The sequence below is a fragment of the Scytonema sp. PRP1 genome (assembly GCF_036697665.2).
GTDB lineage: Bacteria > Cyanobacteriota > Cyanobacteriia > Cyanobacteriales > Nostocaceae > Kalymmatonema > Kalymmatonema gypsitolerans.
This window is the reverse complement of record NZ_JBAHYJ020000084.1, coordinates 173,015-288,357: the sequence shown is the minus strand read 5'-3', so window position 1 is coordinate 288,357 and position 115,343 is coordinate 173,015. Positions and strand designations below refer to the sequence as shown.

The 115,343-nt window shown below is 43.1% G+C and carries 96 protein-coding genes and 7 pseudogenes; 52 read left to right on the top strand and 51 right to left on the bottom strand.

Features of this window, described 5'->3' with window-relative positions; all coding sequences use genetic code 11:
• The first annotated feature begins 432 nt into the window (after nucleotides 1-432).
• From V5G28_RS20600 to V5G28_RS20575, 6 genes are all read left to right on the top strand, one after another.
• Entirely contained in the window at nucleotides 433-1,455 is a 1,023-nt protein-coding gene (locus tag V5G28_RS20600) for a multicopper oxidase domain-containing protein (protein WP_332988025.1), read from the top strand.
• Nucleotides 1,456-1,964: 509 nt separating this feature from the next.
• Nucleotides 1,965-2,486, top strand: coding sequence for a transposase family protein (locus V5G28_RS20595; protein ID WP_332988024.1), 522 nt, complete (start codon nucleotides 1,965-1,967; stop codon nucleotides 2,484-2,486).
• A gap of 1,184 nt (nucleotides 2,487-3,670) precedes the next feature.
• Nucleotides 3,671-4,702, top strand: a complete 1,032-nt coding sequence (locus tag V5G28_RS20590) for a helix-hairpin-helix domain-containing protein (RefSeq protein ID WP_332988022.1) — start codon at nucleotides 3,671-3,673, stop codon at nucleotides 4,700-4,702.
• A gap of 217 nt (nucleotides 4,703-4,919) precedes the next feature.
• Complete coding sequence (locus V5G28_RS20585) at nucleotides 4,920-5,354, top strand: ferritin-like domain-containing protein (RefSeq protein WP_096571355.1); 435 nt, start codon at nucleotides 4,920-4,922, stop codon at nucleotides 5,352-5,354.
• A gap of 86 nt (nucleotides 5,355-5,440) precedes the next feature.
• The gene (locus tag V5G28_RS20580) at nucleotides 5,441-6,409 is read left to right on the top strand and encodes an FTR1 family iron permease (RefSeq protein ID WP_332988021.1); all 969 of its coding nucleotides are present in this window, start codon (nucleotides 5,441-5,443) and stop codon (nucleotides 6,407-6,409) included.
• Between the two features lie 73 nt (nucleotides 6,410-6,482).
• Nucleotides 6,483-7,310: an MOSC domain-containing protein gene (locus V5G28_RS20575; RefSeq protein ID WP_332988020.1), complete on the top strand. Its 828-nt coding sequence runs from the start codon at nucleotides 6,483-6,485 to the stop codon at nucleotides 7,308-7,310.
• A gap of 49 nt (nucleotides 7,311-7,359) precedes the next feature.
• On the opposite strand, the gene V5G28_RS20570 is transcribed toward V5G28_RS20575, so the two are convergent.
• Nucleotides 7,360-8,547 carry an RNA-guided endonuclease InsQ/TnpB family protein gene (locus V5G28_RS20570; protein WP_332988019.1) on the bottom strand — a complete coding sequence of 396 codons (1,188 nt, stop codon included), beginning with the start codon at nucleotides 8,545-8,547 and terminating at the stop codon, nucleotides 7,360-7,362.
• 24 nt (nucleotides 8,548-8,571) lie between these two features.
• Between V5G28_RS20570 and V5G28_RS20565 the strand changes: the two genes are divergently transcribed.
• The gene (locus V5G28_RS20565; RefSeq protein WP_332988018.1) at nucleotides 8,572-8,742 is read left to right on the top strand and encodes a hypothetical protein; all 171 of its coding nucleotides are present in this window, start codon (nucleotides 8,572-8,574) and stop codon (nucleotides 8,740-8,742) included.
• A 126-nt stretch (nucleotides 8,743-8,868) separates the two neighbouring features.
• Nucleotides 8,869-9,540, top strand: a complete 672-nt coding sequence (locus V5G28_RS20560) for a hypothetical protein (RefSeq protein ID WP_332988017.1) — start codon at nucleotides 8,869-8,871, stop codon at nucleotides 9,538-9,540.
• Between the two features lie 5 nt (nucleotides 9,541-9,545).
• Here V5G28_RS20560 and V5G28_RS20555 read toward each other — a convergent pair whose 3' ends face one another.
• The gene (locus V5G28_RS20555) at nucleotides 9,546-9,770 is read right to left on the bottom strand and encodes a hypothetical protein (protein ID WP_332988016.1); all 225 of its coding nucleotides are present in this window, start codon (nucleotides 9,768-9,770) and stop codon (nucleotides 9,546-9,548) included.
• A 193-nt stretch (nucleotides 9,771-9,963) separates the two neighbouring features.
• Nucleotides 9,964-10,356 (bottom strand): hypothetical protein, encoded by a 393-nt coding sequence (locus V5G28_RS20550; RefSeq protein WP_332988015.1) that lies wholly within the window; start codon nucleotides 10,354-10,356, stop codon nucleotides 9,964-9,966.
• A gap of 921 nt (nucleotides 10,357-11,277) precedes the next feature.
• On the opposite strand from V5G28_RS20550, the gene V5G28_RS20545 reads away from it, so the two are divergent.
• The 4 genes from V5G28_RS20545 to V5G28_RS20530 all read left to right on the top strand — a co-directional run bounded on the left by V5G28_RS20545 (nucleotide 11,278) and on the right by V5G28_RS20530 (nucleotide 16,628).
• On the top strand, nucleotides 11,278-11,481 hold the full coding sequence (locus V5G28_RS20545) for a hypothetical protein (RefSeq protein WP_336231273.1): 204 nt from the start codon (nucleotides 11,278-11,280) through the stop codon (nucleotides 11,479-11,481).
• A gap of 91 nt (nucleotides 11,482-11,572) precedes the next feature.
• Nucleotides 11,573-14,908 (top strand): NB-ARC domain-containing protein, encoded by a 3,336-nt coding sequence (locus tag V5G28_RS20540; RefSeq protein ID WP_336231272.1) that lies wholly within the window; start codon nucleotides 11,573-11,575, stop codon nucleotides 14,906-14,908.
• A gap of 42 nt (nucleotides 14,909-14,950) precedes the next feature.
• Nucleotides 14,951-15,844: an ion channel gene (locus V5G28_RS20535; protein WP_332988012.1), complete on the top strand. Its 894-nt coding sequence runs from the start codon at nucleotides 14,951-14,953 to the stop codon at nucleotides 15,842-15,844.
• 418 nt (nucleotides 15,845-16,262) lie between these two features.
• Entirely contained in the window at nucleotides 16,263-16,628 is a 366-nt protein-coding gene (locus V5G28_RS20530) for a BON domain-containing protein (RefSeq protein ID WP_096567358.1), read from the top strand.
• Nucleotides 16,629-16,723: 95 nt separating this feature from the next.
• Here V5G28_RS20530 and V5G28_RS20525 read toward each other — a convergent pair whose 3' ends face one another.
• Nucleotides 16,724-17,671, bottom strand: a complete 948-nt coding sequence (locus V5G28_RS20525; protein ID WP_332988011.1) for an alpha/beta fold hydrolase — start codon at nucleotides 17,669-17,671, stop codon at nucleotides 16,724-16,726.
• A gap of 546 nt (nucleotides 17,672-18,217) precedes the next feature.
• On the opposite strand from V5G28_RS20525, the pseudogene infC reads away from it, so the two are divergent.
• Nucleotides 18,218-18,750, top strand: a pseudogene (gene infC / locus V5G28_RS20520) (translation initiation factor IF-3).
• A gap of 293 nt (nucleotides 18,751-19,043) precedes the next feature.
• Here the strand turns inward: infC and V5G28_RS20515 are convergent.
• Entirely contained in the window at nucleotides 19,044-20,009 is a 966-nt protein-coding gene (locus tag V5G28_RS20515; protein ID WP_332988010.1) for a phosphate ABC transporter substrate-binding protein, read from the bottom strand.
• 359 nt (nucleotides 20,010-20,368) lie between these two features.
• Between V5G28_RS20515 and V5G28_RS20510 the strand changes: the two genes are divergently transcribed.
• The 3 genes from V5G28_RS20510 (at nucleotide 20,369) to V5G28_RS20500 (ending at nucleotide 23,134) form a co-directional block, all read left to right on the top strand.
• The gene (locus V5G28_RS20510; RefSeq protein WP_332988009.1) at nucleotides 20,369-20,623 is read left to right on the top strand and encodes a hypothetical protein; all 255 of its coding nucleotides are present in this window, start codon (nucleotides 20,369-20,371) and stop codon (nucleotides 20,621-20,623) included.
• A gap of 254 nt (nucleotides 20,624-20,877) precedes the next feature.
• On the top strand, nucleotides 20,878-22,482 hold the full coding sequence (locus V5G28_RS20505; protein WP_332988007.1) for a serine hydrolase domain-containing protein: 1,605 nt from the start codon (nucleotides 20,878-20,880) through the stop codon (nucleotides 22,480-22,482).
• Between the two features lie 406 nt (nucleotides 22,483-22,888).
• Nucleotides 22,889-23,134 carry a hypothetical protein gene (locus tag V5G28_RS20500; protein WP_332988006.1) on the top strand — a complete coding sequence of 82 codons (246 nt, stop codon included), beginning with the start codon at nucleotides 22,889-22,891 and terminating at the stop codon, nucleotides 23,132-23,134.
• A 144-nt stretch (nucleotides 23,135-23,278) separates the two neighbouring features.
• Here V5G28_RS20500 and V5G28_RS20495 read toward each other — a convergent pair whose 3' ends face one another.
• The 6 genes and pseudogenes from V5G28_RS20495 to fbp form a co-directional block, all read right to left on the bottom strand.
• Nucleotides 23,279-24,784, bottom strand: coding sequence for a cobyrinate a,c-diamide synthase (locus V5G28_RS20495; protein ID WP_332988005.1), 1,506 nt, complete (start codon nucleotides 24,782-24,784; stop codon nucleotides 23,279-23,281).
• Nucleotides 24,785-24,843: 59 nt separating this feature from the next.
• On the bottom strand, nucleotides 24,844-26,223 hold the full coding sequence (opcA, locus tag V5G28_RS20490) for a glucose-6-phosphate dehydrogenase assembly protein OpcA (RefSeq protein ID WP_332988004.1): 1,380 nt from the start codon (nucleotides 26,221-26,223) through the stop codon (nucleotides 24,844-24,846).
• Between the two features lie 110 nt (nucleotides 26,224-26,333).
• Nucleotides 26,334-27,860, bottom strand: a complete 1,527-nt coding sequence (gene zwf / locus V5G28_RS20485; protein ID WP_332988003.1) for a glucose-6-phosphate dehydrogenase — start codon at nucleotides 27,858-27,860, stop codon at nucleotides 26,334-26,336.
• Nucleotides 27,861-27,995: 135 nt separating this feature from the next.
• Nucleotides 27,996-29,138, bottom strand: a pseudogene (gene tal, locus V5G28_RS20480) (transaldolase).
• A 48-nt stretch (nucleotides 29,139-29,186) separates the two neighbouring features.
• Nucleotides 29,187-29,330, bottom strand: a complete 144-nt coding sequence (locus tag V5G28_RS20475; RefSeq protein ID WP_336231271.1) for a hypothetical protein — start codon at nucleotides 29,328-29,330, stop codon at nucleotides 29,187-29,189.
• Complete coding sequence (fbp, locus tag V5G28_RS20470; protein ID WP_332988000.1) at nucleotides 29,327-30,379, bottom strand: class 1 fructose-bisphosphatase; 1,053 nt, start codon at nucleotides 30,377-30,379, stop codon at nucleotides 29,327-29,329. The genes V5G28_RS20475 and fbp overlap by 4 nt, the downstream gene beginning before the upstream one ends.
• A gap of 355 nt (nucleotides 30,380-30,734) precedes the next feature.
• On the opposite strand from fbp, the gene V5G28_RS20465 reads away from it, so the two are divergent.
• The gene (locus V5G28_RS20465) at nucleotides 30,735-30,860 is read left to right on the top strand and encodes a hypothetical protein (protein ID WP_332987999.1); all 126 of its coding nucleotides are present in this window, start codon (nucleotides 30,735-30,737) and stop codon (nucleotides 30,858-30,860) included.
• 106 nt (nucleotides 30,861-30,966) lie between these two features.
• Here the strand turns inward: V5G28_RS20465 and V5G28_RS20460 are convergent, their stop codons facing one another.
• The 3 genes and pseudogenes from V5G28_RS20460 to nrdJ all read right to left on the bottom strand — a co-directional run.
• Nucleotides 30,967-31,242, bottom strand: coding sequence for an RNA recognition motif domain-containing protein (locus V5G28_RS20460; protein WP_041037900.1), 276 nt, complete (start codon nucleotides 31,240-31,242; stop codon nucleotides 30,967-30,969).
• A 761-nt stretch (nucleotides 31,243-32,003) separates the two neighbouring features.
• Nucleotides 32,004-32,231: a hypothetical protein gene (locus V5G28_RS20455; protein WP_096567342.1), complete on the bottom strand. Its 228-nt coding sequence runs from the start codon at nucleotides 32,229-32,231 to the stop codon at nucleotides 32,004-32,006.
• A 213-nt stretch (nucleotides 32,232-32,444) separates the two neighbouring features.
• A pseudogene (gene nrdJ, locus V5G28_RS36795) lies at nucleotides 32,445-35,052 on the bottom strand (ribonucleoside-triphosphate reductase, adenosylcobalamin-dependent); the annotation flags it as partial.
• Between the two features lie 223 nt (nucleotides 35,053-35,275).
• Between nrdJ and V5G28_RS20440 the strand changes: the two are divergent.
• Nucleotides 35,276-35,875 (top strand): Npun_F5749 family FMN-dependent PPOX-type flavoprotein, encoded by a 600-nt coding sequence (locus V5G28_RS20440; RefSeq protein WP_332987998.1) that lies wholly within the window; start codon nucleotides 35,276-35,278, stop codon nucleotides 35,873-35,875.
• Here V5G28_RS20440 and V5G28_RS20435 read toward each other — a convergent pair.
• Nucleotides 35,801-36,049, bottom strand: a complete 249-nt coding sequence (locus V5G28_RS20435; RefSeq protein ID WP_332987997.1) for an RRXRR domain-containing protein — start codon at nucleotides 36,047-36,049, stop codon at nucleotides 35,801-35,803. The two genes, V5G28_RS20440 and V5G28_RS20435, sit on opposite strands and share 75 nt — an antisense overlap.
• Before the next feature lie 251 nt (nucleotides 36,050-36,300).
• Complete coding sequence (locus tag V5G28_RS20430; protein WP_332987995.1) at nucleotides 36,301-38,349, bottom strand: elongation factor G; 2,049 nt, start codon at nucleotides 38,347-38,349, stop codon at nucleotides 36,301-36,303.
• Nucleotides 38,350-38,621: 272 nt separating this feature from the next.
• On the opposite strand from V5G28_RS20430, the gene V5G28_RS20425 reads away from it, so the two are divergent.
• From V5G28_RS20425 to V5G28_RS20410, 4 genes are all read left to right on the top strand, one after another.
• Nucleotides 38,622-39,554, top strand: coding sequence for a tetratricopeptide repeat protein (locus V5G28_RS20425; RefSeq protein WP_332987994.1), 933 nt, complete (start codon nucleotides 38,622-38,624; stop codon nucleotides 39,552-39,554).
• Nucleotides 39,555-39,660: 106 nt separating this feature from the next.
• Nucleotides 39,661-40,200, top strand: coding sequence for a phosphate-starvation-inducible PsiE family protein (locus V5G28_RS20420; protein ID WP_332987993.1), 540 nt, complete (start codon nucleotides 39,661-39,663; stop codon nucleotides 40,198-40,200).
• Nucleotides 40,201-40,374: 174 nt separating this feature from the next.
• Nucleotides 40,375-40,620 (top strand): hypothetical protein, encoded by a 246-nt coding sequence (locus V5G28_RS20415; protein ID WP_096567247.1) that lies wholly within the window; start codon nucleotides 40,375-40,377, stop codon nucleotides 40,618-40,620.
• A gap of 671 nt (nucleotides 40,621-41,291) precedes the next feature.
• A complete protein-coding gene (locus V5G28_RS20410; RefSeq protein WP_332987992.1) occupies nucleotides 41,292-42,698 on the top strand; it encodes a hybrid sensor histidine kinase/response regulator in 1,407 nt (468 codons plus the stop codon).
• A 531-nt stretch (nucleotides 42,699-43,229) separates the two neighbouring features.
• Here V5G28_RS20410 and V5G28_RS20405 read toward each other — a convergent pair.
• The 3 genes and pseudogenes from V5G28_RS20405 to ndhC form a co-directional block, all read right to left on the bottom strand.
• Nucleotides 43,230-43,766 carry an NAD(P)H-quinone oxidoreductase subunit J gene (locus V5G28_RS20405; RefSeq protein WP_332987991.1) on the bottom strand — a complete coding sequence of 179 codons (537 nt, stop codon included), beginning with the start codon at nucleotides 43,764-43,766 and terminating at the stop codon, nucleotides 43,230-43,232.
• Nucleotides 43,759-44,497: pseudogene (locus V5G28_RS20400) on the bottom strand (NADH dehydrogenase subunit K). Before V5G28_RS20400 ends, V5G28_RS20405 begins: the two are co-directional and overlap by 8 nt.
• The gene (gene ndhC / locus V5G28_RS20395; protein WP_073636470.1) at nucleotides 44,488-44,850 is read right to left on the bottom strand and encodes a photosynthetic/respiratory NAD(P)H-quinone oxidoreductase subunit C; all 363 of its coding nucleotides are present in this window, start codon (nucleotides 44,848-44,850) and stop codon (nucleotides 44,488-44,490) included. Before ndhC ends, V5G28_RS20400 begins: the two are co-directional and overlap by 10 nt.
• Nucleotides 44,851-45,045: 195 nt before the next feature.
• Between ndhC and V5G28_RS20390 the strand changes: the two genes are divergently transcribed.
• From V5G28_RS20390 to V5G28_RS20365, 6 genes are all read left to right on the top strand, one after another.
• Nucleotides 45,046-45,381, top strand: a complete 336-nt coding sequence (locus V5G28_RS20390; RefSeq protein WP_073636471.1) for a rubredoxin — start codon at nucleotides 45,046-45,048, stop codon at nucleotides 45,379-45,381.
• A gap of 89 nt (nucleotides 45,382-45,470) precedes the next feature.
• Nucleotides 45,471-46,493 (top strand): photosynthesis system II assembly factor Ycf48, encoded by a 1,023-nt coding sequence (locus tag V5G28_RS20385; RefSeq protein ID WP_332987990.1) that lies wholly within the window; start codon nucleotides 45,471-45,473, stop codon nucleotides 46,491-46,493.
• 103 nt (nucleotides 46,494-46,596) lie between these two features.
• Nucleotides 46,597-46,848 carry a cytochrome b559 subunit alpha gene (gene psbE / locus V5G28_RS20380; RefSeq protein ID WP_041036305.1) on the top strand — a complete coding sequence of 84 codons (252 nt, stop codon included), beginning with the start codon at nucleotides 46,597-46,599 and terminating at the stop codon, nucleotides 46,846-46,848.
• Nucleotides 46,849-46,857: 9 nt separating this feature from the next.
• On the top strand, nucleotides 46,858-46,995 hold the full coding sequence (psbF, locus tag V5G28_RS20375) for a cytochrome b559 subunit beta (RefSeq protein WP_096567259.1): 138 nt from the start codon (nucleotides 46,858-46,860) through the stop codon (nucleotides 46,993-46,995).
• A gap of 9 nt (nucleotides 46,996-47,004) precedes the next feature.
• Nucleotides 47,005-47,124 carry a photosystem II reaction center protein L gene (locus tag V5G28_RS20370; protein ID WP_332987989.1) on the top strand — a complete coding sequence of 40 codons (120 nt, stop codon included), beginning with the start codon at nucleotides 47,005-47,007 and terminating at the stop codon, nucleotides 47,122-47,124.
• A 74-nt stretch (nucleotides 47,125-47,198) separates the two neighbouring features.
• Nucleotides 47,199-47,318 carry a photosystem II reaction center protein J gene (locus tag V5G28_RS20365; protein ID WP_069350721.1) on the top strand — a complete coding sequence of 40 codons (120 nt, stop codon included), beginning with the start codon at nucleotides 47,199-47,201 and terminating at the stop codon, nucleotides 47,316-47,318.
• Between the two features lie 818 nt (nucleotides 47,319-48,136).
• Here the strand turns inward: V5G28_RS20365 and psaI are convergent.
• The 10 genes from psaI to V5G28_RS20315 all read right to left on the bottom strand — a co-directional run bounded on the left by psaI (nucleotide 48,137) and on the right by V5G28_RS20315 (nucleotide 62,178).
• Nucleotides 48,137-48,250, bottom strand: a complete 114-nt coding sequence (gene psaI, locus V5G28_RS20360) for a photosystem I reaction center subunit VIII (RefSeq protein WP_073636475.1) — start codon at nucleotides 48,248-48,250, stop codon at nucleotides 48,137-48,139.
• Between the two features lie 213 nt (nucleotides 48,251-48,463).
• Nucleotides 48,464-50,866, bottom strand: coding sequence for a hypothetical protein (locus V5G28_RS20355; RefSeq protein WP_332987986.1), 2,403 nt, complete (start codon nucleotides 50,864-50,866; stop codon nucleotides 48,464-48,466).
• 182 nt (nucleotides 50,867-51,048) lie between these two features.
• Nucleotides 51,049-51,708 carry a flagellar motor protein gene (locus V5G28_RS20350; protein ID WP_332987985.1) on the bottom strand — a complete coding sequence of 220 codons (660 nt, stop codon included), beginning with the start codon at nucleotides 51,706-51,708 and terminating at the stop codon, nucleotides 51,049-51,051.
• 66 nt (nucleotides 51,709-51,774) lie between these two features.
• Nucleotides 51,775-53,409, bottom strand: coding sequence for a hypothetical protein (locus V5G28_RS20345; RefSeq protein ID WP_332987984.1), 1,635 nt, complete (start codon nucleotides 53,407-53,409; stop codon nucleotides 51,775-51,777).
• A gap of 214 nt (nucleotides 53,410-53,623) precedes the next feature.
• Entirely contained in the window at nucleotides 53,624-56,881 is a 3,258-nt protein-coding gene (locus V5G28_RS20340; protein WP_332987983.1) for a tubulin-like doman-containing protein, read from the bottom strand.
• Nucleotides 56,882-56,899: 18 nt separating this feature from the next.
• Nucleotides 56,900-58,048 (bottom strand): VWA domain-containing protein, encoded by a 1,149-nt coding sequence (locus V5G28_RS20335; protein ID WP_332987982.1) that lies wholly within the window; start codon nucleotides 58,046-58,048, stop codon nucleotides 56,900-56,902.
• A 275-nt stretch (nucleotides 58,049-58,323) separates the two neighbouring features.
• Entirely contained in the window at nucleotides 58,324-58,569 is a 246-nt protein-coding gene (locus V5G28_RS20330; protein ID WP_096567273.1) for a hypothetical protein, read from the bottom strand.
• Between the two features lie 41 nt (nucleotides 58,570-58,610).
• Nucleotides 58,611-59,573, bottom strand: coding sequence for a hypothetical protein (locus tag V5G28_RS20325; RefSeq protein WP_336231270.1), 963 nt, complete (start codon nucleotides 59,571-59,573; stop codon nucleotides 58,611-58,613).
• A gap of 208 nt (nucleotides 59,574-59,781) precedes the next feature.
• The gene (locus V5G28_RS20320; RefSeq protein WP_332987980.1) at nucleotides 59,782-60,558 is read right to left on the bottom strand and encodes an RNA polymerase sigma factor SigF; all 777 of its coding nucleotides are present in this window, start codon (nucleotides 60,556-60,558) and stop codon (nucleotides 59,782-59,784) included.
• A 786-nt stretch (nucleotides 60,559-61,344) separates the two neighbouring features.
• The gene (locus V5G28_RS20315) at nucleotides 61,345-62,178 is read right to left on the bottom strand and encodes a photosystem II manganese-stabilizing polypeptide (protein WP_332987979.1); all 834 of its coding nucleotides are present in this window, start codon (nucleotides 62,176-62,178) and stop codon (nucleotides 61,345-61,347) included.
• Between the two features lie 1,002 nt (nucleotides 62,179-63,180).
• Here V5G28_RS20315 and V5G28_RS20310 point away from each other — a divergent pair.
• The 4 genes from V5G28_RS20310 (at nucleotide 63,181) to ftsZ (ending at nucleotide 68,710) form a co-directional block, all read left to right on the top strand.
• Entirely contained in the window at nucleotides 63,181-63,531 is a 351-nt protein-coding gene (locus V5G28_RS20310; RefSeq protein ID WP_332987978.1) for a hypothetical protein, read from the top strand.
• A 1,643-nt stretch (nucleotides 63,532-65,174) separates the two neighbouring features.
• Nucleotides 65,175-66,053: a cell division protein FtsQ/DivIB gene (locus tag V5G28_RS20305; RefSeq protein WP_332987977.1), complete on the top strand. Its 879-nt coding sequence runs from the start codon at nucleotides 65,175-65,177 to the stop codon at nucleotides 66,051-66,053.
• A gap of 201 nt (nucleotides 66,054-66,254) precedes the next feature.
• Nucleotides 66,255-66,509, top strand: coding sequence for a hypothetical protein (locus V5G28_RS20300; RefSeq protein WP_332987976.1), 255 nt, complete (start codon nucleotides 66,255-66,257; stop codon nucleotides 66,507-66,509).
• Nucleotides 66,510-67,420: 911 nt separating this feature from the next.
• On the top strand, nucleotides 67,421-68,710 hold the full coding sequence (gene ftsZ, locus V5G28_RS20295; RefSeq protein ID WP_096571344.1) for a cell division protein FtsZ: 1,290 nt from the start codon (nucleotides 67,421-67,423) through the stop codon (nucleotides 68,708-68,710).
• Between the two features lie 232 nt (nucleotides 68,711-68,942).
• Here ftsZ and V5G28_RS20290 read toward each other — a convergent pair whose 3' ends face one another.
• The 4 genes from V5G28_RS20290 to hflX form a co-directional block, all read right to left on the bottom strand.
• A complete protein-coding gene (locus V5G28_RS20290; RefSeq protein ID WP_332987975.1) occupies nucleotides 68,943-69,149 on the bottom strand; it encodes a hypothetical protein in 207 nt (68 codons plus the stop codon).
• Entirely contained in the window at nucleotides 69,146-70,114 is a 969-nt protein-coding gene (gene gshB / locus V5G28_RS20285) for a glutathione synthase (protein WP_332987974.1), read from the bottom strand. Before gshB ends, V5G28_RS20290 begins: the two co-directional genes overlap by 4 nt.
• A gap of 290 nt (nucleotides 70,115-70,404) precedes the next feature.
• Nucleotides 70,405-70,677 carry a glutaredoxin 3 gene (gene grxC, locus V5G28_RS20280; RefSeq protein WP_073634249.1) on the bottom strand — a complete coding sequence of 91 codons (273 nt, stop codon included), beginning with the start codon at nucleotides 70,675-70,677 and terminating at the stop codon, nucleotides 70,405-70,407.
• A 531-nt stretch (nucleotides 70,678-71,208) separates the two neighbouring features.
• Nucleotides 71,209-73,002: a GTPase HflX gene (hflX, locus tag V5G28_RS20275; protein ID WP_332988141.1), complete on the bottom strand. Its 1,794-nt coding sequence runs from the start codon at nucleotides 73,000-73,002 to the stop codon at nucleotides 71,209-71,211.
• A gap of 167 nt (nucleotides 73,003-73,169) precedes the next feature.
• Here hflX and V5G28_RS20270 point away from each other — a divergent pair, with 167 nt between their 5' ends.
• A complete protein-coding gene (locus tag V5G28_RS20270; protein ID WP_332987973.1) occupies nucleotides 73,170-73,799 on the top strand; it encodes a Uma2 family endonuclease in 630 nt (209 codons plus the stop codon).
• Here V5G28_RS20270 and V5G28_RS20265 read toward each other — a convergent pair.
• Together V5G28_RS20265 and V5G28_RS20260 are read right to left on the bottom strand one after the other, a co-directional pair.
• Entirely contained in the window at nucleotides 73,796-74,125 is a 330-nt protein-coding gene (locus tag V5G28_RS20265) for a type II toxin-antitoxin system PemK/MazF family toxin (protein ID WP_332987971.1), read from the bottom strand. The genes V5G28_RS20270 and V5G28_RS20265 overlap by 4 nt on opposite strands.
• Nucleotides 74,103-74,324, bottom strand: a complete 222-nt coding sequence (locus tag V5G28_RS20260) for a hypothetical protein (protein WP_332987970.1) — start codon at nucleotides 74,322-74,324, stop codon at nucleotides 74,103-74,105. The genes V5G28_RS20265 and V5G28_RS20260 overlap by 23 nt, the downstream gene beginning before the upstream one ends.
• Nucleotides 74,325-74,620: 296 nt before the next feature.
• On the opposite strand from V5G28_RS20260, the gene V5G28_RS20255 reads away from it, so the two are divergent.
• Together V5G28_RS20255 and V5G28_RS20250 are read left to right on the top strand one after the other, a co-directional pair.
• Nucleotides 74,621-74,839, top strand: a complete 219-nt coding sequence (locus tag V5G28_RS20255) for a type II toxin-antitoxin system HicB family antitoxin (protein ID WP_332987968.1) — start codon at nucleotides 74,621-74,623, stop codon at nucleotides 74,837-74,839.
• Nucleotides 74,836-75,069 carry a type II toxin-antitoxin system HicA family toxin gene (locus V5G28_RS20250; protein WP_332987967.1) on the top strand — a complete coding sequence of 78 codons (234 nt, stop codon included), beginning with the start codon at nucleotides 74,836-74,838 and terminating at the stop codon, nucleotides 75,067-75,069. The genes V5G28_RS20255 and V5G28_RS20250 overlap by 4 nt, the downstream gene beginning before the upstream one ends.
• Before the next feature lie 62 nt (nucleotides 75,070-75,131).
• On the opposite strand, the gene V5G28_RS20245 is transcribed toward V5G28_RS20250, so the two are convergent.
• From V5G28_RS20245 to V5G28_RS20230, 4 genes are all read right to left on the bottom strand, one after another.
• Entirely contained in the window at nucleotides 75,132-77,354 is a 2,223-nt protein-coding gene (locus tag V5G28_RS20245; protein WP_332987966.1) for a Z1 domain-containing protein, read from the bottom strand.
• Nucleotides 77,347-77,826 carry a hypothetical protein gene (locus tag V5G28_RS20240; RefSeq protein WP_332987965.1) on the bottom strand — a complete coding sequence of 160 codons (480 nt, stop codon included), beginning with the start codon at nucleotides 77,824-77,826 and terminating at the stop codon, nucleotides 77,347-77,349. The genes V5G28_RS20245 and V5G28_RS20240 overlap by 8 nt, the downstream gene beginning before the upstream one ends.
• A gap of 737 nt (nucleotides 77,827-78,563) precedes the next feature.
• On the bottom strand, nucleotides 78,564-79,610 hold the full coding sequence (gene cofG, locus V5G28_RS20235; protein ID WP_332987964.1) for a 7,8-didemethyl-8-hydroxy-5-deazariboflavin synthase subunit CofG: 1,047 nt from the start codon (nucleotides 79,608-79,610) through the stop codon (nucleotides 78,564-78,566).
• Nucleotides 79,611-79,688: 78 nt separating this feature from the next.
• Entirely contained in the window at nucleotides 79,689-80,315 is a 627-nt protein-coding gene (locus tag V5G28_RS20230) for a helix-turn-helix transcriptional regulator (RefSeq protein ID WP_332987963.1), read from the bottom strand.
• Nucleotides 80,316-80,687: 372 nt separating this feature from the next.
• Here V5G28_RS20230 and V5G28_RS20225 point away from each other — a divergent pair, with 372 nt between their 5' ends.
• The 11 genes and pseudogenes from V5G28_RS20225 to V5G28_RS20175 all read left to right on the top strand — a co-directional run bounded on the left by V5G28_RS20225 (nucleotide 80,688) and on the right by V5G28_RS20175 (nucleotide 91,256).
• Nucleotides 80,688-81,722, top strand: a complete 1,035-nt coding sequence (locus V5G28_RS20225) for a hypothetical protein (protein WP_332987962.1) — start codon at nucleotides 80,688-80,690, stop codon at nucleotides 81,720-81,722.
• A 214-nt stretch (nucleotides 81,723-81,936) separates the two neighbouring features.
• A complete protein-coding gene (gene psbA / locus V5G28_RS20220) occupies nucleotides 81,937-83,019 on the top strand; it encodes a photosystem II q(b) protein (protein WP_336231269.1) in 1,083 nt (360 codons plus the stop codon).
• 553 nt (nucleotides 83,020-83,572) lie between these two features.
• Nucleotides 83,573-84,661 (top strand): chorismate synthase, encoded by a 1,089-nt coding sequence (aroC, locus tag V5G28_RS20215; protein ID WP_332987960.1) that lies wholly within the window; start codon nucleotides 83,573-83,575, stop codon nucleotides 84,659-84,661.
• A 510-nt stretch (nucleotides 84,662-85,171) separates the two neighbouring features.
• Entirely contained in the window at nucleotides 85,172-85,591 is a 420-nt protein-coding gene (locus V5G28_RS20210; protein ID WP_332987959.1) for a (2Fe-2S) ferredoxin domain-containing protein, read from the top strand.
• Between the two features lie 56 nt (nucleotides 85,592-85,647).
• Nucleotides 85,648-86,472 (top strand): DUF4037 domain-containing protein, encoded by an 825-nt coding sequence (locus tag V5G28_RS20205; protein ID WP_332987958.1) that lies wholly within the window; start codon nucleotides 85,648-85,650, stop codon nucleotides 86,470-86,472.
• Nucleotides 86,473-86,507: 35 nt separating this feature from the next.
• Nucleotides 86,508-86,762: a SemiSWEET transporter gene (locus tag V5G28_RS20200; RefSeq protein ID WP_332987957.1), complete on the top strand. Its 255-nt coding sequence runs from the start codon at nucleotides 86,508-86,510 to the stop codon at nucleotides 86,760-86,762.
• A 21-nt stretch (nucleotides 86,763-86,783) separates the two neighbouring features.
• Nucleotides 86,784-88,430, top strand: a complete 1,647-nt coding sequence (locus V5G28_RS20195; RefSeq protein ID WP_332987956.1) for a B12-binding domain-containing radical SAM protein — start codon at nucleotides 86,784-86,786, stop codon at nucleotides 88,428-88,430.
• Nucleotides 88,431-88,669: 239 nt separating this feature from the next.
• Nucleotides 88,670-88,858, top strand: coding sequence for a CPXCG motif-containing cysteine-rich protein (locus V5G28_RS20190; RefSeq protein WP_096567315.1), 189 nt, complete (start codon nucleotides 88,670-88,672; stop codon nucleotides 88,856-88,858).
• A 157-nt stretch (nucleotides 88,859-89,015) separates the two neighbouring features.
• On the top strand, nucleotides 89,016-89,465 hold the full coding sequence (locus tag V5G28_RS20185; RefSeq protein ID WP_096567317.1) for an SRPBCC family protein: 450 nt from the start codon (nucleotides 89,016-89,018) through the stop codon (nucleotides 89,463-89,465).
• A 45-nt stretch (nucleotides 89,466-89,510) separates the two neighbouring features.
• Nucleotides 89,511-89,859: pseudogene (locus tag V5G28_RS20180) on the top strand (RNA-guided endonuclease TnpB family protein); the annotation flags it as partial.
• A 301-nt stretch (nucleotides 89,860-90,160) separates the two neighbouring features.
• Nucleotides 90,161-91,256: pseudogene (locus tag V5G28_RS20175) on the top strand (ISKra4 family transposase).
• A gap of 186 nt (nucleotides 91,257-91,442) precedes the next feature.
• Here V5G28_RS20175 and V5G28_RS20170 read toward each other — a convergent pair.
• Nucleotides 91,443-92,117, bottom strand: coding sequence for a MotA/TolQ/ExbB proton channel family protein (locus V5G28_RS20170; protein WP_332987955.1), 675 nt, complete (start codon nucleotides 92,115-92,117; stop codon nucleotides 91,443-91,445).
• Nucleotides 92,118-92,340: 223 nt separating this feature from the next.
• On the opposite strand from V5G28_RS20170, the gene V5G28_RS20165 reads away from it, so the two are divergent.
• The gene (locus tag V5G28_RS20165) at nucleotides 92,341-93,849 is read left to right on the top strand and encodes a UbiD family decarboxylase (RefSeq protein WP_332987954.1); all 1,509 of its coding nucleotides are present in this window, start codon (nucleotides 92,341-92,343) and stop codon (nucleotides 93,847-93,849) included.
• Between the two features lie 336 nt (nucleotides 93,850-94,185).
• Here V5G28_RS20165 and V5G28_RS20160 read toward each other — a convergent pair whose 3' ends face one another.
• Complete coding sequence (locus V5G28_RS20160) at nucleotides 94,186-94,503, bottom strand: endonuclease domain-containing protein (RefSeq protein WP_332988140.1); 318 nt, start codon at nucleotides 94,501-94,503, stop codon at nucleotides 94,186-94,188.
• Between the two features lie 101 nt (nucleotides 94,504-94,604).
• Between V5G28_RS20160 and V5G28_RS20155 the strand changes: the two genes are divergently transcribed.
• Together V5G28_RS20155 and V5G28_RS20150 are read left to right on the top strand one after the other, a co-directional pair.
• Nucleotides 94,605-94,838: a hypothetical protein gene (locus V5G28_RS20155; RefSeq protein ID WP_332987953.1), complete on the top strand. Its 234-nt coding sequence runs from the start codon at nucleotides 94,605-94,607 to the stop codon at nucleotides 94,836-94,838.
• 86 nt (nucleotides 94,839-94,924) lie between these two features.
• The gene (locus V5G28_RS20150; RefSeq protein WP_332987952.1) at nucleotides 94,925-96,607 is read left to right on the top strand and encodes a tetratricopeptide repeat protein; all 1,683 of its coding nucleotides are present in this window, start codon (nucleotides 94,925-94,927) and stop codon (nucleotides 96,605-96,607) included.
• A gap of 158 nt (nucleotides 96,608-96,765) precedes the next feature.
• On the opposite strand, the gene V5G28_RS20145 is transcribed toward V5G28_RS20150, so the two are convergent.
• Both V5G28_RS20145 and V5G28_RS20140 read right to left on the bottom strand, forming a co-directional pair.
• A complete protein-coding gene (locus tag V5G28_RS20145; RefSeq protein WP_332987951.1) occupies nucleotides 96,766-97,821 on the bottom strand; it encodes a WD40 repeat domain-containing protein in 1,056 nt (351 codons plus the stop codon).
• A 235-nt stretch (nucleotides 97,822-98,056) separates the two neighbouring features.
• Nucleotides 98,057-99,040, bottom strand: coding sequence for a CobW family GTP-binding protein (locus V5G28_RS20140; RefSeq protein ID WP_332987949.1), 984 nt, complete (start codon nucleotides 99,038-99,040; stop codon nucleotides 98,057-98,059).
• 257 nt (nucleotides 99,041-99,297) lie between these two features.
• Between V5G28_RS20140 and V5G28_RS20135 the strand changes: the two genes are divergently transcribed.
• Nucleotides 99,298-100,368 (top strand): HlyD family secretion protein, encoded by a 1,071-nt coding sequence (locus tag V5G28_RS20135; RefSeq protein WP_332987948.1) that lies wholly within the window; start codon nucleotides 99,298-99,300, stop codon nucleotides 100,366-100,368.
• 390 nt (nucleotides 100,369-100,758) lie between these two features.
• Here V5G28_RS20135 and V5G28_RS20130 read toward each other — a convergent pair whose 3' ends face one another.
• The 7 genes and pseudogenes from V5G28_RS20130 to V5G28_RS20100 form a co-directional block, all read right to left on the bottom strand.
• Nucleotides 100,759-103,425: a phospholipid carrier-dependent glycosyltransferase gene (locus tag V5G28_RS20130; protein WP_332987947.1), complete on the bottom strand. Its 2,667-nt coding sequence runs from the start codon at nucleotides 103,423-103,425 to the stop codon at nucleotides 100,759-100,761.
• Between the two features lie 203 nt (nucleotides 103,426-103,628).
• Complete coding sequence (locus tag V5G28_RS20125) at nucleotides 103,629-104,063, bottom strand: GNAT family N-acetyltransferase (protein ID WP_332987946.1); 435 nt, start codon at nucleotides 104,061-104,063, stop codon at nucleotides 103,629-103,631.
• 317 nt (nucleotides 104,064-104,380) lie between these two features.
• Nucleotides 104,381-107,352, bottom strand: a pseudogene (pruA, locus tag V5G28_RS20120) (L-glutamate gamma-semialdehyde dehydrogenase).
• A gap of 539 nt (nucleotides 107,353-107,891) precedes the next feature.
• The gene (locus tag V5G28_RS20115; RefSeq protein ID WP_332987944.1) at nucleotides 107,892-109,010 is read right to left on the bottom strand and encodes a pentapeptide repeat-containing protein; all 1,119 of its coding nucleotides are present in this window, start codon (nucleotides 109,008-109,010) and stop codon (nucleotides 107,892-107,894) included.
• 521 nt (nucleotides 109,011-109,531) lie between these two features.
• Entirely contained in the window at nucleotides 109,532-110,719 is a 1,188-nt protein-coding gene (locus V5G28_RS20110) for a glycosyltransferase (protein ID WP_332987943.1), read from the bottom strand.
• Nucleotides 110,720-110,774: 55 nt separating this feature from the next.
• On the bottom strand, nucleotides 110,775-111,890 hold the full coding sequence (locus V5G28_RS20105) for a glycosyltransferase family 4 protein (protein WP_332987942.1): 1,116 nt from the start codon (nucleotides 111,888-111,890) through the stop codon (nucleotides 110,775-110,777).
• A gap of 24 nt (nucleotides 111,891-111,914) precedes the next feature.
• Nucleotides 111,915-112,103 (bottom strand): hypothetical protein, encoded by a 189-nt coding sequence (locus V5G28_RS20100; RefSeq protein WP_332988149.1) that lies wholly within the window; start codon nucleotides 112,101-112,103, stop codon nucleotides 111,915-111,917.
• A 453-nt stretch (nucleotides 112,104-112,556) separates the two neighbouring features.
• On the opposite strand from V5G28_RS20100, the gene V5G28_RS20095 reads away from it, so the two are divergent.
• Complete coding sequence (locus V5G28_RS20095) at nucleotides 112,557-113,255, top strand: response regulator transcription factor (RefSeq protein ID WP_332987941.1); 699 nt, start codon at nucleotides 112,557-112,559, stop codon at nucleotides 113,253-113,255.
• A 94-nt stretch (nucleotides 113,256-113,349) separates the two neighbouring features.
• Complete coding sequence (locus V5G28_RS20090; protein ID WP_332988139.1) at nucleotides 113,350-114,390, top strand: sensor histidine kinase; 1,041 nt, start codon at nucleotides 113,350-113,352, stop codon at nucleotides 114,388-114,390.
• Between the two features lie 8 nt (nucleotides 114,391-114,398).
• Here the strand turns inward: V5G28_RS20090 and V5G28_RS20085 are convergent, their stop codons facing one another.
• On the bottom strand, nucleotides 114,399-115,037 hold the full coding sequence (locus V5G28_RS20085) for a restriction endonuclease subunit R (RefSeq protein WP_332987940.1): 639 nt from the start codon (nucleotides 115,035-115,037) through the stop codon (nucleotides 114,399-114,401).
• Nucleotides 115,038-115,343: the final 306 nt, after the last annotated feature.

Below are 115,343 nucleotides of genomic sequence, written 5' to 3'. Positions count from 1 at the left end.
GTTTTGACTCAAGAATAATCTTTACTAGCAAAGGTTCCTGCTTATTTAGTCAAGTATGCAGGGGCATTTGGTGCAAGATATGAGCCTCTGACTACCTTGTCCACTATCTCGCCTTTAGAAATATGCATCATACACCTTTTGACATTTTGTTGTTTCAAAAATAATTAAATCTATGTAACTATCGCAAGCAATAAAGAAAAATTAAAATTTTTCACGAGACTTTTTAGTGTTGTACTAGCGATGCAATGTTAAGACAAGAAACCGAGAGAAATCAAGATAATGATAAATATAATCATTATTATATAATTTTTAAAGCTTGAGAAATATTGACAATAATTATTAATGACTTTAGTATTTCAAAAGAAATTAATTGAAAAAAATTAGCAATTTTATTTTGCTATCCAGTATCAATAAAGTATCAGTAATAACACCATGCTTAATATATTTGCTTTAGAAAAAGAAAAAGTAATAAGCCGTCGTAATCTGTTGAAGCTGGGTTTAGTAGGCGCTGGTGTGAGTGGTGCGGCGTTATGGCAAATACTTAATGCCCAAAATAAGTCAATCGTGAGAGTGCCAACTCTAGAGATGGAGCCAACTTCCGGGGTTGCTAACCCAGCCAAGATGCTACGGGATTTTGAATATGGCACAGTAAAACAAGAAAACGGACGTACCATCCGAGAATTTCGGTTGACTGCGGGTACTTCCACGATTCAACTTAACAATGCTGTCTCTTACAATATCTGGGATTTAAATGGTCGCATACCAGGACCAACACTCAGGGCAAAACAAGGCGATCGCGTGCGGGTACTGTTCTTCAACCAGGCGGGACATTCCCACTCTTTACATTTTCACGGCGTCCACCCCTCAGAAATGGATGGTATTCGCCCAGTTCGCCACGGTACAGCAACTATTTATGAATTTGATGCTGATCCTTATGGCGTTCATCTGTACCACTGCCATATTGAGCCGGTAACTCGTCATGTTGCCAAAGGGCTATATGGAATGTTTATCATCGATCCACCCACTCCACGTCCTCGAGCTGATGAGATCGCATTAGTGATGGCTGGGTATGACGTGAATGACGATAGCCGTAACGAATATTATGCCTTCAACGGGCTGCCTGACTACTACAAGGATAATCCTATCCCCATTTACCAAAATCAGTTGATTAGGCTGTATCTTCTCAACATCATTGAATACGATCCAGCAGTGACGTTTCACCTCCACGCCAACTTTTTTGACGTCTATCCCACGGGAATGACTACCAAACCCACTACTAAAACTGATGTGATTACGATGGGGATAGCGGAACGTCACATCTTGGAATTTGCCTTTCGCTATCCGGGTATGTATATGTTTCATCCCCATCAGGATGCGATCGCAGAAAACGGCTGCATGGGTCAATTTGAAGTCATAGCTGAGAGTAACTCTCAAAAGACGGCAAAAACTTCCTGACTAGATATAGCAGTTCTCAGTAGTATTAAATACAGATTTTGTGGGGTGGGCATCTTGCCCGCCCTGAATTAAACCGACAGGTGAGGACACCTGTCCCACAAGGAAATCACAACTGTAATGCATTTAATTGAAAACCGTGCAGACATCTTAAAGCAAACATGTTAAAGGTGACTTCCCATAACCTTCAAAGTGGCTGCTTTCCACAGTAAAGCTTACCCGTGCATCAAATAATTACTTATCACTATTTTTTATTGATGAGAGATTTTGCCATATTATGTGGTAGAACTTGTTATAGTATGGCGACAAACGCATAATTACTGAAGAAAGCTTTGAGTTGAAATTTGTCAGGGATGCTCCGGAGAAGGGTGACAATGGCTTTGTGCATCTTGAAACTCCTGTGAGGAGAAAAGCCTGTTTCTAAAAAATCACTACCTAGATGTCGTCAAAAAATCCTGATTCGACTCCTGTGCAATGACTGAACAACGATAGCACCAGTGGGTTAGAAACTCATGGTGCCAAATGTAATATCTGGTGACATTTTTCCGATGAACATACATTTCACACATTTACTAAACTTACCTGGTGTAGCCGTAGAATCTTGTAATTTGTCTCACGATTCAGTATCCTTTAAGTTAAGTGTTTTAGCTGAAGGTACATACTGTCCGCATTGCCGTAACTACACGAAAGAATTACATCAAACCAGACCAATTGTAGTGAGAGATTTACCAGTTTATGGTAAGAAAGTGTATTTAAAAGTACCACGTCGCCAGTTTTATTGCAGAGTTTGCCAGCGATACATTACTGAGCGATTGCAGTTTATTGATTGGCGAAGGAAGTACACACGAAGGTATGAAGAGAGTATTTACTCCCAAATCAATCATGCCAACATTGAGCAAATTAGCCAACAGCAACACCTCGGTATTGAGCAAATCAAGAACATTTTTAACTACATCAGTCAAAAGCAAAAAAAACAGCATCGCGTTGAACTCAGTAAAAAGATGTTTTGCTATGAAACTCACGGAAAACAATAACAAAAAATTATCACCATTATGTCAAAGAATAAATCTATTATTTTTTTGACTGTAGATTTTTTCCGTAAAAGTATGTATGCTCAAATAAGTGCGTAAAACGTATTAAAAAAAGCATACACTTTCGAGAAGTTTCTCTTAAGTACCAGGGCACCCCATTTACCTAATGGGAGGGGACTTCCTAATTTAGATTCCCTCATCATCAATAATTGTTTGTTGAACACCAACTGAGGATTTGTTATGGTGGGATATTCACGTGTTGATTCAATTTTTGGGGAATTTTCAAAGCAGCTAGATATTGCTAAAGTTGCAATTAATAGACTAAACTTATTGTCTGTTGGTATCTTTCTATTTTTGCCCTTATTCAACCTATTGCATCTTAGTCGTTGTCATCAATGGATGGGAAGAATTGACGGTTTGAGAGCATTACGTGCAAGGATCGTTGCTGTACACACAGGACATTTAGGATTTCCATTACTTTGGAAAGTGAGTAAAATTTTCCCTCAAATGCGTACCCTAACATTTTGGTCAACTGTTGTTGCATTTTTGGGTATTGCAACTGGCAACTTAGCATATATGCATTACATTGCAGATTTTCACAAGAGCAGTGTGCGGGCTTGGCTAGAAGAAAACTCGCGGATATTTTTTGCATTCATAAAATTTTTTCGCAAATCATGTTAAATCTTTGATACTTGACGGTAAGTTCAAACAGCGTCTCCTCAAATAACAAGATTTGCAGCCACAGGCTGAAAAAGGAATATACAGTTTTCAATTTCTCCCAGTTGTGTTCCCCCCTTGCTACCTGATTCGGTATTGCAAGGGGGTTTACTTTAGTAGGACTGACAACACTGATTCTATGATTAGAACATAATGCGCCCTCCGACTGTCGGTCAGGAGAATGGCTTTGTTGTCGATTCTTTCGTGCCTAGTTTAATTCCTCTACAGTCTCAAATATGCAAATGTAGCATCAGTTCTTAATTAGGAAGATTGTCCCCTATAAGCATTTCAGTGACTCAAAAACTGAGAATTGTTATCAAAGTATCCATAAAATTTTAGCAAATAGTTGAAAAATAATCTCATTTATGAGAAAGTATCATAGCAAAATCTAAGATATACTGTCAAATCCATCGATCAATACTTGTTTGAATGTTTTAATGATTACCTTTGAAATACTCCTAGGAGCAACAATGATAAAATTCCGTTACATCTGCTTAACTCTTGCTACTGCAGCCATTTTCGCTTTAACTTCCTGTAATGGTACGCCAACGGCAGAAAATTCGACACCGGCTACTAACTCCAGCCCCCAGGCTACTGAGACTGTGAGTCACAGCGGACACGGTAACAAAAAGAAAATCAACATTAATAATGCGATCTTGTCGGAGTTGGATAAGTTTGAGGCACAGCTTGGTGTTCCAGCACTATCGCACAAAATTCAGGCGAGTCGTCCCTACATCAGCCCTGAGGACTTAGTCTCGAAAAAGGTGATTACTCAAGAGCAATTCAACCAAATTAAAGATCAGGTGACTATTCAGGAAGTGGTTCTGACTGGGGAACCAAAAGATGTTGACTACATGACGAAACTCGGGTTAATGAAAGGACACCTTTTGGTAGCAAAAGAACTGTTGGATCAAAATCAGCCAAAACAGGCGGAACCTCACATTGGACATCCAGTTGAAGAGATTTATGTTGATGTAGAAGAGCAATTAAATGAGCGTAAAGTCAAAGATTTTAAGACATCTTTGATTAGTTTGCAAGATTTCGTCAAATCTAACCCTAAAAATGCCAAGGTGAAAACTGATTTTGCCTCTTCCATGCAATCTATTGATAACGCTGTGACAGCTTTAGGAGCAGATCAGCGATCGCAACCAAGATTCGTACTCCAGGTAATGAACGCCTTGCTAGATGCAGCTAACTCAGAATATGGTGCGGCGATTGCAGATGGAAAAATTTCTGCAGCCATTGAATATCAAGATTCCCGTGGCTTTGTCAACTACGCTAACGACTTATACAAAGGGATTTCCAGCAAATTGGCTAAAGAGCATCCCGCAGAACATAAAGCAATTGAAACGAGTATGGCTCAACTGACAACAGCTTGGCCCTCTGCAGTTCCACCAGCTAAACCAGTCAAAACTCCCGAAGATGTCACCAGCCTGGTGAAAACCATTGAACAAAATTCTCAAAAAGTGATTGATAGTTCCAGCACACAAGCGCAGCGATAGCCTGCTTGAATTGTTTGTAGTGATACTTGGCTGACATTTTACTCTCACTCAAAACTTTAAAGTGAGTAAGCAGTGAACAAAGACTGAGGAGTGAAGAGTTGGGTGAACCTGGATTGCCTCAGCTTTAACCCCTCGTCGGCGAATGAACAAAGCATAACTCATCGCTCATCACTCATAACCTAAGAAACTTCAACGTATCACTAGAATTAGCAACATGATGCAAGAGCTTGACCATACAAAAACAATCGACCTGCTAAACTCAATCATGGAGTGTGAGTTAGCAGGAGTAGTGCGTTATACTCACTATTCCTTAATGGTAACTGGTCCTTACCGCATTCCCATTGTGGATTTTTTTAAAGCACAGGCTACTGAGTCTTTACTTCATGCCCAACAAGTAGGAGAAATTCTCACAGGTATAGAAGGACATCCCAGCTTGAGAATTTCTCCCATCGAAGAAACTTATAAGCATTCAATCAAGGATATCTTGGCAGAAAGCTTAGTACACGAGAAAAAAGCACTTGAATTGTACAAAGACCTACTTGAAACTGTTAGCAATGCTAGCATTTATATCGAAGAGTTTGCCCGTAATATGATTGGTCAGGAAGAGATGCATAATCTCGAACTGAAGAAAATGTTACGCGATTTCAGCTAACACTCATTAGTTATTAGTCCTTAGTCATTAGTAAAAATTAAGGGACTAATGACTAATGACCAAGGACAAAAGACAAAGGATAAAGAATGAATTTTAGTGCTGCCTTACCCACTTTTGTGATTACACTCCGAGAAGGAGTAGAAGCTGCTCTCGTAGTCGGCATTGTGCTGGCTTTGCTGAAAAAAGCTAAACAATCGCGCCTTAACCCTTGGGTTTATGCTGGTGTTGGTGTTGGGATTGTTGTCAGTGCATTTATAGGTTTTTTGTTCACTTGGATCATTCATGCACTAAGTGCAATTAATCCCCAATATTCATCAGTGGTTGAGCCATTGATGGAAGGTGTGTTCAGCTTGTTAGCAATTGTTATGCTCAGCTGGATGCTTATTTGGATGACCAAGCAAGCCAGATTTATGAAAGCTCAGGTTGAGGGAGCCGTAACAGGTGCTTTAAAACAGGATTCATATGCTGGTTGGGGTGTTTTTACTTTAGTATTTGTTGCCGTTGTGCGCGAAGGCTTTGAAACTGTTCTGTTCATCGCTGCTAACTTTCAACAAGGGCTTATTCCTGGTCTTGGCGCTCTTGGTGGTATTGCAGTTGCGGCTGCAATTGGCGTGCTGTTATTTCAATGGGGCGTTAAAATTAACATCCGCCAATTTTTCCAGGTCATGGGGGTTTTCTTAGTGTTGATTGTGGCTGGGTTAGTGATGACGGCTTTGCATAAGTTCGACGAAGCTTTTACTACCCTTGCTCTGAGCAATCGCGCCTCAGAAAGTCTTTGTTTTTATTACGAACGGTTTACTAAAATCCACTCTTGTATCTTAGGTCCAATGCTTTGGGATACTTCCAAGATCCTACCCGACGAACAGTTCCCTGGCGTTGTTCTCAAAGCCTTATTTGGCTATAGACAATATTTATATGTTGTGCAAGCAGTGGGATATGTTGTCTTTTTAGTAACTGTTGGTGGTTTTTATTTCCGCAGCATCACAGGTGCAGGAAATGGTACTGCAAAAAATCAGCCAGTAGCACAGAAGTCGATGGGTTCTCTCAAGGATTGAGCAAAAATAGAAATGGGTTCGTAGTGAACGCAAACGCTCATTACAAATCCAGTTCCTCCTTTACCCATTCCCAATGACTAAGATTTGTGTCAAAGAGTTATTTATCCATCCATTTAAAGGGTTAAGCGCCCAAAAGTGCGTTAGCGAAGGTCCTCCCAAGGAGGCTCGCGTTGAGCTGCAAGTTGGACATGGCATCAGGGGCGATCGCTCTTTTGCGTTAATGTTCCAAGAAGATGCACAACATCCCGACTCTACAAAAGTGCCGTGGATGAAAAAGCAACACTTCGCTATGCAAAATGACTGGGCTGGACTTGCAGCGTTGGATTGTTACTACGAAGCAGCTAGTGGCACTTTAACAGTCAAGCGCAAAGGTGTAGAGTTATTGGTTGCTGATACGAATAGCCCAACAGGACGCGATCGCATTGGTGCTTTTTTCACAGGATACCTCGCAGGAATTTATCCCACTCAGACAGCTAGACATCCAAACCGCGCACCTTTGCAACTTGTGGGAGAGTATGGCAAAACTCGCTATCCCGACCGGGAAGCAGTACATATTTCTCTTATCAGTCAAGCAACTCTTGACAATTTAAGTGAGTTAGCCGGGCTTCAGGTAGATGTCCGGCGTTTCCGCCCCAATATTGTTTTAGATGGTGTACCCGCCTGGGGAGAATTTGACTGGGTAGGCAAAGAAATGCAACTTGGTACAGCCCGAATTGCCATTACAGCCAGAATTAATCGCTGCTTAAATATTGATGTCAATCCAGAAACGGGAGAAAGAGATATCTCCCTGCTGACTCTGCTGAAAAAGCATTTTCAACACACACAGACGGGAGTTTTAGCACAGGTTATTACCAGTGGAACCGTGGCAATTGGCGACATTATGACACAACTTTCAGATTGACATCCTCTCGCCGCTAACCGCAAGCGGTGTAGCGGGAGATTCCCAAACCTCACGATTTAGGTTTCTGTTTCCTTCCCTTACGGGTTTTTTGCAACTGCCCTTTGGACTTATGCCCATCAGGTCTTATGTTCGCTCCACAGACTGTCACGGTGTGTCCCACCGCCAAAATGTTTTGTGCTGCGTTGATATCCCGGTCGTGGTGTGTCCCACAGTTGTGGCAATCCCACTCCCGTACACTCAACGGCAATTTATCAACAACGTGACCACAATTCCCACAGCGCTTAGAACTGGGAAACCATCGGTCAATCTTTACCAAGGTACGACCATACCACTTGGCTTTGTATTCCAACTGTCTAACAAACTCACCCCATGCAGCATCACTGATAGCACGGGCAAGTTTTGCGTTTTTGACCATATTTTTAACAGCCAAGTCCTCAACGGCAATCGTTTGGTTTTCACGCACCAATCGAGTTGTCAGCTTGTGCAAATGGTCTTTGCGAGAGTCGGAAATTTTGGCTTGAATCCGGGCAACTTTAACTCTTGCCTTGTCTCGATTGCGAGAACCTTTTTGGCGACGACTAAGAGTTTTTTGTGCCTTTCTCAACTTTTGGTAGTGCTTATTGAAACCCTTGGGGTTAACAATCTTTTCTCCTGTACTCAAGGTCACAAGACTGCTAATACCGACATCCAGCCCCACAGACTTGTCAACTGGTTGCAACTTCGCTTCGGTGGGGTCGTCAATCCGCAAGCTGACAAACCAACGCCCGGAGGGTTCAAGCTTAACTGTGATAGTTGTAGGTTCACAACCGTCGGGAAGTTGCCTCGACCATTTGATTGGCAATGGCTCAGAACACTTTGCTAAATAAACTTGTCCGTCCTTCCACCTGAAAGCAGACTTAGTAAACTCTGCACTGCCCCCGTTGCGCTTCTTTTTGAAGTTAGGGTACTTTGCCCTACCAGCAAAGAAGTTAGTGAAGGCTGCTTGCAAATGTCTCAAGCCTTGCTGCAATGGTACACAACTCACTTGATTCAAAAACTGGAGATCATCAAGTTTTTTCCAAGAAGTCAGCATTGCAGAAGTTTGAACGTAGTCAACTCGTTCTTGCCTTTCATACCAAGCCTCCGTTCTCGCTGCCAATGCTCGGTTAAATACCAACCGTACACAACCAATCGTCCGGCGCAATATCTGTTCTTGCTCGGCAGTTGGGTAAAAACGGTAGCGGTGTGCTTTTTCCATGCCTCACATTTTATCACAAAATCTGTGAAGCACGTATATCTCACTATCCGCCTCATGTTAATTACTCACTCGTCGCTCACCCTATTACCTGTTGTCGCCTGGCAACAATTTGGCTTAGGGGTGAAACTCCTCGCTCGTCCCCATTCCTCTTACCGCCAAACGGGCGTTGTGGCGGGAGTCTCTTGGGGGTGTTAGATGAACAAAATGCAACAGCACAAAGAGTGAGCTAACTCTGGTCACTTTGGAGGATGTTCTATTCTGCTGTTTCAAGCCAAAATGTTGAGTTTGAAAGCTTTAACGTAGATACTTTTTAGATAAATTATGACAAACGACCTAACCGTTCGCCAAATCCTATTGGATAATGATGCGGGATTACTACCCTATCTTCGTCACCAACTCCAAACAGAGGAATTTTCACACTTTCGAGCGCAGTTCGGTTTTCATGTAGACGAGTTTCATACCCAAGTTAGCAAGAACGATGATTTTTCAGAAGCTCAAACTACGCTCAAGATCACTTTAAAGATATTGATTGTTGTAGACAGCCAAACGAATCCAGATGATGCAACACTACATGCGCTTGAGTTTCAACAGATATTGGATGCTTTACTCATTAATTGGAGCCAGCGCAGCGAGCAGTTGATAAAACCAATTTCAGAGATTAAAGGGGCGTTCAGCAACTTAGAAGAAATACCTTATCACGGTGGCTATCTTCCTGGTTTTGAAATCCAATGCAAGTTTGCTTTAACCTACAATGCTGTCACTACACTCTTGATGGGGGAAGAGGAGCCAACCAACAAACAACAATCCACCTTGTATAACCCAGGCGATCGCACTCCCATAAGCGGACAGTACGAACTCATCAACTCTAATGGAAAAGGTACGGGGCAAGAGGTGACATCAACCTCTGGGCGTCCCTTTCCTCCAACTCCTGAACCTAACCAGTCATACAAGTTAGTTGACCCCACAAAGCACAAAAAGGGTAACAGGCATTGAGCCGATTAACGCAACGACTCAAAAATCACTGTTATTGCTATCAAACAAAACAGGATAAGTCCCAACCGCCCAACCCAATCGAATACCAATGGTAGGATGAGGGCAATATTTACTACGCCAAAAGTTATTGACATAACATAGGCGATCGCAAAGCCAAATAGTATCAGTAGAAAATATTTCAGGAAACGAGAAACTAATCTCAATAGACGACTGTCTTGCTGTGGTTCCATATTTCTTGGACTCCTTAATAAAACGGATCTAAGCAAAAAGCCGGGAAGTGTTTTTATCACTTCTCCGGCTTGTAAACGTCTGGTTTATCGAAAGCCAAATGTCTGTTGAACTTGCAGATATTCACTTTTACTCCTCACTCTACCTTGCTATTTTTCTTTTCAACAGTAGAGTTACTATTGAAGAGGCACTTGTTTAGGTTTCTTTACGCAACTGCCTCCATCCGATCCAATTTTCAAGAATTTGGTCGTATATCTGTTGAATTTCTTCCAGTTCCTTTTTACTTAAGAGATAGCGTTGACTAACGTGTCCACCTACTTCCACAATCGTTTCAAACTTCCCCTGTTTGCTTCGGGTCATAAATTCGCCATGTCCAGTTTCCGACAAAGATTGAATCAGTAGAAAGCTGATGTGAGAAAAAACTGGGTGCAACTCGATAGAGTCAGGTTGTTGCAGGACAATATCTTGCCTCCCTTTTTTTTCTATGGTGACTACAGGTGGTCCTGCTATAGATGCATCTCCAAGCTTCAGTTGCATCTTCAGGGCATCGGGACTGCTCAAAAATTCTTGGAATCCTGAGAAGGTCATATCAGTTTCTCCGTGAGGTTGACCGTTAGTCTAAACTCTTTGCTATCACCGGAACTGCTCATAAAAAGCCGCAAACTACTTGTATCCAAAGAGAACGTCACTCTATCCTGCAATTTTTCTCACACACAGATAACTTATTTATAATCTATTACATAAAAAACGCAAATTTCAAGTGTTGGAATAAAAAATATTCACAAAGTATTAGGTATATGTAAATTGCTTTATCTTTTTAATATCATTTTTTCTCACAATGAGATAATTTAAACGAGAGTTTATACAAAAAATATGAGTATTACACTGAGTCAAGAGACAACAAAGGTTGTACAAATTCTTAGGATAACTGCTCATAGAAGAAATAGGGTTGACATTTGATACTTTCTACGGAAAGCTAGTTATTAAATTTTATAAGTCAATACGGTTCAGTTAGTGGTGTTTAGTTTTGTTACAATCCCCCAACCCCCTTAAAAAGGGGGCTTAGTTCCCTCCTTTTTAAGGAGGGCTAGGGAGGATCAATCCTTAACTGAACTGTATTGTTTTATAAGTAGGGTGGGCATTGCAATGCTCTCGTTACAAAGTGACTGGCTGTAACAGAGATAAGGCAATATCTCACCAATCGATAAAATAAGTAAATTTACTTTGTATTTTTGACCGAGTATTGTTAACATTTAGACGTGACCTATGATTGAAATACCAAGGCACAAAGACAAAGATTGTTCTTTTCCTGAGTCTTGAAAAAATAATCTTTTCTCACCAAAAAGAGAAAAATCAGATGAGAAACAACTGAGAAACAACCTACTGACACAAAATTGTCAGCAATAACTGACGTGTTTGTGTAATTCTCATGTTTCCTCATTGAGTCAACCATGGTATTTATAAGAGGGTTGTCTCACTTACCGATATGTCATGTGGAGCTAAGGTGAAATGGAGGCTACTGCCAATATGTTTCAGATGCCTGAAAATTTCATCAAAGAGGTAGCAACCAGCTATGGTGTTACCAAAACAGAGCTAGATGCTTTGTTGCTGGCAATAAACGATTGTCCAGGTGCTGAGATAGCTGTCAAGCTGAATATTTCTCAACCAGCAGTCAGAAAAAGATTAGGAGAAGCTACCGCAAGTTTGGCATAGAAGGCAGTGGTATAGAAAACTCACTAACCTCAGCAGACGTATTAACCCAGTACCAAATAAGTAAAGCTATTAGCAGGACACCACGTGAGGATTGGGGAGAAGCCGTAGACGTAGATGGTTTTGGGGACGAGAAGAGGAAATTGTTAAGTTAGAGCAGTGGATTCTAGGAGATAGTTCTCAGCGCTGTCGGTTGGTTGCAATATTAGGCATAGGAGGGATTGGTAAAACAGTCCTAGCAGCACGAATTGCCAAAAAAGTACAGAAAGATTTTGATTACCTGATTTGGCGATCGCTTCACAACGCTCCACTTTTAGGAGATCTTCTCACACAGCTACTACAGTTTTTACCTAAAGAAGCTGAACCTGATTTGCCAGATAACGATAACAGCAAAATCCTACGGCTGATTGAGGTTTTGCGGAAACACCGTTGTTTGGTGATTTTAGATAAAGTAGAAGCAGTGCTGCGTAGTGGTAAAGGTAGAGCTTACGAAAGGGCGGGAGAGTACCAAGAAGGATATGAGAAATACGGCTATTTTTTTAAAAAGGTTGCAGAAGCAGGACATGAGAGCTGCTTACTACTAACAAGCCGAGAAAAGCCTAAGCAAGTCGCCCTACTGGAGGGAAAAAACCTCCCTGTGAAAGTGTTGCATCTTGGAGGACTGAACCTAGAAGATGCTAGGGCAATGCTGCAAGATAAGGGGTTTTCTTGTCCAGATGAGCAGTTAAGCAAACTCGTGGAACGATATTCAGGCAACCCCTTAGCGTTAAAGATAGTTGCCACCACAGTTTATAATTTATTTAGCAATAATATTACGGAATTTTTAAACCAAATTCAACAAGAAACAGCAGTTTATGGGGATATTCGCGCTCTTTTAGACCACCAATTTAATCGCCTATCAGATTTGGAAAAACGGCTGATGTACTGGTTGGCAATTCATCGCGAATATGTTTCCCTAACAGAACTTAAAGACGACTTAATAACAACAGAACCAACAATTAGTGTGTTAGAAGCTGTAGAATCTTTGTTGCGGCGATGTCTCATAGAGACCGCTCCGCGAACGCTCATTGAAAAAGAAGCAGGTTCAGGTAGGTTTCGCTCCTCATCTGTTGTCATGGAGTACGTCACAGAGCAATTGATTGAAAAGGCTTATCAAGAAATCCGCCAAGGAAACTGTTTAGGAGTTGTTGACAATTATCCACTCATGAAGGCGCGATCGCTTGATTACATCCGCCAAACACAAGAGCGATTAATTCTGGAACCAGTCAAAAAGAAGTTACTCAGTACTTTTGGCAAAGAACTAGAACCTAAGTTACGTCGGATGCTCGCTAACTTACAACAGCAATCTCCTCTACAAAAAGGATACGCTGCTGGAAACCTAATTAATCTCCTGCGTCAACTTCAGATTGAGCAATCACAAATTGATTTGAGCGGGCGTGATTTTTCTAATTTGAGTATCTGTCAAGCATATCTCAAAGATGTCAATTTACAAGATACTAGCTTTACGAATGCTGACCTGACAGGTTCGGTATTTACGGAAACACTATCCAGTCTGGTATCAGTCAGATTTAGCCCTAATGGAGAGTATTTTGCCACAGGTGCAATCAACGGCGAAATGCACCTCTGGCGGACTTGTGATACCAAACAACTTCGCATTTACAAAGGACATACTGCTTGGGTTTGGGGAATTGCATTCAGCCCAGATACTCAACTCCTGGCAAGTGGCAGTGCAGATTATACTGTTAAACTTTGGAATGTACACACAGGAACGTGTCTTTACACATTTAAAGAACATACCAATAAAGTTTACTCTGTTGCCTTTAATCCTCAAGGGACTATCTTAGTCAGCGCTGGTGAAGACCAAACGATTAAAGTGTGGGATATTAAAACCGGGAATTGCTTGAGAACTCTTGAAGGTCATACAGATTGGGTTTGGTCTGTGACTTTCTGTCCCGTTGACAATAACATCCTTGCGAGTGGTAGCGCTGATGGTACAATCAAGCTTTGGGACGTAAACACAGGTGAATGCCTAAAAACCTTAAAAGGGCATAGTAGCAAAGTTTACTCTGTAAGTTTTAGTCCCAATGGGCAAATACTAGCAAGTAGCAGCAAAGACCAAACCGTTAAACTTTGGGATGTTTCCACAGGAAAATGTCGGAAATCCTGGAATGGACACAGCAAAACAATTTACTCTGTACGTTTTAGTCCAGATGGGAAAATCATTGCTAGCTGTAGCGAAGACCAGACAATCAAGTTATGGAATATTGATACAAGTAAATGTCTGAGAACTTTACGAGGGCATACTAGTCAAGTGTGGGCGATCGCTTTCACTTCCAGTCCGGATGGACGTATACTCATTAGCAGCAGCGATGACCAAACAGCAAGGCTTTGGGATGTAGAGACAGGCAATTGTCTCAATGTGTTGCAAGGCTACACCCGTGGTGTCTATTCAGTCGCATTTCGTCCCGACAGCCAGGTTTTGGCGAGTGGTCTTGATGACTATACCATCAGAGTCTGGAATTTGGGTACGAATGAATGTCACTTAATAGGCAAACATCAAGGGCGCATTCGTTCTATTGCCTTTAGTCCAGATGGGCAAACCCTTGCTAGCGGTGCTGGAGATTATACCATAAAACTGTGGGATGTTAAAGATGTCAGTCACAGCAAATACTTGAGAACCCTCACAGGACACACCAATTGGGTGTGGACAGTCGTTTTCAGCCCAGATGGACAAACCCTAGCCAGCAGCAGCGAAGACCAAACTGTACGAATATGGGATACTCGTACAGGTGAATGTCTTAAAATATTGGAAGGACACACTCACTGGGGGGTGTGGACAGTAGCTTTCAGTCCAAATGGTAGTCTCCTTGCTAGTGGAAGTGCTGATAATACAGTTAAGCTTTGGGATGTCAGTACAGGAGAATGTATTGCAACTTTAGCAGACCACAAAAGCTTAGTTTGGTCAGTCGCATTTAGTCCTAATGGAGAATTTCTGGTAAGTGGGAGTGAAGACCAAACTGTTAAGCTGTGGAATGTGAGTACAGGTAAATGTTTAAAGACTTTAGAGGGACACACTCAACAAGTTTACTCAGTAGCTTTTAGTCCAGATGGACAAAGCCTTGCCAGTGGTAGTGGCGATAGAACAATCAAGCTGTGGCAAGTTAGCACAGGTATCTGTTTAGACACGCTTACCCGTGGACATACAGCAGCGATTCGTTCAGTAGCGTTTAGTTCTAATGGTCAGTTACTTGCAAGTGGTAGTGAAGATGAAAATATTCAGTTGTGGGATCTACATAAGTGTAGCCGACTGCGGCAACTGAAATCTGACCGACTTTATGAGCGTATGGAAATTACGGGGATTACAGGTTTGACAGATGCAGAGAAATCCTCTTTGAAAGCTTTGGGTGCGATCGAAACAGTAGATAATTAGAACTATATATCCTGGGTTCGTTTTACCATAACTCCATTGTCGATGAAAAAAACTCGTCGAAAAATCCTAAAACCTCGGATGATTAATAACTGCGACGGCGGGTTCAACGTCGTGCGTATAGGTGCATCCAACTACCGTTGGCGTGACCCATATCATTTGCTACTCACTCTTTGCTGGTATAAAACTCTAGCACTTATCAGTTTAGGGTATGTACTCGCTAACGCCTTTTTTGCCTTGGCGTATCTTGCTGGAGGAGATGGTATTGAAAATGCGCGTCCGGGTAATTTCTTCGACGCCTTTTTTTTCAGTGTCCAGACTATGGCATCTATCGGTTATGGGGCAATGTATCCCAAAACAACCTATGCCAATATCTTAGTTACCATTGAAGCGCTCTTGGGGCTGATAGGATTGGCGATGGCAACCGGGCTTATGTTTGCCCGGTTTTCTCTTCCCAAAGCACGAGTCATGTTTAGCCGTGTAGCTGTCCTGACTCCTTATAACGGTATACCAACTTTGATGTTCCGGGTTGCCAACGAACGCCAAAACTGGATTTTAGAAGCACAAGTCAGGGTGAGTTTGGTACGTAGCGAAATTACGAAAGAAGGTGATATGCTACGTCGATTTTACGATATGTCCCTGGTTCGCAGTCAGTCACCACTTTTTGCTTTGACTTGGACTGTCATGCACCCAATCGACGAAAGTAGTCCTTTGTATGGAGTCACACCAGAAGCGATGCTTGAAGATGATATGGAAGTCGTAGTTACCCTGACTGGGCTTGATGAAACGGTAACTCAGACTATCCATGCGCGTCACTCGTATGTCGGTGAGGAAATTCTTTGGAATATGCGGTTTGTCGATATTTTGTCCAAGACACGCGATGGCAGACGCAGTATTAATTACACCCGCTTTCATGATGTCATGCCGATTGGGGATTAAGCTGCATTTAGTTGCTGAGTTAACCAATTGCGGAAACTGGAATGATACTGGGCAATCGCCGTAAGTCCTGCGGAGGCTTGTGTCAAGCGCGTAAGCTCCCACCGGGTGAAGGCACGCTACGCGTTCCGGAGGAAAGCTGGGCATTTCGTGCCATCGCCCCTGACGGGCAAAGCCAATCGCCATCACCTCTCCCTCCTTTTTTTCTCTTTCTCTGCGTCAAGAGCGTCCTCTGCGGTGAGTTTAAACTTCTTCGGGAGGCGCAAGGCATACCTACGCAGAGCTTGGGAACGAGAAAAATACAGAAATCATACTGAAAGCAGAAGGCTACCTGACTGCATCTATTTTCACAGGCAGATGTTGCTTTATCGTTAACCTTTTAAGTTTATTTAGTAAGAACGTAAATAGGAGAAAATACTGTATGGGTTGGTTAAAAAGACTTTTTGGAATGGAAAAGCCCCAAAACGCAGAAGTCAATCCTGCTCCACAAGCAGTACAGCAAGCGCAGCAAGCTGCTTCTCCTGCTGCAACTCAACAAATTGCCCCAGAACGTGTGGGATTGAATGGAGAGTATGACCAAAGTGGTTTGGCTAAGCGAGTTGCGCTCGCATTTGACCAAGACCCACAATTAGATGATGTCAACACTCTCTGGGTTGCTCAGACAAGTGGAACTGTTGTGTTAAAAGGCAAAGTACCCAGCCAAGATATTCTCAATAAGATGGTTTCTGTAGCGCGTTCAGTGAATGGTGCAACTTCTGTTGATACTAGCCAAGTTACGATTGGTTAGGGAATTTAGCCTATGGGGAGGGCATTGCCCACCCCACAGTCGCAATTCATAAGGTACGGCATTCAAAATAAAATAATCCAGTGCGTAACAGTTTTCTACTGCTTCGACATTTCAGGAGTTATAAACTCTTTGGTTTCACCAAAATGTTTATGAATCCAATCTAAAATGACCTGATTTACCAGTTCTGGGCGCTCATCATGGGGACAATGTCCGACATCTTCCATACTATGCAGTTGCAAATTCTCGTTGTACTGAGCAAATTGACGAGCAAGTACTGGAGGAACAAACTTGTCCTTTTGCCCCCATATCAAAAGCATGGGCATTGTCAAGGTTGGTAATACTGTCTTAACACTTGGACCAAAGCTCGCACCCATTGTGGCTCTGAAAAGGGCGCTAAAAGCGCGGGCAGAACCACGATCTTGGGTAGGACCAGCTAAAATTTCCACCAACTCATCAGTCACAGCCTCTGGATTGGCGTAGGCAATACCAGCCCATCGACGTAATATCCCTGGTCGCCGCACAACGCTAAAGACACCTTTGAGAATAAATCCAGAAGCAACAACAGATTTAATTCCTGCCACAACAGGTCGGAGCCACGGAGGGAGAGCTTCTTGCTCCAACGATGGGTCAGGCAAACTCATCATCACCACACCCTGCACCATATCGGGATGAGTAGCAGCGGCTGCCATAGCAATCAATGAACCGATAGAATTGCCTACCAATACCACAGGTTGACGAATGAATACTTTCCAAAAATCGTAGACCTGCTCCACCCAAAGCTCTACACTATAATTTGCTGTGGCTTTTTCAGAAGCTCCAAAACCCAACATATCAAGAGCGTAAACGGTGTAGTGTTCGCCCAGCACCTCTAAGTTGTGTCGCCAATGACCAATGGATGCACCAAACCCATGTAGCAAGATGAGGGGAGTCGTTTTTTGGTTATTTTGAGCAGGGCGAATGTACGTGTAGCGAGTTTGCCAACCTCGCCAAACCCAGTCCCTTTGATTGCCAACCCGTTGCTGCCAATGCACTGCGCTATCCACCCTTTCCTCCAATTTATCGTATAGAAGGACTTTTCATTCCACTTTCTGAGTTAATCCCAACTCCTTGCAGCCAAATTTGTGCAAAGTTGTTATTCTAGTTTGCTTATAGAAGATAGTCTCTAAATATATTCTAGGGTAAGTACATTTCCATGTTTTTCTTTTAAGAGTTATTACTGATATTTTATAAACTATAAAGTAGCTCACACTACATTCTTGAGAAATTAAGTATGTATGATCTAAACTGCATAATTCAGAGAATATACTGGAATAGCAAAACATAAATCAGTTGACAAAAAACAGTGACAATGGTTAAAGATTGCTACTATTATGTAATTTAGATTAACGAGTGGACAGAAATCGTTTCAAAGTGAGTAGAATAGCAGATACAACGACGACGATAAAACTGCTCTATGGATTAGCTACCATATAACTATAGGTTCCTTTTCGAGTCCTCAGTTATTTTCGTCTTTTGCTTCTGAGGCATACCACAAACAACTAAGCCAATTTCTTAACGAAAAGCTCCCACAAATCATCCCACGAATCATAATGTCTCTGATTGAAAAAAAAAGAACTCGCGATCTGCCCCAAATTAACGAACGAATTCGCTTCCCGAAAATTCGGGTGATTGATACCGATGGTTCCCAGTTGGGAATTCTGACCCCACAAGAAGCAATACAACTAGCAGAGGAAAAAGAGCTAGACTTAGTGCTGCTGAGTGACAAGGCTGAGCCACCGGTTTGTCGGATTATGGACTATGGGAAATACAAGTTTGAGCAAGAAAAGAAGGCACGGAAGCTCGGAAGAAGCAGCACACTGCTGATGTTAAAGAAGTGAAGATGCGTTACAAAATTGAAGAACACGACTATAACGTACGAGTCAAGCAAGCAGAGCGTTTTCTTAAAGATGGCGATAAAGTTAAAGCAACAGTGATGTTCCGGGGTCGAGAAATCCAACACAGCGATATGGCAGAAGTATTGCTCAAGCGAATGGCGACTGATCTGGAAACAGTTGGCGAAGTGCAGCAAGCGCCCAAAAAAGAAGGGCGAAACATGATGATGCTCATCTCACCGAAAAAGTAATCAACTAAGCAGGTAAGGCAGAGAGGAGAAGGGGACAAGCAGATAAGGAAGACAAGGAAGAATTTGCTTTGTTATCTCCCCCTCCTCCTCCTCTTCAAACCTGCCCTTCCTACTGAAAATAAGCTAATTTCATGAGTCCTGAGTGCTGCGTGAGAAAGATAATACTCACAGACTCAGGACTATAGCAATCCTCCGCACATTTATGAAAATTGACTACCCTTCAGATCCCCGACTTCTTAAAGAAGTCGGGGATCTTGTTTTTCACGAATCATTTGGGGCTAATAATTTAGCTGCTACTTCAACGGGATAAAACCTACTCGTTGGACAACCTGTTGCCCACGAGCAGATATAGTAAAATTAATAAATTGCTTTGCCGCTGGACTCGTTTTACGCGGCACGACTAAATAAACGACTCGACTAATGGGATAAGTCCCATTTTCGATAGCAGTTCTATCAGTGGGAGAAATGCCGTTAATCGGGATAAAGCGGACAGTTTTTTGATTTTCTATCTGAGAAACTGTGCTGTAACTGATGCCGTTATCACCTAACGCACGTAATATCGAAGTGGTTTCATCTTTCTTGACTGTGGTGAAATTTGCACTATCAGGTGCAAAAGGCTCCTCTAAAAGCACCACTTCCTGAAAGAATGTATATGTACCACTGTCTGGAGAGCGGTTAATCACTTTGATTGGCAGGTTGGGACCTCCTACCTGTGACCAGTTGGTGATTTTCCCCTGAAAAATTCCCTTCAACTGTTCTATTGTCAATTCCCCTTTGTACGGATTGTTGATGCCCACTGCTACAGCCAAAGCATCTCTTGCTATTGGGACTTGCACCAATCCAGCTTGTGCTTCATCAGGCTTGAGGGGACGTGAACTGGCTGCCATCAACACTTTGCCGTCTCTCAAGTTTTGAATTCCTTTATTGGTGCCATTGGGACTCCCATTTGGTAAGCCATAAGTTGTAGGTAAGGAAGGGTTCACCGGATTAAAGGCAATTTGAAGCTGCTTCATCAAAGCCACTATCGTGACGCTACCATCAATTGTCAGCACGTTTGGATTGGGCAGACGGGTATCCAAGCTTGATGTGTCAAAAGCTTGACCTGCGCTGGATTGGGATGCAGAAGGTTGAGTCTGTTGTTTGAAACCGAAAGGCAAGCTATTACGGAAGTACCAGACACCAAACCCTAGAAGCCCAAGAGTAATGAGCAGAGATAGCACCAAGGTGAGAGTTTCTTGATTGTTGCTTCTTTTAGCCATGTGGGATGTTAGTTATTGGGACTTTGCAATTTAGGCGATCGCCGTAAGGCGTGGCACCTGTGCAATCGCAAACACTGTCAGCCGCCCAACCTGATCAGTTTGGTCGTCACCGTAAAACAAGTATTCCCTAGAACACTGCCGTGAGTACTTCAGTTTACAAAGAAGAGCAGCTTTAGATTGCTTGAAACATTGCTCAGAATAGTTCCTGTGGCAACGCCAAAAATATTACCCACAGAGAAATCAATTGCTTCTATACTATCGCGAGTTCACCCAAAATGCCTAAATTGAGAAGCGCTATATTTGCGACAATCATTTCTTTGTGAAGTTTTGCAATGTCAATTTTTGGAAGAGACAGTGTTTTGTCATTACCTTTTTTCTTAGTCCGCAGGACTTACGGCAATTGCCCAAAGGGCACAGGCATTGCCAATCGCACAGGTGCCAACGCCCGCGCTCCGCGCGATCGCTTAACATTACTTACACTAATTAGCACGATAGCGATGCTCATGCACACAGCCACAGTCATGCGATGGTGCGGAGGAATCACCAAAGGGTACCGCTATGGTGGGGGACTTATAGCCCCTCAAACTCCCCATCAGTTAAACTCTGTACAATAACTTGTTAAGCTGCTCACGCTACGGGTTGTGGCAGTAGTTTAACAGTGAACAGTGAACAGTAAACAGTTATCAGTTAAATACGAGTGATCGCGCGTCCCCCACCAAGAGCACCTTTATGCGTTGGTGGCGGTGAGCGCATCCCCCACCATACGCCGTCAGGACTCAGGACTCAGGACTGATAACTGTTTTAAAGGTTGTCTGGTCGAGAATTCGCTAAACTGGGCAGATGGAAATATGTCAGAAGTAAAGAAATAATGTCGCTCATTACCAAAGTCGATGAATTATTCATCCAGTGGGATAAACCTGATTCCCCTGGATGTGCTATTGCTGTTATTCAGAATGGGGAGATAATTTACCAGCGCGGTTATGGTATGGCTAACTTGGAATATAACATTCCTATTTCCCTTAATTCTGTCTTTGATATCGCTTCTAACTCCAAGCAATTTACAGCAATATGTATCGTTTTACTAGCTAGACAAAAGTTTCTTAACTTAGATGATGAATTGCAAAAATATATTCCAGAAATTCCTCAATATAGTCAGTCCATTACTATTCGTCATTTGATCGCTCACACCAGCGGTTTACGCGACTATTTGATTCTGATGTTCTTTGCTGGAATGAAATTTGAAAATAAGTATTTAAATGAAGAAAATCTTGCTTTAATTGCTCGACAAAAAGGCTTAAATTTCGAGCCTGGAACCGAGCAATTATATTGCAATTCTGGCTACATTTTACTAGCAGAAATTGTGAGACGTGTCTCTGGTAAATCTTTACGGGTATTCGCTCAAGAGAATATTTTTGCCCCGTTAGGGATGAAAAATACCCATTTTCACGATAACTTCAAGGAAATTGTGAAAAATAGAGCCAATGGATACGCTCCAAAAGATGGAGGTGGTTTCCAGATCGATATGTCTTTTCACGATTTCTGTGGAGACGGACAGCTTTACACAACGATTGAAGATTTACTACTTTGGGAGCGAAACTTCTACCACAATATCTTAGGTGGCTACGGACAAGATTTTATTGAAGAGATAACTACTCCATGCAAACTCAATAATGGTGAAGTTATATCAGGTTCATTTGGGTTGCAGATTGGCAATCACGGCGGCTTGAAAACAATTAGGCATGGAGGCTCTTGGACGGGTTATCGGAGTGACTTTATTCGATTTCCCGATCGCCAATTTTCTGTTATCTGTCTGGCTAATCTAAGTACGATTAACCCAACTAAATTAGCTTTTCAAATTGCTGATATATATTTAGAGAATGATTATATTGAAAATATTGTTAAACCTATTTCGCGTTCTATTAGCTCTATTAATTTACCCGTAGTGGATCTACAGCTAAAAACTGGATTTTATTATAACCACACGACTGGAAGCATATGGGAGTTAGAGATAAAAGATGAAAAATTAATGGCTAAACTAGCATGGATGTATTTTCAACTTGTTCCAATTGACACCAACCATTTTCAATCTGTCGATAATGAGATTGACTATGACATTGAGTTTTCTGAAGATCTTACTCGAATGATAGTCAAAGTAGATATCGGCAATGGTATTAAGACCAACACTCTTGAAAAAATGCTAGATTCTCCAAAAGATCTATTGACAGATTATCTTGGTACTTATTATTCCGCTGAATTAGAGTCTGACTTTAAAATAACTTTAGCAAATAATAAATTATATTTTAAGAGCAAAGGCTATCCACCATCTCATCTCAGAGTTGTTGGGCTAGACCTCTTTCTTATATATCTTATATATGCAGATAAGTTTGAATTTGTGCGAGATCGAGAAGGTCGAGTTGTCGGTTTATATCGTTGTAGTGACAGGGTACGAAGACTCTATTTTAGCAAACAATAAATAATCAAGAACAGTAACGAGCCTACTGGAGGAATTTATACAGTTGTGTGGTTCACCCTCGACAATATCACTGCGATATTGATAAATAGAAGTAATGGTTATATTTAATATCAAATTAACGAATTTTTTGTAGGAATATAAAATTACAAATATATCCAAAAATTTTTTAGGTAAGCAACCTTGAGCAAATGTGGAATGAAACAGCCCTGTGATTATGGAGGGGTTTTGATTTTGCGGCGGCGGTTTTCCAAAATCACCCTCGAATCTCATCAAAATCCACTAACCCACGCCGAATCACTTTTGAAACCTTCATTCTCAATAAATACCCTTGTTTTTGGCTCCAAACCTTTATCACACAAGTATCATGGTTTTTTTATAACTTATTAAAATAAATTTTTAAGAAATTATGTTCCAAAATGTTCCAAAATCGGCTGATTTGGATTTTTTGGCACAGTTTGAAATCGCTGTAACCCGCATGGTTGAAAAATTTTTTGAACACTGGACGCAAAAATCTCTTACTCTGGGGGTTAGGAAAAAAACAAAAACGTACTCAACTGCTAATGATACGAGTGAGAATGAGGCTATGGGGTTACTGGCGGCGGCTGTGGGGTTGCTGGCGCGTCCTGGAGGTGTGGCGGGTGAGAATGCATAAACCACTTGACCCATCCCTTAGGAGCCGCAGTCATGCGATGCTCTCAAAGGGCGATTGCAAGGGAAAGCACTGCCGGAGGCGATCGCCTGGAGATAAATTTTCCAGAATACTGTCACGCTTCCAAGCGATGGCAGTATCTAGATTTTAAGTAAATTTAAATACCCGACACTGTTCTAAAAACCCTTGTGGAATTTCTGGACTCTCTCCCCAGTGTTGATGAATATAAGAAGCGTGTAGAGACGGAAGCAAATTCCATCCCTCATATCCTGTGGATTCCTCGCAATCGTAGCGATAAGTTTGAAACAAAGGTGTACTAGGATTTGAGATTAAACGGGAACGATGAAACTCATGCCCGTAAACCGTTGCACCTGCGCGTACTACCAGACTATCTTGTAAAGCAACTGCTCGACGATACCCCAAGGTAAGACGCCCACCCATCTCGGCTATTGACGGCAACACGCCCACCATTGACCAAGATTTCCCCTCAAAATCGACTATTTGCTCGCATAGATACATTAATCCTCCACATTCAGCAATGGTGGGCATTCCAGAGAGGATTGCTGTTTTCACTGTATAGCGAGCATTGGTGTTTTCGGCTAGTTGCTGGGCAAAGACTTCTGGGAAACCACCGCCAAAATACATTCCTTGCACGTCCTCTGGTAGTCCAGCATCTTCCAAAGGACTCCAGAAAACGAGTTCTGCACCCAATTGTTGCAGCAAATCAAGATTGTCTTGGTAGTAAAAATTGAAAGCGCGATCGCGGGCTACGGCTATCCTGATGTGGGATTTTGGATTTGGGATTTTGGATTCAATAAGCGATTCGGGACTAGCGATTAGGGATGAAGCAGATTCTTTCCTCTGTTCCCAGTCCCCAGTCCCTAGTCCCCAGCCCCTAGTCCGCAACAGTGGTAATAAACGTTCCCAGTCAAAGCAAGTGTCGCCCAAATGGGCAAGTCGGTCAATCACAGCACGTAGTTGGGGGAGTTCTGCTGTAGGTACTAAACCCAAATGGCGATCAGGAATTGTGATGTTATCCTCACGTCGCAACACCCCAAGAATTGGTAATTGTAGGGGTTCCAGGGCATCCTTGAGAAGGGATAGGTGGCGATCGCTTCCCACTCGATTCAGTACCACCCCTGCAATTTTCACTCTGTTGTCAAACGAACAATAACCGTGTGCGATCGCAGCCACAGAACCAGACAACCGGCTGCAATCAAGCACCAGCACCACAGGCAAATCCAAAAGCCGTGCTACATGAGCCGTACTTGCGAAATCATTTGCCCCTCCTCGAATTTCGGGGAGGGGTTGGGGTGGGGTGACAAAATCATTTGCCCCTCCCCTTGATAAGGGCAGGGGTTGGGGTGGGGTGACTCCATCAAATAGCCCCATCACCCCTTCTACTAACGCATATTCACTTATGTCAGCATGCTTCGCAAAACATTGCTTTACATAAGCTTCCGATGTCAGTACGCAGTCTAAATTACGACAAGCCAGACCCGTAACGTGCTGATGAAACATCGGATCAATGTAGTCCGGACCAACCTTGAAAGATTGTACTTGTACACCTCGTTGACATAAAGACGCTAAAAGGGTGAGCGTGACAGTCGTCTTACCCACCCCACTGCGTTCTCCCGCAATAACTAAAGCCATAAATTTCTATTAAGGAGTTAAGAGTCAAAACTCCTAACTCCTTAATTTTACTTCTTAAGTTACTTCTTAAGCCCTAATTTGAGAATTTGGGTTGTGACACCAAGACTTTCTTCAAAAAGTGCCTCATGACCCCAGCGTTGCACCTGCTGACTCAGCAAAGCTTCTGCCTTTTGCTCAGAAAGTGAAGTTACCTGTTGAAACACACCACTAGACTGGGCACCACCTTGTGTTTCCATCCGCATACAACCACCAGTTTCCGAACAGATCAGAGTACCGCCGTTTGCCTGTGGATTTGTGGAACTTAGGCGCAGAGCAATCAAATCGCCAGGAACTTCACCCACATCACCGACTGGGACTCCTGCTAACTCGGCTTCTATTTGCCGTTGATCTTGGGCAGCAAAGTGAATTCGTGTAATCTCATAATCTCCGCTTTCTTTTTCATAAGAAACCGGATGCCATTGCAAGCGACTTGCCAGCCAACCCAAAAACAACAGCGCTTGTACGGGGCTGCCTTTTTCGTAATCAATATTGATTCTGTCTACTTCTGTAAGGGCAGCACGACGTTGAGGTGCGTCGTAAGCCTCAGCTGTTAACTCCTGCCATCCTGAAAGACGACGCCAGTTCAGGTCAGCTAGAGGTACACCAGATTCTACCAACTCTTGCAAGCTGAGCAAATCAGTTTCTGGCTTGTTAAAGTTGCAGGAATCTACAATAACGTTGTTGCATACTGCCGCTAATCGCTTGAATAAAGGGTTGTTGGGGTCTGGCGTTGCCTTCCACCAGAGAAACTTGGGCAAGCCACCAATCAACAATGCCGGAATCATGCCACCTATCCGTTCCAAAGCAGCAGCGGTTCCTGTCAGAGTAATGTACTCGCAGCAGACGAGTGTACTTGCGGACTGCTTTTGAATTGGGCAGTAGGCAGAGACTTGAGCCTTCACCCCTACGTCTTCGCCAGCTATGGGAGTCAGGGCAATAATGCGGCAGGGATTACGGCTGGCAATTTCATCAGCAATTCGGGGGCTGCTGGCATCTGGAACATAGGACGCACCACCAGAACCGTTATCCGCCGTAGCCCCATTGCCATGACGTTTGGTGAGTTCTTCGCGCAAGATGCCTAGGGTTTCATCTGTTGCTGTTCCAGTTTCTGTCAAACCATAGGTTTTCTGCACTTCTCGCAGTGCTGTTTTCATCTGCGGACCGAGAATGCCATCAATCGGACCTTTGTAAAATCCCAAAGTAGCCAATAGATACTGGGTTTCTTCGGGTTCGTAAACCACCAAACTAAATGTTGTGGCGCGAGTCGCTGCAGGAAGCGCACCGTCTTCACCGGCAATGCCGTAACTTTGCCAAATGCGGCTCAGTTCCGCTTCAATATCTGAGAGCGAAATATCTTTGGGAGCCTGAAGTGAAAAAATCGTAGGAGCTTGGGAAGTCATAGCTAATTTTGGATTTGGGATTGTTAGTTGTTAGTTATGAGTTATTATTTGTTAGTAGTTAGTTGTTAGTTGTTATACTAGCCACTAACTACTAACTACTAACTACAAATCTATAATCTGCGCCAGCGGCGACCATCCTGGTTAATCAACAATTCCGCTTCGGCTGGTTCCCAAGTACCAGCTTCATACCGGGGAACCGATGCCGGATCTGCGGGTGCATCCCAAACGGAAAGAGTTGGTGTGACAACCTGCCAAGCGGCTTCCACTTCGTCTCCCCGTGTAAATAATGTCTGATCGCCCATCATACAATCTAAAAACAGGCGGTCATAGGCATCGGAAGTTGCTTGGATACCAAAAGAACCATAAGTAAAGTCCATGTCAACGGAACGGGTACGGAATTCCCCTCCTGGCATCTTGACTTCAAAGCGTAGAGAAATTCCTTCATTCGGCTGAATCCGCATTGCCAAAATGTTACCAGCCATTTGTTGGGCAGCAGATGGAAACATCCGAGAAGGAACTTCGCGGAAGTGGATCGAAATCTCACTCACTTTTTTTGGCATCCGCTTACCAGTACGCAAGTAGAACGGAACTCCTTGCCAGCGCCAGTTGTCAACCAGAAACTTCACCGCCACATAAGTGGGTGTCGTGGAATTTGGATTAACTCCTGGTTCCTCATGATACCCTGGCACGGGTTTACCCTTCATCCACCCAGCACTATACTGACCCCGGACTGCAGAACGGTGCAAATTTTGGACATCAGCTAATCGAGTCGCCCGGAGTACCTTGACTTTTTCCGTACGGATGCTGTCGGCATCTAGGGCATTGGGAGGCTCGATCGCGGTGAATAAGAAAAGTTGCATGAGGTGGTTTTGCAACATATCTCGCAGTGCGCCGGAACTTTCATAATATCCAGCGCGGTCTTCAACTCCCACGGTTTCTGCTACAGTAATCTGAACGTGGTCAACAAATTGACGGTTCCACAGGGGTTCAAAAATCGCATTGGCAAAGCGAAACACCAGTAGATTCTGAACTGTTTCTTTTCCGAGATAGTGGTCTATCCGGTAGACTTGCTGTTCTTTGCAATATTTCTGCACAACTCGGTTCAGGCTTTGAGCAGAAGCCAAGTCCCGGCCAAAGGGTTTTTCAATCATTAAACGATGCTTGTACGCGTCTTCCAGCATCCCCTCTGAGCCAAGCTGCTTGATTGCTTCTGGAAAGAAATTCGGCGCAACAGACAGGTAGAACATTCGGTTTCCGCGTGTTCCCCTTTTCTCGTCTAACTCACTTAAGAAATTCTTTAGTTTCTGGTAACTTTCAGGCTTGTCGATATCACCAGAGCAGTAGAACAGACCTTGGGAGAAGTCTTGCCACAGTTCCTCCTGACCGACACCGCCATGAGCTTCTTCCATGCCCTTGCGCATCTGTTCGCGGAAGTATTCGTGGCTCCAGTCCCGACGTGCAACACCAACAATGGTGGTTTCTGGTGGAATGCGCCGTTCTTGTCGCAGTTTGTAAAGTGCTGGTACCAGTTTACGCCAAGTAAGGTCGCCGGAAGCACCAAAGATAACTATGATCAGGTTCGGGATTCGTTGCTGTTGCAGACCAACCCGCAGCGGATTTTCTAGCAGACTGACCATAACAATTTTGGATTTTTAGATGTGAGATTTGCGATGAGAGATTGGGATTTGGGAATTCTTGGTTGTCCAGAGCGTCATAGCTGTAGAGACGCGCCACGGCGCGTCTATACATTTAACCACTATCGACTAACGTTATTACACTGGCGACAACTGTCTAACTTTGGTTTCTAGAGAACCCATCAGCGATTCAAAGGGCTTGACAAACTTATCGATACCATCAACGAGCAATTCGTCCATCACTTTGTTGATATCGATGTTGATGTCTGGGTCTTTGAGGCTTTCAATCAGGTTGTAAGCTTCGTCCACAGCTGTGTCAACGCGGCTGGCGACATCGCAGTGGTCGGCACAAGCCTCAATTGTCGCAGGAGGCAGAGTGTTCACTGTCTCGGGACCAATCAACTCATCGACGTACATAACATCGCTATAGCTGGGTTCTTGGTGCTAGTGCTAGCCCACAGTAGGCGTTGCACGTTTGCACCTTTTGCGGACAATGCTTTCCATTGCTCAGTCTCAATAATCTTTTTGTATTCCTGATAAGCAATTTTGGCGTTGGCGATCGCCACTTTTCCTTTCAAAACTTTTAGCTTGGTTTCTTTTGTCATGTCATCAATGCCTTTTTTCAATTTCGCCTCAATCTGACCGTCAATATTACTATCAATCCGGCTGAGGAAGAAGCTGGCTACTGAAGAAATTTTGCTAATGTCCTGACCTTCTGCAACCCGTTTTTCTAAGCCGCGAATGTAAGCCCAAGCTGTGTTGATGTAGCTTTGAACCGAGAACAGCAACGTGACGTTGACGTTGATCCCTTCGGATATTACCTTCTCAACTGCTGGCAAACCCGCCTCGGTCCCAGGAATTTTAATCATCACGTTTTCTTCCGATCACCTTCGTAATAGCGCTTGGCTTCGTTGATTGTTGCTTCGGAATCATGGGCGATCGATGGTGGCACTTCAATGCTGACGTAGCCATCTAAGCCATTAGTTGCATCGTAGACAGGACGCAAGATATCACAGGCATTACGAATGTCTTCAAAAATTAGCGATTCATAAATTTTGTATGCGGTAATCCAGCCTTGATCCCCGCTTCAATATCGGCATCATAAATTGCGTTTCCGGCGATCGCCTTTTCAAAGATTGCTGGATTTGACGTAATCCCGCAAATTCCTTTGGTTTCAACGAGCTGCTTCAACTCGCCTGATTGAATCAAGTCACGGCTCAAGTTATCCATCCAGATACTTTGACCGTACTGCTTGATCTCAAGTAGATGATTGGTTGCCATACCTGTATTCGTTTAACTCCTGCTAATGATGTGTTTAAGTAACGTTTGTCAGGCTGTTAGTTGTTGGTTATTGGTTGTTCGTTGTTTGACTTCCCAATAACTACTAACCATTAACCAATAACTGCTAAGCACTAACCACTCACTCATGGCTTCTGTGCTTGCTGCACCCAAGACTGATCTTTTCACATTCAAGAGTGACTGTTGTTAATAAAAGACTCCACCTTTGCGACATCTTTTGGGCTTCCAATAATCAAAGGCGTGCGCTGGTGGAGTTGTTTCGCTACCACGTCTAAGATTTCCATGTGTCCCGTAGTAGCGCGACCACCTGCTTGCTCAATGACAAAGGCTAGGGGAGCGGATTCATAAAGCAAGCGCAGTTTACCTTCTGGTTTGGAAAGTGTACCAGGGTAGAGAAACACACCGCCTTGAAGCAAAATTCTGTGGATATCACTTACCATTGCCCCACTATAGCGAGCGGTGTAGCCTTCTGTTCTGTGAACGTAGCGGACGTATTCCCGAATCGGTTCATCCCACTGCCAAAAATTACCCTCGTTGACGCTGTATATGGAACTGTGATCAGGAATTCGGATATTTTCTTCCGTGAGGATAAACTCTCCTAAGCTGGGGTCGAGGGTAAACGAATGAACTCCCTTACCAATAGTATAGACCAGCATCGTGCTGGGACCATACAATATGTAGCCGGCGGCAATTTGGTTGCGCCCAGCAGCTAACAGGTCAGCTGCTTCACCATTGAGGTCGTTTCCTTCCTGTTGCCGAATTGAGAAGATCGAACCCAAACTGAGATTTGTATCAGTGTTCGATGAGCCATCAATTGGGTCATACAAAAGAGTGTAGCGACCTATCGGGCAGTTTTCCGGAATGTAGTAGGGGTTTTCCATTTCTTCGGAAGCTAAGCGACAGACTAAACCGCTTTGCTTGAAAACCGAGATAAAGACATCATTGGCATAGACATCCATCTTTTTGACGGATTCTCCTTGCACATTGACTTCCCCTGTAAATCCGAGAACCCCTTCCATTAAGCCTGCGCGGCTGAGGCGACGAGCAATCAGTTTGCCAGCAAGGGCGATCCGATTCATCAGCGCACTCAGATCCTGGGCTTCGGGCGAAAAGCTGTGAAGTTGCTGTAGGACATGACGGGATAATGTTGTACAATCACGATCTAACGCCTTGTCTACGACTTCGCTGCTTACCGACTCTAAAGATTCCGGCACTTTAGCCATTTTTTATTCTCCCTAGAGACTAGGTGTTTGTTGGGTTCATCCCGTGCGTTGCAACTTGTGGTTGCTGCCTCTATCTTAGAAAGGTAATTTGACAATCTAAATGTGATTTTAGATAAACTAAAGAAATCAATCACCTGTAGGTCTATCCAAGGCTAAGTCACCAGCTTGGAATGCTATACTTGAGCAAGTCTACCTAGTCTAAATGGAAATTTAAACACAATGGTGTCTCGCCAGAAATAATTCCATAGGTATATTTATCCAATCAAGCGAGCAGCGCACCTGTAGACGAAAAAAACATTTTTTACTATGTTAAGTTGTTATCATCTCCCCGCTCGCTGGGCAGACTGATACAACAATGGAAAAAACGAAAAGCAGCAAACCCTCCACTCCAATTCGGTTGAACGTTGCTAACTATACTTTAGCATTTTACAAACCGACGAGTTATGACTATGAGCTAGCAGTCACAACTCGTCGGACATAACTTGATCAAATTGTTTTATTGATTTTTTCTAGATATTTCAGCGCTTAATAGCTTGCATAACTAGAAAACAATTTGCTACTATTGTATTTCATCGCTCTTAAGACTATTATCTTTTCACCCAACTACCTTGTCGCTCCTCCTCGCGGGGTTTCGCCTTATTAACTCTAAGTTGGCGACCCATCCATTCAGCTCCATCTAACTCTGTAATGGCAGCGTCTTCTTGGGCGTCTTCGCTCATGTCAACAAAGGCAAAACCGCGTAATCGTCCAGTTTCGCGGTCAGTAGGTAACACAACTCTTTTGACCTCGCCATATTCTGCAAATACTAATTTTAAATCTGCTTCTGTGGCGCGGTAGGAGAGATTTCCAACGTAAATAGTCATGTGAATCACGTAAGTCGCAACAAAGAGCGAAGAGTTCAGCTTGAAAACAGCTAAAACAAATAGCAGGAATTGCTTTCGTCTCGTCTGATTCACCAACGGCAAATATTGTAGGAGCAAAGCAACCAAGGAGGTTGCGTCTTCTTACAAGTCAACCAGTGGTCATGCTGAATTTTCGCATACGCTACAGATCATAACTGATTGCGTCAATTTTCAAAGTATGAGATTTTACAAACACCTAAAGGTTCAAATCAGCTTGGCTTATATGTGCTGATATCTTTTATGGTTAATAAAATTTTGTTTAATTTTTTCTAACTTTCAATTAAGAAAAATACCTATTTATGCAGATGCGGAATTTCCAATTTTGAAATTTTCGTATTATTGTTTGGCTGAAATGAAATACTTATCATACCTGAGATGAACTGCACACTCCTCTTTAGAAGGAGGCAAGTAAGCAGTTAACAAGGTCTTAATAAATCGAGTAGACGAGCAAAGCGCCCTAGCAAATATCTTGCAATAACAAAGAATAGGTATAATTTTTTATACACTAAAGGGATTTCCAACAAAGAAATTATCCCCTAACACTGGCGTGGGGAACTCCCAGACCTATACGTGCCAACAATCACGCTTAAACACGCAATTGAGCGTCGTTTTAGATTGCCAAACCCCCAATCCTTGCGGGCTACTAAGAAGAAGCCTCGCGGTGGGTTAAAAACACCGCGCAGCATTCTTTTAGAATCCCTGGACTAGAAGTCCGGGAGTGGTCAATCAATGCTAATCGACTGAGGACCACCAGTTTTGCCATTATGTGCCTGAGTGGGTTGAGTCGTTGAATTCGTGTAGGTTGTTGAACCGCGTTGTTGATCGAGCCAGCTTTTAACGGGATCGTCAGCAAGGCTGAGTCGAAGCACACCAGAGACGAAACCGCCCAGAAATGACACTGGGTGCTGGGTGAATTGTTTAAATATGGGTGTTAATTCATCAATGAACATGAAAAATCTCCTGGCACTTGATTAAAAATTAGGACTATTAAAGCGATGGTAACGTGTGGAGTGATGCCTTCGTGAGGATTACTATCGGTCTGGAAACTTTGAGGGCTTTGTTGTCAGGAAAACTGTTACTGCATCTATCTAGGAATATAATAAGCGGTGGTAGAACATTCCCAACACAACCACCGCTGTTCGTCTCGATTGTACTTACATCGAAGTTTGTTCAGGCATCATGCATTTATCAGAGTCACAACCTGCTGGTCCTGCTTCTATTAACTCACCGAAATCATAGCGGCTCAAAACAGCATGAAAATCTTCGGTTTGGCGACGCATTTCCACTTCTTTCATGAGCTGTTCGTACTGTTGTTTTGTTATTGGCTCAAATGGTAAGCGAGGAAAAGTTTGAAGATCGTCAAACCGTGCTAGAAGTGCGGCGCTAATGTAGCCTTGATCATCTCTGATAGTTTCATATATGCGAGTTCCCAACGGTTCAACTTCATTTTCCCGTAGCTCAATGGTGGCAGAGGTGTTATGTGTCACATAAAATTTCTGCACTTGCATATAGAAATCCATTTGGGCGATCGCATTAAATTGACTAATATCTATTTGATCAGCACCTGGTAAATCAGCCCAAAGTACAGCAACTGGAATTTCCACAAGCCATTCGCTGACTCGGGGATCAAAGGGATCATTTAACAAGTTACCTTGTTCATCTTTGTCCGATTGAGAAGGTATGACATTGTAGCCGTAGTCAATACAAGCTAAAGCTACGGGATCATTTTTGCGGAAGGTGATCCGACGAAGAAATCTTTGTGCCTTGGGCGGATGCCATCCTGGGCTAGCACCTGTTAATAAAGACTTGGTACCGCTTGGTTGGACTGTGGTACAGCGATTTGGACGTTTGAGATTGTGGCGATCGCAGTACTCCCAAACAACACGCTGCACAGTATTTTTCCAAAAACTTAGGTATTCTTGCTCCTGACGCTTAAACGCGAGTCCTTGAGCAGTTTCAGGTCTTCCTTGTTCCCACCAGCGCAACCAATCAACTCCAAAAGCATGAACAAAGAAATCAAATAACCCTGTGAAAGAAACACCGACAATCGGGTCTAATTCACGGCTGTATTGGTAGCGTGGTTCAATAAATTTGTGATGCAAAAGTGCTGCTACAGAGAGCCCACCAGCGGTAAAAGCTTCCTCCTGTTCTTTGTAGTTATCTGGGTCAATTTGATTCAGGTGAATTTCCGCTAAGTTGCAGTGGAAATTTGAGCCGATAATTTCCATTTTTGTTACCCTAGAGGCTTTTTATCCCCTAGTTCTACGAGTTCTTAATTCCTCGCAGATCCGACTATATTTTCTACTAATGATTGACGATAGCATTAGTAGCCGGAGACTCGTGGAGCCGTTCTTAAGAACGGAGGTAAAACCCAGATTATATTCTTTTTAAAACCCAACAATAAGTGTTTATTTATGGTTTAAAAAGGTTCACTCTCTAGTCTGTACGGTGTCAAAGGTGCTTTAGTTCCTCTGATTACCTCGGTATTCCCAATCGCAGGGTTCACCGAATTTCTCCGGTTTTTAACGTGAGGCAAAACTATCTACCACACGGGTTTAAACCATAGCGAGCCAAACGATGCTCTAACTCACTTTCAGGAATTTGAGGATAATTCTCCTGCAACCAATCTTTGGCTTTTCCCTCAGCGTATGCTTTGAGAAAATCCACTTTTTGTTCATGATTTCTCAAAAGGTCACAGTTAGCTCTAGCTATCGCTTCACCAGCCCATTGAATTGCACCTTCGCCGCTGTAATACTGTTTGCGGACAGCATCAAGACATTCTTGTAATGTGGGCTTTTGGTGAAATACTCTTGTGTGGTTCGCCATTCTTAGAGCATCCCGCTCTGGATCGATGCGCCAGTTGCCATTTTCATCCTGCTGCCATAGATTGTTCTTGGCATCTGCAAACAAATTATCCTCACTGAAACCTTGGCGCATACCAGCTGAGCGCCTAATGTTACCTGCAACAATTGTGACAGCTGCTTCATCAATCAATAAACAGCATTCAACAGAGTTTAACTGTCGTCCTACAGCTTTATTCAGGATCGATGCACAACGCTCGTACAGCCCAGGCAATTTTACTGGATTAGCTACGCCTCCAAAGCCGTTGAGAGCCTCTCCGGCTTTACGTACGTCGCTAATATCAACAATGACTTGAACGTCTTGTGAAAAGCGTTCATCAGTTGAGAGTTCCAAGAGGCTTTGATATGATTTCACCCAACCTTGACGGCTATCTCCAACGTAAATGGTGACGATATTGCCTTCTATTTTGACTTCTGTCTGCTCACGACGCTCATCAACAGGAGTACTACCAATCTCACCCCGCACTTGTACTTGAAGACGATTGCGGATCAGGGGCAACTGGTTAATATATTGTGGTTCTAGAACTGCTCCAGTTCCACAGCCCATCATTGCCAAATCCACCATCAACCCGAAAGCACTCCAGTCTTGCAGATTGGTAGAGGTGCAATTATATGCCCCAGAAAAGTTTTTTTGCTCTTTTAGCCAGTTCGTACCGCCTACCCACAACCAACGTCCACTAGGTAGAGCTTTTAAGTTTCGCTGCATCCGCTCTAAGATATCAGCCTCATGTGGGAGTAGCTTCCCGAGAGTGATTAAAGCTTGGAGGGTGCGATCGCACACCTGATCCCAAGTCTCCCTCACCCCAGCCTCTTTACGGCGGCTGTAGGTTCTAAAAAACACTGGGTTGGCAGCTGGGGCAGTTTCTGGAAATTTTGCACTCTGACGTTTTCTTTCAAGCTCACGAACCATAATCAAGTCTTGTTGCTCGCTGACATAGATTATGACTATACGGCAAGTGAATGAGAGGGTAAAGGTTGAAAAATTGTTCAATTTGCGCTACCTGTAGGGCTGCACTCATTGTGGTAAAATTTTATAGCTATTCTCGTTGAAAGAAAATACAGTTTAATTGATGGAAAAGTATATAATGTGCAACTAGCCAGTAAAAATCTTATTGCATAAAACGGGGGTAGATATGTGTGAATCCCTATCAGGGATTGAAAATGTTGCCCCTTGGCGTTCTCCCCTTGCCCGTGCTTTGCACCGCAATCGTAGCCAGCCCCACTCCCGCTACTTTCAACTGGCAACTGTCCAAACTGACGGACGCCCCGCGAATCGTACTGTTGTTTTTCGGGGGTTTCTAGGAGACACCAATCTGCTGAAAATCATCACAGATACACGCAGTCAAAAATTCGACCAAATACTTTATAAGCCTTGGGCAGAAGCTTGCTGGTATTTTACCGTCACTCGTGAGCAATTCCGCATAGCAGGAGAACTGAGTCTCATCGATGGTAATCATCCTGACTTAGAACTGCAAAAAGCTCGTCAGTCAACGTGGCAAGACCTTTCAGACAATGCTCGTTTACAATTCGCTTGGCCCCATCCTGGAAAACCTAGAGCTGATCAACAAGCTTTCTCACCATCTCTTCTTGATCCTGCTAGCCCTCCACCTAATTTTTGCCTGTTATTGTTTGATCCCACTCAGGTGGATCATCTAGAATTACGCGGCGATCCCCAAAATCGTTGGTCTTATCTGCGTGGTCACACTTGGTCTACGACTGCGATTAATCCATGAAGAATTTTTGCTTTCGTTAAAGTTGCAAAAATGCAGTAAGTACCTGAGTTTATAAAATTGACCACATTTTGACCAGCGTTTAACTGCTTTGCCAGACTCGACCCACTTCCTTGCTCGTGCAGGGGTAGTGGGCATGAGTGGTTGATTGTCTTTGTCTACAACTGGAATTCGCATTCAGTGGTATAACCCAATTACTTGTTTTAAGTCCCTTCGCCCAACCCAACTAAGATGTCTTGGCTTTCCCAACGCCTGAACCAATCAGGCTTAGAGTGATCCGAGCTAGGGAAGTACTCGGAAGTCTGTACTAAGTTGAGTCTCAATGGGCTATTCAACGCTTACGTTGTCCGAATTGGTTCGGACAATCCTCGTCCCTTTCAGGGCGAGGTTGTTGAACCGAGAATTTTAGATTAACCCAAAATCAAAAATCACTTACCGTTGCCGTTACCACTATTGCCATTACCAGAGGTGCGGATGCGATCGGCAATTCTATCAGGAACTTCCTGAAGATGGTCGTATTCCCAATGGAAAGAACCAACGCCAAGAGTGAGCGATCGCAATTCTACGATAAAGTTTTGCATCTCTGCTTGGGGCAGGTAAGCGCTGACACTGTCCCATCCTTGCCAGTCGTGTATACCTTCATAACCCAAAATCTGCCCTCGCCTACCAGTCACAAGTTGCAGCACTTTGGCAGTAAATTCGCTTGGAGTAGAGACTTGCACACGAATAATCGGTTCTAGTAGAGTCGGTTCACACTTGGGTATTCCCGTTTGCATAGCAAGACGCGCTGCTTGCTTAAATGCTTGTTCAGAACTATCAACAGTGTGGTAAGAACCATTTGTTAGAGTGACCGCCACATCTACGACTGGGAAACCCAATGGACCATGTGAGAGAAACTCCCGTACGCCTGTTTCCACACCTGGGATGTACTGCTTGGGAACCACTCCACCGACAATAGTTTCTTTGAAGTTAAAGCCTTCACCACGTGGTAATGGTTTGATGTCAAGATAAACATCGCCAAACTGCCCGTGACCGCCACTTTGGTGTTTGTAGCGCCCGTGAATTGATGACGCTGGCTTACGAATAGTTTCTTTATAAGGCACTTGCGGTAAGTGCGTTGTCATCGGCAGATTGTATTTACGGCGCAGGCGATCGAGTGCGACTTGCAGATGAATCTCGCCTTGACCCCAAAGGATAACTTCGTGGGTATCGCCGTGTTGTTCCCAAGCAAGAGAGCAGTCTTCTTCCAACAGCTTCGTAATAGCACTGCTGAGCTTAACTTCATCGTTGCGCTTTTCCGGAGTAATCGCTAGGGCATAAACTGGTTCTAGCTGCTCAGCTTTGGGTAATGCTATCGTCAACTGCTCACAAAAAAGAGTATCCCCAGTCTTGATACTCTCTAAACGGCTAACAGCAACCACTTCACCAGCACAAGCTTCGTTAATTTGCTGCTGTTGTTGTCCCATGAGGCGGTAAAGACCACCAGCGCGAACGCCATTGAGAACAATACCGTCTGTTAACTTACCCCGCCAAACTCGCACGAGAGAGAGTTTGCCACCTTGGGGAGTGTAATAAGTTTTTAGTACCTGCGCTATAGGAGAATCGCCTTTTTGAGCCTTTAAGCGACGTTCTGCTGTGGTTTCTGGTTCAGGGGCTTCTCTAAGTAAAGCTTCCAAGAGGGGGCGTACGCCATAATCTTGTTCAGCGACTCCAAAGAAAACGGGTACGACCAAATCTGCCCCTAATTCCATTTTCAAATCTGTGAGAATTTCTTCTTGGGGCGGTTCGATGTCTTCTAAAAGTTCTTCTAATAAATGGTCGTCAAAGTTTGCCAAAGCTTCGAGCATTTCTGCCCGTGCCATATGTTCTTCTTGTTTGAGTTCTTCAGGGAAGGGGATGGGGTCAGCAGGACCACCTGCATGGTACTTGTATGCTTGCTCGCTTACCAAATCGATAAAGCCAATGAGCTGTTCCGCTTGAATGATGGGATATTGATGCGCTACTAAGGGACGGCTGGAAAGGGCTTTCAGGGCGTGCAATGTGTCTAAGACATTGATATTAGCCCGATCCATTTTGTTGACGAACACGAGGTGAGGAATTTCCCAATCGTCAAGGAATTTAAATAAAGGAGCAAGGGTGAGAACTCGGTCTGTAATGGGTTCGCAAACTACAATTGCCGCATCTACTCCCATGAGGGCGTTGTAAGTTTCTTGGGCAAATTCCACACTTCCAGGACAATCAATAAATGTGAAGCGAGTGCCATTATACTCAGTGCTAGCGGCACTTACTTCTACACTCATGTGGCGATCGCGCGATTCCGCAGCACTATCTCCTACCGTATTACCATCCTTAACGCTGCCTTTGCGAGTTATCGCCCCTGTAACGAATAATAAACTTTCCATTAATGTGGTTTTGCCACTTAAATATGGACCGACAATTGCCACATTCCGCGAACCCGATTTGACTTTTTCGTTCATACAACCTCCTTAGCGGCTTGCCACGTTACGCCGCGTTATCCTAAGTTATTGAGGATTTAACATTGATGATTGAAAAGATTATCCTGTCTTTAACTTGAGATTATCTCTCCTTTAATATGAGAGTTAAAAATCGTATTTTCTCGTAATATTTACCACAGCAAAATTTAAGAATTACAAAAATTACTATATAAACTTAAAGTTATGTGAATATATTCCTGTCTCACACAAACTTTGTAAAGTAAATGTAACTCAAATTCCCACACAAGAAAACAATGCGAGTTCCTCTTTATAAATATCGCCTCCCAGCTTTGGTGATCATATTAGTGGCACAAAGCTTTCTCTCGGCTTCTTCCCCAGCCACTGCATCTCCTCGTGATCCCCACCTTACTCTACTGGCGCAATACGTTGATAGCAGCGCTCAAGACTACTTGACTCAAGGGTTGCAGGCAATTCAGGTAGCGAGAGTACAAGATGCGATAGCCTTATTTCGCAAAGCCACAGAACTCGATTCCAATTTAGCTGCAGCGCACTACAATTTGGGACTAGCACTGCGACAAATAGGACAATTACAACCTGCGGCAGATGCATTTTACAAAGCAACACAAGCTGATCCCCAATTTGCGCTAGCTTATGCGAATTTGGGCGGATCGCTGTTGGAAGGAAGCAATTGGCAGCAAGCGAACGATTACTTGCAACGAGCAATAGAACTTGATCCCAAACTGGGAGTTGCTCACTATAACCTAGGGTTGCTGCGCGAGCAACAACGAGATTGGGACAGAGCGATCGCATCCTTCAAAAAAGCAATGGATCTGAGCAAAAATGCACCAGAACCTGCCTATCATATGGGCATATGTTATTTACAACAGGGCAAAGCTGATAAAGCAAAAGATGCCTTTCGTAAAGCAGTCAAAATCAATCCCAAATATTCAGAAGCTCACTACAATCTTGGAACACTTTTGTTTAGCCAAGGTAAGTTAAAAGATGCATTAGAAGCTTTTAGAAAATCGGCAGAAGCAAATACAAATAACGCCAATGCTTATTATGGAGCCGGGTTGGCTTTTATACAATTAAGGCAATATCCAGAAGCGGCACAGGTGTTGCAATATGCCAGAGATTTATACAATGGTCAGCGTAATTTCCAGTGGGCGAACAATGCCGCACAATTATTACAACAGGTGCAAAACCTAAATTATCAGCCTCGTTAAAGCGTAATCACGGCACAATAAATAAAGCGTAATCGCGGCACAATAAAAGTGTCAGAGAGACTGGCTGGTGTGGTTTAAAGTTCTCCCGTTTGGAATCAAAATAGTCATGAAAAAGCGCCTCAAGAGCCAATTCTTGTTCTACGATCGCTGGCTAGATCGGCATTGGATTGTTCGCAATATGGAAGCATTCCAAGACCTAATTGTAGTTATCCTGTGCCTAGGTCTATTTGCCGTCATGCTTATCCAGTTATGGGGGATATTAATTGCCCTCACGCAAGCACCAGATTATAAACAAATAACCGCCAAGATATTATTTATCTTGATTTTGGTCGAGTTATTTCGACTGCTCATGGTTTACTTGCAAGAACATAGCATTGCCGTAGGAGTGGCAGTAGAGGTCACAATTGTATCTGTACTGCGAGAAGTGGTGGTTCACGGAGCGTTGGAAATTTCTTGGATTCAGGTTGCATCAATTTGTGGCTTATTGTTTATATTGGGCGGATTACTGCTAGTGTGTGCCAAAACACCCCATATGGACTGCATAAGCGCTAATACTAAATTTTGTCCTGTTAAGTACGGTGAGATTAGACAACATGAAATTGAGCGTGAATTCAAGCATTCACGTCGGTGTGAGGAGATTGCTTAAATAGTAGAGTTGTCTTCAGCTTCTTATCTCGTTCCCAGGTTCCACCTGGGAATTTAACCTTTTAGGTTAATAATTTATCTACCGATTACGTATCCTCGCATACTCTTTTAGGAAGATGAATACCTCTTTTAGAGCAAGTAGAAGTGAATAAGAAACCTAAAGGAGGGTAAATCTATGGTTCAAACCGCAGGAAACGCTCAAACTCAAAATCCCATTAGCAACCTGGAGTATGACTTCCTCACAGTGTTGCATAACAAAGCTGAAGCAATCAAAGCTTATGACACTTACATCAATGATGCACAGCAAGCTGGTTCTCAACCTTGTGTAGAACTGTTCCAGAAGTTGCGGCAGTCTGATATTGAGCAAGCACAGGAAATCCGCCATCACCTTCAGCAAGTCATGCAGCACGGTAAGATGTAAGCCTAGTTATAACGTAGGCTTTAGGCAGATTTTGCACTAGTGCCGATAGGCTACACAAACCAAGCCCCTTCGGGTATGTCCTCCGGACACGCTACGAATTGCGCCAGTTGCCTAAGTTGGGAAATCCGCCTAAGGCACTTCCTACCACGCTACGCCCAATTCCTAGCTCCTCTTTTAGGAGGACAGGACTGGTCTCACCGCCTGCGTGGGCTAAAAAATTAAGGGGTTAAAAACCAGATTTGGTATTCTCTTGTTCCCAGGTAGAACCTGGGAACGCATTTTCCACGTACTAGTTAAAAGCTTTTATACAGCATCATTTCATAACAATAATGTTTATTAAACAGTTACTAAAGCTTTAACTTAATATATGCACGCTCCCGCTGCAACCTCTTCATGCAGGGTGTCGTAATGTTGTAATATATACGGCTTCTGGTTTGAATGAAGTACAAATTTATCTGTGTTCCATGAGCCTTCATCTGTGGTTCATTATTTCTTTGGTATACCTCACTCAATTGCAACCCGCTGTATCATTTAATTCAGCGGTTTTTCTTGTTAGGTATGCCGAAATTTTGATAGGGGTTTCATATAATTAGTAATACATAAATTAGCAAAAAAACACTAAATTTGAAACCACGGGATGATCATCAACCCGCTGGAAAATCATCTAAGTTATGATGTCCAACCCTCCAGAATCAGATCCATATGGCGATATTCTTATTGTTGATGATGAGCCAAATAACTTGCGAGTTTTATCTACACTTGTGCGGTCTTGCGGGTATCAAGTTAGACAAGCTATTAGTGGAAGCGTAGCCCTTAGAGCTGTGCAAGCACAACAACCAGATTTAATACTGCTGGATATTATGATGCCGGAAATTGATGGTTACGAAGTTTGTCAGCAGTTGAAACTCGATCCTAAAACTCGCGATATACCCATCATTTTTTTGAGTGCGTTGGTTCGAGGGGTAGACAAGGCGAAAGCTTTTCAAGTGGGGGGAGCAGACTATATTACCAAGCCGTTTCAAGTTGAAGAAATTTTAGCAAGAATCAAATATCAACTGACAATTCGCACCCTGCAAACTCAGCTTCAGCAGAAAAATCAGGAACTCAGTCAGCAGAATCACCAGCTAAAAACAGAAATCAACATTCGTCAGCAAACCGAAGCTGAACTGCGGCATTCACAAGCCCAATTACAAGCTGGAAAAGAGCAACTCCAGCAGGTTATTGATAACCTCAAGCGTACTCAAGCGCAGCTTGTGCAAAGCGAAAAGATGTCTAGTTTGGGACAGATGGCGGCTGGGGTAGCTCACGAGATTAATAATCCCATTAGCTTTATATACGGCAATCTTGATTACGCTTCCCAGTATATGCAAGCTTTGATGGATGTTGTAAAACTATATACTAAACATTATCCTCAGCCTCATGTAGAAATTCTACAGGCAATACAAGCCAATGAACTCGATTTTGTCATTGAGGATTTTCCAAAAGTACTAGCGTCGATGAAAGAAGGCGCAGAGAGAATTCGAGACATTGTGCTGTCGATGCGCTATTTTTCAGGTTCGGATCAGGCTTATGCCAAGCCTGCTGATATTCACAAAGGACTTGATAACACCTTGATAATTTTACAAAACCGTCTGAAAGCGCAAAAAAACCTAGCAGCAATTGAGGTCAAGCGAGAATACGGAAAAATTCCCTTGGTGAATTGTTATTTAGGGCAAATCAATCAAGTTTTTATGAATCTTTTGTCTAATGCAATAGGTGCTTTAGAGGAAAAGCAAAATGAAGGCACTTTTAAACCTACTATAAAAATTAGTACAAAACTTAGTCATAACAGCAAAGAATCCCAAGACAAAAATTCAAAATGGGTCGAGATTCGTATAACTGACAATGGCACTGGTATCCCCTACCAACTTCAAAACCGTATCTTTGACCCCTTTTTTACCACAAAGCCTGTGGGCAAAGGCACTGGATTAGGGTTATCAATCAGTCACTCCATCATCGTCGAGCAACATCGTGGTCAATTACTTTGTCGTTCAGAACCTGGACATGGAACAGAATTACTTATTAGACTTCCAGTTTGACGCTCCCCTGCCTGTTAAAATTTCGCTACCCTAATTTTAACTAAAAGGCAAGGGCAAGCTAACAATTTTCATTACTTTTCGTGTCAACACTAAAGAAAAAGAAATTCCTTAAAAATCCTGCGAAAAGCAAGGCAAAACACAGACAGATGTACTTAGAGAGCTTATTCGCAGTCTTAAAAAAGAAAACATCACGGTAGGAAGACAGTCTACGTTGTGGCTTTCATCCCCGGCGCTACTTGCACGAGGTTTTCAGCCTACTTTCTTATAAGCACTTATAAGGGACTTCCAAATAAAAAAATATCCAGCTTTTTCTTGTGGGATGGGATTGGCGCCCGTCCTATTAACTGGGCGGGCGGGGACGCCCAACGCCAGTCGCCTCTGTCGGGAAAGCCGTCATTCGCGCTGGCTCCCCCACAAGATGAATAATTTATTTCTTGGAAATCCCTAAGCAACTGAAACAAAAATGCATTCATAAATTTTACCCCTCTTTGAAACACAAAGAGGGGCTGATAATGAGGTGCTTTGATTGCTCTAATAAGCGTCCTGCAACTCATAGAAGTCAGGCGACACGTAATCCTTACGCAGGGGCCAACCTACCCAATCTTCTGGCATCAAAAGCCGCTTTAGGTCTGGGTGCCCTTCGTAGATAATGCCGAACATATCGTAGGACTCCCGTTCTTGCCAGTCTGCTGCCTTCCAAATCCAGTAAACTGAGGGAACTCTGGGATTTTCCCGTGGTAGGAACACTTTGAGACGCACTTCCTGGGGACGGTCAGCATTATCACTGAGTTTAATCAAATGATACATACTAACCAACTGCTGTCCTGGGCCCAAATCAATTCCAGCTTGACACTGGAGGTAATTAAACCCATAAGCATAAAGTGCAGTGGAAAGTGGCAGCAAAAAATCTGGCTCAACTTTAATGACCTCTACACCTTCATGATCTGCTTCTAAAGACTCATGGGCAAAGTCATTTTCTGTCAACCACTGGGAAACTTCACCCGCTTTGACTATTGACTGTTGTTCTGACTGTTCTTCTGCTGCCGCCGGTTTCGATTCTTCAGCCACGGTTAGTTTCCTCCTTTTGTGCCTTTTGAGTCAAAAGAGCAGGTGGGACTGGTAGACCGATCGCTTCGGTTAATTCCTTCGGCGGTGTAACACGAGACTCAGCCTGCAAATACTTACCCGTGTGAATTTGCTCTGCAGGCTTGAGGTTGTGAGTTGTGCTGTAGTAGCGGTGAGTTTGCTTAATCAGACTCCGCTCTTGGATTGAATCATTTGCTATCTTCTTCCGCAGCTTAATAATCGCGTCAATAATCGCTTCTGGACGCGGCGGACAACCGGGTAAGTAAACGTCCACTGGAATCAGCTTATCGACTCCACGCACTGCTGTGGGGGAAATCCACGCTGAACATTCCGCCAGTAATCGTGCAAGCACCCATAGCAATCACGTACTTCGGTTCTGGCATTTGCTCATAAAGACGCACGAGCTGAGGTGCCATCTTCATGGTGATTGTGCCTGCAGTGATAATTAAGTCGGCTTGGCGGGGACTAGAACGGGGAATCAGACCAAAACGGTCAAAGTCAAATCGGGAACCAATCAAAGCTGCAAACTCAATAAAGCAGCAAGCGGTACCAAACAGCATGGGCCAAAGGCTAGAAAGCCGCACCCAGTTGTAGAGGTCATCAACCGTGGTTAGGATGACGTTTTCTGACAATTCTTGGGTTACTGTAGGACGCTCAATCGGGTTGAGGATGCGTTCTTTTTGCTGCTGCTCTATGTTAGTATCTAAGACCATTCCAAAGCTCCTTTACGCCATGCGTACACGAGGGCAATTACAAGAATTGCAATAAAAATTAGCGCCTCAATAAATGCCAATAACCCAAGACGGTGGAAAGCAACCGCCCAAGGATATAAAAATACAGTCTCTACATCAAAAATGACGAAGACGAGCGCAAACATGTAGTAGCGGATATTGAACTGAATCCAAGCTCCACCGATGGGTTCCATGCCGGATTCATATGTAGTGCGCCGTTCTGGGTTGCGACCACTCGGTCGCAGGAGCTTGGACGCTGATAGAGCGAGGGCAGGTACTAGGCTACAGAGGATGAAGAAGCCTAGAAGGTACTCGTAACCGCTAAGGACAAACACAATGAATTTCTACCGCTTTTGGTGCTAATAAACTTGTAACCTTCTTTTACATTATATCTCTTTGACTTTTTTGAATCCTGAAAAATAGAGCTGGAGACGATTTGATTCGTTTTTACTCAAGATAGAAAAACCTAACACTTATGTCATAATTTTTAACGTATATTTAAGATTTGCCTCTCACCGACGCCAAGAGCCATGAGCGAACAAGCTGCTGAGACGACCGCGTTAGACCGCTACGAGTGCCGTGCCTGCGGTTACATTTATGAACCCGAAAAGGGGGATGACAAGCATGACATCGCCCCAGGGATACCCTTTGCTGAATTATCTTCTACTTGGCGCTGCCCAGTTTGCGGTGTCAAAAAGAATGGTTTTACAAACATTGGTCCTGCTGGTACAGCATCCGGTTTCCAAGAAAATCTGAAATATGGTGTTGGTGTGAATAACCTGACACCAGGTCAGAAGAACCTGCTGATTTTCGGGGCTTTGGCTCTTGCCTTCTTGTTTTTTATGAGCCTCTACGGCGTACAATAAGACGCGCTTTTAACGCGGAGGGTGGGCAATAAACCTACACCAAACCCATACACAAATTCAAAAAAACTAACAGATACTAACAGATAAAGATGCGCTCAATTGTGAAAATTTACCAACGAATACTTGCTTTGTTCGTGGTTATCCTTGTATGTGTTGGTTGTAGTAATGTCCCTTCGACCAGCTACAATCCTTGGGAAGTGATTTCCGTCCCAACAGATGCAAAACTACTGGATATTGCCTTTACAAATGACCCCCAGCATGGTTTCTTAGTAGGGAGCAATGCCACTCTGTTGGAAACAAAAGACGGTGGCAGAACTTGGCAGCCTCTAGAATTAAAACTGGATGACCAAAGGTACCGTTTTAACACTGTCAGTTTTGCAGGTCAAGAGGGGTGGATAGCTGGAGAACCTTCTCTACTGTTGCACAGCACTGATGAAGGTCGTTCTTGGTCACGCATTCCCCTGAGTGAAAAGCTACCAGGTAGCCCCGTGAGTATTGTGGCACTGGCACAAAACACAGCTGAGATGGCTACGGATGTGGGAGCAATATACAGAACCACAGATGGTGGACAAAACTGGAAAGCGCAGGTGGAACAAGCCGTAGGAGTGGTTCGTAACATCGAACGTTCTGCTGATGGCAAATATGTTGCTGTTTCTGCAAAAGGTAACTTCTACTCGACTTGGGAACCAGGGCTAAATGCTTGGGTACCTCATAACCGCAATAGTTCCAGACGGGTAGAAAATATGGGATTTACCGAACAGGGACAAATGTGGATGTTAGCACGAGGTGGTCAGGTACAATTTAGTAACCCACAAGAGCCTGACAAGTGGTTGGAAACTCAATATCCAGAACTCTCGACCAGTTGGGGCTTACTTGATTTGGCTTATCGTACACCCGATGAAATTTGGGTTAGTGGCGGTAGCGCTAATTTGCTGCACAGTTCTGATGGCGGCAAAACTTGGGAAAAAGACCGTGATGTTGAAGGAGTTCCCACTAATTTTTACAAAATCGTTTTTCTCAACCCAGAAAAGGGATTTGTGATTGGCGATCGCGGTGTTTTACTCAAATACAATCCCAATATTGCAGCCGCTTCTAAATCAAAAGCTGCGTAAGTATTTATTCCTATTTATGAGAAAGAAGTTACGAGGTGTAACTCTTTCTTAACTTTGTAGGATAATGATCTCAATAACAATCTTGCTCAAGGTAGGGGTATAAATGTCGGGTACTACTGGAGAACGTCCATTTTCGGACATTATTACGAGCGTTCGTTACTGGGTGATCCACAGCATCACCATTCCTGCACTGTTTATTGCGGGTTGGTTGTTTGTCAGCACTGGCTTGGCATACGATGTGTTTGGTACACCTCGCCCTGATGAGTATTACACACCAGCACGGCAGGAATTGCCAATTGTAAATAACCGTTATCAAGCAAAACAACAAGTAGAGCAATTTAGTAACACAAAGTAGTTTGAAATCATGACTAGCGGCAATAACATCAATCAACCAGTTTCCTATCCAATTTTTACGGTCAGATGGCTTGCAGTTCACACCCTAGCTGTGCCAACTGTGTTCTTTTTGGGTGCGATCGCTTCCATGCAGTTTATTCAGCGCTAGGAGAGAATCATGGAAAGAAAGGACAATCCCAATAATCAGCCGGTTGAACTCAACCGGACTTCGCTTTACCTGGGACTGCTACTCGTTTTTGTTCTAGGGATTCTGTTTTCCAGTTACTTCTTTAACTAACTGGAACGACAGCTATTGACTGGTGTTTATTTTTTAACTTTCGTCGCTAATTTTTTATTAAGGGAGGAGAGACTGTGTCTGGAAGTGGCAGAATTCCCCTGTGGATTGTTGCAACAATCGCAGGTTTAGGTGTAATTACCGTTGTAGGTATTTTCTTTTACGGAGCCTACGCTGGACTCGGTTCTTCAATATAATCGTAGTTTCAGCCGACACAATTGCTAATTGCTATTTGTTTGCATACTTAGAGGATGTTTTAAAAGTGGTTAGTTATGTATCAAAAACTTTTCGATCCCCCTAAATCCTCCTTAATAAGAGGGACTTTGAGACTATTTTCCCCCCTTTTTAAGGGGGGCTAGGGCGAATCTCGATACAACTCGGTACTTCACAAACATCCTCTTATGGCAATACACAATTAGCAATTAGTAGCTGTAAGCAAGATTTAGCTAGTAGCACAAGTTGAACAAATAGCGCTATCCTTCCCCACCCTCAGCTACGCGGAGTGGGGAAGGATAGCGTCTGCTTGGATGTTTTTGTTTTGGGGTGCGTTTTAGTGTATATTAGGTTTTGCGAGGCATAAACGTAAAGTACCCGCTTTGCCGTAAAGGAAGACTACCCGTAGCATAAAGGCAACTAGGCGACTGGTCGGCAATAGTCAACCCAATCGATACAGTTAACGGCAGTATCCTGATACCAGAATCAGCATCTAATAGTGGCTACGTCCCCTTAGATATTTCTGGGCTAAATCAAATATTTAGCCACGGCGTTAGGAACTAGCGTCGTCAGACGCAGATGGTCAAACCTGTATCCACTAGAGCCGTCAGGACTCAAACAGGTAAGTTTACCAAGCGAAGCGTCAGAAGCACGACCCGCAAGTTGGGACTTTGGAAACCCCAACCTCAGCAAAGCGGGTTGGGACAGTTCATGAATCGATTAAAAATCAGCATAAAAAAGCCGCCCGTCTTTATCAGATGGGCGGTCAATTTTTAATTCATGATTAAGTCGGTGGACAAATTTAGCCGATATCGTCGCGTTCAATGTATAACAACATAAACGCAAATGTCACAGCTGGAACAACTAGACCAGTTACAGGAACAAGAATGGAAGGCACAAATGAAGCTGCGTACATCAGAATGGAAGGCATAAATGAAGCTGTGTACATAAGATTCCTATGAAACAAACTACAATTCAACAAGAGCTTACTGCAAATTTTCCCCTAAATTTTTAAATTCTAAAGATTTTTAACACAGAAGAAGAAGAATTCAGAACTTAGAACTCAGAACTTAGAACTCAGAATTCAGAACTCAGAATGCAATTAATGGGATCGATGACAACCCCTAAATTAAAGATCTAAAAGTTCATCTAACTGCAAACTCGGTAAGTCCGGAGGAATCACACTCCGTTGGATAGTGACTTTGTGGCTTTCCTGCTGAGTAACGGTATTCACAGCGATCGCTTCTAAGCGAATTTCCAAACACCCAAAAGGAACAATGATGTGAGTGGTTTCTTCCAATCCTCCAGAAGAGTTAGGTACTAAATTTGTCAACCAAAGCGGATCTTCCAGCAACCAGCGAGTTTGGCAATCCTCAACCCATAACTTGACAGCCACTTCTGGACACACTTGCGCTAACTGTACGCGTACCCTAACAGATTTTCCACACACTAGTTCGCCTGGTGGCAAATGCAATTGCGGAACTGGTAACGCTTCCGTGATTTCTTTTCCTAAAGGCAAATAAAATAATACATTTGATACTGATGCTTCTTCCTGTTTGGAAGCTTGGTTTTTGAAAGTATCAGCTTCCGCTTCATTGGATGTATGATCTACAACGATTTCCTGTACCAACCAAGCCGACGGTATCCCCTGATCAAAACGGGAGTGGGCGAGGGAGAAAGAATTTATCTGCTTGTCCTGTTGAATGTGTGTGGCAATTTGTTCTTCTACCTCCGTGTCCTGTGGATTCTTAACGTCGCCATTTCCCCGCGTGTGTGTGTCAAGCTCCTCATATATCTGCTCTTGGCTAGGGACAATATAGGTATAGTCCTCTTGGTTTTGCAAATTGATGGGTTCAGGCAAAGAGTATCCTTGAGTATGCATCCACTTTCTAATTAACGGGGATATGTAGGGACTGCTTGTCGTGATTAATTCAGAACTAGAGGGAGCCACTACTTTGACAAACGATGTGTCTTGGGATTGTGCATCCTCTGCGACTGATAACGCTGTATATTCATGATCAATCTCAGTCGTGTGCTCCTGCGAGTTAACTGGCGCAGGAAAGTCAAACATCTCTTGCGGATTGCGCTCCCGGACTTCTATTTCATCCTGCGATGCTTTTAGTCGTTTTAAGTAGGGAAAAGCCGTACCCTTGCTGATAACATAACTAACAGCAGTTACAGTGCTATTCGTGTCTGAATTCTCCGACTTTAAAGGAGGTTCTGAAACCGCAGGACTCATCGTCTGATTTTGGTGCTGAGCAAACCTGGGTAATTGAGGTGAAATCGCTGCTGATTTACGGAGTGATTGCCGGTTAAGTCTGGGTGGTAGGGATTTTTTTGGAGATGGATGCAACAGAAGCGTTCGCGCTTTGTTTGGAGTTTTTACCAGATTGAAAAGTTTTAAATCTAGAGGTATGGATAGTTTTTGGGTTTCACAAGTCGCCAGTGGTTCACTTTTGCTGAATACAGCACTGGTTGCTAGTAATTCTGTAACATCTGTAATTGTGAAAGACTCCTTCGCTAAAAGTACCGCCTGACTACCAATTGTGAGGACGCCATACAAACTGATTTCTCCCAAAATCAGCTTCGATTCACAATCAGCTGGAATCTCTATTGAACATCTGATAGGAAACGGTATTAACTTTTCTGGTAACGATTGCCGCACTCGCCTAATGATTTCAGAAGCTTGGGGTGAGTGCAATTCTATTCTTATTTCTCCTCCGTAAACTCTTTCATAATTTGATGTTTGGCTCAAATCCAGCGTCGCTTCTTTTTGCTCCACACGCCCGTTAATTGTGAGAGTTTCTCCCCAACGAGCAATGTAGATTTCTTCTTCAAGTTTCACAGCAAGCGGTGCAGCTGGCATATTTGCTGGAGAATCCTCAATCGTTTTGTCATCTTCGGGCAACAATTCACAAGCAGGTAAAGCCAATTCTATTAAGTTTTGTAAAATCTGTTCTGCTGTCTCACCTTTAAGCCAGACTGGACTGATAGGCTGCTCAATAATCGCTTCTTCTTGAGACAACTCAGCGCTTAAGACAGGTAATTCCTCGTTGTTTCCTCGTCCTACCTCCTTTGCAGCGACTTTAGGTAGGACTTGCAACTGGATACTGTGTTGCCAGGGTTTACCACGATCAGACATCAACTTACCAGAACAACGTAACTCCCAAATTCCTGGCTTAAGGTAGGTATAAGGAATGACAGCTATTAAGCCTTCAGAGTTTGTGCGGCGCGATCGCACCTGAATTCGCCGCTTTGGTGGAACCTCCAAGGTTGAGGTATGAGTGATTTGTACTTCCACATCTACGTTAGCAAGGTTAGAACAAGCGACAACTCTATACCGACCTTCTATAATTTCCACATTTGGCGATTCCAAGGGACGCCAAGACCGTTCGTGTTCGCCTAGCGTGTCCGGAGGACTCAGCGGGAGAAAAGCGCGATCGCCCTTGGCGGGGCTTTGCCCATCGCCCCTTGGGGGGTTCTGTTTGGGAGCATCGCCCTGTTTCTGTATCAGAAATTGCCACTGTTCCATTTTGAGTGATGCAAGAGACCGTGGAGCCGCTCTCGTGATGTTTGAATTATCTTGCTTGCCAGTTTAACTCAGCAAGAATGAAAATTTATCACCTGATTATGTTGTTTTGATTCAAACATTGGCAAAATTGGCATTACGTGTAGCAAGCTGCTGGCTGAGCTATGAGAATTGCGCACTTTTACCTACTTAACTTCTCGCTCTTTACCCAGGCGAGTAAAGCGAATTTCAATGCGTCGCCGTGTCGCATCTGGCTGACGCTGGTTGTTGGGAATTGGGGCAAATTCCCCATTCGGTAATATTAACTGCGCCGCCGAATAGGCGCGAAACTTAACTCCTGGCATTCTACCTTGTTGTTTCTGGATTTTAAGCAGTTCTTTAACTACCGCCAAGGAACGCATTAGTCCCAAGTCAGCGTTAGAGCCGGCATTCAGATTGCTTAGCGAACCCTCACGACTAACTGCTGCTTCTAAATTGTTGTCTAGATTGCTTGTTGCACTACCAATACTTTGCTCATCAGTGTGACCAATGATTTCAACGGTATTTATATTGAAGTCTTTTGTAGTTTTTTCAATGTCAGGTACTATTTTATTTGTGATGTAATTGAACATTGAGGGAGCAATTGCGGCGCTTCCAGGAGCAAATCTGTAATTTGCATCTTTAATTAGCAGAATTGGCGGCGTAGCTGTATTTTTATTATTAGAGATTTGCGATATTGCATACTTTGTGGTAGTTATTAACAGCAATAACAGAAGTATCATAAAGGCATTGGACATTAAATCCGTAAAAGCCTGCCAAATGTTTAGGTCTTCATTGTACTCAGTATGCCGCGATCGCCGAGCCATAAAATTTTAAATAACATTATTTTTTGCTAACATCAGATATTGTTTTTATAGAAATCGCATTTTATCTTACTTATTCTTGTAGTTATTATTAGTTTGTGCCTCTCTTAACTGGTAAATTACGTGTTTAATGTCACTAACTTGTTCAAGAAGCTGAGCCATGAAAAGTTGATAGTTTTTAATGTTATGTTCTGTTGTTTCTTCCATACCTCCAAGCAAGCGATCGCCCATTTTTTTGTATTCGTAAGTGACTTTCACATTGTTGTTTCTCATTAATTCCATTAAATCTAACCTAAACGTGTCAATTTTGATGCTTAACTCATTCGCATATCCTTCAAATTTGTCGATAACAGTCTCAACTTTTTGGTTGTTAGTACCAATTAAAGACTCAATCGCCGAATTTACCTGTTCTGTATAAGTTACTACAGTCTCCACCAACTCATTCAAACTATCGGCTTTATTCACAATTCTTTGCTCTAAATTATCAAGCTTGTTGATCGCCTTTGAAAAACTATTAGCTCCTTGTTTGAGTTGGGGAATAATATTCCCAAGAGAAGTTTGATTATTTTGATGTAACTCTAATACAGAGACTGAAGTTTGATTAACGCTCTTGATTTCTTCTCCCAAGTTAATTAACTCCTGACTGCAACGCTGAACTTCATTCACTGCTGTTGCAATAGATATTACTGTTTCAGCTAAACTTGCAGCAGACTGAGAAAATCTCTCCTGTGTTCTTGCCAAATCTCCCGTCGCCTCTGATAATCTTTGCGGAAACTGGCTATTATCAAATATTTCAGCAGCCTGTTTAAATATCTGCGCTTTTTCTTTCAGTTCTTCACTGGCATACTTAAATTCAGTAGCAGCAGCAGATATAGTGCCAGAAGATTGTGTAAAACTCTCGTAAACTTGCCTTGCTAGTTCATTGGCTCTCTTATTTTCTTCAGCAATTTCCTTGGCTACTTTTCCTAAAGATTTCTCAACCACATCCCGAACATTGTTACCAAAATTAGTTAAAAAATCATTTTGTAGAGAAGCCATTCTGTCAACAGCTTTATCAAGGCGAGTATGACCATCTATTGTTGGTTGATAAATATTATCCAGGTAATCTTCTAAGGAACTAAGAAGTCGAAACTTAGCTAAACTAGTATTCTTACTCCAGTTAAATACTGTTAACAAAGCACTAAATAATATTCCCATCAAACTAGTGGTAAAGGCAATGCTCATGCCTTGTAGTGGTTTTTCTAATTCAGCCACAAAACTGTTAACATTGCTAGCAGTCGTTTGATTTATGGTTTGGCTGAGTGCTGACAAGTTCATTGTGATACCAAGAAAAGTCCCCAGTAAACCAAATGCTAGGAGTAAGTTTGGCAAAATGCGGCAGAAGTAATCAATTTGTTCGCAGCCGATTTGTTTAGGAAAAATTATCAGATTAAATTTCAGATTTTTTTGACTATAAACTTGTTCTATTAAAGCTGCTGTATTAACATGGTCTAATCTACTACTAGCTTCTTTAAATCTGGTTTTTAAATTTTTGATTATCGGAGGTTCTGTTACACTGTCATTTCTATCAATGAGCATTTTCACTTTGTCAGCTTCCTCTACAAGATGTTGATATAAAACCAATCGTAAGAAAATAGCAGCTATAGATGGCAGAACTACAAGTACAAGAGTGAAAAAAATTAAGTAAGGTGGTACTGATGGCATGAAAATACTTTTGATTGTTTGAAAGTATATTTTTCGTTGACTGGCTCAGCCAAGAAACGAGAAAACAATAATAGACTTGTTGCATTCATTGGTTTTCTTGGTGTTCTTCTTTGCGCCTTTGCGCCTACTCTGCGAGAAGCCGCTAACTCCCAAGGGGACACGCTGCGCGAACGCGGCGCGAGACAAAATAATATTTATGCAATATTCTCTAATGTCATAAAGGGTATTTTTTGAAGATTTTTTGACGCTCGCGCTCATACTCTTCTTCAGTTAGAAAACCATCAGCTAAATCTTGTTGTAGTCGCTCTAATTCTAACCGTCGTTTTGCTCTGTTGTCATGAGAATCTACAGGAGAATCTACGACTATCTCGCCAGGAATAACTTTCTGATTTACTAGATTTGTGGGTGAAGGAAAATTTTGCTGTTGGCTGGTTTTAAATTGCTCATCCATCTTTCTCCAAAAGCGATTGATAATTCCCTCTTTAGCTGTGGGTTCTGTGCTTCCTGGAGGTACATATAATGCTGTTTTGTAGGGATAATTGGGATTGTCTTCTGGTAAGTTTTTAATTTGTTCGACAAATTGTCGCAGTTTGGGTAAATAGTCATTTTGCCAGAGTTCTGGGTTGCTGGCAATTTTTGCGATCGCCAGATCCAACAGTTTCTTCAAAGTTTCAGTCATTCCACGGTTGTTTGCAAGTTCCTCCAAAGCTTGACTCCACTCTGGGTTTAGAGAAGCAGTGTAATAATTGTCTTGCAATGGATCATAATATTGAAATTCCAATTCGTGATTTTCCTTGTTTTTCTCCAACAAAGCTAAGGCTAAACAAGGATAAAAAATATCTTCCAATTCTTCCATTTTTCTTGCATCAGGAGGGATGATGTCAGGAAAAGAAGCGCGATAGTCATTGTGGAGAAAAGATGTAGCGGAATTCTGGTCGCGAATGTAAGGGTTCCTCATCCTTTGTAAATTGGCTATCAGTCTTAGAGGAAACCCAGCGTACTCATTCACAATTAAAATTTCGTCGTCAGCTTGAGTCGGTTTAAATTTATCTGTAGTAATTCCCAAATCCTTTCCCAGCAAACTTTTAAATTGTTGTACTTCTAACTCATCGGTGTCCTTAAATCCTATTAATTTACTATGTTTAGCGGGGTCATCATGGAAGTAGGGGTCACTCAAATTAAGATGCAACAGGGGTTCAGCTTCCTGCATAATTTGTGCTAAGCGCGTTGAACGTGCTGAAATTGAGTAGTTTTGCATGAAGCGCTTAATCACGGAGTTGACAATATTGCTACCGCGAGAAGCAAATAAGCTGTCAACCTTGATATCAATATCTTTTTGCAACTGGTGTGGAGTCGTACGTTCCCTGTCGGTAAAAATTGCCAAAGATTGTCCCCGTCCAGTTGGTTCTGTAATTGCTGAAGTCACTAATACTAACTGACGCCGAACATCATTTTCTGCCCAAATAATTTGGTAACAGTGGTCAATATCTTCACTATCAAATATTGCCTCACCGCTCATTTCATCAAAATTCAGTTGTCTAAGATTCCGTTCCTGTTTCTCATAGACGCTTTGCAAAATCTCTACGTTTGCACTAAAAGCAGCGACTTGAGTTGCTCTTTCTTGAACGTGCTTTTGCAAATTAGTGACAATTTGTAGCGCTTCCTGAAAGACTACCAAATCAAAGTTATGCTTGAGTAGATCGCAGGCTTCCCGTACCACCCTTTTCGCTTCAGCTTGGACTTGGCTATTCTTAGTGTTGAGTAAGAAAAGACTAGGTTTATGCTCAATGCCCTCAATAATTTGTTCAGCATCCCGCCATTTTTTCTCTAAATCTTCCAAGCGTTGCATCCCGCCAAAATTGCTAATTTCCTCCTGGAAATTCCATTGATAGTTATTCAGTTCCTGTTGCAAAGCATCTAGCCAGTCACGGGTGCTTTTAATCGAAAAATTTGGCTCACTAGGAGTAAGTAACCGGAGCAAAAAATCGTCAATATTTGACTTGAGTTCTTTAATGATGCTGGGACAAATCTGTTGCAGTCTTGTCAGCCAAATTCCTCTGCTACTCTCAGTCTCACCTGGTTGGATTTTGCGGAATAGCTCTCGAAACTCCCTAGGCAACTGTTGACGAATTCCATTGCGGTCATCCCTGTTTTGGCAGTCGGAAATTAACCGTTCTAATTTATTTCTCCAAGTGGAGATTGTATTACTAAAATTCTTGTTAGATTCTTGGACAGACTCTGCAAGCTTGGTAGTTATACCGTCCTTTTTCGCCAAATCACTGTGCCAACGGTATTGAATGAGGAATTGCTCAAGTAAGCTGACGGGATCTGGACTTTGACCTTCGCCATTTAACCAGAATTTTACCAGTTCTAAACCGACGCGAGTTAAAGCGATTTGTACTATCGTATCGCGGGGGAAATAAATTGCCGCCAGTCCAAATGTTAAATAACGCTGAGCATTCTGACGTGGGTGCTTATCCGACTGAATCATGTGTTGCAAAAAATTATCCCTGTTACCTTTAACGACTGGTGCTAATTCACCCGAAAAGTCCAGAGCAATCTTATGAGCAATAACGTTACACAGCTTTCCTTGCGCCAGGATTTGATATTCGCCTCCAGTTTGACTGGAAACCAAATAAGCGTGGTCAAATGGCGGACGCCGTTCCTGAACATACACTAAATTTTGAATATCATAACAAGCTTCAAATTTTGTGCCGGAAGTGCTGTAATAATTTAATTCTTTGAGCGCGGCGTAAGTATTGGCGCTCATACTGGGAGTGTTACCATACAATTCTGGACTAATCACTAAATAGCCGACAATTTGAGCGCTTTCACTTCCATAAAGATGTCTGAGACTATAAGCAACGTCCAAAAACATTCCGCTTCCTGTACCGCCACAAAGAGAACCCACGACAAAAATATTCAGTCCTGGTTCGACTCTTAAACCAGCTTTTAGCAAGACAGAATCATGTCCTCTTGTGCGTTTTTCTGCTGTTTCTATTGCTGTTTTAATTTTTTGGTAATTGTGGAAAAAAGCGAGTCTTCCTACAGGTCTAATGCCTTTTGCGCCTTCTTCCACTGCTTTAATATTTCTTAGTAATTGTGGGGGAAACCAAATACCAATATGGTCATAAGGTCCGTGACGAGTGTATTCTGAACGCCGCTCTAATCCTTCGACAAACATGGTAACTTCAGCCGACGACATGGTAGCGCTAACTTTCTCTGCTTCTCGAAAGCTAAGGTCAATGCCATGATAGGTACTTCCCGTACGAATACCAGTTACCTGGGTTGCGGCTTTATCTGTGTCGATGTGAACAAAACTAACAATTGGTAGGTTACTTAAATCTTCATACCGGTCTACAATTAATCGCCGAATTCGCATCAAAACATCACGTCCAGTACCGCCTAATCCAATACAAATTGTGCGGTTAATTCCGCGATACTGAAGTTCATTTGCAGTGACGTTAGTCATGCTATGCTTCCTTAAATACTATTTTTTAACTTTAATGACTATCTCGTAATCGCGCTTTCCATCTGGACAATTTATTCTAAAGCGAGAACTAGATATGAAAGTGCGTGATGTAATTTCTCTACCACTGTAATAAATTGGTGCTAAATTCGTTGGCATTAAGTAAAGTTTCTCGCCTTTGCGCTCTAAATATGCTCTAACTTCTGCTCCGGGAGTATCAATAGAATCTACACAAGTAGCATCATATTCACCAATGGCAATGCATTTGTTGTTTGGCAATCGGCATTTTTGGTCTTCGGGGTTTGCCGTTGCCTCAAAATCAACTATCAATTCCCACTTCTTTTGTAGACGACAGAATTTGATGAGAGCAAAAACAAAACCCACGAAGATTAACAGCGAAATTAACCCTGGTAGCCACAACTGATTAATTAAATAACGAGTCACTAAACAAGTTTCTTGACCACCTGGTGCTGGTGTACAAAATTCCTGGACTGTAGGCGCAATATCAACTACAGTGAGTTTATATTCTTTATTATCTTTGGTTGTGATTGACTGCGATCGCTTCCTAATCGGCAAAGCTTTTATCCAAGCCTGTCGCCGTTGACTTTCTGAAGAGTTTGCTATCCGAAAAGGACTAACAGATGGAGTTTCAACCCACACTTGTGAGGTAATTCCTGGTTGAGTAAGTAAAGGTGCATCAGTAACCCAAACAATTGATTGTGGCTTGATTGATTGATTTTGCCGCAGGCGATTTTGATTTATTTGAGCGATGCTTTGATAAATACTTAACTCGGCTCTTTGAATATCTGCACCGTATCGATTTGGATCAGATACAAAAGGTATCTTTTCTAAAACTTTGTCAATATTTTCTTTACTTTTACTCGTAAACTGGATGGGTATTCCTAATGGATTTACACCAGGTATAACTTCCCCTAAAGCTACATCTCGGGCGAAAGGAACAACGTAAACTGAATCTCCCGGTTTCAGGCTATCTTCAACAATCTGACGTAAGCGAATACGGCCCTCATCATTCAGTCCAACACTTTCCGTCAAATCAATTGCCAAGACAACATCCCGTCCTCGATCCAAACGGGAGACTAACTCTAAACCTATTTTTTCTGAAGGGTTAAGATTCTGACCAGGTGTAACTGTTGTAGAAGTTTCAGCCAAGACAATTTCTTTATATATCCTCGTTATATGTTATTATATTAACTATAATATCCGTATTTAGTGTGATTTTTAAATTGCTGAAAAAAATATACGTATTGAATATATTAAGATATATTGAAGTCATTGACAGTTGAGTTATCTTGCGTTGATTCTCGTGAGTCTATACTAGTAGAGCGCATCTCCTCAACAAAAAAATCGAATTGTTGGGTAGAGAAACCTCAACCCAAAAATTCTTAAATATAGGCATATTTACTTAAATTTATTGAGAAAATTCCTCAAGCAACGTAGCGACTGCGATAATAAGTCAAGATTTGCTGCACCCGTTGCCGACTTTGAGCGCCAGAGTTTGGAGTGTACTCAATCCACAAGCCATTGATTTGGCTTTGATTGTAGTCAAACTCTTGCGAGGTTTGGGGAATTAAATTAACTTCTACTCCTTCTACTTGACGTAAATGAGCTGCTATCTCTCGATAGACTGCTAAAGGTAAACCAGCAAATTCAATTTTTTCTGTTGTCTCCATGTTTAAGTAGCTCCGCCTGGAACAGGGTTTTGGGGTGGTTATTATCGAACAGGATTCCCAGAAGCAGCAGTTGGTGGCGTTTGGGTAGCAATTCCTTCCCCTACCATTCTGGCAACTTCAATACCATATTGTTCCAGAATTACGCTCGGTTCGGAGCCTTCATTGATCTCAATACGTTTAATCAGCACTCCATTTGCTAGCCGCTGTCCTGCTTGCACATACCGACTTGTTGGCTCATTCGGTACTTTGATAATTGCTTGCGGTTCTTTGCCAATGAGAACCACACCAGAAACAAAAACTGTTCTGGCTAACTCTGGTTGTGGTGGTGGTAATACAGATGCTAAAGCAGGGTTGGGGATAACTTGGGGTAAGACTTTAGGCAGCGCAGGAGTAACAGCACGTTTGGAATTGACTTTAACAGATGCCATTACCCCTTGGGCGGGCACTTGTGCCATCGCCCTTGGCGGGGCTTTGCCCATCTCCGGCAGCATCGCCTTTTGGGGCGCGGTGTTCAGCGCACGCAGGCTACGCGAATGCGCGATAGTTGCTTGCGGCGCTGTTGCTTGCCCAATGGCTGTTTTGTTGATTCTGTGCTTTTTTTGGTTTAAAGGGTTTTTGGTTGTAGTAGCTATCACATTGCTTTGCCGTTTACTCTTAGCTGCTGGTAGTAACTTAGAAATGGGTTTTACCACTACAGGCGTATTCGTTACTCCAATCGAATAAGGTTCCACAATTTGTGCAAACGGGTCTTTCCGACCTTTTAAGACAACCCCTACCCGTTGTGTAGCATTCGTTGGTTGAATCAAGTTAGCAGCTGTTGTAATAACTGGTGGAGTGTGTTTGGCAGAGACGACTGGGTTATTAAACGGCTGATTTGCTGCTTTTTGAGTCCCTGCTGGCGTGTTAGTAGATGTAGGATGACTAGATTGATCACCTTGTGAGGAACACGAGGCGATCGCCAAAGCCAGGATAGTAGCTATTGCAATTTTTGAATTTCTGCCCATGAGCTGTTCTCAAAAGCCATATAAAAATTTGCTTGTCGAAGTGAATATGCCTAAAATTTACATACTAAGTACAGCTTTGCGTAAAATCGTAGCGTTTTTAAACGCAGAGGAGCGCGGAGTCAGCGCAGAGGGACGCAGAGCCTTATTACCAAGGTTGTTTTAAAGACTCTAGCTTTGAGTTAGATTGCGGATTGACTAAGTTTTGCTGTTAATCCTCTGCCATACACATTAGGTGTTTCAGCAAGTCTAGCCCTTTTTTGATCCTACGAGAAACCGTGACTACACTTATACCAAGGCGTTCTGCAACTTGTTTTTGCGTCAAATCATGCAAAAACACAAATTCCAAGACTTCGCGGGTGCGTTGTTCTAACTGCACCAATGCTTGTTGGAGGCGAATTCGGTCTTCTTGTGCCAGCTGAAAGCTGCGGTAGCGGTTGTCCGGAACGAGTTCTCCCAGTAAAGTTGGGTCTTCATCTCCATTCTGCACTGGGACATCGAGGCTTAAAGGGGCGCGGTTAGCCCATGCTAATTTAATTTCCTGCCATTCTCCTGGGGAAATTTCCAATGCTGCTGCTAACTCAGAATCAGTAGGTTGGCGATTGTATTTTTCCCGTAAACAACGCGTAACCAAAATTGCTTGCTGTTGTAGCGCTAACCAGCGTCGGGGAATTCGCACGGTGACTCCTTTATCTCGAAGATAGTGTTGAATTTCACCGCGAATATACGGAATCGCAAAAGAACTAAAAGCATGCCCCTTGGAAATATCAAATCTTTCTATAGCTAAAATCAAACCCAAACAACCTACCTGGAGCAAGTCCTCATAGCTTTCTTGGCATTGATTGGTCCAGTAGTGAGCTTCTTTTCTCACAAGTCCAAAATTCAGTTTCACCAGTTGGTTGCGAACATCAGCTGCGCGAAATTGCTGATATTCTCGCAACAACTGCCAAATCTCATGCTTCAGTTCATTGGTAAGTGTAGTTGTCATAGCACCGCATTTCTAGACCAAATAAGGTCGAATAAACAGATAAATACTCACTTTTAAACCAAACTGCGATTGTACTTATAAGTCAGATTTTTGCAGCGTACTCGTTGGATGGTGAACGCAGCACTTTTACAGGCAACAGACACCCAAACGCCCTCTGGACGCCTTTGTGCAAGGTAGCGGACTTGCGCCAGATGCCGCGATAGCGGAGATCACATCGCCCTATATAACTAAGAAGCTCCTATGGCAGATAAAAAATTTTGTACTGGAAATACCTACCACAACCGGATTGCCAATGCAGCGTAATTTAAATTTGAGGGGGTTTTTTGTTTTTTAGTTAAGTTTTTGGTGTGTTCTGTAGTTTTGAAAAACTATATAAAAATAAAATAAAAACTTTATTACTAAATTAAAAACCGCAATTCTACTGAATTAGAGTCGTTAATCCACCAGTGCAGTTAGTAGAGATAGACGGAAAATAGAAACTATCTAGCTGAATTAGGAATCGAACATCTCAGGGAAAATACTTAATTTTAAATATTTTGCCGATACCTGTGTTCTCATTAAGAATCTAAAATTAAAAAAGTCAAAATACTCAGACGAGCAAAAAAAAGGGCGAGACGCCGGTTGTTGCACTTACGTATATAGTCAGCAGTTTTATCACCTAAGCAGATACAGACAGAGGTAACTCCAAACCCTCCTTCCAGAAAATATCCTGTGAGAAGGCAAGAAGCTACCTCATAAAGGCAATAGAAGCTCTAAGTGCCAGTCAGTTGCAGTCTTTAGAAGAATCTACACACGAGCGGGTTCTACACGAGCATAGAACAGACCGCGAACTTTGACTTCCTCAGGCTCTTTAGCGCCTAAATCGGTATCAGAGGGCTGTTCGCTCTCGAAGGTGCCTGCAATTTCGCCAGTAGAGTTATCTACTTTCGCTACTTGCAGAGAGATTTTACCTTTGAGAACTTCAGCTTGCTTAACATTGGCACGTCTGAGTTCTTCATCATCAGATTGGGCGGGAAGAGCCACCGCGTTATCATACCCACTGGTAACACCGCGACCTTTGGGATCGAGGAAGGAAGCACCACGATAGGAGGGGACTCTGAAGCTACCTTCAAAGTCCGTTGAGGTGTTAATGCTGGTCAAGCCAGGTTGTGTTTGAGCCACCAAGCCTTTGACGGTAAACAGGAAAGGTACGCTTTCACCACCAGGCAGTTTGACTGTAATAGCTTGGAAGTCAAAGCCATCTTTCTCGACAAAAGTGAGGCTACTATCTGGATTGACTTTTAAATCGCCGATGATTTGATCCAAAGAGTAGGTGCGGCGAGTCAACAATTTGCCGGCAACGTATTCTGCTTGTTGCCGTTTATTAACGGGTTCTTCTTTGACAAAGAATTGGGTGGGTTCTATGCACAGTTCTTTTATGGTGTAGGACTGGCTACTATCAATGGGGATGGAACCACGACTTGTTTCTGCCAATACGGGACATTTGACAGCCAAGCCGGTGCCTCTAATCTGCTCGTAAGTCAGGAATTCTGTACTAGTCGATGATGGAGCTTCACTACAAGCAGTTAGTAACCCCAGGCACAAAGCCAAGAGTGTAACAATTAAAGCGCGAAACCTCATAGTTAACCTCAATGTCAAAAATTAATATTTAACTTTTGATACTCCCACGCCGTGCATGCGATGGAATTCACACCGCTTAGCGGTGCAGGCTGAATCAAGCAGCCTCTACCCACTTGGCACAAAGCCTTGTGCTTACTTAGAAACAATGGCGATGCCCAAGTCTATCATCAACGTGTCGCTTCCTTTAGCCTAAGGCTTTAAACCCCAAGCTACCCTGCCCACTGCACGCCATTGGGATGCATGGCGATTAGGTGGTAAAAGAACCAGCAGTTTTACATACAGCCCCTTGTTTTATGGGGAAATCAAAGCGATCATCAGCCAGATCATACGATTTTTTTTAACTCAAAATCAAAGCGTTCTGATATTCACCAACAAAGCCGGGATCGCATCTGGCTAACTCAGAGGCTAACTCATGCGTCACAGTTTTATTATGTAAGTCGTAAGAACTTCAACTGTTGCTCTATAGGTAGTTCTCTAAAAAGTTCGGCTAAATATTGTAAAATATATGACATTATTTTACGTTTGACATATGCATGCGCTCAACACCTAGAGTCTCTAACCTGTTCTTAACTGCTGGTTAACACTTGCTGGTGACATAGATGTTTAAAATGTATCAAGTTTTTCTACAGATACAGAGACTAAAATCATCACTCTGCCTTCTCTGGTGGCGTGGCTACTTTCAATGAGTGCATTCAGAATAGTCGGAATCAAGATTTTTCAATCAATTCCAAGCTCTATCATGCACCACTGTGGGATAGCCACGCCAGTAGGATAATTAATAGCGGGACGCTATGAGGGTAGTGAGTCTTTGTCTCCCCAGGCTACTCCCCAAAGTTAAACACAAAGCAAAAACCTATTTTTTGTTGAGATATGCAAATAAATTTGTCACAGCAACACCTCATAAATCAATTAAACTTTTCAACGTAAGGTTGACTGGTAACACGTCAAAGCAAAAAATATCCAGTAAATTTGATCAGACCTGATTCACAGGGATAGGGGGGTATGAGCAACGGCAAAAAGTTAGAGTCTGCGAAATTGTCTTGTGAACTGCAAGCGATCGCATCTGCGGTATATAATGCGGAACAAGATTGTCTAGGGGATGCTAAGGCTCTTTTAGCCTTACTGCGACAGTTAGAGCAGTTACACCGACAGATCCGAGATGGGGCTTTTCAACAGAGTTTGCCCGATAACCGTCAAGCCCTCTACTCACTGCTTCGCGATATTGAAGCTGAGGGAGGGTGGCCTTATATTGAACGTATGAGACTCCAAGCCTTTTTAACAAATTTGGAACAAGAGGCAGCTGTTGAAAACAACAGTGAAGTTTTGGAAAACGATAGCTCGTTGAGCTGGTAGTACCAATGCGTGGATTTTAGATTTGAAAATGGGAATTGTTAGTTGTTTTTTGTTACTTGTTCTTGACTACAAACGACTAACCAATCCCCAAGACCATGTCTAACACTTGCTAGTCATGCCATCACAAAGGGTACGATGCCTGTAAGGGCAGTGTGCTGTCTTCGCGAACGCGAGTTCATGCCCTTTGGGCATTGGCACAACTCCCCCAAGAGCCGACTTTCAAGGGTAGGTTTTTTGGCAGAGCGACAATAGTTGAGAAAATTCTCAAGTGTTTAACGTAGTTTGCTTGTTTCAGGATTTAAGCATCGGCTAAAATAGTCAAAAAATGACCAAATACAAAATACCTACCTTTGTAAGCCAAGAGGCGATGGGCTTTGCCCCGGCAAGGGCGATGGCGCTTTGCGCCCCCTGAGTCCCTCGCGGCACGGCTGAGTCCCTCGGACACGCTGCTTTGTTAGCGGAGCCTGCGCTTTGCGCTTACGCACAGGGCAAGGGCGAACGCCGTTAGCGCAAGCTCCTCCGGAGGACGCACGGACACGCTAGGCAAACGCGATCGCGCTGGTTCAAGTTGCGGTTGTACTTAAACAGATATTGATGATTTTACGTTGTAGATGCAGATTTACTGCATTGCATATCTATCCATACACAATTCTTACTTAGGTCGCAAGTATAATCCTTTGTTTTCTAGCTGTTCATATGCTTAGACAGTTCTTTGTTATAGCAACTTGCTAAGCAATTTTATTATGGTAATATTATTATCTCAATTTTTTTTCAAATAAATGCTTTCGTTAATTTTTGCAATTATCAGCAACAAATTTTATCCGTGTTATTGGTCATCTAAGTTACCAATTTCCACAATTTAGGAGCTAGATTTTTTGTTGATTTCCTCAAGGACGCAAAATATTGGTTGATAAAACCAACTAAGATGGCAATTTTACCTTGACAGCTTCTATGTACAAAATTTATGAGCAGCACTGAGAACTTAAAATTCAGAATGACTCAATACCCTATGGCACAGGTTTGCTGGAAAATTGCTTCGTCTATTAATTCCTGTTGTGTGTTTTATAGCAGGGGACGCTTGGACGCTTGGACGCTTGGACTGGGTGAAAAGTCTTTTTGTGTCTAGGTTTTATCATCTGTTGATGTCCTAACCACCTTGGCTGTTGCTATAAGTGCTGATTTCTTTGTCAGTCAGATTCGGAAAAATTTGATACCATTGTTCAAGTTATTTGTCAATATAATATTTTTCATTTTTTTCAGTAATAAATGGTTGCCATAACAAAGTCAAAAGCCCAGATTCAATTAAGAAGCTTGGCTACAAACTCTAATCAGCCTCTAATAAACTCGCCGGCACAAACAAAGGTAACTTTTAGGGGTTGGGGATAGGGAGGGAATAGAAAGAAACCATTCCCGATTTACCATTCGTGACTCCAATAAGTGATGTTTAAGAACGCCCAGATATTTAGTTAAGAATTATTATCCGTACAATTCAGTGAGATGGCTTATATAGCTGCTGTAAAGTTTTAGTAAAAGTGAAAAAAGTCTTTTGAAGAGCAGGTCTGCAAAGCTCAAGAGCGTTGACTAAAATTACATAATGGTACGAGCGCAACAACGACTTGGACTGAAAGTGTGGAAGGGTTTGAATGGCTGGCATTGTATCGGTTTCCCGCTCAGATTTAGAAGGTCGGCGTAAAAAATTACGTCAAAAGCGGCAGATGAAAATTATTCAGACTATTTGGCAAACTTTTGCCGTGAGTTCATTGGCGGGAGGTTTGCTGTGGATGGTTACCCAACCGATTTGGGTACTAAGAACTCCCAAAGACATTGATATTTCAGGTAATCACTTACTTTCTCGGGAGGCAATTGAGTCACTGCTCGTGGTTTCTTATCCTCAGTCTTTATGGCGGATAGAACCTTATGGAATCGCTGAATCTCTCAAACAACAACCGACAATAGCACAAGCGACCGTCAGTCGTCGCTTGTTTCCACCTGGGTTAATAGTCCAGATTCATGAACGAGTCCCTGTAGCGATCGCCTACAGCGGGTACTCCCGTGCGATCGCTCAAAGTCGCGGGGAGCAACGAAACACTGACAGTGATCATAAAAAAGTATCTGTGGGGTTACTAGATGCAAGCGGGGTTTGGATACCCGTAGAAAAATACACATCACTCAATCCCAACTTGAAATTGCCCAGTCTCAAGGTTTTTGGCTTGCCAGAGCAGTACCGCCCTTATTGGGATCAACTTTATCACGCTCTAATTCAGAGTTCTGTGAACGTCATGGAAATTGATTTCCAAGATCCCACAAATTTAATTTTGAAAACAGAACTAGGCAACATACATCTTGGGGCTCCAAGTTCCTTGTTGCCTGAACAAATTAAGGTCATGGCACAAATGCGCCATTTGCCCGCACAACTCAATCCTAATCAGGTAGAGTACATTGATCTAAAAAATCCAGAGTTTCCTTTAGTACAAATGAACCAAAAGAACAAGAGCTTAACTCCTCAACTCCCTAAAAAGTAATGGTGTGTTTGATGTCTAAAACACACCTAATTAATAAAGAAGTTCTATGCTGATAAATATACTATTTTCTGATATTGCAGTAACCCAAGTAAAAATCCGCGTTAACTTCTAATTACAATGGGAAGAATAATCATAAAAACTTCTCATTGGAAGTTAAAGCTAAGCTTGTTGTTACACTAACATCTCATGATGGGGTGCAAGATGTTAGACAACCTGATGATGGCGTCTGGGCTGGAAAACGCCTATTGCGTAGCTGGTATTCGACAGAGCGCATTACCTTACCAAGTTGAGTTCATGAGCTTTTTATTCCCTGCTGACTCACAAGGAGAAAGCAGTGTTGTATGCAAGGAAAACCCCTGTTTACAACGGCTTTTCGTAAGGATGAACGGTTGGTGCTGCAATCAACTGCATATTGTAGGCATATATATCAGACATCCTCAAGGCGAATCGCCGTAGGTAAAACCTGCAACAACGAAAGTGAAGGTACTGCAATAAACGCAATCTAGTGGTGGTTTTTGTAGATTCCTGTAAAAGCCCATAGACACTGGTACTAGCCCGAAGGGGAATTCCAAAGCAAAGGTCGAATCTGTTGATTGCAAAGTGTCCCTCGTATTGAGGCGAATAACAGCAAAACAACTACGGTGTTCTATTACCTAAGCTCGCAATTTCTCGGTGATCTCAAGTGTAGGGATAGGTAAGTAAAAGATAAGTAAAAGATAAATCTTGTGTTTTGTATCTTAAATGGTAAATCCTATTGATGAAATCTTGATAACAAACGAGACGCGCCGAGGCGGGTCTTTACAAGTTATACAGTTATTTGAGAATTTTGTGTACAGAATTTCTGGCTTGCGGCAACTGTGTATACTAAATTACTTACAATTATTCCGAGGCAGCCGTATTAAAAAAGGAAAAAATTGGTTGTATCAGTGGTTTAAGTATTTATTCAGAATAGAAAGGTATCAAAGTATATTTATATGCAGGGTGGGTAGGGAAAAAAAAACCAGTAGCCCCACTCGTAAAATCAATGTCCGATGGAAATCAATAGCAGAAACACGGAGATATTATTGGGAATACCAAAGGTGTACTGAACCAAATCAGCAAAATACCAGTGAAGATATTAATGTCTGGTGGAAGTTACACAGGTCAATTTTAGGTGAATATAGGTATACTTCACTAGAATTAGCTGTGCGACTGGGTGCCGTTAGGGCTTACCCCATAGCAGACTTTCGCACCTCCAATCCTCTGAGGACTGGAAGTAGAAAGAACAATAAACAAAAATGCCATAGATGATGGCAGCGTCAAACTATAGTTGACTCCTAGGTGAATAACACCTTAAAAAGTCGTTTATCTACATGCTCGCAACTCTGATGACACTTGATAATAACCAAGGGCTTACCTATAAAAACTCCCAGTCTCCCGGACAGCAGGGGTTCTCGCTGGCAATTAACTCCACCAATCCCTTTAATAATACTGGGGTAAACTACGGATCAAATCATGACAGTAAGAAGATTTCCAGTGAAGAAAGTCGAATTGGTGACATTGTTCCTGGTCGGGTCGCCAATATCAAAGTGATTGGCGTAGGTGGTGGCGGTAGCAATGCTGTTAACCGCATGATTGCTTCTGATGTGATTGGGGTGGAATTTTGGTCAATCAACACCGACGCCCAAGCTTTGACTCTGGCAGATGCTCCTAGGAGACTACAAATTGGACAGAAGCTGACACGGGGTTTAGGAGCAGGTGGCAATCCTGCTATTGGTCAAAAGGCAGCTGAGGAATCACGAGATGAGATCGCTACTGCTTTAGAGGGTGCCGACTTAGTGTTTATCACCGCTGGTATGGGAGGAGGTACTGGTACGGGTGCCGCTCCGATTGTTGCTGAAGTCGCAAAAGAAATGGGCGCTCTCACTGTTGGCGTGGTCACGCGTCCATTTATCTTCGAGGGGCGTCGCCGCACCTCTCAAGCAGAGCAAGGCATTGAAGGTCTAAAAAGTCGGGTGGATACGCTGATCATCATCCCCAACAACAAGCTGTTGGAAGTGATCCCAGAGCAGACACCCATGCAAGAAGCTTTTCGCTATGCAGATGATGTGCTGCGTCAAGGGGTACAAGGTATTTCCGATATCATCACAATCCCTGGTTTGATCAACGTTGACTTTGCTGATGTGCGAGCTGTGATGGCAGATGCAGGATCAGCATTGATGGGGATCGGTATTGGCTCAGGAAAATCAAGAGCGAGAGAAGCGGCGATCGCTGCCATTTCTTCGCCGTTACTGGAGTCTTCGATTGAAGGAGCCAGAGGCGTTGTCTTTAACATTACTGGTGGTAGTGACCTTACCCTGCATGAAGTCAATGCTGCAGCAGAAACAATCTATGAAGTTGTTGATCCCAACGCCAATATTATTTTTGGAGCGGTGATTGATGATAGGCTTCAAGGTGAAGTCAGGCTGACGGTAATTGCCACAGGATTTACAGGTGAAGCACAAGCCGCACCACAGCAAAACGTCAATCAACCACGGGTTGTCCCCCAACAATCAACAAAACGACCATTACCACAGACACCACCAGTTAATCCGCCAACGCCTATTGTGGAACCTAAAGAAAAACCAGGATTGGATATACCGGATTTTCTCCGCAACCGACGCACACCCCGTAATTAAGAAAAATGATGAATTATGAATGCAATCGCCTTTGAAAAATTTTATAGGATTTATCATCCATAAGTCATAATTGGAGGATTTCGCCAGCTACTAGGCTGAGCAGTTCCCTTATAAGTGACTAAACTTCGTCTATCTACCCAGAGACTGAATTAATTTGGGCTAGAGTTCCTTCATTTGGATGTCCGCCACTGCATTTGGTACAAAAAAGCGGGGGCGGAGAGGTTTCACGGTTCTACTTGACCAGGCTAAATTTTGCTACCTGGTATTTAGTGTAATTTCCAACTTGTTTGTAATTATCTAGATTTGCCAGGGTGCTAGGGAAATTACACGGAATATAAGCCAAACTTTTAACGACTGGTATTGCTGCTGGTAAAGCCATTACTAGGATGTTACGGTCTAACTGTGGCAGTGTGACTTTATGGTAATAGTTATCATTCATGATTTTTTTGCTTGCTCGACCCATTGAATAACTTGATTACCAAGGCGAGTGCCGTCTAGTCGATCTATCTCGCGCACGCCGGTAGGACTAGTGACGTTAACTTCGGTCATGTATCCACCGATAACGTCGATCCCGACAAATATTAAGCCGTCTCTACGTAGCGTATCTGCTATTTGCGCACAAATTTCATCTTCCCTTGGAGTGATGTTAGTTTGGGCAACTGTGCCCCCAGTCGCCATGTTATTGCGAAAATCGCTGCCAGATGAAAGGCGATTGAGGGCACCAATCGGTTCGCCATTAAGTAGGATAATTCGCTTGTCTCCGTCTTTTGCCTCGGGTAAGTAAATTTGCACCATAACTGGTACTCGACCTTGGAGAGTACTGAGTTCAACTATCGAGTTGAAGTTGCGATCGCCCGGTTCTAAAAATAAAATTCCTTCTCCTGCTTTGTTTCCTAGTGGTTTGAGTATCGCTCTTCCCTTAGCTTCTACAAATTCCCGAATCAACTGTTTATCAGCAGTCACGATGGTTTCGGGAATCGCTTCGGTAAACTGGAGGGCATACATTTTTTCGTTTGCTGCTCGGATACCCGCAGGACTATTAATCACCAAAGTTTTGTTTTGGTCAATGTAGTCCAGAATGTATGTGGCATAGAGATAAGGGACTGTGACTGGTGGATCTGTCCGCATGAATACGGCATCCATTGTTTCCAGGCAAAGGGCGGCGCTTTGGATCAACTTGTACCAAGGATTCGCCGCCTGATAACGTCCCTCCACCAACTGCACTGGTACAAGTTCCACTTTTTCTAGGACTGCCCAAGCTTTGCCTTCCACCACACAAAGTAGATTAGCTTGAGTTATCCAAATTTCATGTCCTAGGATTTGCGCCGCTTCCATAAGAGCAACGCTGGTATCATGACACGGATCGAGTTGATGGATGGGATCAATGATAAAAGCCAGTTTCACGCTTTCTGCCTCAATTGCCAGGAAATTTCAAGATTATTTCATTTTGATTATCTCTTGAAGAGTTATGAGTTAAGTAGGTCAGCACAAATAAAGTTAACTCGTGTTCACGCGCAGCGTCTGGTGACAGGAGAGGGCTGTCATTCCTCTAGGGCGCGAATTTCAGGCGTTATCACTTTCGCTCTTCGTAGATCTGTTGATTCCTACCTACCTACTTATGAGTTCTATTCCTAATTCCTCACTCTTAACTCTTAACTTTTTTCCTTGCTTTCAGCCTGGACTTTTGTGTCAATCTACACATTATTGGTAGATGCTAGTAGCTGATCCAGCTTGCCTTGGGAGTCTAAAGCGTAGATATCGTCACAACCACCAATGTGGCTGTCGTTTATGAAAATTTGCGGCAAGGTACGCCTTCCATTTGCTCTTCGAGCCATTTGATTGCGTGCAGCCTCATCTCCATCAATACTGTATTCGGTGAAATTCACCCCCTTTTTTGCCAGCAAATTTTTGGCACGGATACAAAATGGGCAAGTTCTCCAAGTGTAAATTTCTACTTTTGCTGCCATAACATCCTCAACTTTCATTAATATTTCTTAATTTTAGAATAATGTTGTTGTTGGCTGTGGATGCTTTATCCTATGTTTGCTGTTTTCATTGGGTGCAAAGTCAATTGATACCAATCAAAATAAAATAAGATACTGTTATGGGTAACAAACAGTACCTTATTTTTCTATTTAAAAGTGTTTGATGACACCGATAAGTCTTCGTATTTCTCAACCATCCGCTTGTGCGCCTGCTATTTAAAGACAATCTCACTCAACGGAATATTTCACTTGTACTTATTATGTATGCTTGCACCTTATCCAATGAACTGATAATATTGCATTTCCAATACCTATAACTTCAGGGATAATACTGATAAATTTTCGATATTAGAAGTGATAACCAGTATTGTAAAACCTCTATAGATAATAACTAGGTAGCTACTGCTCGTTCAAAAAGTGTTAAGGTGTGGGCCAGGGCTTATTGTTCACCTACACCCCACACCCCTATTTACCTATACCTATGCTGACAGAGACATTAAGCTGTCTCTATATTTAGCAATAGGAGACGGCATATTCAACCAGTTGACCGAGACGCTGGCGTAAGGTTTCTAATCCTAAACGTTGACTCGCAGAGATAAACACTGCTAGAGGAAACTCTTCCCGTGCTAATGCTAGAGTATCGCTATCTACTTCATCAATCTTATTAAAAACAACCAGCGCCGGACCAGGAGTGATTGGCATTTGTGCGAGAATCTCCCTGACAGAGCGAATATGACTCAGCCAAGCAGGATGAGACAAATCCACCAAATGCAGCAGGGCCTCAGCTTCCGTGACTTCCTCTAAGGTGGCGCGGAAGGCATCCATTAAAGATGCGGGCAATTCGTGAATAAACCCTACTGTATCTGTCACCAGAATCTCTTGGAGTTCACCCATTTGCGCATGGGGAACAACGAGGCGGCGTGTGGTCGGGTCGAGAGTGGCAAACAACTGGTCTGCTGTGTAAACTTCTGCATTAGTCAGAGCATTGAGCAACGTAGACTTACCAGCGTTGGTATAACCAACGATCGCCACCGAGGGAACCTCCTGATGTTGTCGCCGCTGGCGCAACCGCTCCCGATGTGCCTGTAGTTGGTTGACTTGTTGTTGCAGTCGAGCAATGCGCCGCCCAATAGCACGGCGTTCTGTTTCTAGTTTTGTTTCACCAGGACCTCTTGTACCAATACCACCCCCCAGCCTGGACATTGCCTGACCTCGACCAGCCAGTCGCGGCAGCATATATTCTAGTTGTGCGAGTTCTACTTGTAATTTACCAGCACGTGATTGAGCGCGTTGGGCAAAGATATCCAAAATGACTTCGGTGCGGTCAACCACCCGGACACCAATTTGCGATTCTAAGTTACGAATTTGGGCGGGTGAGAGGTCATGGTCAAAGACCACAAGATTTGCTCCCAAAGTTTGGGCGGTGATGGCGATTTCTTGGACTTTACCTTCACCAACGACTGTTTGAGGATGAATGCGCGATCGCTTTTGCCGCATCATCTCCAAGACTTCTCCACCAGCGGTATCCACCAACCGTCCCAATTCATCCAAGGTGTCTTGGAATTGTTGAGCAGTCATGTCATCAGTCATCACCCCAACAATCAGGACGCGATCGTGGTCGGCGTCCACTTCTTGGGCGACATATTCCCGCCGGAACTCCGCTTCCAGTGCTTCCACCAAATCCATGAAGTCCTGCTGCGTCAGCATATCCACACTCATGGGCGGCGAAACGCTCCAACTCGTGTATGGGAGGTTGCTCTTCTGTTCTTTACCCCCCTCATTCCCCCCGCTAGCAGCGGGAATATCAGCAGAAACTTTTTGCACAGCCGGACTGGTGATCAGGGCGCGAGCATCTTGGGGTGTCAGGTGAGCTAGGTAAGCTTGCTTGACATACCCAGTTGCGCCACCACCGCGTCGTTGAAATCCCGTTCCGGTAATGTTCAGCATCACTAGAGCGTCCAGCCGTTGCAATGCCATAGCCGTCAGCGCCGTTTCATTAGGCGGTTCTGGCTTCAAGTGAGTGGCGATGCAACGAATACCGCTCAATCGTTCTGCGCCATAACGGGGCAATTCCAACGGTGGAATTTGCGTTTGACGCGGCGTGCCCACCCCTACGCGGATCACTTGTCCGCGACGGTTGAGGTAGGCACACACCGGCTGATTGATTTCAGTGCTAATTGCTGCCAGTCGCTGGGAAAACTCAGGCGTGGTGATGCGATCGCCCGGTATGCGCTGGTGATACAGTCGCTGTAGTTGCTTCAGCTGACTTGACTTTAGACCTTGGAGATTACCGAAGATAGTCTCTATAAGCGCCTATGACCAGTTAAATGGTCCCCCGAATCCTGCTCTTTCTATTTTAGAACACTCTTTTTGTGTCTAAACTCTTACCTAAGGCAGATGCATTGTGATTAACTGCTTTCAAACTTTTTCTCTGACGCTATTTTTTATAGTATAAGCCTGTACCCAATCGAGCAATGGTAACCACACGCGCTTCTTCAGAACAAAGGGTTGTCTTAAGAAATATCAGCTGGCAGACTTTTGAAACCATGCTAGCAGAAATGGGAAATGACCGAGCGTCCCGAATGGCTTACGACAGAGGTACGCTGGAAATTATGGCTCCACTCTTGCCTCATGAGTATTGGAACAGATTAATTGAACGTCTGATTTTTGTTCTTGGGGAAGAGTTGAATTTAGAAATTTTTCCTACAGGTTCGACGACTCTTAAACGTAAAGATTTGCGGCGTCCTGCTGAACCCGATAGCAGCTACTACATCCGGAATGAAGCACGGGTGAGAAACAAAATAGCAATTGACTTGAGTAATGACCCGCCGCCCGACTTAGTGGTAGAAGTAGACTTGACCAGTTCATCTCTGGATCGATTCCAAATTTATGCTTCTTTGGGTGTTCCTGAACTTTGGCGCTACGACGAAGGTGTGCTGCACATTTACCAGCTGCAACAAGGGGAATATGTAGAGTGTAGAAATTCGCCTACTTTTGCACAACTGCCTTTAATTGAAATTCCTCGTTTTTTGGAGGAAAGTCAAAGAATTGGGGTGATGGAAATGACGCGAAATTTTCGTCATTGGGTGAGGGAACAGATTTAAAATTGCGGTTTAATATACGTATCCCATACCTGATTCAACTGCTTTGCATCTGACTCAGAAATCTGCCCAATTTTCACGAGCAACAAAGATTTTTCTAGACAGTCCAGTCGAGAGAGACGCACAGTTGAAGCAACACGTAGACCACTTGCAGCCCAATCATTAAGCGGTACATCAGTCTGTGTACGTGGTTTGGCAGATGTGACTACTGCTGCAACAAAATCATCCCCATCTAACCACAATACGAGTACTGGGCGCTTTTTAGAATCGCTACCGCTTGTGAATGGAATATCTGCTACCCAAAATTCACCTGGTTGGATAGTCGTCATATAGTCCTTCGTCTTCTGGTGCGTAACCTTTCAAAAATGCATCATGGCTACGGGTATTTACAGGTTCTTTTGCTTTTTGTTGGATGGTGATGATCCAGTCTCCTGCACCCACACTTTCCAGTAATGATTCTGGGAGATTCAATTTCTCCCCCGGTTTAAGTTCAATTTCGTATGTCAAATTTTTTAGTTCGCTTTTCATAGATTTGTTTTTGGTATTTTCATAGTGTTAGCTTGGTTTTGTAACAAGTTTAGCACTAAGAATTCGAGTCTTGTCTCATGTCTCTGTGTGTGGACAACCAAAAGTAGTCGTTGATTTTGAGAATAACCTATAGTTATAGAACATAGTTTTTTTGCACAACTGCCTTGAATTGAAATTCCTCATTTTTTAGAGGAAAGTCAAACAATTGGGGTGATGGTAATGACGCACATTTTGAGAATTGGGTGAGTGAACAGATTTATAAAATAGCACAATTCTTTAGTTGAAGATAGCAAATTATGAAAACTTTTACAGCCTATATTGAATGGGATTCTGAAACAAAGTTATACGTCGGTATTGTTCCTGGAATTCCTGGCGCTCATACTCAGGGTGCTACCTTAGATGAGCTTAAGGCAAACCTGAAAGAAGTTTTGGAGTTGTGTTTAGAAGACTATGGAGATTCCTTAGAAGACTTGCCCCAGTTTGTGGGTTTGCAACAGATTGAGGTAGCAGTATGAGTCGCCTTCCTATTGTCAATTTTAAGACGATGGAGAAGGTTCTTCTGCATTTGGGATTTAAGCAAGTTCGGCAAAAAGGAAGTCATGTCTTTTACAGACATCCGGATGGTAGGACTACTACTGTACCAAATCATCCTGGCAGAGATATTGCTCGTCCACTAACTAGGGAAATTCTCCGAGAAATTGAGTTAACACCTGAAGAGTTTCAAGCAATTCTGGAGAATTTATAAACTAAATTTGGGTGATGTTGCTGTTTGAAATGTAAGTATGAGGCACTTCTGTAGATCAATTTCTAGCTTTCGACTTCCCTCATCTCATATTCCTGCTCATATAAATCATCAGTTTCTAATTCTTCAGGTTCATCTGAATAATTAAACATTAAGACAAACTTTTGTTTAGGTAGAATCAATGTTGGTAGATAAAGAGGTTGATTATCCCAATTGCGTCGTTCCTTCTCGCCTTTCTCATACATAACAATTAGGCTTGGAAAATCCGGGTATTTCCTTCTTGGTTTGCTTATCCATTCACTTTGTGCGAAACCAGAACCTTGCCAAGGTCGAACTATTTTGTTGGACAAATCAAGCCCTTCACCTTTTTGCCCTCTACGAACATTGAGCATTCCCTTTTGGATGCCTTCTGCCTTCATCGCTCTAAGTGCCTCTTTAACTCGTTTATCTTCCCAAGAATATCCAGGGCAATGGCCGCTCGGCAGATGTTCCAAAATTTGGATCAAGAATTCTATATCTACCTCATAGTATTCATCATCACCTTTGTATTCGGCAAGAAGATTGTTTAGAGCTTCTGTGTGTTGCTTTACATCTAAAGTCTTCCAAAGTGGATCGCGAGGGAAAATCGATGAGCCAGGTGTGAAAGCATCAATTGCTGCTGGATTCAATACATTAGAACGAGTTGGCTTGAGTTTTGGACCTACCCATACGGGCTTGATTTGAATATTGCTAGGGTCATCACCAATGGCTTGACGCATTCCCTCATCAGCCTCATGAATAGAACGAAAGTCTTCGAGAATATGCTGAGGTAGGAAAAGACGGGTAACATCTAGCAATTCTTGCCGATAACCAAACATCCTTGCATGCTGATGAACTGTGTCCATCATCTTTTGCTTGGCATCGCGCCCATAATAGGTAATGATTAATCCTTGAATAGTTACGCCACGCCCTAATCGGTTTCCTCCAATCAGGATATTCATACCAGGGTTGTACTTTGGCTCTTTATCTGGATTGCTGGCATCAATTACTTTTGGTATCGCATTCCTTAGCTCGTACTCTAGCTCTACAATTAGGGCATTTAGTGGTGGTATATTCAGTGCAGTTTTGCTTATCTCCACATGAGCTTGGCTCAGCCACTTTAGTGCCTCTTCGCGCTTTGTAGCAGATGATTTTCCTCGAAGAGCCTTATCAAGCTCTACTACAAAGCTACGAATAACCTTTTCTAAGGTACTGTGAGTGATACGTTTATGGTCAATATGAGCCAGAAAAGAATACTTAACATCTGGATTTTTTGTATGTTGTATTTTATAGGTTGAACCCAAGAAGAAACAGCAAAGAGCCAATCTAAGTCCGCGAGGAATATCCCAATTATTACCTGGATTTATTTTTCCTCCCTGTTTTTTTAGAATATCTAGTTCTTCTGATTCAACTAGGCAACAATATTTGCTGTTATCTTCAAAAAATAGGTTTCCTCCCATATAACTGTCGCCTGGTTGCGAGAGCACACAAAAAGCAGGCTTACAGGGATGGTCAAGATTTTGTAGCAGTAAGCTTTGAGGAGTAGCCGTAATCTGTAAGTATATGTGATTAGCAATTTCTTTCCTTATTTTGCCGATTTTGTCAAAAATAGCACTATCTTTAACTGAATCCTTTCCTTTCTTGGCTTGCTTTGCTTCATTAGTATTTGGGCTAGCATTGTCTGCTTCATCATCAAAAATTAAGGTAGGTACGCTGCAAGCTTTAGCATTCTTGAGAACCTCAAGCAAGTTATCTAGGTGGCTTCCGTTTTTGGTAGATACAAGGACAACACCCGTATCATTTATGTAATCGAGTAGTTGATTAGCAAATTCTTTTGGATCGTTCCTCCATTGTTCCCAATTAAAGACAACTGGTCCAGCTTTGATCTGATTACCGAAACGATCAGCAGTTTGTTTGCCCAGCCATGTATTGTCAGAAGTCAATACAATGAAGCAGCGAAATCCATTATCTTGAGCAATTGCCAAGGTAGCAATAGTGGTGTTAGTCTTTCCGCTTTGGACTTTGCCGTAGATTAGTCCAGTAGTGCCATTGGGTATTTTGCCCTTATAAGGATTACTAACAATGCCAGTACCTGTAGCACCAACATCACCAGAACCGAATATTTGCGAGTAAACATTAACACAGTTTTCGACAATTTTAATAGCAGTTTGCTTTAACTGCTCTGCTGCTGCATCTCCATTTTTGCTTCTAACCCTTTCAACAAACCTATTGATGCAATGTCCATCAGTTTTAATAGGAATATCACTCATAGCTGTTTTGTTTATTTGAAAAAATGACACGCGGCCAATCACTCATAGGTACAGTCTGATCTACCCGCTGCCTGCCTGGACCACTTATATGATAGCTGCCGTGTGCTTTACGAGATACGGATATGTGTTGACCACTAATGCTAGGAGTGTTATCTAATACGCTCCAAAGCTGCTCTTTAGGAATGCAGCAGATGCCGTCTTTGTGACAGATAAGAGCTATGAATGCCGCAACGCCAGGATACTTTCTATCCAGAGTATCCAAGGCGGATTCTTCTTGACTGCTTAAGGTGAAAGACCATGCAGATTTCGGTTTGTTAGAAACCTTGAATAGAATAGCTGACTTAATGCAATCAGTTTCAACTAAATATATCGAGGGATGTATCCATGATACGTGAGTTATTATAACCAGTTCTCCATAGTTTATAAGCCTTAAAAATGCAGCACCGTGAAGAAACTCCTGATCGTTGAGCATTATGAAATTTGAGTAAAGTCAGTTGAGACGAAATGTAAAAATTCTGGTAACTTATGTGAGCAGTAACGCAAGCACTAAGTAGAAGCGATCGCACTAGAATATATGTCAAAAACATAACATAGCTTTCTGTTACTGCTTCACCTGCGGGTAAGGGTTCAAATGGGTTAAAGGCGTTGTATAGATTTGTGAGTAATTCTTGACTATCAAGCATAGGTAAAAAATATAGTAATGTTTCTCATACTAAGTCTAGTTTGTAGTAAGGGCTTTAGCGCTAAAGCGCTTACTACGAGCCAGATAACCTCTGACACTCGTGCGTAAATATCAAACACTCGTTCGCGAATATCAAACACTCGTCCACGAGTCCTAAACACTCGTGCGTGAGTATCAAACACTCCTGCGCGAAAGAACTAACAGGAAAAGTGAAAATTTTCTCTGGTTCCCAGTCTCAGGCTGGGAACGCAGTTTATAGAGGCTCTGCCTCGTTTACTCAGCAGCACTGTTAGAGGCTGAGCCTCCTATATGGCATTCCCAGGCTCAGCCTGGGAACGAGGGTACTCGCTTCTGCTTGTAGGAGAGGGGCACCTGGTGAGGTTCTGCCTGGTTTACTCAGCAGCACTGTTAGAGGCTGAGCCTCCTATATGGCATTCCCAGGCTCAGCCTGGGAACGAGGGTACTGCTCTCTCCTTGCAGGAGAGGGGCACCTGGTGAGGTTCTGCCTCGTTTACGCAGCAGCACTCTTAGAGGCTGAGCCTCCTGTATGGCCTTCGCAGGCTCAGCCTGGGAACGAGGGTACTCGCTTCTCCTTGTAGGAGAGGGGTTGGGGGTGAGGTTCTTCGCCATCGCCTAACAGCTGTTTGCAATTCCACTGAGAACCAATTATCAAACTGTGGATAGACTGGTAAACGCGGAACCAGTTCCCATCCAGCAGGCTCTAATACTTCTTGCAATGCCTGATAATGAGGATGAGGATAATCAGGATTGACTTCATCTTTTGGTCCAATTCCGCCTAAATCTCTCGCACCTGCTTCTATACAAGCGAGTAACCATTTGGCATCTTTGACTAAATTCGGCGGAATTTGTATTGTAATATCTGGTGGTAAAATTTGACGTGCCTGAGAAATAACTCTTGGCAGTTGATGAGGGTCAAAGGGTGGAGCGTCAAAAGTTTGCTGATTTCCTGGACTGTGGGGTTGCAGGATAACTTCTTGAATGTGATGGTAACGTTGATGAATTTGGGCGATCGCTTCTAATGTTTCCCAGCAATCGTTTTCTGTTTCGCCAATTCCTAACAGTAACCCAGTGGTAAATGGTATCTTTAATTCTCCCGCCCACTGTAATTGTTGTAGACGCACTTCTGGTAACTTACTGGGTGCGTGTTTATGCACTGTTTTTAATAATTCTGGTGTTAACTGTTCCAACATCAACCCCATTGAAACGTTAACTTTCTTCAATTGTTGCATTTCCTCAAAACTCAGCGGTCCTGCATTGGTATGTGGTAGAAATCCCATTGCAAGAGCTAATTCGCACAAATCATAAATTCGCTGAAACCACGCCTGACGTTGTAAGGAATGGGGATGCACCTCGCCACTAAGTATTAAGATTTCACAAACGTCTTTGCCTTGAAGTGGTTTTAAAAGTGTTTCTGCTTCTGAAATCGTCATCCAGGAGCTTTTGCCTGGATCTGTGCGAAAGTTACAGTACGCACAGCGATTGAAGCACTCGTAAGTCGGAACAATTGTGTAAGCAGGGCTATAGCTGACAATTCGGGAATGAGAAGTTGGCATATTAGGAGTTGGCAGTTAGGAGCTATCAGTTACTATGTTTGCTTATACCCGTGTCTCCCAATCTGCCACTGCTACCTATTATGACCACAGCATTTCCTGTTGCTTAGCGTGAATGTTCTTCAAGTGCTTTTTGACGGTGTTGATGGTAATGTAAAGCTGACCCGCAATCTCTTTGTATGAAAGGTTGGCGCGACGCAGTAGCCAAACTTCTGCCTCACGGTTAGTCAAACCCAACTTTTTGGCATCGGACAATGCCATATTTTGACTCGTCTGATTGCAGTCTTCCAAAATCACTAATAAGAAATTCTGCTCACCTCTAGCAACTGGTAACCATCTCGCGCGAATACGTAATTGTACACCTCTATCGGTTTCTAATTCGGACTCGATGACAATTTTTTCCCCAGGGAAGAGTTCGCGGCTGTCAATCAAAGACTCACAAACACGCCAAACTTCCTCTGGTATAGCATCAGGAGAATTTCCCCTTGAAATTAATTGTTGGCAAATTCGACGAGCGCATTCATTAGTATGAAGTAACTGACGTTCAGTAGTCAGTATCAAAATGCCGTCTACAAAGCTTTCAATGACAGCTTGTAGCAGATCAGCCTTGGACTCAGGTTGCAACTGCTCACTTTTTAAGTGTGATTTAGATTCTTTTCCTCCACTAGATGGAGTGTTATGATTTGGTTCTTCATACGGAAGGTACATGCGATTCTCCTTTACAACTAAGCACATACGACAAAAATGAGCACCAGTCAGAATGAATCTGGTGCTTTGTCCGAATTGTCATTTTTCGGGTTCTGTAGTGTCTATGCCGTAAGCCGTATGCCCACCAAAAGCACTGAAGCAAATTTTTGTTGGCTGAAGTTTGTGGAAGTTACCTGAAGCAGGGTGAAGTTTTTCTAAAATAAGTCTGAGGGCGATCGCAATTGCGAAATAATAAGGTATTGTCCCGGCTCGTCAAGAGTTGGTAGTTTGTAGTCGATAGCTTTTTTGCTGTTGGCTCATGGCTATCGTGATGTAAACGCAAGTGCAAGGGATCTGTACAACCTTGGGAAATTTTGCCAGGAGTCCCGTCAGATGAATCCAGTAACCATTGACGAATGGTTTCCAATAGAGCAACAACTCAAGTACGTCGCTTTGCTCAAAGGACGGGTTGGTGTCACACGCCGTCGGGCAGAATATTTCGTGAGATTGTGGGCTTACTTATTACTCAAACAGCAGCAAGAATTAGGCAAGCGTGTAGCGCCTTTAACTCAACTGCAGTTACCAGAAGGGTTTGTTCCTTGCTCGCATCGGGAAGCTTATGAAATTTTCTATGGTCAGAGAAATAATGGGCGGGGAAGCGATCGCGCGGCGGGTTTGATGATTGATCAGCTCGTCGCTTTGGGATTGATTGAAAAAGACTTTGATGGTAGCACGACATGCATTCGCATTCGCTCTTCATTACCAAATCCTGACGAATCTGCTGATGCTAAACAAGCTATACAGCTTGTAGCAGATGACTTTGATCACCGAATTGACACAATTCCCGTTGCCAATTTTCTAGCTCGTGCTTTTGTTTTGAATAGAAGGACGGCGGCTGCACCTTATAGAATTGCTAGAATACTGCGGCGCTGGGCTGAGCTATATCCTACTGGTATGCGAGTGCTACGTCGCTGTGATAACGAACATATCGTTGGCTTTTACGCCTTGTATCCGACAGCCACCGAATCTGAAAAGAATTTCTTTCTTCCGCCAAACAAAAGCCTTTACCTTCTGAGCTCCACGAAGGAAACTGACCCATTCAAAATCGCTCTCCCAGGCGACCTAAATTGTACATCTATATATAATCGAGTTTGGCAAATAGATATCCCCTATCAACAGCGAGTTAACATTTGTCAATTCTTAGAGGATTCAAAAAAGACATTAATTCGGATGCAAGCTGACTTTCCCAATCTTTGCGATATGTATACAATTGCCATAGATCCAGCTAATGAACTACTCGCATCAGCCTTGGGTTTTCAGAAAAACAGCTACAATTCGCAGCGATCGCTGTTTTGGATGTATGTACCCATAGATAAGTATCTGGCTCTTAATATTAAACAAGCACTGTCAGTCCTGCCATTAGATTAACCAAGCCCCGAACAAGCCCAAACTCTTGCGGCATAAGGCAGCCGCGCCTATCTTCACCTACACCTTACGCCTTACTACCGACTAAGAAAAATAAATTTTCCTGAAAAGGCTTTACAAAATTAAACACAGATATTAAGATATTTACAGAGAGGTAAAGAAACCTACCTCGCTATCAAATACATACACATTACGTAAGTAACGCACTTATAAAACCATGACCACAACCTTACAACGTCGCGAAAGCACAAACGTATGGGGTCGGTTCTGCGAGTGGATCACCAGCACCGAAAACCGTTTATACATCGGTTGGTTTGGTGTGTTGATGATTCCCACACTGCTAGCCGCTACAACCTGCTTTATCATTGCATTCATCGCAGCACCTCCAGTTGACATTGACGGTATTCGTGAGCCTGTTGCAGGTTCGTTAGTATACGGCAACAACATCATCTCTGGTGCTGTTGTTCCTTCCTCCAATGCGATCGGCTTGCACTTCTACCCCATCTGGGAAGCAGCTTCCTTAGATGAATGGTTGTACAACGGTGGTCCATACCAGTTGGTAGTATTCCACTTCCTGATTGGCGTATTCTGCTACTTGGGTCGTGAGTGGGAATTGTCCTACCGCTTGGGTATGCGTCCTTGGATCTGCGTAGCATTCTCTGCTCCTGTAGCTGCTGCTACGGCCGTATTCCTGATTTACCCCATCGGTCAAGGTTCCTTCAGCGATGGTATGCCTTTGGGTATCTCTGGAACCTTCAACTTCATGTTGGTGTTCCAAGCAGAGCACAACATCCTGATGCACCCCTTCCATCAATTAGGGGTTGTGGGTGTGTTTGGTGGAGCTTTAATTTCTGCCATGCACGGTTCTCTTGTGACCTCTTCCTTGGTACGTGAAACCACCGAGCAGGAGTCCGCGAATTACGGTTACAAATTCGGTCAAGAGGAAGAAACTTACAGTATTGTTGCGGCTCATGGCTACTTAGGAAGGCTGTTTTGGCAATACGTTTCCTTCAGCAACTCCCGTTCGCTGCACTTTGTTTTGGCTGCTTTACCTGTGATTGGAATCTGGTTCACCGCCTTGGGCGTCAGCACAATGGCATTCAACCTCAACGGATTCAACTTCAACTCTTCGGTAATTGACTCTCAAGGTCGTGTAATCAGTACATGGGCGGATATCCTGAACCGCGCCAACCTAGGTATGGAAGTGATGCACGAGCGTAACGCTCACAACTTCCCCCTCGACTTAGCTAGCGGCGAAGAAGCACCTGTGGCTGTGGCTGCTCCTGCTATCAATGGCTAATTCGCAAGTTTAGCTAAATAAAAAAAGCGTCTCCCTGATGGGGGGCGCTTTTTGGTTTGAATAACAGATTTTTGACAAAAATCCCATTTAGAACTATTTGCAACCGCAGATGGACGCAGTATGAAAAACGTAGACGCGTAGCGGTGAGGCAGCGCTGCAGGAGGGTTTCCCTCCGTAGGCGACTGCGAACCCGAAGGGCGTGCCGCAGGCTACCGCCAAGGACGCATTAGACGCGAAGCGGCGTGCCGTAGGCTAGGACACAAAGAAATAAGAGTTTCAGAGAGTTCTTGCGTATGTGTTCATCCTTGGTTTGATATTTAAAAAGTTTAACTTTTGGAAGAGATGCCGATGAAGTGGCGTTGACAACCTGTTTGGAAAGTAAATATTTAAGACAAATGTTTTTCTCTATTTTCAAGATATGTCTCACAAGATATGTGTAATAAGCAAAAAAAGTCAAAGAAATGACTAAATGACAATCATGGCGTTTATTGCTTTGTAGTGAGAAAATACACTAAAGTAAACCACAGGCGCTTGGCGATACTTCCTCAACATCATGGGCAATACTTTTGGGCATCTGTTTCGCATCACAACTTTCGGCGAGTCCCACGGTGGCGGTGTGGGAGTCGTGATTGATGGTTGTCCTCCACAACTAGAAATCTCCGCAGAAGAAATTCAAGTAGAACTAGACAGAAGGCGTCCCGGACAAAGTAAGATTACAACGCCTCGAAAGGAAACTGACACCTGCGAAATTCTGTCTGGGGTGTTTGAGGGGAAAACGTTGGGGACACCAATATCAATCTTGGTACGGAACAAAGACACGCGCTCCCAGGATTATGATGAAATGGCGGTCAAGTATCGCCCTTCCCATGCAGATGCGACTTATGATGCTAAATATGGTATTCGTAATTGGCAAGGTGGCGGTAGATCGTCGGCGCGGGAGACAATTGGACGAGTTGCTGCGGGGGCGATCGCCAAAAAAATTCTCCGTCAAGTCGCCAATGTCGAAGTGATCGGTTACGTTAAGCGCATCAAAGATTTAGAAGCCGATATTGACTCCAACACTGTTACTTTAGAGCAAGTTGAAAGCAACATCGCCCGTTGTCCGGATGCTGAATGTGCAGAACGGATGATTGAATTAATTGAACAAACTGGTAGACAAGGTAATTCCGTTGGCGGCGTGGTGGAATGCGTAGCGCGAAATGTGCCGAAAGGGTTGGGTGAGCCAGTTTTTGATAAGTTGGAAGCAGATATTGCTAAAGGCGTGCTGTCCCTCCCAGCTAGTAAAGGCTTTGAAATTGGTTCTGGTTTTGCAGGAACGTTACTCACTGGTTTTGAGCATAACGACGAATTTTATATTGATGACAATGGTGAAATTCGCACTGTAACCAACCGTTCTGGTGGAATTCAAGGCGGTATTTCCAACGGTGAAAATATCATCTTGCGTGTAGCATTTAAACCAACGGCAACCATTAGAAAAGAGCAGAAAACAGTCAATAATGAGGGTGAAGAGACGACATTAGCAGGCAAAGGACGCCATGATCCTTGCGTGTTACCGCGTGCTGTGCCGATGGTTGAGGCGATGGTGGCGCTGGTACTGTGCGATCATCTGTTGCGGCATCACGGGCAATGTAAACTGTTGTGATATATTTTACATAAAACTATAAGGGAGCCTTAGTGGAAGGTAACGCACCCTATGTTTGAATGGTGCTGAATGACAGCACTTTTCAAGTCAATAGACAAGATTGCATCTCTTTGATTCCATCTGTGTCCATCTGTACGGCAGTTGCTATCTCCTAAGCCCTTCGGGCACGCTGCGCGAACGGAGACGCTGAGTCGCAAAGCGACACGCTGCGCGAACGCGAACAACGGGGGGAACCCCCCTTCGGGTTCGCAGTCCCCTACGGCGGGAAACCCGCCTGCTTTCTCTGTCTCACCGCAACGCACGCAAGAGTCCATCTGTGGTTCATTATTCTTTTTTTGGAATGAATGCAAGAAGTCTAATGAACTACATATCTAAAATTTCAATCCCTGTAATGAAAGTGCATAAACTTTCATTACAATATGGTCTATTTAAATCAAAACGGCTGTAATTCTAAAATTGCGTAAGCGCTGGTTGAGGAACAAAACCCAGCCATACCATAAGAACGCGATTATGGACTCAAAACAACTGAAGCGCAAAGCAAAATCGCGTCGGATTTCAACCGATGGACAAGGAGGATATGAACGTCATATTCTGCTTTGTACAGGTATGAGAATGACAGGTGACACTTGTTGTGCAAGTGCAGATGGCGAGAAAACTTGGAAATATTTGGGTAAGAGACTCAAAGAACTGGAAAAAAACGGACGGTACTTTTACCGTACACAAGCGGAATGTTTGATGTTTTGCAAAGGCGGACCGCTTGCGATCGTTTACCCAGAAGGCATATGGTATCACAGCGTCACGCCTCTTGTATGTGAGCGTATTATTCAGGAACACTTGCTAGCTGGTCAGCCTGTGGAAGAGTTTGCGTTTGCAAAGAATCCTCTTATTCAACTTGGAGTGCATAAAAAAATTGAGGAAGAGAGAGAATAAATAATTCACTGCTAGCATATTCAAATGGATGCATCGCATTTGAAAGTATAAATTATATGTGTGTAGATAATTCTTTAGCTGAAAGTATAGCCTCAGAATTTAGTAAGCTACCTCAAGTTGTAGCTGTTGCTTTAGGTGGTTCTCAAACAGCTAATGTTTCCGATGAATTATCCGATTTGGATTTTTATATTTACATACAGGAAGACATTCCCCTAGATATTCGTTCTGAAATCAGCAGAAAATTCGCGACTCGTAGCGAAATAAATAATCAATTTTGGGAACCAGGAGATGAATGGATAGAGACCAATTCTGGACGTGGTATTGATATCATGTACCGTTCACCTGATTGGATTGAGGCGCAGTTAGATTCTGTACTTGTGAAGCATCAAGCATCAGTTGGCTATTCCACTTGCTTTTGGTGGAATGTTTTGCACTCAACACCCTTGTATGACCGAAACGATTGGTTTAAACAGTTGCAAGAGAAAGCTAATGTACCCTATCCCGAAGCTTTAAGAAAAGCTATCATTGCCAAAAATTATCCGCTTTTAAGAAATAATATTTCTTCCTACTTGCATCAGATAGAATTGGCAATTCTTCGTCATGATTTTGTGAGTAACAACCATCGGATAGCAGCATTCATAGCAAGTTACTTTGATATTATTTTTGCTATCAACTATGTACCATCACCTGGAGAGAAACGCTTGATACAATTTGCCAAGCAGCTCTGTCAAAAGTTACCTATGCATATGGAGCAAAATATCAACTGTCTTATTTTCTGTATTGCATATCCATTTAGTGACCAAGGCATTCTTGACAAAGCTAATAACTTGATTTATTGTCTGGATGAATTGTTGCGTGCAGAAAATTTAATCAGCGATTAAATAAGTCAAATAAGTTCTTCAAAGGGTTGCATCCAATGGATTCTATTACAATTCTAGGATTAGTCGCTGCTACATTAACCACATTCTCATTCTTGCCACAAATGTTGAAAACATGGCAAACAAAATCAGCAAAAGATGTTTCTTTTGTTATGCTGATTTTCTTCAATACAGGTATATTATTATGGTTAATTTATGGAATAAGTCTCAACGCTTTGCCGATTATTCTTGCTAACGGCGTCACCTTGGTTTTTAATCTCATAATTCTATGGCTTAAAATTAAATATAGATAAACCTGCAATTAACAAACACCTGTGACATCCTCTGTATTTGCTGCTGAACGCCTTTTATTTACACCTGCTATCCCTGACACCGACGCTATCCCCACCATCTTTGCCTTTCCTAACGAGTACACCGTGGGTATTACTAGCCTTGGCTATCAGGTGGTGTGGGCAACTTTGGCAATGCGTTCTGATGTGCAGGTAAGCCGTCTGTTTACCGACACTCACGAACAACTTCCAAGAAAGCCTGAATTACTCGGCTTTTCCATTTCGTGGGAATTGGATTATGTCAATATTTTGAATCTGCTGGAATCTTTGGAAATTCCCATTAGAACAAATGCCAGAGATGATAATCATCCCATAGTTTTTGGTGGCGGTCCCGTACTCACAGCCAACCCCGAACCTTTCGCAGATTTCTTTGATGTGATTTTGCTGGGAGATGGGGAAATTTTACTGGGGAATTTTATTGAAGCTTACAAAGAAGTTAGAAACGCTGATAGACAAACCCAACTCAAAGCACTAGCACAAGTTCCTGGTATTTATGTCCCCAGTTTGTATGAGGTGGAATATCTCGCATCAGATGGGGCGGTAAAATCAATTCAACCCATTTCACCAGACATTCCCGGTGTGGTGCAAAAGCAAACTTACCGGGGAAATGTCCTCTCCGCATCAACAGTGGTGACGGAAAAAGCGGCTTGGGAAAATATTTATATGGTGGAAGTGGTGAGAAGTTGCCCAGAAATGTGCCGCTTCTGTTTGGCAAGTTATCTCACACTGCCTTTTAGAACTGCTAGTTTTGAAGATTCGCTGATTCCAGCGATTGAAAAAGGGTTATCAGTCACAAATCGCTTAGGATTATTGGGGGCTTCAGTGACCCAGCATCCAGAGTTTGAAGCTTTGCTGAATTACATCAGTCAGCCAAAGTACGATGATGTACGTCTGAGTATCGCCTCGGTGCGAACGAACACCGTTACGGTGCAGTTGGCGCAAACTTTGGCAAAACGAGACACGAAATCGCTTACCATTGCTGTAGAAAGTGGTTCGGAAAAATTACGACAAATCATTAACAAAAAGTTGCACAACGACGAAATCATCCAAGCTGCAGTAAATGCTAAGGCTGGCGGATTATCTAGTTTGAAACTCTACGGAATGGTAGGAATTCCTGGTGAAGAACCAGAGGATGTGGATGCAACCGTAGCGATGATGCGCGAAGTCAAAAAAGCTGCTTCTGGACTGCGGTTAACACTAGGATGCAGCACCTTTGTTCCCAAGGCACATACACCGTTTCAGTGGTTTGGGGTGAATTCTCAAGCAGAAAAGAGGTTGCAGTTTTTACAGAAAAAACTCAAGCCGCAAGGAATAGAATTCCGTCCAGAAAGTTACAATTGGTCGATTATTCAAGCCTTGTTGTCGAGGGGCGATCGCCGACTCTCCCAGCTTTTGGAACTCACCCGCGGCTTTGGTGATTCGTTAGGTAGCTACAAACGTGCTTTCAAACAACTCAAAGGACAAATCCCTGACTTAGACTTCTACGTTCACGCGAATTGGTCAACAGAACAAGTCTTACCCTGGAATCACTTGCAAGGACCCTTACCGCAGTCTACACTACTAAAGCACTTGGCTGATGCCACCAGTCATTTTGACTCGACCCAAAAAGAGTTACAACCATTAAATCAGTGAACAGTGAACAGTACCAGCCGCAGTGACGCCTGCGGGCGCTTTGGGGGATTTAAACCCGCAACCAACGCTTTCCACGCTCTTGGTGTGGTGTTTCCCCCAACGATAAAACCGATAACTAGTAACTGTTAAACTCATAGCCGAAAAGTTAATTTTTGAAACGCAGAGGAACGCAAAATTAGATTCTTCCTCTGTGTTCTCTGCGTCTTTATAATTCGATAATATTACGATCATGACTGTATATGCAAACAACCGCTGAATATTACTGCGCCTATTGCGGCGAACCAAATACCACCTTTGTTGATTTAAGTGCAGGTGGACAGCAATCTTACGTAGAAGATTGTCAAGTTTGCTGCCGCCCTAATCTTCTCTACGTGCGGGTTGATGAAGATACACTTGATGTAGAAATAGATACTGAATACGATGAATAAACTTTTCTACTGATTTTAAATTTAAGATTTTTTGGTAATAGGTCATAGAGAATAGTTAGTGGTTAGTAGTTAGTGGTGATTAAAAAATTTAACTAACAACTAACAACTAACAACCATTAACTACCAATTACCACTTGCAAAATCGAAAATCGTTGAGATGCTGCTGTTTAAATATTCCTCAGTGATTAATGCACCAGTGGAAGTCGTTTGGAAATTCCACGAAAGACCAGATGTTTTGCAACTTCTGACTCCACCTTGGCAACCAGTTCAAGTCCTCCGCCGCGAAGGGGGACTCGGCAAGGGTGCTATCACTGAGTTTCGCCTTTTCTTGGGACCATTGCCCTTGCGTTGGTTGGCACGTCACACAGAATATGAAGAATATCGCCTATTTACCGACGAGCAAATTTCCGGACCTTTTGATTCTTGGGTACATCGACATCTATTTCAACCAGAAAATGGCAAAACCAGGTTGACTGATGAGATTTCCTTTTCTATACCCGGTGGAGAACCTGTGGAATTTGTCAGTGGTTGGCTTGTGCAAGTTCAACTAGAAGCTATGTTTCGCTACCGCCACCATGTAACAAAACGGGAGTGCGAGTCAAGTTAGGTTAATGGCTTCTATCCGCAGCTTTTATAAGGAGGTGATAACGCAGTGCTGGTACTGGAGTACAAAGTTAAGGGTAAGCAATATCAATATCAAGCAATTGATGAGGCTATTAGGACTACTCAGTTCATCCGTAACAAAGCGATTAGATATTGGATGGATACACCACGAGAAGCAAAAATTAACACGATAGCCTTAAATAACTACTCAACAGCACTGCGAAAAGAGTTTAAGTTTGTAGAAGAGCTAAACTCAATGGCAAGGCACGGCTGCGACTGAGAGAGCATGGTCAGCTATTGATAGATTTTACGCTAACTGCAAGTCTAAGAAACCTGGGAATATTGGCTTTCCTCGCTTTCAGAAAGATAACCGTTCGGTTGAGTACAAGACTTCAGGAGGGAGCATCTCACTTTTGCAAATATACGTGTAATCCAGATTCCGCACCTACTGGCGTCAGATAGTATAAGCAGTAGACAACTGAAGTAAAAAAAAGTATGTTTGTACCATAAGCAGAGAGAAGAATGAAGAGGTGCGATCGCAAAGCGAACCAAGCTTTGTCCATTCCACCAATGGCGCTCGCCTTCACGTACTTAGTCGCGAATCATATTTTCCCCCTTATGACACTACTGGCTAGGGAATATGGGGTGTAATTGAGGGAAGATAGGCACATTAACAATACTCAGGCAAGTGCAACTACTATGACCCCTTCAGACTCCCAACGTCTAGAAGCCTGCTTGTTGGAAGCAGCAGAGATTCTTTATCGCAATACCGCGATTGAAGAACTGACAACCTTTGAAAGCTTAGAAAAAGCAGTACGGACAAAAGTTTTAGAGCAAGTAAGTCCAAAAATCGCTTTTTTTTTATCAAACAAGTCACAGGGACGGAAAAAGGCAGAGAAAGGGTAGTAAAGAGCATTGTGGGAAAGCTAACACTCACAGACAAACAAGCACATATATTGGGATTGAAGCCTTATAGTCAACTGAGTCCACTCTTGGAGAAAAACTGTTTACTGTTGAGTGGAAATGAATCGTTTCAAGATTCTGAAAAGGACATCGAAGCATTGACGGGGATAAAAGTGTCTCACAGTACCCTGCAACGACTGGTACAACGGCAGGAGTATTCTGAACCACAAGCTCTTCAAGGAGTCTCAGAAGTTAGCATTGATGGAGGTAAGGTTCGTTTGCGTTCTGGAATCAAAGGAGTAGAAAGTTATTGGCGAGACTACAAAGCTGTGCGTTTACAAGGTATTTATTACGGTGCGTTCTTCCAAGATAACATGAGCGTTGACAGATTGGGTCAATAGTCAACGCCTTCTTCACCCTCTCATCTGTTTAGGAGACGGTCATGATGGAGTATGGAATCTGTTCCAAGAGATTGGCAGTACTTCGGGCCGTCAGGAAATTTTAGACTGGTATCACCTCAAAGAAAATCTCTATAAGGTCGGTGGGTCGCTCAAACGTCTCAAGGCAGCAGAGACATTTCTTTGGCACGGTCAGGTTCAGTCAACGATTGCCTCCGGCACTGCCCCTTGGGCAATCGCTCTGTTTGTTGATTTGACAAAAAAGCCTGCTCAAAACTTCATCAACTATCTCAAAAAGCATTCACAAAGAATCGTTAACTACGAGTATTTTTCCACTGAAGGCTTATGTTCCATTGGATAAGAGCGCTGTTGAATCTGCTGTGAAACAGATCGGCAAACGTTTAAAAGTTTCCGGCGCACAGTGGAAAGTGGAAAACGTGCTTCGCATGTTACAGCTTCGTTGTGCTTACCTCAATGGTCAGCTTACTGCTTGATATATTTACAAAAGTGAGATGCTCCCACTCACATTCTGCAATCTTATCTCTTGGATTTTTTGAAAAAGTATGATTAATGAATATTTAGAACTAGTGATATTAGGTATTTTCCCCTGTGGAAACGCAAGAGCAGGGAATGGGCGGGAAGGGAGTAGTTATCTTTTGTTCACTCATGACTAATAACTGTTAACTGTTCACTGAATCATTATTAGTCTGGGTGCTTGGTTGGGTAGAAGGTTGATGCCAACATTGCAAGTAAATGAGTTCCAATTCGTTGCCAACTTGAGAAAAAAAGTTCATTTGCTGTGATTGCAAACATAAAAAAATTCTGAAGAATACAAACGCAAAAATTGCTACAGCTATTCCAGTTATAGAACTAATCAATGCCTCAACGATACCAGAGGTTACTGTAGAGAAATCAGTAATGCCCACAGAGTTAGTTTTGAGATGAGTGAAAACAGTGAACACACCATTTGCCGTACCTAGGATACCCAGCAAAGGGGCGATCGCCACCACACTTTCCAGCAGCATATCGCCTTTACGCATTGCCATGCATTCTTTATCACAAGCGGCTTTGATTGCCAAATGAAAGGTTTCGGGAGTGGGATTTTTCAGCCTCAGAGGTTCGACTAAAAAGCGACTAATGGCTAAAGTTTGGCTACTTTCTGCAATTTTTTCGGCTTTCTCTAAGTCTACCTTTGCCGCTGCAAAAATTTCACGCACTACCCGTTTCTCTTGAATCACTAGCTTCAACCAGAACCAACTGCGTTCCAAGATGCATGCTAAAGTTAATACCGATAAACCCAACAGGGGCCACATGACAAGACCGCCTGCTAGGAAAGTATCATATATTCTAGTCATATTCAATCAGGTAAGCCCTTACTGGTAAAAATGAATGCATATTTTGGTGAAAATACCAGAATTCTTTTTATTATTAGTTAAAGAAAATGAATTTCCTAATTAAGTGGCAGTTAAAGTGAGTAGGCGACTAGAGGAAAAACGTATCATAACGAGTGACTCATGACTAATGACTAATAATATAAGAAAGCGCTTCACAGTTCTTAAATATTAATGTATTGGAACAATGGCAAGAGATTTGCGGGGATTCATCAAAATTCTGGAAGAAAAGGGACAATTACGGCGGATTTCAGCGCCAGTTGACCCAGATTTAGAAATTGCTGAGATTGCCAACCGGATGCTGCAAAAAGGTGGTCCAGGACTCCTATTTGAAAACGTCAAAGGTGCATCCTTCCCGGTGGCGGTAAACTTGCTGGGAACAGTGGAACGGATATGCTGGGCGATGAATATGCAGCATCCCCAGGAGTTAGAGGAATTGGGCAAAAAGTTGGCAATGCTGCAACAACCAAAACCACCTAAGAAGATTTCTCAGGCGGTAGAGTTTGGTAAGGTGCTGTTTGATGTCCTGAAGGCAAAACCAGGACGCGACTTTTTCCCCGCTTGTCAGCAGGTGATTCTTCAAGGTAATGAGTTGGATTTGAATAAGTTACCTTTGATACGTCCTTATGTGGGTGATGCTGGCAAGATTATCACGCTGGGACTTGTAATTACTAAGGATTGTGAAACTGGGACACCAAATGTGGGTGTGTATCGCTTACAACTTCAATCTCAGAATACGATGACCGTTCACTGGTTATCGGTGCGAGGTGGGGCAAGGCATTTACGCAAGGCAGCAGAACGTGGGAAAAAATTAGAAGTGGCGATCGCCCTCGGTGTAGATCCTCTGATTATCATGGCGGCTGCGACGCCAATCCCTGTAGACTTGTCAGAATGGCTGTTCGCTGGGCTATACGGCGGTTCTGGCGTGCAATTGGCAAAGTGTAAAACGGTAGATTTGCAAGTTCCAGCAGATTCGGAATTTGTCCTGGAAGGGACAATTACACCAGGAGAAGTATTGCCAGATGGTCCGTTTGGTGATCACATGGGTTATTACGGCGGCGTGGAAGATTCGCCCCTGATTCGCTTTCATTGCATGACGCATCGCAAAGACCCGATTTATTTAACCACATTTAGCGGGCGTCCACCGAAAGAAGAAGCAATGATGGCGATCGCCCTCAATCGCATCTACACCCCAATTTTGCGGCAACAAGTTTCAGAAATTGTAGACTTTTTCTTGCCGATGGAAGCGCTATCGTACAAAGCGGCGATTATATCTATAGATAAAGCATATCCTGGGCAAGCGCGGCGGGCAGCTCTTGCGTTCTGGAGTGCTTTACCACAGTTTACTTACACCAAGTTTGTGATTGTGGTGGATAAAGACATCAATATTAGAGATCCGCGTCAAGTGGTGTGGGCGATTAGTTCTAAAGTTGATCCGACGCGAGATGTGTTTATTTTGCCAAATACGCCATTTGACAGTTTGGATTTTGCCAGCGAGAAGATTGGTTTGGGTGGAAGAATGGGAATTGATGCAACAACAAAGATTCCGCCGGAAACCGAACATGAGTGGGGTGCGCCTTTGGAGTCAGATCCAGAGGTGGCGGCGATGGTTGAAAGGCGTTGGGCGGAGTATGGTTTGGGGGATTTGCAGTTGGGAGAGGTGGATGTGAATTTGTTTGGCTACGATGTGAGGTAGAACCCCACCCCCTACCCCCTCCCCGCAAGCGAGGAGGGGGAACAGATACGCTATTACAAGCAATTGCTATGAGAAATCAGCTAGCTTGAGCAAGTTTAAAAAACTTGTCTTTTAACGCCGTTTTCTTTTCTTCGTTTCAGTTTTGGTTATAAGAAATTTCTGGATATTGTGACATATATTTACAAAACAAAAAATTATGACGAACATTTTATACATCATAGCTATGCTAATCAAGTGATTGCGTTTGTGTTTACGGCTCGTAAAAGTGATCGCACCCCCACTCACTACATCATTAGCCCCCTCCTCGCTTGCGGGGAGGGGGTAGGGGGTGGGGTTCTACCTCTGCAACCAACCGGCAATCTCCTCCAACACCGCATCAATTGAATTCAAAACATCCTCATTCCTGAACCGCACCACCCGCAACCCCAGACTCTCCAAAAATTCTTGACGAATTGCATCTTCCTGCTGAGTGTACTGGTGAACCCCGCCATCCACTTCCACAACTAATCGCGCTTCCCCGCAGTAAAAATCCACAATAAAGCGGTCAATTACGTGCTGACGGCGAAACTTAAACCCTAAAAGCTGCTTGTGTCTCAACTTCTGCCAAAGTTTCTGTTCTGCTGGGGTGGGTTCGCGCCGCATCTGTCGCGCAATTGGCTTGAGTTTTTCCCAGAGTTCAGGCGAGGTTTGCCAAGCGTGTCCCGGAACCCCACCCCCTAACCCCCTCTGCCCGCAAGCGAGGAGGGGGGATTAGAGTGAGATGCAAAATTGGGTGGGTTGTCTTGTTGAGTCATTTGGTGGATTGGTATCTGATTGATGTTGATTTATTGTTCCCAACTACCGGACTCCAACCACTAAACAACACCATCACCCTCAACAAAGAACGCTTGCACTTCCTCCCAAACACCATTGCACCCCCACTCACCACATCATCATTAGCCCCCTCCCTGCTTGCGGGGAGGGGGTTGGGGGTGGGGTTCTATGCGTGAGGATGTTAAATTTAGTACAACAAAGACAAGTTCTCGCGCTCTTTGCTATTTTAATAAGATAAACAAAAAGATTCGCAGAATTATAAATGGACTGGATTACCCTACTGCGATCGCTACAATCTGATTTCATTAAAAGGTTAACATCTGGTTGTTTGCTGCATTGTGAAACGGAAGGACAATATAGCGAATTAACGGTGATCTCCGGAGAGAGGTTAAAGGCACTACGAGAATTTTGCTGGCAGATGGCTGAGAAATATAAGCGCACTTCAGCAGTCCGTGATGTTTTTATCAGCAATTTGAAAGGAAAATTAGGTGAAGAAGTTGTCAAAGAACGTTTAGCTGCTTTTGTAACTGAAGTCGATTATGAAAAACGCTTCGGTGTCGGCGATGGCAAAGTTGATTTTACGCTGACTTTTGATCCATCTGTTGGTATTGCAGTAAAATCTCGTCACGGCAGTATCAATAAAGTCAGATGGTCAATTAATTCAGAAGAAGTGCAAAAAAATGCAGTTGTAGTTTGCATTTTTATTCAAGAGGACGTGAATGAAGCGCAACCTGAATATCACCTCTTCTTCGCTGGCTTTCTTCCTACCCAAATGATTAAGCTGAAAACTGGAAAAATTTCATTTGGGATAGAACAATTACTGTATGGCGGTGGCTTGCGCTGCTATCTAGAACAGTTAGAATCATTCACGCATCTCAATTCTTATAACCAAAAGTCTTCTATAGAGAAATATCCCCCGAAACAAGAACCTATTTATCAGCAACCAAAGCAACAGTTTCCCAAAACCAACTTTTCTCAGCAACAGGAAATCAGCTATCAGCAACCAAAGCAACAGTTTACTAAGACCAACTTTTCTCAGCAGCAAAATGACTATCTCCGTTTCCACAATGGAGACATGAATCTGCTTTATCTCAAACAGGGTGATGATTGCTTCGAGAAAAAACAGTACAACGCTGCAATCAATCACTACAATCAAGCTTTAAAACTTAACTCTAAAGATGCGGATACTTATTACAAACGTGGTTTAGCTCGTTATCACCTAGGAAATTACGACGAAGCAATTGCAGATTATACTCAGGTAATACAAATTAATCCTTATTACGGAAAAGTTTACACCAAACTTGGTTTGGCTCGTTATCAACTAGGAGATTACGAAGGAGCAATTGCAGATTACACTCAAGCAATCAGAATAAATTCCAATGATGCCGTTGCTTATAGAAACCGCGCTGATATTCGCTATCATATAGGCGATTATCAGGGAGCAATCGAGGATTATAATCAGGCTATCAAAATTAATCCAAATAGTTCTAATTTTGGAGATTCAAACAGAGCCATTGAGCTTTTTAGTCAGTCAATTGAAATGAGCCCTAATGATGTTGTTGGGTATAAAAATCGTGGTAATTCTCGTTTTGATTTAGGCGATCACAAGGGAGCAATTGAGGATTATACTCAGGTTGTTAAGATGAATCCTAATGATGTCGATGCTTATTATAATCGTGGTCATGCTCGTTATGATCTTGGAGATTATCAGGGCGCGATTGAGGATTATACTCAGGTTATTAAAATGAATCCCAATGATGCAGATGCTTATTACAATCGTGGTTATGCTCGTTATAACTTAGGAGATAAGCAGGGAGTTATTGATGATTTTCAAAAAGCAGCAGAGTTTTATCGAAAAGAAGGTAAGGTAGAAAAACACAAAAATATCAGAGAAAAAATTTTAGATTTAGAAATAGAAGAATCATTAGATATTTTAAACTTTTAACAATAGAAATCTTGTTGATGTAACAATGTCTTTGCTTATCATGAAAATTGAGATGATGTTCGCTTAATTACCCATAAAAAAGTTGTTTGTAGTAAGGACTTCAGTCCTTGCTGTGTCGGGACACAGGACTAAAGTCCTCACTACGAACTTCCGCAACCTCACGTCGTTTTTGACCAAACAAACAATTCCCCATTTTCACCACCTGCAGCAAGCTGCTGACCTTGGGGATGCCAAGCAAGTCTTGAAAACCCTGATGAAGCACCTGTGAGAATTTGGGAGACTTGCTTTGCTTCTTCCCATAAGCAAATCCAGCCGTCAGCGCCAGCGGAAGCAAGAAGCAAGCTTTTAGGGGCAAAGGCGATCGCCCCAACCACATCAACATGATTCGTTAATACTGTTGCTTCCCAACCTAACGAGTCATCAGCCTGCTTCTCCCATACCACAATACCGTCCACACTGGAACAAGCAAGCAGAGGTGCGCCTTGTTGAGTCGTGAGTTCTGACCATGCAACCTCGCGAATTTTGCCAGGAAAACCTCGCATCACCCAAGATTCGCTTCCGCCACCAGAGAATAGCAAATCTGATTCTACAACAGTAATGGTGCGATCCATATTACCAGAGGCAAGATATTTCCCGTCTCGTGACCAACCTATAGCTAAACTGACAGAAGGTATATCCAGAATGTATGGATCATCATCCCAGTTTTGGCAGTTCCATACCTTTACTCCTTGATATCCACCAATGGCAAGGTACTGTCCATCACAACGCCAATCAATACCTAATACCGAAGAGTTATCAAAATTCAGGGTAACGACAACCTCGCGAGTATCGGCGTCCCACACTTGCACGTAACGCCCTAAACTGAAAGCGAGTAAATGACTGGTGGGACTCCACGTCAGCTTATCAACCCAAGCGGGGGCATTTTCCAAAGTGGCGATTAATTCACTTTCTCGCCAAATTTTCACTTTTCCATCCTGTCCCCCAACGGCTAAAAATTGCCCATCTTGAGAAAAGGCAACACAGTCTACTGATTCACCTTTTGGAGTCTGTAAACTTGCTAACTCACCATCTCGCCACAGGACAACTTCACCAGCGGCAGAAGTTGCTGTTAAAGTTGTACCTTTTGGGGACCAGGCGATCGCAGTGACATAATCTGAAAGTGTCCCCGAATATTGCTCTTCAAATTCCTGAGAGTTGAGGGTTGAGGGGTTCATGGTTGTGTAGGGAAGATGAGGGAGTGAGGGAGTGAGGGGGATGAGGGAGATGAGGGGGATGAGGAGGAAGGGAATGTATTGTTTTCTTAGTACAGCATTTCATTAATTCGTAGGCCATTAAATTTGGCGAGACTCTGCGTCCCTTTGCGCTACCTTGGCGTTCCTCTGCGTTTAAAAAAGTTACAAACTTATGCAATGCCTGTACTTAGTCCCTCATCTTTACCCATGTATTTGTTTATGACAAGCAAGCGAGAAAATCTTGTCTAAGTTGGGCTTCATCCAAATTACGACCGATGAAAACCAGTTCGTTTTTGCGGGTTTCGCCATCTTTCCACGGGCGTTCTGGTTTACCTTCAAACAACATATGTACCCCTTGGAACACAAAGCGGTTATCTTCCCCTGCAATACTCAAAATACCCTTCATGCGGAAGATATCTGGTCCTTGGGTTTGCAGTAACTGTCCCAACCAATCGTTTAACTTGTCGCCATCGAGTGCGCCTTCTGCTACCAAAGCCACAGAATACACCGTTTCATCATGTTGGTGAGCATCCTCTCCCAAGAATTCTGGGTCAATTTCCAAGGCGCGGTTGAGGTCAAAAGCTTTGACACCCAACAGCGCATCCATTGATACCTCAGCATTGCGGGTGCGGTAGATTTTAGCCATTGCATTCATCCCCCGAATCCGCTTTTCTAACTCATCCAGCTGTTCTGCTGGCACTAAATCGGTTTTATTCAGGAGAATCACATCGGCAAAGGCAATCTGTTCTTGCGCTTCATCTGCGTCCCAGTGCTGCCATATATGCTTAGCATCCACCACGGTCACTACAGCATCTAACTGTAGCTTTTCCCGCATATCTTCATCAACAAAGAATGTCTGAATCACTGGCGCGGGGTCAGCTAGACCAGTGGTTTCTATGACCAAGTGGTCGAATTTATTACGTCGCTTCATCAAATTACCGATGATGCGAATCAAGTCGCCGCGCACCGTACAACAGATACAGCCGTTGTTCATCTCGAAGATTTCTTCATCGGTATCGATCACTAATTGATTATCGATACCCACTTCTCCAAACTCATTCACAATCACAGCGACTTTCTTGCCATGTTCATAAGTCAGGATGTGATTGAGAAGTGTCGTTTTACCTGCTCCCAAGTAACCTGTTAAAACAGTAACGGGAACTGAATCTGTTATTGTGTCAGCTATTACGTCAGCTACCATGCCCTAGCCTCTTGTTTATGATTATCATTATCAGTTAGCTTTGAAAGCTTCTTATATTTTAATGATGATTTCTAGTTTATGAGATTTTAGGCAAAAAATGACATAACTCAAGTTAACAGGGAGAATATGAACTGTATGGACTCTGGGGGGAACAGTTTATACACTAAAAGCATCAATCAAAAAGACCAAAAATATAGATGTATCACTACGGTGCGTGAAGTCCCAGTATTTATAATTTGTAATAAGCAAGGTCACTAATGGAACACCTAGATTCTTCACAACAAAGCCAGAACTTTTCCGGATTAGACGAACGAAAAACAGTTTTAGAGCAAGGTTCTGACGGTGATGTCAAAAAACCTGTAGCCCCGTCCAAGCGCCATGTGCTACCGAAAGTGGTATTAGGAGTGTTGCTAGGCGCAGGAGCGATCGCCTCCGGAACGTACGCGTACCGGTCATGGCAGTATAATCAGCAGTATGCTATGAAGTTTCAGCAAACGGATAACGCTTATGTCACGGCAAATATTTACAAAGTCACTTCGCGTGTAGCTGGAATAGTCACCGAAGTACCAGTTAATGATAACCAGGTAGTGTCTCCCAAGGATGTCTTGGTGAAGCTTGACAAGAACGACTACCAAGTCTCTCTGACACAGGCAAAAGCATCTCTAGAATTAGCCAAGCAGCAAGCCGCATTGGCAGCGGAAAATATCAAAGATGCCATCACTATTAATGTTCCTGAATCGAAGCCAACTTCAGTAAACAAGAATACCCAAGCAACACAGGCTGCTAACAGAAATAAAATACTACAGGCACGAACCATTAATCAGCAAAGAGAGATAAATCAGCAAAAGTACAAAACAGCGTTGGCTACAGTCGCCCAAAAGCAGGCGGAGGTCAAAAAAGCTGAACTCCAGCTATCTTACACCAATGTTACGGCGCTAGTCCCTGGAAAAGTTGGTAACAAAAACGTTTCTGTAGGGCAGCAGGTACAACCAGGACAAACTCTGATTACGGTAGTGCAGCCAAATCCTTGGATTATTGCCAACTTTAAAGAAACCCAATTAGAAAAAATCCAGCCTGGGCAAAACGTGACGGTTAAAATCGCTGCTTTCCCTAATCGGAAGTTTCGCGGCAAAGTGGATAGTATGTCCCCCGCTTCTTTTGGCAAAGTTGCCGTTCTCCCAGAAGAAAATCCCACGGCTAATTCCACGCTGACTCAAGACGTGCAACGAATTCCCGTGAAAATTGTGTTTGAACCTGAGAGTATTCAAGGTTATGAGTCTCGAATTACTCCTGGAATGTCAGCAGTCGCGGTTGTAGAAACTAATTGACACAAGAAAGTACTCAGAACGCAGAACGCAGAACTCAGAATTGAATATTGGGTACAAGTTCCCAACTCCGTTATGGAAAGAAGAAAAAGATTTATTTCCTTGCATGTAGTGCGATGAAACAAGAAGTTCGCAATCATTTCCCCACGCATTTATTTATGGGGATATTCAACTGAGTTCTGACAACTGAGTTCTGCGTTCTTCTTAAATACCTCAATTCAGCAACGCCATAAGATGGGTGGCATGCTTTACGCAATACCCTTATTCTCCGATAGAGGTATGGGGTTTTTATAGCGCAACTTCATTGAATGAACTAATTATTTATCTGTGTCCATCTGTGTCCATCTGTGGTTCATTATTTCTTTGGTGTACCTTACTCCCGGTTGCAAATCGCTATAATTTTGAATTTTGAATTCCCCGGAGGGCTGACAAGTCTTTCCATGCTTTAACGAAATTGCCTTGCATCAGGGCAGCAACTCCTGAAAGACCTCTAAATTCAGGTAAATTGGGATTTTTGGCTAAACTCGGTTCTAGAGACTTTTGGGCTGCTGCTGGCTGCCAGTTGTAGAGTTGGACAAATGCCAGGTAAGCATATGCGTAGGGATTTTCCCGATCTAACTGAATGACTTGTTTGAGAGCTGCGATCGCACCATCTACCCGTCGCTGCAACACGTTTGCTAAAGCTAAAGCATAAGCCCAATCCTGGTTTGCAGTCATATGCTGCAATCGATATTCCAAAGTCAACCGTGCCTGTACTAAATAATCCTGAGTTGGATCGTATTGATTGATACGTCCTACTTCTTCAAAGACTTGACTTACTGCTTCAGTTCCTTTAGTTAATTGAGCGCCTAAAGTCTCTAACTGCGTGACTAAATCTAGTTCTGGTGCTTGTGTGGCAGATGCTTGAGGCTCGATTTGCAGTGTGACTTTTGGCACTTGAATAGAATAACTTTTTCCTGACACTCTGTTGAGATAGATTGCTTCTAGGGTGTAGGTTCCTGGTGCTATGTCAGCAGGAGGTAACATCGCCATCTTTTCAATCACCTGAAATGTACCTTCAGGTTTTTTTGCACCAGGATGTAAATTCCCCATTGCAATACCGTGGTCATGCATCCATAGGGATTTTGACCTCTCCCCTAACCCCTCTCCTATAACCGAAGGGGAATCCGACTCCCCCTTCCCTTGCAGGGAAGGGGGTTGGGGGGTTAGGTTTTCCATCAGTGGTGGTTGGCTAGAATTATGCCAAGTCAGCAGCACTAACCCCTGTTGTAGTTCATCCCAAGAACCAGACCATTGGTAAGTTACAGGTAATGGTAATCCTGGCGGGGCTTTTTCTGGGACTGTAACTTGCGACAAGGCAATTGTGGCTTGTGGTTTTTGTTCAGAGGTGTGTTTTACCTCAACTGTTGGTGTTTTTTGATGATAAAGTTTGAGAACACTTTCATCCGGTAAATTCCAAGACTTACTGAGTTGGAAATTACCAGCTTGCTCAACAGTCTTTACCATAACAGCTTGAGATTCTTTGACTGGTCCTTGTTCTCCTGTTTTTGTGAGGAACCACTCAAGCGATCGCCCATCCTGATCGACATACTTTTTCCTGATTCCCACCTGACGCCCATAAACTTGAAAGTTTTGTAGCGCCCCGTAGTAATTCAAATTGTGTTGGTTAATTTCTGCCGTCGATGGCAAAACTCCGAGAGTTGAACGTAAATACGGTTCTGTTTGGATAATTTGGGCAATGACCTGCTGATGAGGTAACTCTGCTTTCATATAAGGATAAAACTGGGCATTGGGACTCAAAGCTTGTGTGACCCAACCACCAACAACACCTCCCACTGGAAATAAGTTAAGCAACATCAGCATTGCTGCCAAACTAATAGTACCCCAGCGGACGCGCCGTCCTAAAAGACTAGAGAAACGCGTCAAGCCATACGCCAAAAATACTGTTACAACAGGTAAATACGGCAACACATAGCGGTCATCTTTGTTCATGTTCAAAGATGACAGCAGATAAGCACCTATAAAGAAGACTGCTAACCATTTGAGTGAGTCAATCGAGAATTGAAATTTTTGGCTTTTGACTTCTCTGGTCCCCTTGTCCTCATTTTTCAGTCCTAAGCGACCCCAGTAGAGTAGTAACGTAAATATAGGCACCAGCAGCAAAAGAACAGAGACTTGATGTGGTAGTTGCTTCCAATAATAAGTCCAAGCTTGCAAAGTGTTGAGTGGTGCTTCACCTTCAGCAATAGCAGAATCAATTGTCGCCCGCTTACCAGAAGTTAGGATAAGCAACCAATTCGTGCGGTACCAAGAACCAAAAACCAACACTGATAAACACAAACCGCCCAATAGTTGCACAAACCGTCCCCAACGCCGATAAAGTGCAGCCCTGATCCCAACCCAGAGTATCGGCGTCAACAGAAAAAACAACGCCGTCTGCTTCACCAGCAACGCCAGCCCCAAGGTTAGACCGAAGGCTACAGCCCAGAAAAGAGATAGGCAGACTTCTCCTCTCTTCCTGGGCGTCCTCTGCGCCTCTGCGGTTCCAAGATTCCGCCAAACACTCAGGCAAAAGAAACTCAAGGTAACAACAGCTGTCAGAGGATAATCCAGCAGAAATTCTAAACGAAGCCGATAAAAAGCAGGCAAAACTTGGCAGAGTGCAGCAGCCCATAAACCAACAGACTCGCTAAACAGTACACTCCCTAAGCCATAGACTGAACTCAGTAAAATTGCACTGAACAACAGCATCACCAGAGTGGCTTGATCTGGTCCAATTCCAAAGATATTCTGAACAACTGCCGTAACTATGTATGTTAAAGGCGGTATTTTGGAAGAAAGCAGCCAAAAGCCTTGCCACCACTCTTGATTCCACCACTGGGGATTCTGTAGCGATCGCCAATAATTTAGAGTACCAGTTAAATAATCTGCTTGATCCCAGGCGGGGATGGAGTGATCTAAGGCAAACCAAATGCGATCGCACACCGCCCCGAACAACCAAATGATGCCAAGTATGAGTAAATTTTTATATCTCTTTCGCTTATATTTGTGATTGCTCATGATACAGGAAGAGTGCTAATAGCTAAAGTGAGGCAGAGCCTGATAAACTAGTTCCCAGCCTGAGGCTGGGAACTAGTGTCTGGGATGCTCTGCATCTAGTGAGTTGTTTAATCTACTCGCTCAATCAGGGCAAAACCTTAATCTGTGTCCATTTGTGGTTCAATTTTCATAATTTTCACTCGTGCAAGAGGTTGATTCTATAGCTACTTTAATTTCCTCCTCATTTTCACATGACGAATGCCAGCCTCTTCAAAAAGCTCTCCCTCTTGCTGAAAACCTAACTGTTGATACAAAGCCTTGATATAGTCTTGGGCATGAATGAGCACTTCTGGAATATTTTTACTATCTATAACTTCCAAAGCCTTTTGCATAATTTTCTTGCCAACACCATACCCTCTAGCCATAGGCAAAACAGCCAGCCTTTCAATCTTCGCAGTTGTCTGATTCAAATATCTAATCCTAGCAGTTCCCACATACTCCTTATCTAAAGAAGCAATCAACTGGTCACAAGTTTCATCTTCACCATCAAAATCTAAATCAGGATCTACCCCTTGTTCTTCCTGAAAAACAGATTTTCTAATTGCTTGAATCGCAGGAAATTCTTCCGAATCAGCAACTTTAACAATAACATTACTCATCAAACTCTCTGTATGTATACTCTCTGTGTTTTTCTAGTTAGATTTTTGAAGTGAGGCTGAGCCTGATAAACAAGTTCCCAGGCTGAGCCTGGGAACTTATAGCGGTTCTTAATTGAGTGCAATAGATTAAGAAATAAGAACCATAGATGGACACAGATGGACACAGATAAAATATCTTGGCGTCCTTGACGTCCCTTCGCTTCGCTCGAGGGCAGGTTTGGCGGTTCGATTTTTGAAGTGAGCCAAAGCCTGATAAACTAGTTCCCAGCCTGAGGCTGGGAACTAGTGTCTGAGATGCTCTGCATCTAGTGAATTGTTTAATCTGCTCCTTCAATCGGCGCAAAACCTTGACGCTGAATATTCTCTGTCACCGTACGCGGTTCCAGGAATTGTAGCAAGTAATCTGGTCCCCCAGCCTTAGAACCAACTCCAGAAAGCTTGAAACCACCAAACGGTTGTCGTGCCACAATAGCACCCGTGATGTTGCGGTTAATGTATAAGTTCCCGACTTCAAACTCTTCCTGCGCCTGCTCAATGTGCGAAGGAGTTCTGGAATAAAGTCCGCCAGTTAAGGCGTAGTTGGTACCATTTGCAACTTCCAGCGCTTCCTTAAAGTCCTTTACCCTAATCACCGCTACAACAGGACCAAAAATTTCTTCTTGGGCAATTACCGCGTTTGCTGGTACATCTTTAAAGATAACAGGACCGATAAAATACCCGTTATCTGGTGCTGGCATTTCCAAAGCCACTTTTGCTTCTGCCTTACCTTTGTCGATATACTCGCGGATGCGGCTGTATGCATTAGCATCAATCACCGGTCCAACTTGGGTGCTGGGTAACTCCGTCTCCCCAATGTTCAGCGATTTTGTTGCTTCCACAAACCGCTGCACAAAGGTATCATAAACTGGTTCCAGCACCACCACCCGTGAACAAGCAGAACATTTTTGTCCGCTGTAACCAAACGCCGACTGCACAACACCAACAACAGCTTGGTCTAAATCAGCACTTTCGTCCACGATGATAGCATTTTTGCCACCCATCTCAGCAATGACCCGTTTCATGTGCTTTTGACCGGGTTTAACAATTGCCGCTTCTGCGTAAATTCGACAGCCGACTTCCTGCGAACCAGTAAAAGCAATGACATGAGTATCAGGATGATTCACCAGGTAAGCACCAACTGGGAACCCTTACCAGGAACGTATTGAAAGACACCTTTGGGTATCCCGGCTTCTACTAAGATTTCCGTTAGTTTTGCCGTAATCACAGAAGATGTTTCTGCTGGTTTGAGTAAAGTACAATTGCCAGTAACCAAAGCTGCAACCGTCATTCCTGTGGCGATCGCCAACGGGAAATTCCAAGGAGAAATCACCACAGCAATTCCTCGAGGCTGGTAGATATAACGATTCGTCTCCCCAGCAAGGTCGTAATTGTAACCCTCGTCTAACCGTTCGATTTCGTCGGCGTAGTAGCGACAGAAATCTATCGCCTCAGAAACCTCACCATCCGCCTCCCGTACTGGTTTTCCGACTTCCAAAACTATCCAAACCGAAAGTTCGGCGCGGCGTTGTTCCATCAAATCAGCAGCTTTCCGTAATATCCCAGCGCGTTGTTTTACGGCTGTTTTGCGCCAACCGGGAAACGCAGCTTTCGCGGCTTGCATCGCCTGTTCGGCTTGTTCGACGCTCATCAGTCCGATTTTACCAACCACCTCGCTAAAATTCGAGGGGTTAACAGAATCTATAATTTCTTGGGTTTGGACGTATTCGCCGTTGATGAAAGGTAAGTATGTTTTGCCAAGTTGCTGACGGACAGTTTGGAAAGCTTGAGCCGCTTCTTTTCTTTCTTCCTCTTCAGCATAATCGGTATCAGCAGCACCGGAGAACCCCGCCTCAGTCCGCGCCGCAAGCGAGGGGGAAGCTGGAACTGGAGGTGCTAATAATTCTTCAACTGGGCGATTCTCCATATTTTGCCGCAAGAAGGAACTATTAGCAGTATTTTCCAGCAAGCGACGAATTAGATACGCCATTCCTGGGAGAAGTTCGCCGTAAGGTGAGTAAACTCGGACGCGATAACCTCTATCAACTAAGGCTTTTGCTAGTTTATCGCCCATGCCGTAGAGAACTTGCATTTCAAAGCAACGGCGGGGGACATTTAAGCTTTCGGCTATTGCTATGGCATGAGCTTGCGATCGCACGTTATGGCTACCAATAGCAGCATACACATATTGATAATTCTCTAGCAATAACTGAGTTATCGTCTCAAAATTTGCATCTGTCGCTGCTTTGTCGTTGTAAACTGGCTGTTGCCAATGTTTCTGCTCTGCTTTAATGGTTTCCTGATCCCAGTACGCCCCTTTCACCAAACGAATGGTAATCGGATAACCGCGCTGTTTCGCCCAAGCTATCAAGTCTTTTGCATCTTGCTCGCTGTCGCGCAGATATGCTTGAATTGTCATCCCAATATCTGTACGAGAGCGAAACTCTTCTTCGATTAAAAGTTTTTTCAGGATGCTCAGAGTGACGTCTTTGTAAGCATACTGTTCCATGTCAAAATGAACAGCAGCACCTAGTTCTTTAGCACGACGTAAGAGAATGCGGATGCGTGAACTTACCCGTTCCTCACTACCTGTAGCATCCAACGGGTCAAATTGGGAGTAAAACGCCGTTAATTTCACTGAAACTTGGACTTTTGGGAGTGGCTGTCCGTCTGCTTCATCAATCAAGGGAACGGTTGTCCAACTCTTGGATGCTTCCACCAATTGTTGCATCAAATCTAGATAGCGTTCCAAGTAAGACTGCGCTTCTGCTTCAGTAATCACCGCCTCACCAAGTAAATCGATGGTGAAAGCCATTTTTTCTTTGCGTAGTCGCTCAACCGTCTTGATGACTTGTTTAATATTTTCCCCTGAAATATATTTATGAGCTAATGTTTCTACACCTGTAGAAACAGTTGTCGCAGCAACTTGCCCTGGCATAGAATCGGGGTTAGCAAAGTTGAGCATCCCCTTAAGGGCTGACGGTAGTTCTACAGACTCATCGCCCAAATACTCTTGTAAATGGGCTGCAATTTCTGGTTTACTACGTAAAGCAGGAAGAGTATCAATAAAGCGAAATAGTTGCACCCGCAGCCCAGGATTACTCATCGCCCAAGCCAATAATTTATCATCCCAGCGCATCTGATCCCGCAACGCACCAAAGAACGAACGATTCTCCTGTGTCGCCGCTAGGAGTTGTTTAGCGATTTCTTGGGTTTTTGCTTCGTAGGTGCTTTTTTGTACTTGTAATACCACTGATGACACACTCCTTATTCAAGGCAAGGCTTTATTGTATACAGCCTGTATCTTCTATTGTGGCTTTTTGATTGTGCTACCACCACATCCAGAGTGCAGGGATATGAAAGTTCCAGGCTTCAGAACTAGCAAGCATCCTGAAGCGGATCTTGAACTCTTACCTTAAACGAGTAGTCTGGTTTGGTGGAGTGAACCCCTTCTCAAGAGCGGAGACGCTGCGCACATGAAGGAGCCTGCGCTTTGCGCTTACGGGGAATTCAAAATTCAAAATTCAAAATATAGCGATTTTCGTTTGGATGCAGTACGCTTTTAACCCCACCCCTTAATCCCCTCCCCGCAAGCGGGGAGGGGCGGTTTTGGCGCAAGCCAAAGCCGGGGTGGGGTTCTAACTATATTGCAACGAAGTGAGAACCGCTATAGAGACCCCACGGATGAATCCGGGGGCTTGAATAATTAGCTTGTGCTTTTTTTTCTGTCGATAACCCAAGTTGGGGGCTTGTATCCTTTTGTTTTTCGGTCAACGACGAAGTTCCTGGCTTTTACGCATGGGCTTGGTACTCAACTAGAGAACCCTGACTTGCCTGATTCAAAGTTTCCCAGACTAAAAGCCATTTGTTCTCCAACTGTGTTGCCTGGTTAATTCTGACACTACTCAAGTTAGCACCATTGAGGTTGGCTCTGCTGAGATCAGCACCTTCCAAATTAGCACCCTCCAAATTAGCATTCTCTAAGTTGGCGTCGCTGAGGTTAGCGTTCTTCAAATTGGCACTACAAAGGTTAGCACCACACAGGTTAGTACCACTGAGGTTCGCCCCCTGAAGTTTGGCATTGCTTAGATTGGCATCTTGAAGCAAAGCACCACAAAGGTTTGCCTTTTTAAGTTTTGTACTGTTCATGTAAGCACTGCTGAGATTCGCACCCAAAAGTTTAGCACTGCTAAGATTTCCACTCCATAAATGGACACTACTGAGGTTTGCATTGCTGAAGTTTACATCACTCAACTCGGCACTGCTAAGGTTCGCATTCCTCAACTCAGCATCTTTCAAGTTAGCATTACTGAGGTTAGCATTACTGAGATTTGCATCTTTTAAGTTAGCATTGCTGAGATTTGCATTTATGAGATTAGTACTGCTGAGGTTTGCATTCTTCAAGTTAGCATTGCTGAGGTTAATTTCTACTAACTGAGCACCACTGAGGTTAGCATTCCCTAGATTGGCTCCACTAAGATTAGCATGACTGAGGTTACTACCACTTAGGTAGACACAGTTAAAGTCAACATTTGCAAGTTGAGCATTCTTAAGGTTGGCAAAGATGAGGTTTACATTGTGAATGTCTTGAGCTTGAGATTTCAAATGAATAATTTTCTCAAGTCCCTCAGGTTCTTTTTTTGCCTCACTTGAATCTGTATGATTGAGAGCTTGAGAAATTATCAAGATTTCTTCCGACTCCTTCTTGAACCGCTGCACTTCGCACCAAGCAAAAAATAAACTACATAAGCATAAGTAAATACCAACTACTAACGTTAGTGGTTTACCTTTTGTAAGCAGCAGGATAACTGCAAAACCTAAGCCAACCCAAGTTATTTGCTTAACTAACGAAATCAGTTCAGTCTTGGCCTTCCCATATATACTCAATTTTTCACAGTTGGCTAAAACCATGCCCAATACCCCCTTACTTTTATTGAAATGACTTAAATTTGCTCAAAAATGACTAGTGATTTAACCTACAAGCAAAAGCCATAGAAGCATGATGTCGATATGCTCTAAGTACATAATTTCATAAGTTCATAGCGAAAACTTGAACGAAGACTCTGTGTACCTTTGTCTTGAAAAGTTTCCTAGGTCGGAAACCCTCCTGCAGAACTTTTCGCTGCGTTTACCGAGAGCGCTCCTTTGCGTTTAAAAACGTTACGAATTAATCAAATGCTGTACTAAGTTGGCATATCGTGGTAGATACTTGGTGGGCTTTTTTGTGTACCCGTCAATTCTGCATCTTAACGGGGTGATAGTGATCGTTAAGTAGACTGTATTGGACTTATTTTCAATTCATTCTCCTGATTGATAAATCAAACCGCCTTTTTTATTTACCAAGGTTGTTGAATTTTGTACAGCTTTCATAAAACGCTTGTCACTACATCCCAATAGCTGCAAGCGTGCGGGTTTTGCAAAGAAGATATTGGTCAATTCCCCCCACTCACTGACAAGCGGTATGGTGGGAAATCTGGATAGCTGATTGCTGATGTACTGACTATCTCGGCTAAGTTCTGTAGATTAGCTTTGCGTTGTCTCATTTGTGGAGTGCTATCAAGTCCTACCGTTGTCAAAATAGCTTCCCAACGGTATACCCAGTCATGCTTGAGGAGTGAGTTAACAGTATTATTTTTCCGTATTCTTTCTTGGCGCTCAGGGTCTGTATTTAAATCTGCTATTATATCAGCTATATTCGAGCAATCAAATGGGATTTCAATCACAGCATCTGACAAGCCAAAATTTTTAGTAAAGTCCTTACATTTTGGAGGAACACCTAACATGATTGTTCCACCCGCTGCTCCTTCAAAGAATCGTGATCCAAGATCTTCTTGAGGATTCTTTTTACTAGTTAAATCAAACTTTACTTGATTAACTATCATATAGCGACTTCTCTTCACAAAATTTGTATATAGATTTCTATGGTAGCGATAATCTAGCATATATAAATATTTGATAGGTTCGTAAATATAAAAAAAATTTTCCCGTTCTACGAGTTTTTGTAAAGCATCATGAGTGACTTTTGAACGTCGTCCAATATTTAAAACATCAATACAGCGGTAAAAATTATTTGGATAAGGGCAAAATTTTATAGCGTCAACGCCATAAGGGATTGAGTAACAAGGGCGCTGGATAATATCCGCAACTTGATGAAGACTAGAACTAAAATTCATGAAAATATAATCAAAGTCTTTGAGAAGCTGTAGCTGAACTAGCCAATTATCAACATCTTTTGACCAAATCTCATCTAGCCAACAAACAGCGTAGCGGCACTTTTCTCGCCAACCTTGTATAGAATTTAAAATCAGAATGTCTTGAATTGACTGGCAAAAAATAAAGAATAAATCGTATTTTTTCTCGACTTTAAATTTATAATTAACTAACGAATTTACCAGTTTGCCATTTTTTAAAAGCTTGGCGGCTGAGTTAGCTAAGGTATTAGTTACCTTAAAAAGAGTAGGATTGAAGTGTGGTGTCACTAAATCAACCGTATCACAATTACAGATGACATCCTCAAATTCATAGGAGCCAGAACGAGAAACATGAAATTTTAGATTCCGCATTGACACGAGTAATACCCGTGATGCTTCACCAAGAGAGGAAGCGATGTTTTCTGACATAATGACATCCTAAAATTAAATAATTATCAAAGCTTGACAGAAAACTACTTCTAGACTACACACAAAGGTTTGTTCTAGTCTGACAGAGCAAATTGGGATGATTGATACTCCCAAATCTAGAAGTGAGTTTTGTAACCAAAGCTTGAGTATACTTATGATGATTAAATTGATTAACTACTAATTCATAACCTTGCTGAGCCTGTTCAAAAGCCTTTTGAGGGTCATTTAAGAGCTTGGCGATCGCCTGCTTTAATCCGACAATATCACCAGGATTCACACCAGTAACAATACCTGCATCAATAAGATTGGCAATAATTCCTGACGAACGGGTGATGATCACAGGCCGCCGACAAGCCATTGCTTCAAACAAAGTGTTAAGGCTGGCTGAAGAATTATTTTCAACAACACTAATGACAACTATGTCGGAATCGCGGTAAAATTGCACCAACTGACACCAGTCGTAAAAACAACACGACATATGACTTGGCATAACTTTTGGCAACGCCTGTTTTAATGCCTTTGCGTCAGGTGAAAAAGCACAAATCTTCACATCAACATTTAAATCTTGAGTTGCATCAGCCAGAGTTTGATAATCCCGTTTTTGTAAATCTCGACTTCCAATCATTGGACGCACCTTTTTGGGTGAAGCTAGTCCTGGTGTAAAGAAGGATATGTCTGTAGGTGGTGCCTCAACAACTTGACAAACACGCTTATGTGATAAGCCCAGAGAGTTACGCAGGAAATCAGCTTGAACCGGGGAAATAGTCAGGAACAAATCAACCCACTCTTGCACATTCAATAGTTTGAGTGCCAGACGCCCCTGTAGTTGACTGATGTTGTGGACAAAGACAACAATCTTGGGTGGCGCAACTTTAGCACCACAAAGCCTGGCAATTGGAAAGCCCACGTCTTCGTCTGCGCAAAATATGACATCATCGCTGTGAAGTTGCTTAGACAAAGACCGTGCCAACGCCCAGTGTTGAGGTTTGCCTATAATCTTGGAACGGATAATATCTAGACGAGACAATGAGTCTGCAATTGGTAGATGAACTTTCGCTTTCAAAAGCTTACTGATGTCCCACATCGCATCCGTCGGACATTTGCCTGCTTGAGCATTTTGAGCGATCAGTTCTAGATTGGATGCATAGCTTAGAGCTATATGGTACCTCAAAATGTTGCTCCTTTTCAGCTTTTGTTATTTGCAATATAGGTAAGATTTCTGTGGTTTATATTTGTCTAGGTATAAGCAACCACCGCAAGCAAGGTTGAATTCACGTGCTAAGGTAATGCCTGCTGGAGCAGCACCAACAATACAAACTTCAGTTTCAATAGTTTCACCAGTAGGTAAAGTACGTGCATCAATCAACATCAGATCATTTCCCACACATCACAATTTTTATGAAATTCATTTAGAAAGAGTTGCTATTAGCTTTTTATAAGTCAATTTGACAGTTTGACGAAACACAATTATTAGGAATCAATGCACCGACACAGGGATACAACTGTTACATAAGCCTGTCAAAGGGAAACGGAACGGCTGTGGAAAACTAGATTGTCCATTCGCAGCCTTTGCGCCAACTATGTTGTTGCTATTTGTGAATTTACACTTTTCTCCGACTTAAGATGTGTAAATCCTGTGGCGAACCTGTGACATATTCGCTAAGATTTGTTAACGCAATCTGCACACTTTGTTAAGAGTATGTAAATTTTCTGGTGCAGGTGTGACATATTCGCGCTCCTGCCAGTACGCTCTTGCTTCCAATTTTGTTTTTCGTTAATGTAGCCGGATAAAGTAGTTTATGATTGCTCGTTATCAGAAAAAATCTTTATCAAGCTAATGGAGATTTTGATTGTTGAGGATGAAATTGAGATTGCTCAGTTAATTCAACTGTATTTGGAAAGGGAAGGATTTTCTTGTCGCCACTGTCGAGATGGATTGTGCGCAATTTCTGTATTTCAAGAGCATCCGCCTGACTTGATTATCCTAGATTTGAAAATTCCCGGTTTGGACGGACTGGAAGTTTGTGCCCGCATTCGACAGCAACCAAGCCTTAAAGACCCTTACATCTTGATGTTGACGGCGAAGGGTGAGGAAAATGATCGGATCGTTGGTTTATCTACCGGAGCAGATGACTACATGGTCAAGCCCTTTAGCCCAAAGGAATTGGTAGCTCGTGTGCGATCGCTCCTACGACGCACACTACGTCATGGTAAGCAGAGTCAAATTTATCGCAGCCAACACTTTGTGATTAATATCGAGCGGCACTCAGCGAATAAAATTGTGAGTACCAATCAATCGGCTTCTTTGGATCTAACAACTTTGGAGTTTCAATTGTTAGCAACATTTATGAGTTCCCCTGGTCGAGTTTGGAATCGCACTGAACTGATTAACAAACTCTGGGGTACTGACTTTTATGGTGATGAACGGGTTGTTGACACCCACGTTGCACGGCTACGCAAGAAGATTGAACCCGATCCAGCTAATCCAACCTTTATTAAAACTGTAATTGGATCGGGTTATAAATTTGAAGACTAGTTATGTAGGACGAAGTGTGAGTAAACTTAGCCTGCGATTGCCGAAGGCACTGCGCTTCGCGCAATCGCGACTCCTGTTGTGCCACATTGCTGTAATGTTGATTGGTTTAAGTACCTTAGTCACACTGGGCTGGTTCTTCTCGCACCACCTGTTTGGGTTATACTTAACGCTTTTAGAAGCACAAGGATTTTACCTGGGTGCAATTCGTAATCAGTTGATTGAGGAGTTTAAGACAGCGTGGAACCAAGGAGCTTTGTGGTCAGTCCTGATAAGCGCAACCTTAGTAGGTGCTTTAAGTTACCTAGTTGTCAAGGACATTATACAACCTCTGATTCAGATGGAGAAAATTACTGAGCAATTTGCTCAGGGGAATTTGACAGCCCGTATACCTGAGAGTGAAATTCCAGAGTTGAACCGCCTTGCCATAAACTTTAACCGAATGGCATCAAACCTTGAAGGGGTAGAACAGCGCCGTCAAGAACTCATGGGAGATCTCACCCATGAACTACGTACACCATTAACAATCCTAGAGGGTTATTTAGAGGGTTTAGCAGATGGCGCGATTGAACCAAAAGCAGAACTGTTTCAGCGATTAGCCACAGAAACAGCCCGCTTGGGTCGGTTAGTGAATGATACACAAGAACTTTCTAAGGCGGAGGCGGGATACTTACCCATCAAAATTCAACCCATCGATTTATATCCACTTCTGCTTTCCCTAATGAAACGGTTCTCGGATCAACTTTTAGAAGAAGGTCCCGTGTTGCTTTTGGAGTGTCCACCCAATCCTCCTTTAGTATCTGCTGATCCTGAGCGAGTAGAGCAGATTCTAGTCAACTTACTTGGCAATGCGGTACGCTACACTGCGATGGGTTCTATCAAAGTGCGAGTTTGGAGCGAACCTCCAAAGTTATGGATTGCAGTTATTGATACAGGTCATGGTATGAAGCCAGAGGATCTACCGTTTGTGTTTAATCGATTTTGGCGTTCAGAACGTTCTCGCGATCGCCATCCTGGTGGTTCTGGGATGGGTCTAGCTATTTCCCATCGTCTAGTTATATTGCAAGGAGGTGAAATTTTAGTAGAAAGTGAACTAAATAAGGGAAGTACGTTTCGATTTTCGCTGCCGTTGGCGTAAGAAATAAACTACTCTTGGCGGATTGCTTTAAGAACTTGTAGCAATTCAGTTGACGATTCCGGGCGAGTGATATCTAGTTTTGGTAATAATTGATATAGTGGGGGATTTCCTTGCTGGAGATAAACAAACTGATAATCCATCCCGTTAGTCGTCAGCCCCCAAACGGATGTTTGTTGCTCTAAACTTGTATATGCATAAGTAAGTAATTGTGGCAACCCTTCGGAGGCATTAAAACTACTATTTTTAGATTCAATCACTAGTATCCAAAACGGTGTAGTTACTGTTCTTCCTTGCGTTTTGTTAACAGCTAAAATATCCATCCGTCCTTTAATGATTGTGTCTTCATCTTCGACGGAGATATCAGCAATATTTTCTTCTAAAGTTATCTTAATGCTAGGCTGATAAAACCCTGCTAACTTCATTAACGGTGCAAGGATGAGAAATTTTATTTGCCCTTCGGAGATTTTTCCTTCTGAGTAATATTCGCGAAAAACATTGCGAATTTCCTCTAATTCTTGCTGCTCATATTCTGTAATATTATTTAATAATAACAAGGATGTAAATGAGTTATTCAAATGCTCTTCAAATTTTAAAAGCCGTTGAACATCTTTCAACCTTAGATTGGTTGCATTTAGATTTGTTTGCATTAGTTATTCTCCTATAATTAATTATTATAAATAAAATTGTAATCAGCAAAAGTATTATTAATCAAAACTTACATACATAAGGCAAATAGCAGGCTGGAGTCAAACAGGTAACTTAAGACATCAAATGTTTGATGATTAAAAAAACCTATCAAAAGTTAGAGTTTAAAAACTTTTAAGTTGCAGCTTTAGATTGAATGTAGTTTAACTGAAAATCTATAAGCTTAAAAATTATACAGAAATGTTGGAAAGCAAATTTCAGAAAAAAGCAAATTTTGTAACCCATTACGGCATTAAGCCGAACCGTGT

Excerpts from the sequence above, each read along its gene's own strand:
- V5G28_RS20600 (WP_332988025.1), top strand. The coding sequence starts at position 433 with ATGCTTAATATATTTGCTTTAGAAAAAGAAAAAGTAATAAGCCGTCGT.
- V5G28_RS20595 (WP_332988024.1), top strand. The coding sequence starts at position 1,965 with ATGGTGCCAAATGTAATATCTGGTGACATTTTTCCGATGAACATACAT.
- V5G28_RS20590 (WP_332988022.1), top strand. The coding sequence starts at position 3,671 with ATGATAAAATTCCGTTACATCTGCTTAACTCTTGCTACTGCAGCCATT.
- V5G28_RS20585 (WP_096571355.1), top strand. The coding sequence starts at position 4,920 with ATGCAAGAGCTTGACCATACAAAAACAATCGACCTGCTAAACTCAATC.
- V5G28_RS20580 (WP_332988021.1), top strand. The coding sequence starts at position 5,441 with ATGAATTTTAGTGCTGCCTTACCCACTTTTGTGATTACACTCCGAGAA.
- V5G28_RS20575 (WP_332988020.1), top strand. The coding sequence starts at position 6,483 with ATGACTAAGATTTGTGTCAAAGAGTTATTTATCCATCCATTTAAAGGG.
- V5G28_RS20570 (WP_332988019.1), bottom strand. The coding sequence starts at position 8,547 with ATGGAAAAAGCACACCGCTACCGTTTTTACCCAACTGCCGAGCAAGAA.
- V5G28_RS20560 (WP_332988017.1), top strand. The coding sequence starts at position 8,869 with ATGACAAACGACCTAACCGTTCGCCAAATCCTATTGGATAATGATGCG.
- V5G28_RS20555 (WP_332988016.1), bottom strand. The coding sequence starts at position 9,770 with ATGGAACCACAGCAAGACAGTCGTCTATTGAGATTAGTTTCTCGTTTC.
- V5G28_RS20550 (WP_332988015.1), bottom strand. The coding sequence starts at position 10,356 with ATGACCTTCTCAGGATTCCAAGAATTTTTGAGCAGTCCCGATGCCCTG.
- V5G28_RS20545 (WP_336231273.1), top strand. The coding sequence starts at position 11,278 with ATGGAGGCTACTGCCAATATGTTTCAGATGCCTGAAAATTTCATCAAA.
- V5G28_RS20535 (WP_332988012.1), top strand. The coding sequence starts at position 14,951 with ATGAAAAAAACTCGTCGAAAAATCCTAAAACCTCGGATGATTAATAAC.
- V5G28_RS20530 (WP_096567358.1), top strand. The coding sequence starts at position 16,263 with ATGGGTTGGTTAAAAAGACTTTTTGGAATGGAAAAGCCCCAAAACGCA.
- V5G28_RS20515 (WP_332988010.1), bottom strand. The coding sequence starts at position 20,009 with ATGGCTAAAAGAAGCAACAATCAAGAAACTCTCACCTTGGTGCTATCT.
- V5G28_RS20505 (WP_332988007.1), top strand. The coding sequence starts at position 20,878 with ATGTCGCTCATTACCAAAGTCGATGAATTATTCATCCAGTGGGATAAA.
- V5G28_RS20500 (WP_332988006.1), top strand. The coding sequence starts at position 22,889 with ATGTTCCAAAATGTTCCAAAATCGGCTGATTTGGATTTTTTGGCACAG.
- V5G28_RS20495 (WP_332988005.1), bottom strand. The coding sequence starts at position 24,784 with ATGGCTTTAGTTATTGCGGGAGAACGCAGTGGGGTGGGTAAGACGACT.
- opcA (WP_332988004.1), bottom strand. The coding sequence starts at position 26,223 with ATGACTTCCCAAGCTCCTACGATTTTTTCACTTCAGGCTCCCAAAGAT.
- zwf (WP_332988003.1), bottom strand. The coding sequence starts at position 27,860 with ATGGTCAGTCTGCTAGAAAATCCGCTGCGGGTTGGTCTGCAACAGCAA.
- fbp (WP_332988000.1), bottom strand. The coding sequence starts at position 30,379 with ATGGCTAAAGTGCCGGAATCTTTAGAGTCGGTAAGCAGCGAAGTCGTA.
- V5G28_RS20465 (WP_332987999.1), top strand. The coding sequence starts at position 30,735 with ATGGAAAAAACGAAAAGCAGCAAACCCTCCACTCCAATTCGGTTGAAC.
- V5G28_RS20460 (WP_041037900.1), bottom strand. The coding sequence starts at position 31,242 with ATGACTATTTACGTTGGAAATCTCTCCTACCGCGCCACAGAAGCAGAT.
- V5G28_RS20455 (WP_096567342.1), bottom strand. The coding sequence starts at position 32,231 with ATGTTCATTGATGAATTAACACCCATATTTAAACAATTCACCCAGCAC.
- V5G28_RS20440 (WP_332987998.1), top strand. The coding sequence starts at position 35,276 with ATGTGTGAATCCCTATCAGGGATTGAAAATGTTGCCCCTTGGCGTTCT.
- V5G28_RS20435 (WP_332987997.1), bottom strand. The coding sequence starts at position 36,049 with ATGCGAATTCCAGTTGTAGACAAAGACAATCAACCACTCATGCCCACT.
- V5G28_RS20430 (WP_332987995.1), bottom strand. The coding sequence starts at position 38,349 with ATGAACGAAAAAGTCAAATCGGGTTCGCGGAATGTGGCAATTGTCGGT.
- V5G28_RS20425 (WP_332987994.1), top strand. The coding sequence starts at position 38,622 with ATGCGAGTTCCTCTTTATAAATATCGCCTCCCAGCTTTGGTGATCATA.
- V5G28_RS20420 (WP_332987993.1), top strand. The coding sequence starts at position 39,661 with ATGAAAAAGCGCCTCAAGAGCCAATTCTTGTTCTACGATCGCTGGCTA.
- V5G28_RS20415 (WP_096567247.1), top strand. The coding sequence starts at position 40,375 with ATGGTTCAAACCGCAGGAAACGCTCAAACTCAAAATCCCATTAGCAAC.
- V5G28_RS20410 (WP_332987992.1), top strand. The coding sequence starts at position 41,292 with ATGATGTCCAACCCTCCAGAATCAGATCCATATGGCGATATTCTTATT.
- V5G28_RS20390 (WP_073636471.1), top strand. The coding sequence starts at position 45,046 with ATGAGCGAACAAGCTGCTGAGACGACCGCGTTAGACCGCTACGAGTGC.
- V5G28_RS20385 (WP_332987990.1), top strand. The coding sequence starts at position 45,471 with ATGCGCTCAATTGTGAAAATTTACCAACGAATACTTGCTTTGTTCGTG.
- psbE (WP_041036305.1), top strand. The coding sequence starts at position 46,597 with ATGTCGGGTACTACTGGAGAACGTCCATTTTCGGACATTATTACGAGC.
- psbF (WP_096567259.1), top strand. The coding sequence starts at position 46,858 with ATGACTAGCGGCAATAACATCAATCAACCAGTTTCCTATCCAATTTTT.
- V5G28_RS20370 (WP_332987989.1), top strand. The coding sequence starts at position 47,005 with ATGGAAAGAAAGGACAATCCCAATAATCAGCCGGTTGAACTCAACCGG.
- psaI (WP_073636475.1), bottom strand. The coding sequence starts at position 48,250 with ATGTACGCAGCTTCATTTGTGCCTTCCATTCTTGTTCCTGTAACTGGT.
- V5G28_RS20355 (WP_332987986.1), bottom strand. The coding sequence starts at position 50,866 with ATGGAACAGTGGCAATTTCTGATACAGAAACAGGGCGATGCTCCCAAA.
- V5G28_RS20350 (WP_332987985.1), bottom strand. The coding sequence starts at position 51,708 with ATGGCTCGGCGATCGCGGCATACTGAGTACAATGAAGACCTAAACATT.
- V5G28_RS20345 (WP_332987984.1), bottom strand. The coding sequence starts at position 53,409 with ATGCCATCAGTACCACCTTACTTAATTTTTTTCACTCTTGTACTTGTA.
- V5G28_RS20340 (WP_332987983.1), bottom strand. The coding sequence starts at position 56,881 with ATGACTAACGTCACTGCAAATGAACTTCAGTATCGCGGAATTAACCGC.
- V5G28_RS20330 (WP_096567273.1), bottom strand. The coding sequence starts at position 58,569 with ATGGAGACAACAGAAAAAATTGAATTTGCTGGTTTACCTTTAGCAGTC.
- V5G28_RS20325 (WP_336231270.1), bottom strand. The coding sequence starts at position 59,573 with ATGGGCAGAAATTCAAAAATTGCAATAGCTACTATCCTGGCTTTGGCG.
- V5G28_RS20320 (WP_332987980.1), bottom strand. The coding sequence starts at position 60,558 with ATGACAACTACACTTACCAATGAACTGAAGCATGAGATTTGGCAGTTG.
- V5G28_RS20315 (WP_332987979.1), bottom strand. The coding sequence starts at position 62,178 with ATGAGGTTTCGCGCTTTAATTGTTACACTCTTGGCTTTGTGCCTGGGG.
- V5G28_RS20310 (WP_332987978.1), top strand. The coding sequence starts at position 63,181 with ATGAGCAACGGCAAAAAGTTAGAGTCTGCGAAATTGTCTTGTGAACTG.
- V5G28_RS20305 (WP_332987977.1), top strand. The coding sequence starts at position 65,175 with ATGGCTGGCATTGTATCGGTTTCCCGCTCAGATTTAGAAGGTCGGCGT.
- V5G28_RS20300 (WP_332987976.1), top strand. The coding sequence starts at position 66,255 with ATGTTAGACAACCTGATGATGGCGTCTGGGCTGGAAAACGCCTATTGC.
- ftsZ (WP_096571344.1), top strand. The coding sequence starts at position 67,421 with ATGACACTTGATAATAACCAAGGGCTTACCTATAAAAACTCCCAGTCT.
- V5G28_RS20290 (WP_332987975.1), bottom strand. The coding sequence starts at position 69,149 with ATGAATGATAACTATTACCATAAAGTCACACTGCCACAGTTAGACCGT.
- grxC (WP_073634249.1), bottom strand. The coding sequence starts at position 70,677 with ATGGCAGCAAAAGTAGAAATTTACACTTGGAGAACTTGCCCATTTTGT.
- V5G28_RS20270 (WP_332987973.1), top strand. The coding sequence starts at position 73,170 with ATGGTAACCACACGCGCTTCTTCAGAACAAAGGGTTGTCTTAAGAAAT.
- V5G28_RS20265 (WP_332987971.1), bottom strand. The coding sequence starts at position 74,125 with ATGACGACTATCCAACCAGGTGAATTTTGGGTAGCAGATATTCCATTC.
- V5G28_RS20260 (WP_332987970.1), bottom strand. The coding sequence starts at position 74,324 with ATGAAAAGCGAACTAAAAAATTTGACATACGAAATTGAACTTAAACCG.
- V5G28_RS20255 (WP_332987968.1), top strand. The coding sequence starts at position 74,621 with ATGAAAACTTTTACAGCCTATATTGAATGGGATTCTGAAACAAAGTTA.
- V5G28_RS20250 (WP_332987967.1), top strand. The coding sequence starts at position 74,836 with ATGAGTCGCCTTCCTATTGTCAATTTTAAGACGATGGAGAAGGTTCTT.
- V5G28_RS20245 (WP_332987966.1), bottom strand. The coding sequence starts at position 77,354 with ATGAGTGATATTCCTATTAAAACTGATGGACATTGCATCAATAGGTTT.
- V5G28_RS20240 (WP_332987965.1), bottom strand. The coding sequence starts at position 77,826 with ATGCTCAACGATCAGGAGTTTCTTCACGGTGCTGCATTTTTAAGGCTT.
- cofG (WP_332987964.1), bottom strand. The coding sequence starts at position 79,610 with ATGCCAACTTCTCATTCCCGAATTGTCAGCTATAGCCCTGCTTACACA.
- V5G28_RS20230 (WP_332987963.1), bottom strand. The coding sequence starts at position 80,315 with ATGTACCTTCCGTATGAAGAACCAAATCATAACACTCCATCTAGTGGA.
- V5G28_RS20225 (WP_332987962.1), top strand. The coding sequence starts at position 80,688 with ATGAATCCAGTAACCATTGACGAATGGTTTCCAATAGAGCAACAACTC.
- psbA (WP_336231269.1), top strand. The coding sequence starts at position 81,937 with ATGACCACAACCTTACAACGTCGCGAAAGCACAAACGTATGGGGTCGG.
- aroC (WP_332987960.1), top strand. The coding sequence starts at position 83,573 with ATGGGCAATACTTTTGGGCATCTGTTTCGCATCACAACTTTCGGCGAG.
- V5G28_RS20210 (WP_332987959.1), top strand. The coding sequence starts at position 85,172 with ATGGACTCAAAACAACTGAAGCGCAAAGCAAAATCGCGTCGGATTTCA.
- V5G28_RS20205 (WP_332987958.1), top strand. The coding sequence starts at position 85,648 with ATGTGTGTAGATAATTCTTTAGCTGAAAGTATAGCCTCAGAATTTAGT.
- V5G28_RS20200 (WP_332987957.1), top strand. The coding sequence starts at position 86,508 with ATGGATTCTATTACAATTCTAGGATTAGTCGCTGCTACATTAACCACA.
- V5G28_RS20190 (WP_096567315.1), top strand. The coding sequence starts at position 88,670 with ATGCAAACAACCGCTGAATATTACTGCGCCTATTGCGGCGAACCAAAT.
- V5G28_RS20185 (WP_096567317.1), top strand. The coding sequence starts at position 89,016 with ATGCTGCTGTTTAAATATTCCTCAGTGATTAATGCACCAGTGGAAGTC.
- V5G28_RS20170 (WP_332987955.1), bottom strand. The coding sequence starts at position 92,117 with ATGACTAGAATATATGATACTTTCCTAGCAGGCGGTCTTGTCATGTGG.
- V5G28_RS20165 (WP_332987954.1), top strand. The coding sequence starts at position 92,341 with ATGGCAAGAGATTTGCGGGGATTCATCAAAATTCTGGAAGAAAAGGGA.
- V5G28_RS20150 (WP_332987952.1), top strand. The coding sequence starts at position 94,925 with ATGGACTGGATTACCCTACTGCGATCGCTACAATCTGATTTCATTAAA.
- V5G28_RS20145 (WP_332987951.1), bottom strand. The coding sequence starts at position 97,821 with ATGAACCCCTCAACCCTCAACTCTCAGGAATTTGAAGAGCAATATTCG.
- V5G28_RS20140 (WP_332987949.1), bottom strand. The coding sequence starts at position 99,040 with ATGGTAGCTGACGTAATAGCTGACACAATAACAGATTCAGTTCCCGTT.
- V5G28_RS20135 (WP_332987948.1), top strand. The coding sequence starts at position 99,298 with ATGGAACACCTAGATTCTTCACAACAAAGCCAGAACTTTTCCGGATTA.
- V5G28_RS20130 (WP_332987947.1), bottom strand. The coding sequence starts at position 103,425 with ATGAGCAATCACAAATATAAGCGAAAGAGATATAAAAATTTACTCATA.
- V5G28_RS20125 (WP_332987946.1), bottom strand. The coding sequence starts at position 104,063 with ATGAGTAATGTTATTGTTAAAGTTGCTGATTCGGAAGAATTTCCTGCG.
- V5G28_RS20115 (WP_332987944.1), bottom strand. The coding sequence starts at position 109,010 with ATGGTTTTAGCCAACTGTGAAAAATTGAGTATATATGGGAAGGCCAAG.
- V5G28_RS20110 (WP_332987943.1), bottom strand. The coding sequence starts at position 110,719 with ATGTCAGAAAACATCGCTTCCTCTCTTGGTGAAGCATCACGGGTATTA.
- V5G28_RS20095 (WP_332987941.1), top strand. The coding sequence starts at position 112,557 with ATGGAGATTTTGATTGTTGAGGATGAAATTGAGATTGCTCAGTTAATT.
- V5G28_RS20090 (WP_332988139.1), top strand. The coding sequence starts at position 113,350 with ATGTTGATTGGTTTAAGTACCTTAGTCACACTGGGCTGGTTCTTCTCG.
- V5G28_RS20085 (WP_332987940.1), bottom strand. The coding sequence starts at position 115,037 with ATGCAAACAAATCTAAATGCAACCAATCTAAGGTTGAAAGATGTTCAA.